At 46.5% G+C, this 115343-nt stretch carries 103 protein-coding genes (1 of these 103 running past the window's edge); 43 read left to right on the forward strand and 60 right to left on the reverse strand.

What is annotated here, in order from left to right:
• Positions 1–198: 198 nt before the first annotated feature.
• The 5 genes from CLV42_RS25635 to fbp form a co-directional block, all read right to left on the reverse strand.
• Entirely contained in the window at positions 199–756 is a 558-nt protein-coding gene (locus tag CLV42_RS25635; protein ID WP_106604791.1) for an NUDIX hydrolase, read from the reverse strand.
• Between the two features lie 19 nt (positions 757–775).
• The gene (locus CLV42_RS25640; protein WP_106604792.1) at positions 776–1312 is read right to left on the reverse strand and encodes a YfiT family bacillithiol transferase; all 537 of its coding nucleotides are present in this window, start codon (positions 1310–1312) and stop codon (positions 776–778) included.
• A 155-nt stretch (positions 1313–1467) separates the two neighbouring features.
• Positions 1468–2232 carry an ABC transporter ATP-binding protein gene (locus CLV42_RS25645; RefSeq protein ID WP_106604793.1) on the reverse strand — a complete coding sequence of 255 codons (765 nt, stop codon included), beginning with the start codon at positions 2230–2232 and terminating at the stop codon, positions 1468–1470.
• Between the two features lie 714 nt (positions 2233–2946).
• Positions 2947–3468 carry a CAP domain-containing protein gene (locus tag CLV42_RS25650; protein WP_106604794.1) on the reverse strand — a complete coding sequence of 174 codons (522 nt, stop codon included), beginning with the start codon at positions 3466–3468 and terminating at the stop codon, positions 2947–2949.
• Between the two features lie 92 nt (positions 3469–3560).
• Positions 3561–4565: a class 1 fructose-bisphosphatase gene (fbp, locus tag CLV42_RS25655; protein ID WP_106604968.1), complete on the reverse strand. Its 1005-nt coding sequence runs from the start codon at positions 4563–4565 to the stop codon at positions 3561–3563.
• A gap of 177 nt (positions 4566–4742) precedes the next feature.
• Here fbp and CLV42_RS25660 point away from each other — a divergent pair, with 177 nt between their 5' ends.
• Genes CLV42_RS25660 through CLV42_RS25670 form a run of 3 tightly spaced genes read left to right on the forward strand, consistent with a single transcriptional unit; the run spans position 4743 to position 8691 of the window.
• Positions 4743–6008, forward strand: coding sequence for an aspartate kinase (locus CLV42_RS25660; protein ID WP_106604795.1), 1266 nt, complete (start codon positions 4743–4745; stop codon positions 6006–6008).
• Between the two features lie 59 nt (positions 6009–6067).
• The gene (locus tag CLV42_RS25665) at positions 6068–6268 is read left to right on the forward strand and encodes a hypothetical protein (RefSeq protein ID WP_106604796.1); all 201 of its coding nucleotides are present in this window, start codon (positions 6068–6070) and stop codon (positions 6266–6268) included.
• 5 nt (positions 6269–6273) lie between these two features.
• Positions 6274–8691 (forward strand): outer membrane beta-barrel protein, encoded by a 2418-nt coding sequence (locus CLV42_RS25670; protein WP_106604797.1) that lies wholly within the window; start codon positions 6274–6276, stop codon positions 8689–8691.
• Here CLV42_RS25670 and CLV42_RS25675 read toward each other — a convergent pair.
• Positions 8688–9128 carry a CBS domain-containing protein gene (locus CLV42_RS25675; RefSeq protein WP_106604798.1) on the reverse strand — a complete coding sequence of 147 codons (441 nt, stop codon included), beginning with the start codon at positions 9126–9128 and terminating at the stop codon, positions 8688–8690. The genes CLV42_RS25670 and CLV42_RS25675 overlap by 4 nt on opposite strands.
• 189 nt (positions 9129–9317) lie before the next feature.
• Between CLV42_RS25675 and CLV42_RS25680 the strand changes: the two genes are divergently transcribed.
• Both CLV42_RS25680 and CLV42_RS25685 read left to right on the forward strand, forming a co-directional pair.
• Complete coding sequence (locus tag CLV42_RS25680; protein WP_106604799.1) at positions 9318–10448, forward strand: glycoside hydrolase family 88/105 protein; 1131 nt, start codon at positions 9318–9320, stop codon at positions 10446–10448.
• A gap of 36 nt (positions 10449–10484) precedes the next feature.
• Entirely contained in the window at positions 10485–12431 is a 1947-nt protein-coding gene (locus tag CLV42_RS25685) for a glycoside hydrolase family 97 protein (protein ID WP_106604800.1), read from the forward strand.
• Between the two features lie 110 nt (positions 12432–12541).
• Here CLV42_RS25685 and CLV42_RS25690 read toward each other — a convergent pair whose 3' ends face one another.
• The 10 genes from CLV42_RS25690 to CLV42_RS25735 form a co-directional block, all read right to left on the reverse strand.
• Positions 12542–14347, reverse strand: coding sequence for a glycoside hydrolase family 35 protein (locus CLV42_RS25690; RefSeq protein ID WP_106604801.1), 1806 nt, complete (start codon positions 14345–14347; stop codon positions 12542–12544).
• 99 nt (positions 14348–14446) lie between these two features.
• Entirely contained in the window at positions 14447–17995 is a 3549-nt protein-coding gene (locus CLV42_RS25695) for an RHS repeat domain-containing protein (RefSeq protein WP_106604802.1), read from the reverse strand.
• A gap of 241 nt (positions 17996–18236) precedes the next feature.
• On the reverse strand, positions 18237–18698 hold the full coding sequence (locus CLV42_RS25700) for a hypothetical protein (RefSeq protein ID WP_106604803.1): 462 nt from the start codon (positions 18696–18698) through the stop codon (positions 18237–18239).
• Positions 18699–18802: 104 nt separating this feature from the next.
• Positions 18803–20500 carry a GMC oxidoreductase gene (locus CLV42_RS25705; protein ID WP_106604804.1) on the reverse strand — a complete coding sequence of 566 codons (1698 nt, stop codon included), beginning with the start codon at positions 20498–20500 and terminating at the stop codon, positions 18803–18805.
• 81 nt (positions 20501–20581) lie between these two features.
• Positions 20582–22279, reverse strand: coding sequence for a GMC oxidoreductase (locus tag CLV42_RS25710; RefSeq protein ID WP_106604805.1), 1698 nt, complete (start codon positions 22277–22279; stop codon positions 20582–20584).
• 54 nt (positions 22280–22333) lie between these two features.
• Positions 22334–22909, reverse strand: coding sequence for a gluconate 2-dehydrogenase subunit 3 family protein (locus CLV42_RS25715; protein ID WP_106604806.1), 576 nt, complete (start codon positions 22907–22909; stop codon positions 22334–22336).
• A 159-nt stretch (positions 22910–23068) separates the two neighbouring features.
• Positions 23069–23845 (reverse strand): L,D-transpeptidase family protein, encoded by a 777-nt coding sequence (locus CLV42_RS25720; protein ID WP_106604807.1) that lies wholly within the window; start codon positions 23843–23845, stop codon positions 23069–23071.
• 60 nt (positions 23846–23905) lie between these two features.
• A complete protein-coding gene (locus CLV42_RS33735; RefSeq protein WP_146154480.1) occupies positions 23906–24106 on the reverse strand; it encodes a hypothetical protein in 201 nt (66 codons plus the stop codon).
• 193 nt (positions 24107–24299) lie between these two features.
• A complete protein-coding gene (gene hppD / locus CLV42_RS25730; RefSeq protein ID WP_106604809.1) occupies positions 24300–25436 on the reverse strand; it encodes a 4-hydroxyphenylpyruvate dioxygenase in 1137 nt (378 codons plus the stop codon).
• A gap of 382 nt (positions 25437–25818) precedes the next feature.
• A complete protein-coding gene (locus CLV42_RS25735; protein ID WP_106604810.1) occupies positions 25819–26403 on the reverse strand; it encodes a TlpA family protein disulfide reductase in 585 nt (194 codons plus the stop codon).
• 153 nt (positions 26404–26556) lie between these two features.
• Here CLV42_RS25735 and CLV42_RS25740 point away from each other — a divergent pair, with 153 nt between their 5' ends.
• Both CLV42_RS25740 and CLV42_RS25745 read left to right on the forward strand, forming a co-directional pair.
• On the forward strand, positions 26557–27153 hold the full coding sequence (locus CLV42_RS25740) for a TetR/AcrR family transcriptional regulator (protein ID WP_106604811.1): 597 nt from the start codon (positions 26557–26559) through the stop codon (positions 27151–27153).
• A 27-nt stretch (positions 27154–27180) separates the two neighbouring features.
• The gene (locus tag CLV42_RS25745; RefSeq protein WP_106604812.1) at positions 27181–28329 is read left to right on the forward strand and encodes an FAD-dependent oxidoreductase; all 1149 of its coding nucleotides are present in this window, start codon (positions 27181–27183) and stop codon (positions 28327–28329) included.
• Here CLV42_RS25745 and CLV42_RS25750 read toward each other — a convergent pair whose 3' ends face one another.
• A complete protein-coding gene (locus CLV42_RS25750) occupies positions 28330–29112 on the reverse strand; it encodes a fatty acid desaturase family protein (RefSeq protein WP_106604813.1) in 783 nt (260 codons plus the stop codon).
• Positions 29113–29362: 250 nt separating this feature from the next.
• Complete coding sequence (locus tag CLV42_RS25755) at positions 29363–30355, reverse strand: aldo/keto reductase (protein ID WP_106604814.1); 993 nt, start codon at positions 30353–30355, stop codon at positions 29363–29365.
• A gap of 144 nt (positions 30356–30499) precedes the next feature.
• On the opposite strand from CLV42_RS25755, the gene CLV42_RS25760 reads away from it, so the two are divergent.
• On the forward strand, positions 30500–30700 hold the full coding sequence (locus CLV42_RS25760) for a hypothetical protein (RefSeq protein WP_106604815.1): 201 nt from the start codon (positions 30500–30502) through the stop codon (positions 30698–30700).
• 5 nt (positions 30701–30705) lie between these two features.
• Here the strand turns inward: CLV42_RS25760 and CLV42_RS25765 are convergent, their stop codons facing one another.
• Positions 30706–31863, reverse strand: a complete 1158-nt coding sequence (locus tag CLV42_RS25765) for a homogentisate 1,2-dioxygenase (protein ID WP_106604969.1) — start codon at positions 31861–31863, stop codon at positions 30706–30708.
• A gap of 1313 nt (positions 31864–33176) precedes the next feature.
• Between CLV42_RS25765 and thrA the strand changes: the two genes are divergently transcribed.
• The 5 genes from thrA (at position 33177) to rpe (ending at position 39736) form a co-directional block, all read left to right on the forward strand.
• Positions 33177–35624 carry a bifunctional aspartate kinase/homoserine dehydrogenase I gene (thrA, locus tag CLV42_RS25770; protein ID WP_106604816.1) on the forward strand — a complete coding sequence of 816 codons (2448 nt, stop codon included), beginning with the start codon at positions 33177–33179 and terminating at the stop codon, positions 35622–35624.
• Between the two features lie 39 nt (positions 35625–35663).
• Positions 35664–36599, forward strand: coding sequence for a homoserine kinase (locus CLV42_RS25775; protein ID WP_089839117.1), 936 nt, complete (start codon positions 35664–35666; stop codon positions 36597–36599).
• A gap of 6 nt (positions 36600–36605) precedes the next feature.
• Positions 36606–37919 (forward strand): threonine synthase, encoded by a 1314-nt coding sequence (thrC, locus tag CLV42_RS25780; protein ID WP_106604817.1) that lies wholly within the window; start codon positions 36606–36608, stop codon positions 37917–37919.
• A gap of 108 nt (positions 37920–38027) precedes the next feature.
• Positions 38028–39041, forward strand: coding sequence for a tetratricopeptide repeat protein (locus tag CLV42_RS25785; protein WP_106604818.1), 1014 nt, complete (start codon positions 38028–38030; stop codon positions 39039–39041).
• A gap of 29 nt (positions 39042–39070) precedes the next feature.
• Positions 39071–39736, forward strand: coding sequence for a ribulose-phosphate 3-epimerase (gene rpe, locus CLV42_RS25790; protein WP_262510010.1), 666 nt, complete (start codon positions 39071–39073; stop codon positions 39734–39736).
• An 86-nt stretch (positions 39737–39822) separates the two neighbouring features.
• Here the strand turns inward: rpe and CLV42_RS25795 are convergent, their stop codons facing one another.
• Together CLV42_RS25795 and CLV42_RS25800 are read right to left on the reverse strand one after the other, a co-directional pair.
• Positions 39823–40203, reverse strand: coding sequence for a response regulator (locus CLV42_RS25795; protein ID WP_170117649.1), 381 nt, complete (start codon positions 40201–40203; stop codon positions 39823–39825).
• 22 nt (positions 40204–40225) lie between these two features.
• Entirely contained in the window at positions 40226–42442 is a 2217-nt protein-coding gene (locus CLV42_RS25800; RefSeq protein WP_106604821.1) for a sensor histidine kinase, read from the reverse strand.
• Between the two features lie 213 nt (positions 42443–42655).
• On the opposite strand from CLV42_RS25800, the gene purE reads away from it, so the two are divergent.
• From purE to CLV42_RS25820, 4 genes are all read left to right on the forward strand, one after another.
• Positions 42656–43111: a 5-(carboxyamino)imidazole ribonucleotide mutase gene (purE, locus tag CLV42_RS25805; protein ID WP_106604822.1), complete on the forward strand. Its 456-nt coding sequence runs from the start codon at positions 42656–42658 to the stop codon at positions 43109–43111.
• A gap of 83 nt (positions 43112–43194) precedes the next feature.
• On the forward strand, positions 43195–44157 hold the full coding sequence (locus CLV42_RS25810) for a PhoH family protein (protein WP_106604823.1): 963 nt from the start codon (positions 43195–43197) through the stop codon (positions 44155–44157).
• Positions 44158–44372: 215 nt separating this feature from the next.
• The gene (locus CLV42_RS25815; RefSeq protein WP_106604824.1) at positions 44373–44840 is read left to right on the forward strand and encodes a DUF4878 domain-containing protein; all 468 of its coding nucleotides are present in this window, start codon (positions 44373–44375) and stop codon (positions 44838–44840) included.
• A 221-nt stretch (positions 44841–45061) separates the two neighbouring features.
• On the forward strand, positions 45062–45607 hold the full coding sequence (locus CLV42_RS25820; protein WP_106604825.1) for an inorganic diphosphatase: 546 nt from the start codon (positions 45062–45064) through the stop codon (positions 45605–45607).
• 105 nt (positions 45608–45712) lie between these two features.
• Here CLV42_RS25820 and CLV42_RS25825 read toward each other — a convergent pair whose 3' ends face one another.
• Positions 45713–46486: a C40 family peptidase gene (locus tag CLV42_RS25825; RefSeq protein WP_106604826.1), complete on the reverse strand. Its 774-nt coding sequence runs from the start codon at positions 46484–46486 to the stop codon at positions 45713–45715.
• 80 nt (positions 46487–46566) lie between these two features.
• Here CLV42_RS25825 and CLV42_RS25830 point away from each other — a divergent pair, with 80 nt between their 5' ends.
• From CLV42_RS25830 to CLV42_RS25845, 4 genes are all read left to right on the forward strand, one after another.
• Complete coding sequence (locus CLV42_RS25830) at positions 46567–47139, forward strand: RNA polymerase sigma factor (protein WP_106604827.1); 573 nt, start codon at positions 46567–46569, stop codon at positions 47137–47139.
• Positions 47132–48241, forward strand: a complete 1110-nt coding sequence (locus tag CLV42_RS25835; RefSeq protein ID WP_170117650.1) for a tetratricopeptide repeat protein — start codon at positions 47132–47134, stop codon at positions 48239–48241. The genes CLV42_RS25830 and CLV42_RS25835 overlap by 8 nt, the downstream gene beginning before the upstream one ends.
• 231 nt (positions 48242–48472) lie before the next feature.
• Positions 48473–49039 carry an RNA polymerase sigma factor gene (locus tag CLV42_RS25840; RefSeq protein WP_106604829.1) on the forward strand — a complete coding sequence of 189 codons (567 nt, stop codon included), beginning with the start codon at positions 48473–48475 and terminating at the stop codon, positions 49037–49039.
• A gap of 53 nt (positions 49040–49092) precedes the next feature.
• Positions 49093–49446, forward strand: a complete 354-nt coding sequence (locus tag CLV42_RS25845; protein ID WP_106604830.1) for an anti-sigma factor family protein — start codon at positions 49093–49095, stop codon at positions 49444–49446.
• A 73-nt stretch (positions 49447–49519) separates the two neighbouring features.
• On the opposite strand, the gene CLV42_RS25850 is transcribed toward CLV42_RS25845, so the two are convergent.
• Together CLV42_RS25850 and gyrA are read right to left on the reverse strand one after the other, a co-directional pair.
• Entirely contained in the window at positions 49520–50773 is a 1254-nt protein-coding gene (locus tag CLV42_RS25850; RefSeq protein WP_106604831.1) for a tetratricopeptide repeat protein, read from the reverse strand.
• Positions 50774–50903: 130 nt separating this feature from the next.
• Positions 50904–53492 (reverse strand): DNA gyrase subunit A, encoded by a 2589-nt coding sequence (gene gyrA, locus CLV42_RS25855; RefSeq protein WP_106604832.1) that lies wholly within the window; start codon positions 53490–53492, stop codon positions 50904–50906.
• A 407-nt stretch (positions 53493–53899) separates the two neighbouring features.
• Between gyrA and CLV42_RS25860 the strand changes: the two genes are divergently transcribed.
• Positions 53900–55225 (forward strand): saccharopine dehydrogenase C-terminal domain-containing protein, encoded by a 1326-nt coding sequence (locus CLV42_RS25860; RefSeq protein ID WP_106604833.1) that lies wholly within the window; start codon positions 53900–53902, stop codon positions 55223–55225.
• Between the two features lie 92 nt (positions 55226–55317).
• Here CLV42_RS25860 and CLV42_RS25865 read toward each other — a convergent pair whose 3' ends face one another.
• Positions 55318–56001 (reverse strand): Sir2 family NAD-dependent protein deacetylase, encoded by a 684-nt coding sequence (locus tag CLV42_RS25865; RefSeq protein WP_106604834.1) that lies wholly within the window; start codon positions 55999–56001, stop codon positions 55318–55320.
• An 82-nt stretch (positions 56002–56083) separates the two neighbouring features.
• Here CLV42_RS25865 and CLV42_RS25870 point away from each other — a divergent pair, with 82 nt between their 5' ends.
• The gene (locus CLV42_RS25870) at positions 56084–56941 is read left to right on the forward strand and encodes a phosphatase PAP2 family protein (RefSeq protein WP_106604835.1); all 858 of its coding nucleotides are present in this window, start codon (positions 56084–56086) and stop codon (positions 56939–56941) included.
• Between the two features lie 22 nt (positions 56942–56963).
• Here CLV42_RS25870 and CLV42_RS25875 read toward each other — a convergent pair whose 3' ends face one another.
• From CLV42_RS25875 to pdhA, 6 genes are all read right to left on the reverse strand, one after another.
• Complete coding sequence (locus CLV42_RS25875) at positions 56964–57875, reverse strand: DUF4349 domain-containing protein (protein ID WP_106604836.1); 912 nt, start codon at positions 57873–57875, stop codon at positions 56964–56966.
• 64 nt (positions 57876–57939) lie between these two features.
• Positions 57940–58350, reverse strand: a complete 411-nt coding sequence (locus CLV42_RS25880) for an EVE domain-containing protein (protein WP_106604837.1) — start codon at positions 58348–58350, stop codon at positions 57940–57942.
• Positions 58351–58382: 32 nt separating this feature from the next.
• Positions 58383–59102 carry a (Fe-S)-binding protein gene (locus CLV42_RS25885; protein ID WP_106604838.1) on the reverse strand — a complete coding sequence of 240 codons (720 nt, stop codon included), beginning with the start codon at positions 59100–59102 and terminating at the stop codon, positions 58383–58385.
• A 126-nt stretch (positions 59103–59228) separates the two neighbouring features.
• Complete coding sequence (gene ribH / locus CLV42_RS25890; protein ID WP_106604839.1) at positions 59229–59720, reverse strand: 6,7-dimethyl-8-ribityllumazine synthase; 492 nt, start codon at positions 59718–59720, stop codon at positions 59229–59231.
• A gap of 19 nt (positions 59721–59739) precedes the next feature.
• Positions 59740–60444, reverse strand: a complete 705-nt coding sequence (locus CLV42_RS25895; protein ID WP_106604840.1) for a tetratricopeptide repeat protein — start codon at positions 60442–60444, stop codon at positions 59740–59742.
• A gap of 140 nt (positions 60445–60584) precedes the next feature.
• Complete coding sequence (gene pdhA / locus CLV42_RS25900) at positions 60585–61595, reverse strand: pyruvate dehydrogenase (acetyl-transferring) E1 component subunit alpha (protein WP_106604841.1); 1011 nt, start codon at positions 61593–61595, stop codon at positions 60585–60587.
• A 182-nt stretch (positions 61596–61777) separates the two neighbouring features.
• On the opposite strand from pdhA, the gene recF reads away from it, so the two are divergent.
• From recF to CLV42_RS25915, 3 genes are all read left to right on the forward strand, one after another.
• Positions 61778–62860 (forward strand): DNA replication/repair protein RecF, encoded by a 1083-nt coding sequence (gene recF / locus CLV42_RS25905; RefSeq protein WP_106604842.1) that lies wholly within the window; start codon positions 61778–61780, stop codon positions 62858–62860.
• A gap of 25 nt (positions 62861–62885) precedes the next feature.
• The gene (locus CLV42_RS25910) at positions 62886–63173 is read left to right on the forward strand and encodes a DUF721 domain-containing protein (RefSeq protein ID WP_106604843.1); all 288 of its coding nucleotides are present in this window, start codon (positions 62886–62888) and stop codon (positions 63171–63173) included.
• A 74-nt stretch (positions 63174–63247) separates the two neighbouring features.
• A complete protein-coding gene (locus tag CLV42_RS25915) occupies positions 63248–63676 on the forward strand; it encodes a DUF3828 domain-containing protein (protein WP_106604844.1) in 429 nt (142 codons plus the stop codon).
• Positions 63677–63770: 94 nt separating this feature from the next.
• Here CLV42_RS25915 and CLV42_RS25920 read toward each other — a convergent pair whose 3' ends face one another.
• From CLV42_RS25920 to CLV42_RS25945, 6 genes are all read right to left on the reverse strand, one after another.
• Positions 63771–64280, reverse strand: a complete 510-nt coding sequence (locus CLV42_RS25920; protein ID WP_106604845.1) for a DUF4252 domain-containing protein — start codon at positions 64278–64280, stop codon at positions 63771–63773.
• Positions 64281–64309: 29 nt separating this feature from the next.
• Entirely contained in the window at positions 64310–64834 is a 525-nt protein-coding gene (locus CLV42_RS25925) for a DUF4252 domain-containing protein (RefSeq protein WP_106604846.1), read from the reverse strand.
• Positions 64835–64869: 35 nt separating this feature from the next.
• Positions 64870–65376 carry a hypothetical protein gene (locus CLV42_RS25930; RefSeq protein ID WP_106604847.1) on the reverse strand — a complete coding sequence of 169 codons (507 nt, stop codon included), beginning with the start codon at positions 65374–65376 and terminating at the stop codon, positions 64870–64872.
• Positions 65366–65881: an RNA polymerase sigma factor gene (locus CLV42_RS25935; RefSeq protein ID WP_106604848.1), complete on the reverse strand. Its 516-nt coding sequence runs from the start codon at positions 65879–65881 to the stop codon at positions 65366–65368. The genes CLV42_RS25930 and CLV42_RS25935 overlap by 11 nt, the downstream gene beginning before the upstream one ends.
• A 170-nt stretch (positions 65882–66051) precedes the next feature.
• Positions 66052–67104, reverse strand: a complete 1053-nt coding sequence (locus CLV42_RS25940) for an ABC transporter permease (RefSeq protein WP_106604849.1) — start codon at positions 67102–67104, stop codon at positions 66052–66054.
• A gap of 4 nt (positions 67105–67108) precedes the next feature.
• Complete coding sequence (locus CLV42_RS25945; RefSeq protein ID WP_106604850.1) at positions 67109–68197, reverse strand: BT_3928 family protein; 1089 nt, start codon at positions 68195–68197, stop codon at positions 67109–67111.
• Between the two features lie 84 nt (positions 68198–68281).
• Here CLV42_RS25945 and folP point away from each other — a divergent pair, with 84 nt between their 5' ends.
• Together folP and cdaA are read left to right on the forward strand one after the other, a co-directional pair.
• Positions 68282–69151 (forward strand): dihydropteroate synthase, encoded by an 870-nt coding sequence (gene folP / locus CLV42_RS25950; protein ID WP_245901736.1) that lies wholly within the window; start codon positions 68282–68284, stop codon positions 69149–69151.
• A 29-nt stretch (positions 69152–69180) separates the two neighbouring features.
• Complete coding sequence (gene cdaA, locus CLV42_RS25955; RefSeq protein WP_106604851.1) at positions 69181–69990, forward strand: diadenylate cyclase CdaA; 810 nt, start codon at positions 69181–69183, stop codon at positions 69988–69990.
• A 202-nt stretch (positions 69991–70192) separates the two neighbouring features.
• On the opposite strand, the gene CLV42_RS25960 is transcribed toward cdaA, so the two are convergent.
• A complete protein-coding gene (locus CLV42_RS25960; RefSeq protein ID WP_106604852.1) occupies positions 70193–71074 on the reverse strand; it encodes an FKBP-type peptidyl-prolyl cis-trans isomerase in 882 nt (293 codons plus the stop codon).
• A 27-nt stretch (positions 71075–71101) separates the two neighbouring features.
• Positions 71102–72106, reverse strand: coding sequence for a DHH family phosphoesterase (locus tag CLV42_RS25965; RefSeq protein ID WP_106604853.1), 1005 nt, complete (start codon positions 72104–72106; stop codon positions 71102–71104).
• A gap of 161 nt (positions 72107–72267) precedes the next feature.
• Between CLV42_RS25965 and CLV42_RS25970 the strand changes: the two genes are divergently transcribed.
• From CLV42_RS25970 to CLV42_RS25980, 3 genes are all read left to right on the forward strand, one after another.
• Positions 72268–72687, forward strand: coding sequence for a nucleoside-diphosphate kinase (locus CLV42_RS25970; protein ID WP_106604854.1), 420 nt, complete (start codon positions 72268–72270; stop codon positions 72685–72687).
• Positions 72688–72775: 88 nt separating this feature from the next.
• Positions 72776–73672: a site-specific tyrosine recombinase XerD gene (gene xerD / locus CLV42_RS25975; RefSeq protein ID WP_106604855.1), complete on the forward strand. Its 897-nt coding sequence runs from the start codon at positions 72776–72778 to the stop codon at positions 73670–73672.
• 634 nt (positions 73673–74306) lie between these two features.
• Positions 74307–75278, forward strand: coding sequence for a phosphatidylinositol-specific phospholipase C (locus tag CLV42_RS25980; protein ID WP_106604856.1), 972 nt, complete (start codon positions 74307–74309; stop codon positions 75276–75278).
• Positions 75279–75413: 135 nt separating this feature from the next.
• On the opposite strand, the gene CLV42_RS25985 is transcribed toward CLV42_RS25980, so the two are convergent.
• Entirely contained in the window at positions 75414–76280 is an 867-nt protein-coding gene (locus CLV42_RS25985; RefSeq protein ID WP_106604857.1) for a hypothetical protein, read from the reverse strand.
• Between the two features lie 428 nt (positions 76281–76708).
• Between CLV42_RS25985 and CLV42_RS25990 the strand changes: the two genes are divergently transcribed.
• A complete protein-coding gene (locus CLV42_RS25990) occupies positions 76709–77119 on the forward strand; it encodes a hypothetical protein (RefSeq protein WP_106604858.1) in 411 nt (136 codons plus the stop codon).
• A gap of 13 nt (positions 77120–77132) precedes the next feature.
• Here the strand turns inward: CLV42_RS25990 and CLV42_RS33740 are convergent, their stop codons facing one another.
• Positions 77133–77387 (reverse strand): hypothetical protein, encoded by a 255-nt coding sequence (locus CLV42_RS33740; RefSeq protein ID WP_146154481.1) that lies wholly within the window; start codon positions 77385–77387, stop codon positions 77133–77135.
• A gap of 428 nt (positions 77388–77815) precedes the next feature.
• Here CLV42_RS33740 and CLV42_RS26000 point away from each other — a divergent pair, with 428 nt between their 5' ends.
• The 3 genes from CLV42_RS26000 (at position 77816) to CLV42_RS26010 (ending at position 80316) form a co-directional block, all read left to right on the forward strand.
• Entirely contained in the window at positions 77816–78619 is an 804-nt protein-coding gene (locus tag CLV42_RS26000; protein ID WP_106604860.1) for a sensor histidine kinase, read from the forward strand.
• Between the two features lie 137 nt (positions 78620–78756).
• Positions 78757–79416 carry a response regulator transcription factor gene (locus tag CLV42_RS26005; protein WP_106604861.1) on the forward strand — a complete coding sequence of 220 codons (660 nt, stop codon included), beginning with the start codon at positions 78757–78759 and terminating at the stop codon, positions 79414–79416.
• 63 nt (positions 79417–79479) lie between these two features.
• On the forward strand, positions 79480–80316 hold the full coding sequence (locus CLV42_RS26010; RefSeq protein ID WP_106604862.1) for a DUF2911 domain-containing protein: 837 nt from the start codon (positions 79480–79482) through the stop codon (positions 80314–80316).
• 127 nt (positions 80317–80443) lie between these two features.
• Here the strand turns inward: CLV42_RS26010 and CLV42_RS26015 are convergent, their stop codons facing one another.
• The 5 genes from CLV42_RS26015 to CLV42_RS26030 all read right to left on the reverse strand — a co-directional run bounded on the left by CLV42_RS26015 (position 80444) and on the right by CLV42_RS26030 (position 85966).
• On the reverse strand, positions 80444–82153 hold the full coding sequence (locus CLV42_RS26015) for a sodium:solute symporter (RefSeq protein WP_106604863.1): 1710 nt from the start codon (positions 82151–82153) through the stop codon (positions 80444–80446).
• Between the two features lie 131 nt (positions 82154–82284).
• Positions 82285–82446: a hypothetical protein gene (locus CLV42_RS34010; protein ID WP_170117651.1), complete on the reverse strand. Its 162-nt coding sequence runs from the start codon at positions 82444–82446 to the stop codon at positions 82285–82287.
• Between the two features lie 9 nt (positions 82447–82455).
• Positions 82456–84933, reverse strand: coding sequence for a PIG-L family deacetylase (locus tag CLV42_RS26020; protein ID WP_106604864.1), 2478 nt, complete (start codon positions 84931–84933; stop codon positions 82456–82458).
• A gap of 79 nt (positions 84934–85012) precedes the next feature.
• Positions 85013–85342 carry a DMT family protein gene (locus CLV42_RS26025; RefSeq protein WP_106604865.1) on the reverse strand — a complete coding sequence of 110 codons (330 nt, stop codon included), beginning with the start codon at positions 85340–85342 and terminating at the stop codon, positions 85013–85015.
• 309 nt (positions 85343–85651) lie between these two features.
• Complete coding sequence (locus tag CLV42_RS26030) at positions 85652–85966, reverse strand: peptidase associated/transthyretin-like domain-containing protein (RefSeq protein ID WP_106604866.1); 315 nt, start codon at positions 85964–85966, stop codon at positions 85652–85654.
• Positions 85967–86348: 382 nt separating this feature from the next.
• On the opposite strand from CLV42_RS26030, the gene CLV42_RS26035 reads away from it, so the two are divergent.
• From CLV42_RS26035 to CLV42_RS26045, 3 genes are all read left to right on the forward strand, one after another.
• Positions 86349–86888, forward strand: a complete 540-nt coding sequence (locus CLV42_RS26035; protein ID WP_106604867.1) for an RNA polymerase sigma-70 factor — start codon at positions 86349–86351, stop codon at positions 86886–86888.
• Between the two features lie 146 nt (positions 86889–87034).
• Positions 87035–88045 carry a FecR family protein gene (locus CLV42_RS26040; RefSeq protein WP_106604868.1) on the forward strand — a complete coding sequence of 337 codons (1011 nt, stop codon included), beginning with the start codon at positions 87035–87037 and terminating at the stop codon, positions 88043–88045.
• 14 nt (positions 88046–88059) lie between these two features.
• Positions 88060–91503, forward strand: a complete 3444-nt coding sequence (locus CLV42_RS26045; RefSeq protein ID WP_106604869.1) for a SusC/RagA family TonB-linked outer membrane protein — start codon at positions 88060–88062, stop codon at positions 91501–91503.
• Positions 91504–91802: 299 nt separating this feature from the next.
• Here the strand turns inward: CLV42_RS26045 and CLV42_RS26050 are convergent, their stop codons facing one another.
• On the reverse strand, positions 91803–92744 hold the full coding sequence (locus tag CLV42_RS26050) for an aspartate carbamoyltransferase catalytic subunit (protein ID WP_106604870.1): 942 nt from the start codon (positions 92742–92744) through the stop codon (positions 91803–91805).
• Positions 92745–92828: 84 nt separating this feature from the next.
• Positions 92829–93350 carry a bifunctional pyr operon transcriptional regulator/uracil phosphoribosyltransferase PyrR gene (gene pyrR, locus CLV42_RS26055; protein ID WP_106604971.1) on the reverse strand — a complete coding sequence of 174 codons (522 nt, stop codon included), beginning with the start codon at positions 93348–93350 and terminating at the stop codon, positions 92829–92831.
• A 103-nt stretch (positions 93351–93453) separates the two neighbouring features.
• On the opposite strand from pyrR, the gene CLV42_RS26060 reads away from it, so the two are divergent.
• Positions 93454–93966: a peroxiredoxin gene (locus tag CLV42_RS26060; protein WP_245901737.1), complete on the forward strand. Its 513-nt coding sequence runs from the start codon at positions 93454–93456 to the stop codon at positions 93964–93966.
• Between the two features lie 281 nt (positions 93967–94247).
• On the opposite strand, the gene pruA is transcribed toward CLV42_RS26060, so the two are convergent.
• Positions 94248–95882, reverse strand: a complete 1635-nt coding sequence (gene pruA / locus CLV42_RS26065) for an L-glutamate gamma-semialdehyde dehydrogenase (RefSeq protein WP_106604872.1) — start codon at positions 95880–95882, stop codon at positions 94248–94250.
• 239 nt (positions 95883–96121) lie between these two features.
• A protein-coding gene (prfB, locus tag CLV42_RS26070; protein WP_146154482.1) for a peptide chain release factor 2 occupies positions 96122–97211 on the reverse strand; the annotation gives its coding sequence in 2 pieces (ribosomal slippage) (positions 96122–97150 and positions 97152–97211; 1089 coding nt in all).
• An 87-nt stretch (positions 97212–97298) separates the two neighbouring features.
• Between prfB and CLV42_RS26075 the strand changes: the two genes are divergently transcribed.
• Together CLV42_RS26075 and pgi are read left to right on the forward strand one after the other, a co-directional pair.
• Complete coding sequence (locus CLV42_RS26075) at positions 97299–98105, forward strand: hypothetical protein (protein ID WP_106604873.1); 807 nt, start codon at positions 97299–97301, stop codon at positions 98103–98105.
• A 158-nt stretch (positions 98106–98263) separates the two neighbouring features.
• Complete coding sequence (gene pgi / locus CLV42_RS26080) at positions 98264–99916, forward strand: glucose-6-phosphate isomerase (protein WP_106604874.1); 1653 nt, start codon at positions 98264–98266, stop codon at positions 99914–99916.
• A 386-nt stretch (positions 99917–100302) separates the two neighbouring features.
• On the opposite strand, the gene CLV42_RS26085 is transcribed toward pgi, so the two are convergent.
• The 5 genes from CLV42_RS26085 to CLV42_RS26105 form a co-directional block, all read right to left on the reverse strand.
• The gene (locus tag CLV42_RS26085) at positions 100303–100734 is read right to left on the reverse strand and encodes a DUF3276 family protein (RefSeq protein WP_106604875.1); all 432 of its coding nucleotides are present in this window, start codon (positions 100732–100734) and stop codon (positions 100303–100305) included.
• A 159-nt stretch (positions 100735–100893) separates the two neighbouring features.
• On the reverse strand, positions 100894–102690 hold the full coding sequence (locus CLV42_RS26090; protein WP_106604876.1) for an ABC transporter ATP-binding protein: 1797 nt from the start codon (positions 102688–102690) through the stop codon (positions 100894–100896).
• Between the two features lie 92 nt (positions 102691–102782).
• Positions 102783–103712: a phosphoribosylaminoimidazolesuccinocarboxamide synthase gene (locus CLV42_RS26095; RefSeq protein WP_106604877.1), complete on the reverse strand. Its 930-nt coding sequence runs from the start codon at positions 103710–103712 to the stop codon at positions 102783–102785.
• A gap of 136 nt (positions 103713–103848) precedes the next feature.
• Positions 103849–105219 carry an exonuclease domain-containing protein gene (locus CLV42_RS26100; protein WP_106604878.1) on the reverse strand — a complete coding sequence of 457 codons (1371 nt, stop codon included), beginning with the start codon at positions 105217–105219 and terminating at the stop codon, positions 103849–103851.
• A gap of 164 nt (positions 105220–105383) precedes the next feature.
• Positions 105384–105956 (reverse strand): DUF4142 domain-containing protein, encoded by a 573-nt coding sequence (locus tag CLV42_RS26105; RefSeq protein WP_170117652.1) that lies wholly within the window; start codon positions 105954–105956, stop codon positions 105384–105386.
• A 305-nt stretch (positions 105957–106261) separates the two neighbouring features.
• On the opposite strand from CLV42_RS26105, the gene CLV42_RS26110 reads away from it, so the two are divergent.
• Positions 106262–106834: a TetR/AcrR family transcriptional regulator gene (locus CLV42_RS26110; RefSeq protein ID WP_106604880.1), complete on the forward strand. Its 573-nt coding sequence runs from the start codon at positions 106262–106264 to the stop codon at positions 106832–106834.
• Positions 106835–106892: 58 nt separating this feature from the next.
• Positions 106893–107924 carry an alkene reductase gene (locus tag CLV42_RS26115; RefSeq protein WP_106604881.1) on the forward strand — a complete coding sequence of 344 codons (1032 nt, stop codon included), beginning with the start codon at positions 106893–106895 and terminating at the stop codon, positions 107922–107924.
• 329 nt (positions 107925–108253) lie between these two features.
• Here CLV42_RS26115 and uxaC read toward each other — a convergent pair whose 3' ends face one another.
• The 5 genes from uxaC to CLV42_RS26140 form a co-directional block, all read right to left on the reverse strand.
• Positions 108254–109687 carry a glucuronate isomerase gene (gene uxaC, locus CLV42_RS26120; RefSeq protein WP_106604882.1) on the reverse strand — a complete coding sequence of 478 codons (1434 nt, stop codon included), beginning with the start codon at positions 109685–109687 and terminating at the stop codon, positions 108254–108256.
• Positions 109688–109715: 28 nt separating this feature from the next.
• The gene (locus tag CLV42_RS26125) at positions 109716–111383 is read right to left on the reverse strand and encodes a UxaA family hydrolase (protein ID WP_106604883.1); all 1668 of its coding nucleotides are present in this window, start codon (positions 111381–111383) and stop codon (positions 109716–109718) included.
• A gap of 13 nt (positions 111384–111396) precedes the next feature.
• Complete coding sequence (locus CLV42_RS26130) at positions 111397–112842, reverse strand: tagaturonate reductase (protein ID WP_106604884.1); 1446 nt, start codon at positions 112840–112842, stop codon at positions 111397–111399.
• 14 nt (positions 112843–112856) lie between these two features.
• Positions 112857–114749, reverse strand: a complete 1893-nt coding sequence (locus tag CLV42_RS26135) for a DUF4350 domain-containing protein (RefSeq protein WP_106604885.1) — start codon at positions 114747–114749, stop codon at positions 112857–112859.
• Positions 114750–114839: 90 nt separating this feature from the next.
• Positions 114840–115343, reverse strand: partial view of a glycosyl hydrolase family 28 protein gene (locus CLV42_RS26140; protein WP_106604886.1) — the final stretch only. The gene runs 1692 nt beyond the window's last position; 504 of the gene's 2196 nt are visible here — the last part of the coding sequence; the start codon falls outside the window, past its right edge — the gene reads right to left on this strand; its stop codon occupies positions 114840–114842.

Here is a 115343-nt window from a genome sequence, read left to right on the forward strand (position 1 = left end):
AAATAACACTCAAATATCTGCCCAATATCTATATAATACACTATACCGCATTCCAGCTAGATTTGTCCCAGATAAATAACAATCAATATATAGCACTCTATACTGCCGTATATAAAAATAAAGAGGGTGCCTCTTTATTTTTGAGACACCCTCTTACTCTATAAACTTACTCTATAAAAAGGTTAGTCACCTGACTAATTATAACTTCAACTCTTTCAACTTCAACAATGCATAGAACAGGCATGTTACATGCAGGCTTTGCAGGATCTTATTTTCCTTTAACAGCGTTTCTACATCTTCCAGGTCCATCAGCACTACTTCGATCTCTTCATTCTCATCGAGGTCCTGTTCCTGCACTTTCCTGCCGCCGGTAGCCAGGAACATGTGTGTCAGGTTATTGCTGGATGCAGGATTCGGTGCTACTGCACCCAAGGGAATCAGCTTTTCAAAATCATATCCTGTCTCTTCCAGCAACTCTCTGCGCATTGCAAATTCCGGATTAGGATCGGTATCATCCATGGTACCCCCAGGGATCTCCAGTACCGTCTTCCCGATGCCCTGTCTGAACTGTCTCACCATCACGATACGTCCGTCGGCAGTTACTGCCACACAATTGACCCAGTCGTTGTATTCGAGTACATAGTAAGCGTCAACAATCTTGCCACTGGGCGTTTCACAAGTATCTTTGCGTGCTGTTAACCAATTGCTTTTGTAGATGTATTCCGAACTTAAAGTCTTCCACTCTAACGATGCCATAATCCTGCTGTTTAATGATTTATTTCCAGTTATTTCTCTCTTTCAGCCTTTCTATATGTGCCAGGTGATGTTTGCCATGCCAGGAATAAGTGCCGGCAACAGCCTTCAATACAAAGGTCTTTCCGCTTTCAGGATGTACAAAGGTACGTTGCCATTGCTCTTCCGTAAGGCCCTCCATGAGGTTCACCCAGCGGGTATGTAAAGCATGCAATAAAGTCAATGATACGTTGATCGGTGTCTTTGCGACATCCGGCAACTGCGCCCAGGCAGCTTCATTGTATGCCTTGATAGTAGGATTATCTTCTGTCAGGGCCCATTTGAAACGGGTCAATGCATTGGTATGACTATCTACCAGGTGATGCACTACCTGCGATACCATCCAGCCATCAGGTCTGTAAGGCGTTGCCAGTTGTGCAGCATCCAATGTCTGAACGGCTATTTCCACCAATGAAGGCAAATATCTGATGTCATTGATATATCCCTTTAGTATGGAAGCACTGATTTCAGCAGGCGCCTCATATTTCCCAATGGGATATTTTAATTGCTCAAGATCCATTATCTGGTTTTTAGGAATTTAAATTGATCATTCATGAATCAACATCCGCAATCATCGACCACCATCATTATCCGGAATCATTATCCGAATTATCATCCCCGGGTTTGCAACCCGGGGCTACAAACAAAGGGACTCCTATGGAGTCCTATGCCCGTTTACTCTTCTCTCAGCCCTTTCCCTGTCATATGAATGAACACATCTTCCAGGTTCGCCTTTTTCACCTCTTTCTTCCGTTCGAAGCCACCTGCTACCAGTTGATCGATGAGCGCATCAGGAGATGCCAGTGCGATGATCTTCCCGCTATCTACGATAGCGCAGCGATCACACAGGAATTCTGCTTCATCCATATAGTGGGTGGTGATGACGACGGTAGTGCCTTTTGAGCGTACTTCCAGGATCAGGTCCCAGAGGTTACGTCTTGCCTGAGGATCCAGACCGGTGGTAGGCTCATCCAGGAAGATGATCTTGGGTTTATTGATGAGGGTTGTAGCGATGGAAAACCGTTGTTTTTGTCCGCCGGAGAGGTCTTTAAAATAGGCTTTCGCCTTATCTTCCAGGTTAAAGGAGGCGAGTAATTCCTTCGGATTTACATCCTGGTTATACAGGCCGCAGAAAAGGGTGATCAGTTCTGTCAGGTTGAGCCTGGGATAGTAACCGGAACTCTGCAGCTGTACCCCTATCAGTTTCTTGATAGATTCAGGGTCTTTGTCCAGGTCGATACCATCCACGATCACTGTCCCTGAGGTCTTATCCCGGAGTGTCTCAATGATCTCAAGGGTAGTGGATTTACCGGCCCCATTGGGACCTAACAATCCGAAGATCTCATGTTCGTATACATCAAAGCTGATGCCTTTAACTGCCGTAAAATCGCCGTATGTCTTTACCAGGTCCTTTACTTCAATAATCTTCCTCTTTTCCATGCGACTAAATTAATGCAAATAGCGACAGGCTGCAAGCCCATAAGGTAAAAAGCGACTTTATGACGATAAAAGAAGGGATTATGACCATCTCAGGAGCAGGTATAGGAGCAGGTACAGGAGCAGCTATAGGTGTGTTAGCTAAGAACACCAATTAAAATTAAAACGATCAAAGCGTTCATTAAAATTTCCCTCTACAAGAAAGACCGGACATCACCAGAAAGAGCGTCAGTAGCAAGGATTGTCCTAACGAGGATAACCGTAATAGTCACATTAAGACAGCGGAAGTAGCACCGGTTTCAGATGGGAATGTCGGGCCTTCGGCTCTCCGGTGACACGACAGATGCAGCCTAATGGATATCCCACCCCAAATTCGCTTGACAACGCGAAATAGCATTCCAGAGAGGCGCCGACCGACATCCCATACTGAAACCGAATCTACTTAGCGTAAAAAAAGAAACCCCGGCAACACTCAATAGCCCTCCAGAGAAGCGCCGATCGCCATCCCATATTGAAACCGAAGCTACTTAGCGGAAAAAAGAAACCCCGGCAACACTCAATAGCCCTCCAGAGAGGCGCCGACCGACATCCCATACTGAAACCGAAGCTACTTAGCGTAACCAGCATAAATAAAATGAGCAACGCCCTTTTCCCAATCAAACCCGAGTCATAAATACTCAAATCCAACAGAAAAAGGGCGCTTAAAAAAAACAAAGCTTATTTCTTCACAAAAAACTGCGTAAAGTAAGTGATCCTTCCTTTAGGCGCAGCTCCAATACCAATCATATTGAAATCTCCCAGCATATTCCGGCGGTGACCAGGGCTCTTAATCCAACCATCCACAACACCTTTCGCATCCAGGGTACCATAGGCGACATTCTCGCCTACCCCAGACACCCCATGGAACTTCAACGTCACAGCGTCATTACGGATCTCAAACTGGTCATGTCCAAAAGGCACTTTCCCAGCCGCCATGTTCTCACTATGCTTCTGCGCCAGCTGAGAACAATAGGATTCGAGTTTCAGCGGCGGCAATCCTTTTGACGCCCTGAACTCATTCGTGTAGTAAAGGATATCCTTTATCAATTTGGCATCCCCGTCCCCATCGCTGACAGCCGCTGGGGGAGTTCCCTTGACAGGCGTGCTTTTGGCCGGTACTGCCGACCTGGAACAGGAAAATACGAGCAAATGAAAGGTCAATGCAGCTAAAAATACGGTAAATGTGAGCTTCCGGGTCATAGTAGTGTGTATGGTATAAATTAAAATTAGACAAATATAACCAGTGCAGGTTTAGCAATAGTTATACCAAAAGCTCATATTTCTCTTTTTTTCTAACTATTTACTATTCGTTGCCATACATCCATCATGTTTTTTGACCCTAAAAAGACAGGTACCCGCTGGTGTAATTTGGATGGTTTCAGCTCCAGAAGACGCTGTTTGCCGGTCGCCATTGCCAGTCCGCCAGCTTTTTCCATGATGAAGGACATCGGGTTGCACTCATAACATAAACGCAAACGTCCCCCTGCATATTTTCCAAAGGCAGGATACATGAAAATACCGCCCTGGATCAGGGTACGATGCACCTCCGCCACCATACAACCGACAAAACGGTGACGATAGATCTTGTCATGCTCGGTCTTGGCCAGGAAGTAGTCGATGGCCTTACGGATCCTGTCCTCGTACAGATGGTAATAGCCGATATTGACGGAGAAAATGTCGCTTTCCGGAGGACATTTCAGATTGGGGTGCGACAGGCAGAATTCCCCGATGGAAGGATCGAGGGTGAAGCCCTGTACACTACGGCGAGTAGCATATACCAGCATGGTAGAAGAACCGTAGATGACATACCCTGCGGCAATCTGCACATAACCTGGCTGGAGGAAGTCTTCCAGTTCGCAGACACTACCCGTTGGTGTAAGCCGGCGATATACGGAAAAGATGGTGCCGATAGACACGTTCACGTCTATATTGCCCGATCCGTCCAGGGGGTCCAGCAAAACGATGTACTTGGAGTTTTTGGAGTACTCATCGTCAAAAGCGATGAAGTTCTCCTCTTCTTCCGAAGCGACGCCACAGCAATAGATACTGCTACGTAAGGAGCTGATGAACTGGTCATTGGCGAATTCGTCCAGCATCTTGACCGCTTCCCCCTGTACATTGATCTTTCCTGCCTCACCGAGGATATCGGCAATACCGGCCTTGTTGACCTCTACATTGACACGCTTCGCGGCCAGACCTATATCACGCAGTAAACCAGACAGTTGTCCTGTAGCGCCGGGGTAATTCCTAAGCTCCTGGATAGTGAATTCGTCCAGGGTCATAACTTTTCTATTCATGTATAATGGATTAGTTTTCTCATAACTGTGAGCTGCCACATGCATTCTTCCTTTAGCTAATTTACCGAAACAGGCGCTATTTTAATGGAACTGTCATTTTAAGGCAAACAAATTTTAAAACAAATTTAAAGTTGCCTTACTTTGCCCCGTATTTTTTTCACGGAAGATTAAGCATATATGAAGGTTTTCAAATTTGGCGGTGCAAGTTTAGAAAGTGTTGAACGTATTCAGCAGGTTGCAGCCATCGTACAGTCATTCCCGGACCAGCAACTCCTGATCGTTATATCGGCCATGGGAAAGACGACGAATGAACTGGAAAAGGTCGCCCAGAACTTCTATCTGCGCAAACGTGAAATAGCCTCCCAGCTGCTGTATAACATTGAGCAACAACACCTCGAGGTAGCGGATAAACTACTGAGTACCCGCGACAATCCCTTGTTCACCCAGTTACAGCAATTCTTTACTGAGGCTGAATGGACGCTGGGAGAAAAACCGAATCGCTCCTACGACTACTATTACGACCAGCTGGTGAGCCTGGGTGAGCTGCTCAGTACAGCCATCGTAAGCGCCTATTTTAACCTGGCAGGCGTAGGCAACATATGGATGGACGTACGGGATGTATTCCGTACCGACGATACCTTCCGTGATGCCAATATCGACTGGACAGTCACCGGTCAGAATGTGCAGGAAAAGGTATTGCCACTCTTTAAGCAGCATAATATCGTGATTACCCAGGGCTTTATTGGCAGTACAGACCAGAATGAAAGCGTGACCCTGGGCCGTGAAGGCAGTGACTATTCTGCCGCCGTATTTGCCAACTTGCTGAATGCGGAAAGCCAGACCATCTGGAAAGATGTGGAAGGCCTTAAGAACGCAGACCCTAAATTATTTCCCAATACGATCAATATCCCTGAGATCACCTATAGTGAGGTGATTGAAATGGCGTATTACGGTGCACAGGTGATCCATCCGAAAACGATCAAACCGCTGCAGAACAAACAGATTCCCCTGTATGTAAAGAGCTTTCTGAACAAAGACCTGCCGGGCACCGTCATCAAGGAAGAAACCGACACAAAGCAGTTACCGCCCATCATAGTATTGAAGAAAAATCAGGTACTGCTGACCATTACTTCCCGTAACTTCGATTTCATTACAGAAGACCGGATCAGCGACGTATATGAGCGCTTCCACAAGCTGAAGATCAAGATAAATTTAATGCAGAATGCAGCCATCAGTTTCTCCTGCTGTGTCGATAATAACCCTGAAAAGATCGAACAGCTGATGAAAGAGCTGCACAATGATTTTAAAGTCTCATATAACGAAGGTTTGGAATTACTGACCGTGCGTTACAACCAGGATGGCCTGCTGGAAGAATTGAGTAAAGACAGGACCGTACTACTGGAGCAACGATCACTCATCACAATTCAACGCCTGCTGAAATAATTTTTCATACCTTTTTGCAACCTTTTCTGTACCCGGTCGTCTATTTAAAAACAACCTGCATGAAAAAGGTATCCATCATCGTCGTCATAACCCTGGGTATCCTTGCCATTATTGCACTGGAGGGCAGGGCTTTGCATCAACTGCGAACGGAACATGCAGGCAGCACTACTCCTGAGATGCTTCCTTTCTACCTGCTCAGCATAGGGCAAGAGTGGGTAGCGCCAGTTAAGACACAGCCATGCCGTCACTCTGAGATCTAAACTTTATGAAAAGAATTTTGCTTATTATGTTCCTGGCTATCGCCGGAACAGGGACCATTTATGCCCAACATGTTTCGGGAAAGATCACCGTCAAAACAACAGAAACAAACGGGCAACCCCTACCCTTTACAAACGTATTGCTGCGTCATGTGAAGGATTCCTCCCTTGTAAAGGGGGAACTCAGCTCCCAGGAAGGAAGCTGCACCTTCGATAAGGTTACCGAAGGTAAATATTTCATCGAAGCCACCTTAATGGGCTATACATCTACCAGCACATCGGCCTTCACCATTGATGCCAGCCACCAGCTGGTACAGTTACCCACCTTAAGCCTGTCGCAAGCCAGCAAAACCTTGCAGGCAGTGAATGTAACCGCTCAGAAACCTTTCATTGAAAGAAAGAACGGTGCTACCGTATTAAACGTGGAAAGCAGCCTGGCGGCATCCGGCGGTACTGCCCTGGACGTCTTAAAAAGGGCGCCGGGTGTACAGATAGACAAAGACGATAACGTCATCCTTCAGGGCAACCAGGGTGCTACCATCATGCTGGATGGTAAGCTGACCTACCTGTCGGGCGAACAGCTGGCTAACCTGCTGAGAAGCCTTCCTGCAGAAAATATTGCCACCATCGAGATCATTACCAGTCCCTCCGCCAAATATGACGCCGCCGGTAAAAGCGGGATCATTAATATCAAGACCAAGAAAACCATTATCACCGGTATCAATGGTTCCATTAACCTGGGTGCAGGTGCCGGTAAATACGGGTTCTATAATGCAGGCATCAACCTGAACTGGCGGACGGAGAAATTCAACGCCTTCGGTAACTACAACAAAGGCGACAGGGGTTTCTTCCAGACCCGTTACCTGGCGCGTCACATCCAGGGAGATGTTCCGCAGTTCTTTGAACTGAATGCATTTAACAGGCGCAGTTTCAAAAACAATAACTATAAAGTAGGGCTTGATTATTTCCTGACGTCCAAACATACCATCGGTGTACTGATGAGAGGATATGACAACTCCTTCAACCAGGACGGCTTTAACCATACGCCTATCAGTAGCAATGGTAAACTGGATTCTACGCTGTACGCGGGGACCTATGTCAGGAACAATTTTTCCAATGTCTCATTTAACCTCAACTATAAAGGCCAGCTGGATACTTTGGGAACAGAAATCAGCTTTGATGCTGACTGGGCAAGATTCAAGGACAATAACTACATGACGCTGAACGACAGCATGTACTATGTTGTAAATCCTGTCAGGAACACACATGCGATCCTCAACAGACCTATCAACGAAGTGACCATCCGGAGTGTGAAAGCAGACCTCATACTGCCTTTCAACAAGACCACCAAAATGGAGACCGGTTTTAAGATCAGCTCCGTGAAGACGGATAATAATCTCAGGTATGACTCCCTGTTAAACGGGAAGTACGTGAACGCCATTACCCAGAGCAATCAGTTCGTTTATACTGAGGATGTCTATGCCGCATACGCCATCTTCAAGAAGACGATCCATAACACGGATATTCAATTGGGTCTACGTGCGGAACAGACAAAATCTGACGGTTATTCCGTTACCCTGCAATCGCATGTGAAACGGTCTTACCTGGACTTCTTCCCCAGCTTCTCATTCGATCAGAAACTGAGTGAATCGCATAAGATCGGATTGAATTATTCCAAGCGTATTTCCAGACCGAATTACGGTGACCTGAACCCTTTTGTATTTTACATTGACAAATACAATTACTTCAAAGGAAATCCTTATATGCTGCCGGAATACACGCATAAGGCGGAGCTGAGTTATACTTTCAAACAGAAATATGTGATGGCGGTATCTTACAGCATGACCAAGAATATCGTGCTGGAATATATGGTGCAGAATGACACCACTAAAGTAACGACTTACTACGACAGGAATTTCGAACGCAGTTATGTGTACAACGTCTCCCTGACCATTCCGATCGATCCTTTCAAATGGTGGAATATCACCAACAATATCAATGGCAACTACAATTACTATAACATCAAGGATACTACTGTCAACCTGAAGACAAATACATTCGGCCTGAACTATCAAACCACACACACGTTCACATTACCGGACGACTGGAAATTTGAGGTCAACGGCTATTATGAGAGTCCGTTCGTATGGGGAGTATACAAAATAAAGCCCTCCTATGCCATTGGCTTAGGCGTACAGAAGCAGCTGATGAACAAAAAGATGACCATCAAGCTGAATGTTTCTGACATCACTAACAGGGAACAGTTCCGCGGTAGCGCGAAGTTTGAGAACATTGACATGTACATCAACAACCGCTGGCAGAACAGGCGTGTAAACCTCGCCTTTACATGGAACTTTGGTAACAGCAATATCAAGGCAGCCCGCGACAGGGAAGCCGGTAGTGAACAACAAAGGGTAGGCGGTTAACGCGTACCCTTTATATAACCTTCCAGATTGTCGATGATGAACTGCTGTTCATCGATCACATACTTTACGACATCACCAATGGAGATCATGCCGACCAGTCTTTGCTGGTCATCTGTAACCGGTAAATGGCGGATATGTTTATCCGTCATTTTTACCATACAGTCCTGGATACTATTGTCTTCCGTTACCGTAAAGGGATTCTCCGTCATAATTTCGCTGATCAGCGTTTCTTTGGATGCCCTGCCTTTGAGGATCACCCGGCGGGCGTAGTCACGTTCTGAGAAGATACCCACTACTTTGTCGTTTTCGCTGAGTACAACCAGTGCCCCTACATTTTTGTTTACGAGTACGCTTAATGCGTCAAATACAGTATCATTTGGCTGGATTGAATAAACCACATGGCCTTTCACCCGAAGGATATCACGTACAGTTCCCATAACGAGGTAATTTAGGTGTGAAGAATGGAAAATGACCCTTTATTCCTAAGTTAAGCTTTTATCCCCAAATTTGCCTCCGTCATATAAATTTTCACGCCACAATTTGCATGCAGAATATTAATATATTACTTTACGCAATCGTTCGTCATTTTTTATGTTACTATTTACAACCCTGATAATTAGCATTGTATGCGCAAATTGAGAATACACCTGGCAATCATGGCTTTAACGGCCCTGCTGGTACCGTCTGGTACCGTATCTGCTCAGAAGGTTTTTAAGGACTGGCCAATGGGGACAGAGCCAGCCGTAATTGGGTTATTTGTTGCCAACCACTATGTGGCGGGGCCATTTTCAAATTTTGGCAATCCGGGTGCTCCGCAATCCATTACCTATCCTGAAGTATGTACCTGGTATGGCGCGCTGCAGTTTGCAAAAGCAAGCGGCAACAAAGAGCTGGCAGAAAAGCTGGCTGCGCGTTATGAGCCTTTGATGGCACAATCCCACAGCCTGATGCCAAAGCCAGACCACGTTGACCACAGCGTGTTTGGCGCCGTTCCACTGGAATTGTACGTGCAGACCAATCAGTCGAAGTATCTCGAAGATGGTAAAAACTTTGCCGACAAGCAATGGGAACTGCCTGAAAATCCGCTGCCCAACCAGCAGGAACTGCAATCCAAAGGACTCTCCTGGCAAACCCGTATGTGGATCGATGACATGTACATGATCACCCTGTTGCAGGTAGAAGCCTTCCGCGCCACCGGCAATAAGGAATACCTCGACCGTGCTGCCAGAGAAATGGTCGTATACCTGGATGCCATTCAGCAACCAGATGGCCTGTTCTACCATGCTACAGACGCTCCCTTCCTCTGGGGCCGCGGTAATGGCTGGATGGCCGCTGGTATGACAGAACTGCTCAGCGCCCTGCCGAACAATCATACCGACAGAGCAAGGATCATGGACGGCTACAAGAAAATGATGGCCTCCGTGAAGAAAATGCAGGACAAAAACTACCTCTGGCACCAGCTGCTCGACGATCCAACCTCCTTTGCAGAGACTTCCTGCTCCGGCATGTTCACTTACGCTATCATAGTGGGCGTGAAGAAAGGCTGGCTGGATGAAAAAGAGTACGGTATCGTAGCCAGGAACGCATGGACCGCACTGGTGAGATATATCAATGAAGCCGGCGACGTGAAAGACGTTTGCGAAGGCACCAACAAAAAGAACGATCAGCAATATTATCTGAACCGTTCCCGTGTGACCGGCGATCTCCACGGCCAGGCGCCTATACTATGGGCTGCTGCCGCACTGATAGCCAACTGATCACACTAGAAAAAAGACACTAAACTTCCACGAATAATGACGTACAAAGGCCTGTCCATAACAGGAATTTTTCTTTTTTACTTATCCGGTATCCACGCTCAGCAACATTACACAGTTGTCTCTCCCGACAAATCAGTAACACTCAGGGTTACTGTTGGTACTGATATTTCTTATAGTCTCTCGCAGGACAATAAGGAACTGATCGCACCTTCCCTGGTATCGTTCAGAACGGATGCCGAAAAGCCGGGCGCATGGAAAGTCAGCAAGGCCCGCCCAGGTACTCATGATGGTACCCTCACTCCTGTTATCATGCAGAAAACGAAGACCATCGCTGACAAGTACAATGAGCTGCACCTCGATTTTACCAACGGCCTGGCGCTGGAATGGAGAGCCTATGACAATGGGATCGCCTGGCATTGGATCACCAGTAGCAAGAAATCTTATAAGGTGCTGGATGAACAGGCGGGTTTTGTGATGGATAAAGAAGGCCGTTCCTGGTATCCCCAGGAAGAGGGCATGTTCTCCCACAACGAACGCAAATACATCAATTATAAGTTGGACAGCCTGGACGATAAGAAACTGGCCAGTCTGCCCGCTTTATTCGAAGTAAAAAACACCAAACTGCTGGTGACAGAATCCGGTCTGTTCAACTACGCCGGTATGTGGCTGCTGGGCCAGGGCGGCGGTAAATTAAAAGCCGTCTTCCCCGCCTATCCGCATGAAAAGAAAGTGACCAGCGACAGGGACGAAGAGATAAGTTCCCGTGAGAATTATCTGGCCTATATCCAGGGCCCGCAATCCTTCCCCTGGAGGATCGTGATGATAGCCCGCCAGGATGGCGACCTGCTCACCAATCAACTGGTGTATCAGCTGGCCCCTCCTGCTACCGGCGACTATAGCTGGGTAAAACCAGGTAAGGTGCAGTGGGACTGGTGGCATTATAACAACATCTACGACGTGGATTTCCGCGCCGGTATCAACAATGATACCTACAAGTATTATATCGACTTCGCTTCGAAATATGGCATCGAATACGTGCTGCTGGATGAAGGCTGGTGCGATACCCGTGACCTGATGAAGTTAACACCCGGTATCGACGTTAAAGAGCTGGTGGATTATGCCAAAACAAAGAACGTTAATATCCTGCTCTGGACCAGCTGGCTGGTACTGGACAAACAACTGGACATGGCGCTGGACAAGTTCCAGGAATGGGGTGTAAAAGGCATTAAAGTCGACTTTATGCAGCGCGATGACCAGGAGATGGTCAACTACTACGAAAAGGTATCTAAAGCCGCGGCGGCCCGTAAACTGATGGTGGATTTCCATGGCGCCTACAAGCCTACCGGCTGGCTCCGCACCCATCCGAATGTGCTGACATCCGAAGGTGTACTGGGTAATGAGATCAGTAAGTTTGCCGACTGGATCACGCCGGAGCATACGACTACCATTCCGTTCATCAGAATGGCGGCTGGTCCGATGGACTTCACACCAGGCGGTATGCTGAACGTACAGCGCGACAGCTGGGCAGCAGTACCTTCGGAACCAATGACACTGGGCACCCGCTGCAACCAGCTGGCGATGTATGTGGTGTTTGAAAGTCCGTTACAGATGCTCTGCGACCTGCCTACGCATTACTATCATGAGCCGGTGGCGATGGAGTTCCTGAAAACAGTGCCTACCACCTGGCAGCAAACCATTCCTTTACATGCAAAGGTGGGCGAATATGTTGCTGTTGCCAGACAAGCCCCTAACGGCGACTGGTACGTCGGCGCCATGACCGACTGGACACCACGCGAACTGAGCATCGATCTTTCTTTCCTGCCCGAAGGCAGTTATAAGATCGATAGCTGGAAAGATGGGATCAATGCAGACAGGAATGCCAAAGATTGTAAAATGGAATCCGGTACTATAGACAATCACTCGAAGCTTACTGTAAAGCTGGCCAAGGGTGGCGGTTATGTAGCGAGGATCACGAAGAAATAATCAGCTGTTTAAAAAGAAAAGCCCCCGGGAAGTCTCTCTTTCCGGGGGCTTTCTTTTAAACAGTCTTTTACGCTTACTGCTGTTTCTTTTATCTACGGATGTTTCTTTCCTTACTCCAATGTCTTCTCTCCTTTCACTGTCGCAGCTTCCAGCTGATGCTGGTCCAGTACCACGATCTCATTTTCTCCTTTCTTCAGCCATGGTGCAGGACAATATAATCTCTTCTGCGGACCGATCTCCCAGTAACGACCCAGGTTATGACCATTTACCCATACCATGCCTTTCTTAAAGTTGGTCATGTCCAGGTAAGTATCGCCGGTGTTGGCCAGGATGAAGGTGCCTTTAAAGAACTCGCCCGGTTTCACCTCTCCTGATTTTGCAGGCTGCAGCTGCTGTACGAATTCGCTCTTCATAGGCAGGCCGGATACTTCCCAGTTCATCAGTGTCATACCATTCAGGGTTACACGGTCAGTGATACCCTTACGGTCGATCAATGCCTGTGCGAAGTTGATACGGCCCATACCTTCTACCAGTATTTCCAGTACAGGATCTTTTACATCTGATTTAGGCAGGTCAATGCTGTGTTCTCCCAGGCGACGATCTATCTTACCCACGTATTGTCCATTCAGGAATACGGTCGCATAGTCATGTAGTTCCACTATATCCAGCTTGCCGCTCTTATGACCAACGAGGGTTGTTTTATACACCATGAAACCATAGTCCTGTCCGTAAGCCTCGAATGTTTTAGGCTGAACAGACTTTAGGGCAGCGGGCAGGTTTTCCCATACGCTGGTATAAGGTTTCAGTGTGATATCCGGAATGGTAATAGTAGGAATAGGCGCCGGAATAGCTGGCAGTTTCTTCTTGCTGTAGGAGCCGATCGCTTCACGTAATGCCATGTACTTTTCAGTAGCTGCACCTTGCTCATTTATAGGCGCGTCATAGTCGTAAGAGGTCAGGTCCGGCTCATACCCCTTACCACCGGAGTTAGCGCCCGCTGTGAAGCCGAAATTGGTTCCTCCGTGGATCACATAGAGGTTGAAGGAGCGTTTGGTATCCATGAGGAACTTCACTTCCTTCACAATACCTGCCTTATCAGGACGTGCCCATTTCTCTCCCCAGTGAGTCAGCCAGCCGGGATAAGACTCGCTACTGAACGATGGTACGTCAGGGTTCTGCTTATTCGCAGCGGCAAAGTCTCCTTCTGAACTACCGGAATCCAGTCCGATGGCAGCACCTGGTACACTACCTGCTTCCAATAATGGCGCTGCAGGACCATCTGCTGTATAGAACGGTACATTGATGCCATTCTGCTCCCACAGCTCTTTCAGTTTGTATAAATACTGTTTGTCGTTACCAAAGCTGCCATATTCGTTCTCTACCTGTACCATCAGGATAGGACCACCATTTGTTACCTGCAGGCCCTTCACCTGTTCAGCTAATGCCTTCACATAACGTTCAGTAGCCGCCATATACCGCGGGTCCATACAACGCACTTTAATGTCCGGGATGCGTAACAGGTAAGGTGGTAATCCACCGAATTCCCATTCCGCACATACATAAGGTCCCGGACGTAATAATACCCACATGCCTTCTTCCTGTACCAGCTTCACAAACGCAGCAATATCCCTGTTCTCAGAGCTGAAGTCGAATTTGCCTTCCTCCTGTTCATGATAGTTCCAGAATACATAAGCGGCAATGGTATTACATCCCATAGCTTTAGCCATCTGAATCCTGTGTTTCCAGTATTCTTTGGGGATACGTGCCGGATGCATTTCCCCGCTGATGATCTGATAAGGTTTACCATCGAGCAAGAAGTCTTTCTTTGCAAGGGTGAAAGAGTGCTTAGACTGAGCGGTTACCATGGTGGTAAGCGCGCACAGTGCCAATGCGCTCATTAATACAATCTTTCTCATTGAGCCTGTAAACTTGAGTGAGCAAGTAAAATAGGAAATGTGACTGTCATAATAAAAAGGTTGGGAAGATTATTGGGAGATGGGTGAAAATAGTATTGATCATCTCGTAACAGCCCCCTGATACTGATATTCCATCTGCTTCAATATCTTTCCTTGCTGGTCCTTTATCGTTACTAACCGGCCATCACTATCATACCCGTAATAACTGGTCTTATTCCCTTCATTGCAGATGCTGGTCACGCCCACCAATGGATCATACGTATAAGTGATCGCAGTGCCTTCTGCAGGATACAGACGCAACTCATCAATGAATCCTGCGCCACTGATAGTGACCGTTGACTGGCCGCTTATTTTATGCTCGTAACAGGTCCATCCATTCGCCGTCTCTCCTTTCTGCGGATAGCCTGCTACAGTGCCGGTAATACTGTAAGGCACCGCATTCTTTGTCCAATATGATACCGTATAATTTTTAGCAGCTGTCAACCCCGCTTTAGTAATTGTGCCCATTGCCAGGTTATAACAATTCTTCCCGGTGATAGTTGTTGCATCCGGAACAGCAGCGCCAGCATATGTCCAGTTTCCTTTTCCATCCGCCTCAAAGCCAGCATACGCTACATCCGCCTGCCGGGCATTCATGAACTGTGCGACCATGTAATGACGGTTATAATCCCATATATAGGCATTCAGATCGTTTCCCTGTTTTTCTGCTTCAATGATATTATAACTGGAGTCATATTTGTGCGCCGTTGCCTTTAATGCATAAGCAGCACTCCTTGTTATGCCATTGCCTGCAACCGCTGATGGAACAAAGGCTCCGGAGAGAAGGTCCGTCTCCGCACTATACTGTTTATCAAACACGACTACAGGACCTGATGCAGTAGTCAGCGACTTATACGCCATATAGCTCGCCTCTCTCGTCTGCAATACCTGAGAGGCTTGCTTCCGCTGTTCGTATGATTCAATCAACAGGTGCATATTGGCTACCTGCATATTTTTTATGGCCTGCGCTTCTGAAGTGAGCGTTCCAGCTGGCAATGTATAATCCAGCGGATACCGCATTGTCGTGCTCAGTTCTGTTCCATCGGAAGTCTTCGTGATTATTTTACTCGTCTGCAGATGTAGTACGTTGTCATAAGCAAACGCTTTGGAGGATGTCAATATCCTGGAAGGAACATCCATATCATACACCTCAGTTACCGTTGAATCCAGGTGGAACCATTCTGAAGGATAGAACCAGTTCTTTCCTCCTGCAAAAACAGGTTTATCACTTTCAAAATTGTCAGTAGGCGCACATGGATGTTTAACATAATAGTCGACAGTACTACAGGTGAAAGAGGTAAATCCTCTGTTATCCGCGCTATGTACATTCCGCTCTTTACTCACAGGCTGCGACAGCTTGTTATAAATTGTCTTTGATCGCAGATAGCCATTTCTCCAGGCGGGGTTAAATTCTCCCTGAAAACTGATGCTGTTTTGATAGTTGTAAAGGGTGTATCCATTCTCCGCACCTTCTCCCATCTTTTCTGTTACATAAGTATACCCGATATGCGTCCCTGTGCCGAGCGATATCATGCTATTGGACGATAGACGAATGCCTGTATACATCGCATAAGCACATCCGGTACCTGTCTGCACAAACTTCACGACCTGCCTGTTGTACATCGGCATTCTGTATAACCTTCCGCTGGAATGAGTGGTATCGCCGGGTATGCGGTACGTGTATGATTTCACAATAGATTTAGCTGCCACGGGCTCCCAGAAGGTCATTCTTTTGAGGCGGCAACCTCCTACTATTTTATTTGGCGTTGTAGCCGTAGTCGTTCCTACTTTACCACTCAGGTTTCCAGTTACAGAAAATCCATTATCTCTTACTTCCGTCATTACAAAATAATGCTGACCGGCTTCCAGTGTAAGATTGCTTGTCTGGTTATACTGATTATTCTCGTTGTAAGGAAATACAAACGTGGCAACGGCTACTCTACCTGCGCGCCTGTAAATAGTGACACTGCCCGCTGCATGATCAATCCTTGTAGCATCATCTATCGCATTGGCAGGGATATTCAGTCTACCTGTAAAGGTGGCGCAAATGCCATTGGGATTAGCAGCAGGATCAATATAATAATCCGCAGAACTATCCCTTTTAAAAGTCGTACCGGTAGGATAAGATCCTGTCGATCCAATAGCTCTGGTCTGATAAGTAACGACAGGTGGATCGTAATTTATCACATCATGTGGCTCCCATTCAAAGCGGGTATACCCTCCTGTAGGGTAAGTGATCCTTTCCAGCATACCAGCAGCCGCATAAGCGCCATTCGATTCTCTGTTGGCGCCTGTAAAGCGCAATACACCTGGCTGTCCGGAACAGCCATAACAATCGGGAGGCGATGGTCGGTCAACACAATTCGTATAAGAAGGGATCAATGTGGTATTACCATTAGCGCCGTTGTAATATCCCCAATGATCTTCCCCTTTAGCACTTTTCGATGGCAGCATTATTCCATTGTACAATAAGTTATATCGCTGTGCTTTCAGTGTATCTGTGCTATTGCCTCCGTTGATATACACCCCGGTTAATTTCAGCCGCCTATTATCTGTCCCGGTATCATCATTGGTAAAATAAGCGTACCTGAAACTAATTGTCCTTAGCACGACGCCTGCCTTATTCTTCACCACCATAGTATTAATCAGCGGCACCATTCCTGCGTCTCCCACGGCGATGTCCTGTCTCGTATTCCAGGAAATCGTAAACTCCACACTTCCCTGACTGAATGTAATGTTGGTGAGCTGTTTACTGCTTAATGTATTCGTAAAGAAACTATGTGCTTCCGCACCGTCACCATTCCATTCACCGGTACCACCCTGGTAGAATTCCCGTATAAAACTTTCTCCTCCACTGCTGATATAACGTGTATCTGCATAGGTAAAAACAACAGAGTCCGCCCTGTCTGCTGACAGGATCTTCGCCAGATACCATCCGACAACATTTGTGCTGCCCGCGCCATCCGACTTATTATAACTGCTCTCCGTTGCACTGAAAATATACTTATTCCCGTCGGGCGTCACAATATGAAATACCTCATTGCTGACCTTTGTTATCCTGAGATTGGTCATCGGCAATTGTCTGACCTGATCTGCTATGATAAACTTTCCACTATAACCGGGAAGATTATACATATAGAGATCGGGTACACCATCAATTGTATTCTGGGAAAGCGAAAATGCCTGCTGATAATCTACAGGATCTCTGACATCAAAAGCGTTCTCTCTGTCCATTCTGTACAGCTGCCAGGTACTATTATCAGCACTGCCATATACAGTTCGGGATATAACGCCGCCAGCATTTAAAGCCCAGCCAAGACCGATATTAGACGCTTCCTGACCGACAGTAATACCAACCGCATGATAGTTCAGAGAAACAGGTACTTTGACGAAAGATGTACTGATCTCGTACAGCGGAATAGCAATATCAGGCATGCCGCTAAAACCACTCACAGGAATGTCTGTGAATTTCACCAAAGACGCTGTAGTAGGCGATGGTGCAGATAATCTGGAAAACGGATCAGGCATAGTTGGTTGTTGTCCTGATACAACTTTCATAAACAATGTTACTGCTGCAATTGTGTTAACAATCCATTGATGGTATCTCATAGAAGTATGGTTATTTACAGGATTAACTTGCTGCTTTGTTCACGGTAACTACATCATCTGGTACTAATAATATCACGGAGCTTCATTATAAGCAGGCTTATAACGAATCTGTATTCACATGTATGTTATTAGGATCAAATTGGGAATGACGAACGCACCCGAACAAAGAAGGATTAACAGTAAAAGCGACGTTGATACGAAGTAAATAAATTTATGAATATTCAACAAAAAAATTATCCTGCTAAAAATGCATCCCGGTAACGAAACAGTTCATCACCTTATTATTCTCGCAATTTATTTCAATAAAATATCTGTCGAAGAATTTATATCCATTAATTTCGATATCCACCATGCAGTGCCCGTTTATCAATGGTAATCTTGTATATACCTCCAGATACAAATAATATGTGTTATCTACTATTCCCTCATATTCTTCGGCAATCCCAAAATCCGGCGGGACTACAACAATCAGACGCTTTCCGCTCAGATCAGGGATCTCTACCGAACTGTCGGTCTTATACGCTTCAGCAGACAATTCGCGACCAATAGTTGAGGAATGGAATTGACTTGTAACAGGATTAATAACTGGTTTATAATAAACCATATCATAGGAATAATCTTTCTCCAGGAAATCATGCGCTACAAAATAATCGAGCGCAATCTGTTCATACAGCACGCTATCGCGGCTAACATTTTCTTTCATAAAATACGGTATAGGAAATACGCTGCGATATTACCATTATTCCTTTAAACAAAAAAAGCCTGCCGGTCACTACACCAGCAGGCTTACTATTTAATCTCAACAAACTACAAATTACCTTTCTTCAGCTCCTTCACGGCATAATCACACGCTCTTGCTGTCAACGCCATATAGGTGATAGACGGATTCTGACAAGCGGAAGACGACATACACGCGCCATCTGTAATAAACACATTCTTCGCAGCATGTACCTGGTTCCAGCCATTCAGCACGGATGTCTTGGGATCACGTCCCATCCTGGCAGTACCCATTTCATGGATACAGTGTCCGGGAGGTGGCATACTGTCGTAAGTACCCACATTCTTCAGGCCCGCTGCTTCCATCATTTCTTTCGCACTCTCCGCCATATCCTTTCTCATCGCCAGTTCATTCTCCTTGAAAGAACAGTCGATATCCAGTGTCGGCAAACCGTATTTATCTTTTTTCTCTTTATTCAGCGTTACTTTATTTTCATAGTAAGGCAGATGTTCGCCCCATGCACCTACACCGAATGTCCAGGTACCGGGTTCGGAAAGTGATTCTTTGAACGTAGCACCCACACCGTCGAAAGATGTACCACGGTTACGGTCAGCACCTCCCTGGTAGCCAAAACCACGCACATAGTCAGTACGTTTGGTAGCGGCGTTCACATTACGGAAGCGGGGGATGTAGATACCATTAGGTCTGCGTCCGCTACTATAATACTGATCCTGAAAACCATCATATTCACCACCGGCGCCCACGCCAAAATGGTGGTCCATCAGGTTATGTCCTACCTGCTCACTGTCATTGCCAAATCCGTTAGGGAAACGGTTGGAAACAGAATTCAGCAGGATAGATGCAGTGCCCAGTGTAGAGGCATTCAGGAAAATAATGCTCGCATAGTATTCTACCGTCTGCATGGTATGTGTATCCAGTATCTTCACACCGGTAGCCTTACCTTTTTGTTCATCATAGAGCACCTCCAGCACGATAGAATCGGGACGCAGGGTCATATTACCGGTTTTAGCTGCCGCTGGCAATGTTACCCCATTGCTGCTGAAATAACCCGTAAAAGGGCATCCGCGGGCGCACAGATTACGGAACTGGCAAGGGCCTCTGTCGTTATGTTTCTCTGTCACGTGCGCCACACGACCGATGGTCATGATACGGTCTTTGTACTGATCTTTGATCCTGCCGGCTACGTGTTTCTCCAGGCAATTCATTTCCATTGCCTTGAGGAACTTACCGTCGGGCAACTGTGGTAAACCTTCTGCCTGTCCGCTGATACCGATATATGTCTCCACATAATCATACCATGGCTCAATATCTTTATAACGGATCGGCCAGTCAACCCCGTGACCGTCTTTTGCATTCGCCTCAAAATCAAGATCACTCCAGCGATATACCTGGCGGCCCCACATCAGAGAACGTCCGCCTACGTGATAACCACGGAGCCAGTTGAATGGTTTTATCTGGTTGTATGGATTTTCTTTGTCGTTCACCCAGAACTGCTGGGTGGCTTCGTCAAAAGCGTAACACTGACTTTGTACAGGATAATTATCCTTTTGTTCCAGTGTCTGATTAAGGCGGTGCGGGAAATCCCAGGGTGCCTTCATGGCGGTGTTGTAATCCTTAATATGCTCTACATTACGGCCACGTTCAAGCACCAGTGTTTTCAATCCTTTCTCACACAGCTCCTTTGCTGCCCATCCTCCGCTGATACCCGAGCCAACCACAATAGCATCGTAGGTGTTTTCTTTCTCTGCTCTAATATTGAGGTGCATAGTCTTAAATTAAATTAGGAACCAGGGATAGGTTCCCGGAACATCTCCCGGTATACACCAATGCCTGATTCCTAACCGATATTAAATATTTCCTTTCTTCAGTTCTTTCACCGCATAATCCACCGCCCTGGCAGTCATGGCCATATAGGTCAGAGATGGATTCACACAGGCTGCGGACGTCATGCTGGCGCCATCTGTTACAAATACGTTCTTTACGGTGTGCACCTGGTTCCAGCCGTTCAGGATGGAAGTCTTAGGATCGCGTCCCATGCGGGCAGTTCCCATTTCATGGATCGCCATACCTGGATAAGAACCACCATCATATGTTTTTACATCTTTCATACCGGCAGCTTCCAGCATTTCCGCTGCATCATTCATCATATCCTTACGCATCTTCATTTCATTCTCCTTGAATTCTGCATCGAATTTCAATACGGGTTGTCCCCAGTCATCCTTCACAGATGTATCGAGTGTTACTTTGTTGTCTTCATATGGCAGGCACTCTCCGAAACCACCCAGTCCCATGCTCCAGTACCCTGGTTCTGACAGTGCATCTTTGAAGTCTTTACCTACACCCATTTCAGCAATACCACGTGCCCAACCGCCACGGCTGGCGCCTCCCTGGTAACCGAAACCGCGGAGGTAATCACGTTTATCGCTGCCGATGTTGCGGTAACGCGGAATATAGATACCATTCGCACGGCGGCCAAAGAAGTATTTATCGTCAAAGCCTTCTGCACGACCGGAAGCGCCCGTACGGAAGTGGTGGTCCATCAGGTATTTACCCAGTACACCGCTATCGTTACCAAGACCATTCGGGAAACGGCTGGAGGTAGAGTTCATCAGCACGAAGGTAGTACCCAGTGTAGAGCCATTCACGAAGATGACCTTTGCATAGTATTCGGTCATCTGTTTGCTATGCTTGTCTATCACACGCACGCCTGTAGCCTTTCCCAGTTTCTCGTCGTAGATGATAGAGTTCACGATACTATCCGGACGCAGGGTCAGGTTGCCTGTAGCAACTGCTGCTGGCAGTGTGGACGACTGTGTACTGAAGTAAGCGCCGAAAGGACAGCCCCTGCTACACAGGTTACGGAACTGGCATTGTGTACGACCCGGTAATGGCTGCGTAATGTTGGCCACACGTCCCATTGTCATCTTACGCCCCTGGAAAGCCTTTTCTATTTTACCCTTCACATCCTTCTCTACGCAGTTCATTTCCATGGCTGGCATGAACAGACCATCGGGCAACTGTGGCAAGCCTTCTGCCTGACCGCTGATACCTGCAAATTTCTCTACATAGTCGTACCAGGGAGCCAGGTCCTTATAACGGATAGGCCAGTCGATGGCAATACCATCTTTCAGGTTCGCTTCAAAATCTATATCGCTCCAACGGTAAGACTGACGGCCCCACATGATGGATTTACCACCTACGATGTCAGGACGGTACCAGTCGAAACGTTTTACTTCATTATATGGACTCTGGGAGTCGTTGATCCAGTATTTCTCATTGTGTTCACTATATGGATAATCGCGGCTCAGTTTAGGATGCGTTTCACGCTGATCAACGGTAATACGTCCGCGGTGTGGAAATTCCCAGGGATCTTTTGTGGCAGTTTCGTAATCCTTAACGTGTTCTAATTTCTTCCCTCTATCCAGCATTAATACTTTGAGACCTTTTTCGGTGAGCTCTTTGGCAGCCCATCCTCCGCTTACGCCGGAGCCAACTACGATTGCATCATACGTGTTCTGCTCCTGAGCTTTCATATTGAGATTCATGGAATTCTTGGTTTTTTGTTGACATACTTGTTCTGTTCTCTTACTTACAAGGACTTACACAGCCCAGGCCTTGTCCCCTTTCTTGTATGGGATACAACCTTCAAACTTACCCGGTACCGCTACATAACGCAGGGCTTTCGTAGCGCCTGGTTCTGAAGTAAAGTAACCTGTCAGGGTCAGTTCTTTCAGGATCTGGAAGTAATGGGTTGGATCTCCCTCCTTCTTATTCTCCCTTTTATTATAGTCAACACGTTCTTTATCGATTGCAGTCAGCACCGTGTTCTTTTGCTCGTCAGACAGGTCAACAAAAGACTTCTTGAATTGCTTTTCACTCGCCTCATCGATCTTTTTCAGACCTTCCAGCACTATTTTCTGGTCTTCCACCTTATAACAATCATTCAGCATCGTAACGATGAATTTATCCACTTCTGCCGCCTTAGCGCCCGGAGTACTCGTTTCCGGAATGATCGTCTCAGCTATCTCAGCCAGGATTTTCTTAGTTTCAGACGCCTGCAGGGCATAGTTATCAGGTGCCTTCGGGTTACAGCCTTCCAGGGCTGACAACGTGGACGCGGAAATAGCGGTGCCCAGTAAAAGGGCAACGTTCCGGATGGCTTCTCTTCTATTCATATAGTAAATTGATTTGACCTTTCGCCCTAAGTTTCAAAAAAATTTTGACTTTTCATAAAAAAATAATCAAAAGGAAGGTTAAAAAGTCGAAAATGTAAAAAAGCGAAAGGGCGTCTCATCTAAAACGAAACGCCCTTTCTATCCATTTGGTTGAGATATCTACATAATGTATTTGCCCTTTTCGTCTACCAGTATAACCGGTAACTTATGATGGGCCTCAAAATATTCATATGCACCCTTCAGCTCAGCCCACAGCTTTTCAGCGATGGCCGTGCTGTCTTTGTCCTTCTCTTTCTCTCTCGTTGCGAAATTGTTCAGATAGTCCAGAGAACGGGAATTTCCGAATTTCACTGGGAATACATGTACAGGAATGAAATCCTGTCCTGCATTTTTGGCGTTTACCGCCAGGATATATACTTCTTCAATAAAATCGTCTGTCAACGGAATACAACCAATCGTCAGGCAGCTGCCATGGATGTAGATCTCCCCACCCGGCTTCTTCTGATCACTCAGGATCTTATCGGCAAAGTTGGGATAGTTGATACCCAGTGACAGATGGTAGTTACTATTTGGATTGAAGTCGTTGATATAGTAAAAGCCTTCCGGTACCTGCCTGTCCCCTTCCTTTCGTTTAGGGCCCATTTTTCCTGACAGCGTACATACCCTGTATGATTTGAACAGCTGGAATGTATCAGAAACACTATTTTTTACCCAGATCTCCAGTTCACTGTCCAGTTTGAAAGACCTTAAGAAGATATATTTAGCCGGATAAGTGAGTCCCTTCTTCTTAAATTCTTCCTTCAACTGTTCTTCTTTGTCCCGGTAGGCATACCCCACTTTCGGGAACATTTTCTGGTTATCCAGGAATGATTGCTGCTGGGCCTGCACCTTGCCTATCCCCAGCAGGATTAAAACTGCTAAAACGACCTGCTTCATAGATATTTTAACACAATTTTACAAATTCACATACGCTTGAACCTATCTTACGGGAGCATTTTACTGTTGTTGCATGTTGAAAGTCCGGTAAGCCAGGAAGAAAAGCAACAATGCAAAAATAGCATATATAACCATACCTACCTTCCGGTTGGCAAAGCGCAGAATGTAGTGACGCTCGCCCTGGTAGATCAATACAGCCGTTATACATTGAAAAATCCCTCCCAACAGAAATAATACCCCTAACAAAGTTTGTACTCTCATAAGAAAACGATCTCTTATGCAAATTATTTCAAATTCCGGAACATTTACAATACCATGAAATGGTCAGATACAAAATCAGGAACCGGTATATCATGTTGCCATGTGGTCTATGGCCCACTGCTATTCCGGAATGTCCGGAGTAGCAGTGGCATGATATCCCGATTCCTGATCTGTTCTCAGGGAGATAAAAGCCTTACAGGTTACCTCTCAAGGCCTGTTCCCTTTCTATAGACTCAAACAGCGCCCTGAAATTGCCTTTCCCGAAGGATTTGGCACCTTTACGCTGGATGATCTCAAAGAATACTGTTGGACGGTCCTCCAAGGGCTTTGTAAATATCTGCAGGAGGTATCCCTCGTCATCGCGGTCCACCAGGATACCTAATTCTTTCAATGGCAGCAGATCTTCATCGATATGCCCTACCCTGTCCAGCAGGGTGTCATAATATGAGCCCGGAACTTTCAGGAATTCTACGCCCCTGTCCTGCAGAGCCGTAACGGTCTCAATGATGTTATTGGTAGCAATAGCCACGTGCTGTACGCCCGGGCCACGGTAGAAATCCAGGTATTCCTCTATCTGCGACTTCTTCTTGCCTTCTGCCGGCTCATTGATAGGGAATTTCACACGGCCGTTGCCATTACTCATCACCTTACTCATCAATGCGGAATATTCCGTGGAAATGTCCTTATCATCGAAGGACAGCAGGTTACGGAAGCCCATCACCTTTTCGTAAAAGTCCACCCAGGTATTCATTTCGTGCCAACCTACATTACCCACACAGTGGTCTACATACAGCAGACCGGTATCTGTCGGATTATAAGCCGTTTTCCATTCCCTGTACCCAGGCAGGAAAGGACCATTGTAGTTTTTTCGTTCGATGAACAGGTGTACCGTATCCCCATAAATGTGAATGCCACTACGCACTACAGTACCAAATTCATCTTCTTCTGTTACAGGTTCCAGGTAAGGTTTTGCTCCTCTTTTAACAGTTTCCTCAAAAGCGGAACGGGCATCGTCTACCCACAGTGCCAGCACTTTCACGCCATCCCCATGTTCCGTAATATGACGGGCGATGTCGTTGTCAGGTTGCAGCGGTGTGGTCAGCACAAAGCGCAGCTTGTTCTGTACCAGTACATAGGAAGCCCGGTCTCTTACACCGGTTTCCGGACCGGCATATGCCAGCGACTGGAAGCCAAAAGCTGTCTTATAAAAATGGGCGGCCTGTTTGGCATTTCCCACGTAAAACTCAACGTAATCTGTACCATTTAATGGGAGAAAGTCCTGTACATCGGCAGGAACAGCCGAAACGACGGCATCTGAAGTTGTATGCATGATGGATTGGTTTTAGAAGATTTGGTGTATGAAATATTTTTGACCAGACGTAATAGTATGTTGTAACAATGCCTAATGCATTGAAGAAATGACAGGTAGAACCACTGTAAATGGGCGTGGAGAAAAAATAGTAAATAGAAAATGGAAAGGAAAACAGAACGCCCGAAAAGGCAGTATCATACCTGCACTAGGATAGTGCGGAATCCATAGCCAGCGTAGCCATCAGAAAGTAGTACTTGCTGTGACGCTGATCGGATGTTTTATGGTATGTATGCAGATGAAGCATAAATTAGTTGCTAATGCAATATTAGCATTTCGCTATATTAAAACCAAAAAATACTGTAGAGATGATAGCTGGATAAGAAGGGGCTAAAATTGCATACTACTTACGGATGTATTTCTCAAAATAACTCATGAATCTTTCATTGCCATAATCGGCGGCACCTTCATGCCGGTAAGCAATCTGTCCTTTTTTGTTGATGATCACTGTAGTAGGAATAGACCTCCCCAGCAATTCTCCGGGAATCTGACTGTCAGCCACATATAAAGGCAAACTGTATTGCTGTCTTTTCAGGAAAGAACTCGCTTTCTTGTAATTACCATCCGTATCCACCGTCAGGAAGATCACGTTCTTATCTTCCCGGAACCTTTCATATAAAGCATTGATAGAGGGCATCTCCGCACGGCAGGGAGGGCACCAGGTAGCCCAGAAGTTAAGGAATACCACCTTTCCTCTCAGGGAAGACAATGTGAACGTTTTGCCCTCACCGTCTGTAAAAGACATATCAGGCGCCATATTACCGTCCGGACTCACCTCTTCAGGCATGCCCGGCTGGAACAATCCCACCTTCATCAGTCCCTGCATTACCCCTGCCTTTACGGATGGATTCACCCATACCAGTATAAGGAAAGGGACCATGATGCCCGTTGTAATATTCGACAATGAGAATAAACGTCTCAGATTCATAAAGCGCATAGCTATTTACAGCGCTAAAGTACAACTTTAGCCGGTATCAGCCACCGCAGCAGTAAACCCATCATCAGTCAGCACAAAAAATAAATCATAAGTAAACAAACATTTACTTACTTTTGCTATACCAATCCGGTAATAAGATATTTCATGAGACCTAAGAACCTGGAAAAAGAAGAGGCTATCCGGACCATTGCCCTGCAGATCATTGCAGAAGAAGGGCTGGAAAACCTGAGCATGCAGAAGCTGGCAAAAGCAGCCAATGTATCGCCCCGCACCATCTATATTAAATACGAGAATAAGGAAGACTTTCTCGTCAAACTCTTTATTGACGAGGTGTTGGGGGCTTATGAAAAAGCCGTGCTGGAGAAGTTCAAACCAGAAATGGTCTTTGCCGAAGGTGTAAAGAAACTATGGGCAAACGCATTCCGCTTTTTTAAGAACAACAGACCCGCTTATGCATTGATGCAATATGGTAAGTCCTCTCCCCTGCTAAACAAAGCCTACCAGGAAAGAGATATAAAAGAAGGAGACTTCTTCAGCCCTATTCACCGTTTTCTTGAACTGAATGCAAAAGCGGGTGTTATCAGGAAACTCCCACAGGAAGCTTACAGAGCTATTTTATTCTCTCCCATGTTCGAGCTTACAAATGAATACTTTGATTGCCTGGACCGGCCTAAACAAGTCGTCACAGATAAAGTGTTTGCCGACTGCTGTGATGCTGTCATAAAAGGCTTACTAAAATAAGGCTATGCACTAATAAACCTAACACATATGAGTATCCTCAAAAACAAGAAAATTGCCATCGTCGGAGGTGGCCCGGGAGGTCTTACCCTTGCCCGAATACTACAAATGAACAATGCCGATGTAAAAGTCTATGAAAGAGATCCCGGTAAAGATGCCAGAGCTCAGGGTGCAACGCTCGACCTTCACTATGAATCAGGATTAAAAGCATTGCGTGAAGCAGGCCTCATGGACGCATTCAAGGCCAATTACCGCCCCGGAGCAGACAGAATGCGTGTGATGGATAAACATGCCAACCTGGTAATGGAAGACGCAGAAAGAGAACAGGGTGATGAAGCCTACTTCCGTCCGGAGATAGATCGCGGTCCACTGAAGAAGATCCTGCTGGAATCTCTGCATCCTGACACCGTTATATGGAACAGTCATTTTGTATCGCTCACGCGATCAAACAGTGGCTGGCAACTCACATTCCGGGACGGTGCTACCGTTGCTGCGGATATTGTGATCGCTGCAGATGGCGCCAACTCAAAGATCCGTCCTTACATCACACCCATTAAACCTTTCTTTGCGGGACTCACTGTCGTAGAAGGCGCCGTGTACAATTCCGCTACAGCTACTCCCAACATACATCGGCTGTTGCAGAATGGAAAGATCTTTGCCATGGGCGATGATAAATCCATCATCATAAGTTCCAAAGGAGATGGAAGCCTGGTATTTTACACGGGTTGTAAAACAGATGAATACTGGAGCCGGGATTGCGGGATCGACTTCTCCGATAAAGCACAGGTATTCGCCTGGTTCAAAACTGCTTTCGCCGGCTGGGCACCGGTATGGGATGAACTGTTTGAAAACGCTTCTTCGCATTTCGTTACCCGTCCGCAATATTGTATGCCTTTAGACCAGACATGGGAAGCTTTGCCCGACCTCACTATGCTGGGCGATGCAGCACACCTTATGCCTCCTTATGCAGGCGAAGGCGTTAACATGGCAATGCTGGATGCACTGGAACTGGGTCAATGTCTCACCAACAATACGTTTCCTGATACCCTTACCGCCATTGCATACTACGAACAACAAATGCGTATAAGAGCATCAGAAACGGCAGCCCAAACACTCGAATCAACAGACGCACTGCATTCGCCAGACGCTATTGCATTCATTAAGCAAGCTGTCAGTTAATCAAAACGTATTCTTCTTCTCCAGCTCGGGCAATACCTGATCTATACGCTTTGCCAGTTCCGGTAATTTTATGGTAGGCACCGCAGGGAACAGGTGATGTTCCAGGTGATAGAACATGCTGAAAGTAATTTTATTCTTCCAGCCGCCCCGCTGTGTCCTGGCTAGTTCGGGATGTTCTTCGGTATCATGATGCACCGTCCATACAGCAAAGAAGGCCATCAGGAATTCTCCTGTGACCATCACGATGATGTGATAGATGAGGAACGGTATCTTAAAATAAAACACGATAAACGCAAAAGCAGCAATAGCTGCCAGTTCGGCCAGCACGTTCCGCACATACTTCCTGTTGCCTAGCTGCAACGTTACTTTATGGATCAGGAACATATGCACAGGACCATAAAAGATAGCGCCATACCAGCTCATGCCGGCTGATTTTCCTTCATAATCCTCATCAGACAAACAATACTTATGATGCCGGATATGATTGAACTTTACGGCATGAATAGAGGCCATCATCAACACACTGTTTGAGAAAAGTGTGAACCATGTCAGGAACCTGTTAGTGCCGAGAGAATTATGAAAGCCGTTATGTACCTGCCGTAATCCTGTCAGAAAGAAAAAAGCGGAACAGGGTAATGCCAGTATGTAATAACCAAAATATGCCAGTATCCAGGAAGCGAACAACCAGGGAAGCGTCAGGTTATTTTCAATCAGCATTTCCCCGACAGATAAGTCTTTGAGGTCTTTCCATGATACCTTTTTTACCATTTCTGCATGTGTCATGTATAGGAATTTTAGTAGGGTACTCAAAAGTACGGATCGTATACAGGTAGCATATGATAAAAGTCATCTCCCAAAAACAAACCGGGCCATCCCTTGCGGAACGACCCGGTTTTTGTTCTCTGTTCAATTGACCTGCAACAACCTTAGACAAAAATCAATTGCAGAGTAGTCATGAAAAAATACACCAAGTGAAACAATCCTGAATTAGTCTGACAAAGTTGATTCGCATTCCATAAGACGATGCGTCTTTTTAGACCAACTGTACCTGGTACAGCCTGTCATTAATGAATTTTATTTCTTCAGCGCTCAGTTTTACATTGATCGCCCTTGCATTCTGTATAGCCTGCTCCGCATTACGCGCCCCTACCAGGGCTACTGTAATACCCGGACGGTCTATTGTCCAGCGGATCACCAGCTGCGCCAGCGTCACACTTTTACTCTCTGCCATTGGCTTGATCTGATCAAGAAAAGCATTGATACGGCTCAGGTTTTCCGGCTGGTAGAATTTGGTATTGGGACGATGATCTCCTTCCCCAAACTGATGACCAGGTTTGATCTTACCGGTCAGAATACCTCTCTGCAAAGGACTATAAGCCAGAATACCTTTTTTATGCTCAACACAATAAGGTACCAGCTCTTTTTCGATCTCTCTTTCCACCATACTGAAAGGCACCTGGTTAGAGGCCAGCTTAATTGTTTTCTCTGCCTCTTTCATCAGCGCCGCATTGTAATTGCTTACGCCCGCTTCGCGGATCTTTCCCTGCTCTTTCAAACGTAAAACAGCTTCAAAGGTTTCCTCAACAGGTGTGGTCACATCTGGCCAATGGATCTGGTACAGATCGATATAATCCGTGCCCAACCTCCTGAGACTGTTCTCACATTCCAGTATGATACTTTCCTTACCGGAATATTTATAGACGTCGATGTCTTTCCCGTTGTTATCCTTGCTTTTGAATGCCAGCGTTCCTTTCGCCAGATCCCAGCGCATACCGAATTTCGTCAGCACCTGCACCTTCGTTCTGTCCAATCCTTTCAGCGCATCACCTGTCAGCTCTTCACTTAAACCCTGTCCGTAAACAGGAGCAGTGTCTATGGAAGTAACGCCTTCGTCAACAGATGCGTGGATCGCTCTTACAGCATCATTATGTTCTGTTCCGCCCCACATCCAGCCGCCAATGGCCCATGCTCCAAATGTAATTGCTGATACTTTCAGTTCGCTTTCTCCTAATTGTCTGTATTCCATTATTTATTGGTTTCTGTTTACGTTGTATAAAACGTTGTATAAAAGCGTTGTATAAAAATATAGATTCCCTTTCAAGTACCCCTACTACGAATTAAAATAGTGAGGTGGCATAGAATTGGTACTTCCTCCTTAAAATTCAGGTATATGGAAAACAATCAAGCTAATGAAAAGCCTGCTAACAAACAACAGGATGAAGCCCTTCACAAAGAGCACATAAATAAGCAGGGAAAGAAAGAAAACACAAATGATATCTACCTGGAGCCTGAAGAGAATAATACCCTTCAGACGCCAGAAGAATTTGCAAAAGATAAAGGAAAAATATTAGGTGAAGAAGAAGAAAAATAATCTTTCTATTCGGCCCAGCTCATCACGTAATGATCATCTTCTATTCCAAGCGCATCCTGTGTGATCTGCAAAGGATGGAACGTGTCTACCATCACGGCCAGTTCCTTTGTTTCTTTTGCGCCGATGCTCTTTTCGACGGCGCCGGGATGTGGCCCATGCGGAATACCACCCGGATGCAGGGTGATCATTCCTCTTGTCACATGCTTGCGACTCATGAAATCACCATCCACATAATACAACACTTCATCACTGTCTATATTGCTATGATTATAAGGTGCAGGAATGGATTGCGGATGATAGTCAAACAACCTCGGACAGAAAGAACATACCACAAAATTATGTCCTTCAAAAGTCTGATGCACTGGCGGTGGCTGGTGTACACGTCCTGTAATGGGTTCAAAGTCATGAATGGAAAATGCAAAAGGATACTCATATCCATCCCAACCCACCACATCAAACGGATGATGCGCATAGTGGATAGGATACATCATTCCCTTCTTCTTGATACGTATCAGGAAATCGCCCGCTTCATCAATGGTTTCCAGGTTCTGCGGCTGCCTGATATCGCGCTCACAGTACGGCGCATGTTCCAGCAACTGCCCATACTGACTAAGATAACGTTTAGGATAACGAATAGGACTGAATGACTCCACAATAAACAGACGGTTCTCTGTACCCGTAAATTTCATCTGGTAAATAGTCCCACGAGGTATCTGCAGATAATCCCCATACCCGAAAGGCAATTGCCCATATTGCGTATGCAACACGCCGGAGCCCTCATGCACAAATATCAGCTCATCAGCATCTGCATTCTTATAGAAATAATCCGTCATACTCTGTTTTGGCGCAGCCAGTACAATATGACAATCACTATTGACAAGTACCGCTTTCCTGCTCTGCAGATAATCATCTTCCGGCTGAATATTAAATCCCTGGAAACTGCGGTGCTTCAACATCTTCTCCTCTGCAACACGCGGAGCAGCACTATAAGGCGTATCTACCTTCACAATCTCGGTAGGCGGATGACAATGATATAACAGGGTTGAATTGGACGAAAACCCTTCCGTTGAAAATAACTGCTCAGAATAAAGAGAACCATCGGGCTTACGGAACTGTGTATGACGTTTATGAGGGATGTTCCCCAACTTATGATAATGCGGCATGATGAATTGGTTTTTCAGTCCCTTACCTCCCGGCAAAAGACAGTGGAATATTGAATGACAATTTTATGACACAAAGATAAACAGCATTACTGCCTGATAAGTATCCGTACCTGTCATCTGGTAAATCAAGATCAATATCAATTAACCGGTAACTGGTAGATCAATTAAAGGAAATGAGCTCCTCTTACCGGGGACAGCCAGATAAGGAACGGAATACGGGGAAACAAGGCCTATCGGCTTACAATGCCCTCCAGCAGGAAGCAATACTTCCAGCGGCGCTTGTCTATATGATATGTAAAGTTGCGGAAATAAGGCATGAATCAACGTGGTTAAGGCAAATGTAAGGAATCGGATCGAAATTGACCCAAAATGGGGGTAACGGGGCTATTGGCGTAAATGATTATGTATTGTTAGTACGCTTTTACCATGCCTTTGACATGCCTTTGATATGCCTTTAACGTGGACTTAATGCCCTCCATAGGTGGGCTATGTTTGTACCCGGGGGCAACGCCTCCTGGCTATACCTTCCTAACAGGAGCCCAGTATATCATCGTAGGGACAGCGGAAGTAGCACCGGTTTCAGATGGGAATGGCGGGCCTTCGGCTCTCCGGTGACACGACCGGTCCTGCCTAATAGATATCCAATGCCCTATTCGCTTGACAACGCCCAATAGCATTCCAGAGAGGCGCCGACCGCCATCCCATACTGAAACCGAAGCTACTTAGCGATTCTCAGCACTAAAAAACGCCCTCAAAGGAGTATCTATTCGCTCAAGATATGGTCGAGGTTCAGTGGAGGCTATATCCTATAGGCCCATTACTATAGCATTACAGGCACTTTGTATAGCCACGGCTATAGAATAGTGCCTGTAATGTAGGACTAGAGCGCCTATAGGATATAACCTCCACCGAACCTCCACCGAACCCCGACCCTATCAGCGCCCCTGCAACCCCACATCACCCCCTTCCCCTTGAAAATCAATAAACTTGTCCTGCCCCGCTCCATATGAGTAAAATTTCACAATTTTCCCCACCAAAATTTAAATAATTTCAAAACTTTGACAATTCATTTGTTAATCCGAAAGTAATTCCAGACTTTTGTTAGCGAAAAGTAAATTCATAATAGTGCTACCAATAGTTACATACTTCACTTCTGCATCTCGCACCATCTCCGGCGCGGGTATCAGCACTATTACAATTACATCTATTACAACCCCGGTGCGGGGTTAATATTCACATATCATCCAACGACCATCTAAGGTGGTACACCCGGTAAAGGGGACAGGACTTTTTACGTATCAACATCTTCAGACATGCAAGTATTAAAATTCGGCGGAACTTCCATGGGAAGTGCCCAATCCATAGAACAGGTTTGTAATATCATACAAAACAAAAAGCCTAACGGGCGTTTTTCCATTGTTGCCTCCGCCATGAGTGGCATTACCGATAAGCTGATCCAGTGTGGAACACTTGCCGGACAAGGACAGGAACAATATAAGGACGTATTACAGGAGATCGAAAATAAGCACCTGGATACCATCCGCACCTTATTTCCCATTACCGTACAGAGTGGCATCATCAGTCAGATTAAGAAACGCTTAAACACCCTTGAAACCCTCTGTGACGGGATCTTCCAGGTGGGTGAACTAAGCGCCCGGTCGTTGGATAAGATCATGAGTTTCGGAGAACTCGTTTCCTCCTACCTCCTCGCCGAAAAGCTGAAATCAAACGGCCTGAAAGCAGTATGGAAAGATAGCCGCGAGCTGATTGTTACTGATAATAATTTTGGTAACGCAGCAGTTAATTTCCTGGCTACTAACCATCAGACTACACAGTTCTACCAGCAGCAGAACGCCGACTTCGTGGTATTACCCGGTTTCGTTGCCGCTACTACCGATGGTGAAACCACGACCCTTGGCCGCGGTGGCTCTGATTATACCGCTGCCATCGTTGCTGCTGCCCTGCATGCAGACGTCCTGGATATATGGACGGATGTAAGCGGTATGATGACAGCCGATCCCCGTATGGTATCACAGGCCATTCCTATCCCGCATATCTCTTATGAGGAAGCGATGGAGCTGTCCCACTTCGGCGCGAAAGTGATCTACCCTCCTACCATACAGCCGGTCATGGATAAGCACATCCCTATCTGGATCAAAAATACCTTTGCACCGGATGACTATGGTACCCTGATCCATTCTCAGGATGGCAATGGCCGTACTTATCCCGTAACCGGTATCAGCGGCATCCAGAAAATAGCCCTGCTGACACTGGAGGGTAGTGGTATGGTGGGTATACCTGGTTTCTCTAAAAGACTGTTCGAAGCATTGCTGAGTGAACGTGTGAACGTGATCCTCATCACCCAGAGCTCTTCGGAACACTCCATCACTGTAGGTATCCACGAAGCAGATATGCTGAAAGCCAAAACAGCGGTAGACAGCGAATTCTCTCAGGAGATACTGGAAAAACGTATAGAACCACTCATCGTGGAAAGAGATATGAGCATCGTAGCGGTGGTGGGCGATAAGATGAAGAACCATCACGGTACCAGTGGTAAACTCTTTGCAGCACTGGGTCGTAATGGTGTGAACGTACGCGCTATAGCACAGGGTTCTACCGAAAAGAACATCTCTGCTGTGATCAACAAAGCTGATGTAAAAAAAGCACTGAACGTCATACACGAAGCCTTCTTTGAAGAGCCACTAAAACAGGTGAACGTGTTCATCGCAGGTGTAGGTAATGTAGGCGGTAAACTGCTCGAACAACTGGACCAGCAGCATAAATTCCTGATGAACGAACTCGGTCTGCACGTGCGTGTAGCCGGTATCGCTAACAGTAAAAAGATGGCCTTTGGTCATGAAGCGATCAACCTCCCTGAATGGAAGACTGTCCTGGAAAGCGGTGAAGCTTCCGACATGCTCGCCTTCGCACAAAAGATAAAAGCACTCAACCTTCGTAACAGCGTATTTGTTGATAATACAGCCAGTCCGGAAGTAGCGGCTACCTATGGAGAGTTTCTCCAGCATGGTATTTCCGTGGTGACCTGTAATAAGATCGCCTGTTCTTCAGACTACGCTTATTATAAAAGCCTGAAAGATACGGCACGCAAATACAATGCTTCCTTCCTGTTTGAAACCAACGTAGGTGCAGGTTTGCCGGTGATCAACACCTTAAATGACCTGATCCGCAGTGGCGATAAAGTGAACAGTATTGAAGCGGTGTTGAGTGGAAGTCTCAACTTTGTATTCAACAATTTCGTGAACGGCGCCAGCTTCCGTCAGGTAGTGAAAGCGGCACAGGACGAAGGATATACAGAACCGGATCCACGTATCGACCTCAGTGGTGTGGACGTAATGCGTAAGATCCTCATCCTGGCACGCGAAAGCGGTGCGAAGATGGAACTGGATGATATCACCAACCATTCTTTCCTGCCGGTAGAAGCATTGGAAGCACCTTCTGTAGATGCTTTCTATGAGCAACTGGACGTACATGCAGGCCATTTCCTGGCATTGCGTGAAAAGGCAGATGCAGAAGGCAAACGCCTGAAGTTCGTAGCCCGCTATGAAAACGGAAAGGCATCTGTAGGCTTACAGTCTATCGCGCCGGATCATCCGTTCTTCAAGCTGGAAGGAAAAGATAATATCGTACTCTATACCACCAACCGCTATGCGGAACAACCACTGATCGTAAAAGGCGCCGGTGCGGGGGCAGATGTAACGGCTTCCGGTATATTTGCTGATATCATCAGATCAGCCAGATAAACCGTATATCAGTAACGTATACTTAAATTTTGACTCCTCATGGGAAATGACTGTATAAAAGTATTCGCCCCTGCTACTGTTGCCAATGTAGCCTGCGGCTTTGATGTGATCGGACTGGCCATGGATGCTCCCGGCGATGAGATGATCATGCGAAAGAGTGATAAACCCGGCGTTACCATTACAGCAGTACATGGCGCTTCTCTTTCCACGGACCCTGCCCAGAACGTATGTGGTGTTGCCATCCAGGCATTGCTGCAAAAGTATGGACAGCCCGATGCCGGCATAGAACTGGAACTGTTTAAGAATATCCCTCCCGGTAGTGGTATAGGCTCTTCTGCCGCCAGTTCAGCTGGTGCTGTAGTAGGCGCCAATCATCTGCTGGGCAATCCTTTCACACCCAAACAGCTGGTACGTTTTGCTATGGAAGGCGAAAGACTGGCCAGCGGCGCAGCGCATGCCGACAACGTGGCTCCTGCTATACTGGGTGGCTTCACTCTCGTAAGGAGTTACAAACCCCTGGACATTACCGGCCTGCATACGCCGTCAGAACTGTGGGTGACCGTTATACATCCGCAGATAGAAGTAAAAACTTCCGATGCCCGTGAGATCCTGAAACAAAAAGTACTGATGACAGACGCCATCCGCCAGTGGGGGAACGTAGGTGCACTCGTGGCAGGGCTTTACCAGGAAAATTATGACCTGATCAGCCGCTCCCTCGAAGACGCTATCGTAGAGCCGGTACGTGCGATACTCATTCCTGCTTTCTTTGAACTGAAAGTAAAATGTAAGGAAGCCGGTGCACTGGGTGGAGGTATCTCCGGTTCCGGTCCTTCTGTCTTCATGCTGAGCAGAGGCGAGGAAAATGCCCGTAAGGTAGCCGCGATGATGGATACTGTTTATGCGCCCCTGGGCGTGGATTACAAGATCCACGTATCGAAAATAAATACGGAAGGTGTGAAAATTACAAAAGTGTAAAGTCTAATGAAATATTTCAGTCTACAGAATAAACAACACATTGTCTCTTTCGAGGATGCAGTAGTACAGGGCCTTGCGCCGGATAAGGGTTTATATTTCCCTGAGCGCATTCCTTCCTTTGAAAAGGATTTTATCGACAACATCGAAAAACAGGATGACCTTGATATAGCCTACACTGCCATCCGGCCTTTTGTAGGTGATGAGATACCGGAAGCGATCCTGCGACAGATCATTGCGGATACCCTGAGCTTTCCTTTTCCTGTTGAAAAGGTAGCAGGTAACATCTATGCACTGGAACTGTTCCATGGTCCTACCCTGGCCTTCAAAGACGTAGGCGCCCGCTTCATGGCCGGCTGCCTGGGTTACTTCAGGAGGAATGATACCCGCCCGGTAACTGTGCTCGTTGCTACCTCCGGCGATACCGGCGGTGCAGTGGCGCACGGCTTCTATAATGTACCTGGCGTACGTGTGGTGATCCTTTACCCATCTGGTAAGGTCAGCACCCTGCAGGAAAAACAGCTCACCACCCTGAACGGTAACATCACCGCGCTAGAGATAGCTGGTACCTTTGACGATTGCCAACGTATGGTGAAAACCGCTTTCCTGGATGCGGAACTACAGGCCCACTGCCTGCTTACCAGCGCCAACTCCATCAATGTAGCCCGTTGGTTACCGCAGATGTTCTACTACCTGCTGGCATGGAAACAGCTGAAAACAGCCTATCCTAACGTTGTTTTCTCTGTACCCAGCGGCAACTTTGGTAACATCTGTGCAGGTATGATGGCGGCTGCCATGGGACTGCCCATTAAACATTTTGTGGCCAGCACCAACGTCAACGATACGGTTCCAAGGTTCATGCAGACCGGCCAGTATACCCCCGGACAGGCAACACCTACCCTATCTAACGCCATGGACGTAGCCGATCCGAGCAACTTCGTTCGTATACTGGAACTCTTCGCCAACAGTCTGCCAGCCCTGAAGGAAAAGCTGACTTCCATCTCCTTTGATGATAAAGCGACTGTTGCCACGATGGAACAGGTATGGAAGGAATACCAGTACATGCTGGACCCTCACGGTGCGGTAGGTTATCTCGGCTTACAGCAATACCTGCAGCAGACAGGCGCACATGCAGACAACAATACAGCTGGCGTTTTCCTCGAAACAGCACACCCGGTGAAATTTGCCGATACTGCTCCCGCTTCCCTGCAGGACAAGATCGTCACTCCGGAAAAGGTACAATCCCTGTATGCACTCGAGAAGAAAGCTGTACAGCTGCCAAACGACTATAAAGCACTGAAAGATTGGCTGACCGCCAATTGATCCGGCATGCAACAACACAAGAAGGCTGGCCCCAGGGTCAGCTTTTTTTGTGCCTGCCTGAATAACCGCTAACGCCAAAAGATCGGGCATTTTTTATATTATTGTCATATGAAATACCTGTTCCTTTTATCATTATCCATTCCCTTTTTCTTTTCCTGCCAGTCCGGCAAGCCGGAAGAGCAGACCGCCCATAACGATGCCGACTCTTCCCTGTACGCTCCTTTGGTGCTCCCTTTAACGGATTCCATCGCGCAGTTTCCGAACAATGAAGCACTCTATTTCCGCCGGGCCCTGCTCCTCTTTAATACCGATCCCTTACTGGCAGAAAAGGACTTTGAAAAGGCAGCGGAGCTAAAACCAGACGTTACCGACTTCTGGGCAGGCGCAGGTGAAGCGGCATTGGTACTAAAGGACTATCCCCGTTCTATCGCGCATTTTAAAAAGGCGTTGAAGACCGCTCCGGGCTATCCTTACCTGGAATACCAGCTGGCCACCGCGATGATAGAGAACAAGCAGTATAAGTCGGCAGACAGCGTGGCGTCTATCCTTGGACAATCAGAAGGCACGCACGATAAGGCCTTCTATCTGAAAGCCCGTATTGCCGAAGATAACAAGGATACTACCCAGGCCATCAATCACCTCACCACCGCCATCGATAAAGCGGGTTTACAGAGCGATTACAGCGCTGTAATGGAGCTGGGCGATTTACTACACATCAGACACTCTCCGGCCGCTATAAAGTACTATAAACTAGCAGCGCGTTTAGATTCTATAAATTCTGAACCACTGATCTCTCTGGCAGAGTACTATGAAGAGAACGGTAACTATACAGAAGCGATCGCTACCTACAACAGTAGCATCACCACCGATCCTGACGATGACAGGGCCTACCTCGCTTTAGGCAGGATCAACATGAAGAAGAAGGATTGGAAAGAAGCCTACCGTTATTTCGATCTGGCGGCAAAAGCCTCCCCAGCCAATGCAGAAGCCTATTACTACCGTGCACAGTGTCTGGAGAATATGGGTCGCAAAGAAGATGCTATAGACGATTATGTGAAGGCGCTCACTTTTAAGAAAGATTATCCGGAAGCAAAAGCTGCGCTGGACAAACTCAAGAAATAACAGTTATATTCGTACACAACTTTAAACGCGTGGCTTTGGAAAATAGAAACACATTTGTCGCACCCTCTCTGCTGGCGTCCAATTTCCTGGAATTGGGCAAAGAAGTAGACATGTTAAATCGCAGTGAAGCTGACTGGTTGCACCTGGACGTAATGGATGGCAGATTCGTACCGAATATCAGCTTTGGATTACCCGTCATATCACAGATCAGGAAGGCTACTACAAAGACCTGTGACGTGCATCTCATGATAGAAGAACCGGAAAAATATGCGGAGGACTTTAAAAAGGCCGGCGCAGACATTCTGACGGTTCACTATGAAGCCTGTACGCACCTGCACAGGAACATTCAGCAGATCAAAGGACTTGGCATGAAAGCCGGCGTAGCACTGAATCCGCACACGCCCGTACATCTGCTGGAAAACGTTATCAATGACATCGACCTTATACTGATCATGAGTGTTAACCCTGGCTTCGGCGGACAACACTTCATTCCGAAGAGCCTTGAAAAGATCCGTCAGGCCCGGGAGATGATCAATCACTACAAGGCCCATGCCCTCATTGAAGTTGATGGTGGTATCAACATCGACAATGCCGGCGACATCTTCAAGGCAGGCGCTAATGTGCTTGTTGCGGGCAGCACCGTCTTCTCCTCCAAAGATCCTGAAGCGACCATCAGCGCTTTAAGGAATGCTTAAAAACATGTTCCAACACATACTGCAATAAAATACGGGAGGGTTATACCATTGGTACAACCCTCCCGCTAAAAATATAATGCTGTTACTCAGCTCGCCTGCAACTTGGTAATGATCTCGCTGGACAAAGGCTTGGTCAGATACCCTTTCACAAAAGAGTAATTATCTACCTTCTTCCGGTCCTTATCATCAATAGATGACGTCAGCACAAAAATACCTATCTGCTTAGCGAGATCTTTATAAAAGCTGGCATAATCATTCAGGAAATCCCATCCATCCATGACTGGCATATTAAGATCCAGTAAGATCAGATCTGGCAATTGCTCCGGTTCGAAGGAGTATTGGCGCAGATAATCCAACACATCCTGTGCATCCGAAAAGGCCCGCACGTTTTCGCCTATCCCCTGTCGTTTGATCATTATGTTCGCGATCTGCTGATGTATCGGATCATCATCTACGATAAAAATCATGTTGTGCGATTGCATACAGGGATTATTCAGTTTTAAAGGTAATAATAAATTTCGTACCCTGACCCGGTGTACTCTCCGCCCGGATGCTTCCACCCATTGCTTCTACCTGCGTTTTGGTAATGAACAGACCGATCCCTTTTGCATCTTTATTTTTGTGAAACGTTTTCCGGAAACCAAACAACTTATGCCCAAAACGCTCCATATCGATACCTAAACCATTGTCTTCAGCCGTCAGAATTGTATAACCATTTTCCTGCCAGCTCATAAAATGCAGGCTGGGCCGGCGTTCCTGCGTACGGTAACGGATGGCATTGGTAATGAGATTCTGCAGAATGCTGTCCAGGTACAGACGGGGAAATTGCAGAACAGGCGCATGCTCAAAGTTGGTCGTCAGCAAAATACCACTCTTTTCGATATCCGCAAATAGGACATCTTTTACATACTGCAGCCGCTGTGAAAAGGCCAGCTCTTCCCGGTCCATATCTACATTCTTACGGATCTGTACAACATCTACCAGGTCATTGAGCGTCTCGTCTATTTTGAATATTACTTCCTGTAGTAAGGAAAGATACTGCTCCCTTTCTTGCGGCAAACGCGAATCATTATGCATCTGCATAAGCGCTTTGAGATTAGCGATAGGCGCCCGCAGGTTATGCGAAGTAATATGTGCAAAGTCTTCCAGCTGCTGATTCTGGTTCACGAGACTCTTGTTCAGCTTATTCAGTTGCTTGTTCGCGCGGAAAAGGTCCTTTTGCATGTTGCGGCTATCCGTAATATCCCGGATAAAGACTGAAACAGTACCATCCCTCATAGGAGTAATCAGGAACTCATACCATTTGTACCGGCGGGGAAAGTAACTACTGAAAGAAGCAGAACTGGTGCCTGCCAGCGCGGCTGAGAAGCGGGCCCTGAACGGTGTGGCATATCCCAGTTCCGGCAAGATCTCATAGATGCTCTCTCCCGCGAAGATCCGTCTGCCAGCCATCTCTTCCGCTTTGCGATTGGCGAATGACAACGTACCGTCTTTTTCCATAGTAGTATATCCCATGTCGACCGCGTCAAAGAAGAGATGCAGCTGTTCCGTATTACGCTGTAGCTGGTTACGCATCTGCTGTTCCATTTTCCGGTCGGTAATATCATTCACCAGCACGGCAACGATCTGTTGCTTATCCACAGGGTCTTTCAGGGGGAACAGGGTCAGGTCCAGCCATACTTCCCGGCTTTGTGTCGTCCAGCGACTGTCTTTAGAGAAGTCCAGCTGCTTTTCCACGCGGATCACTTTATTGGCCACCATCACTTCCTTAAAGAGTTTATCCAGGCCATACAAACGGGCAAAAGGATCGCTCATGACATTAAAAGGCGCTTCCGTCTCCTCGTATTCATACTGGAAAAACTCACGCTGGGTATGATTAATACGGCGGATAAAGCCGAAATGGTCGAATTGAATATAACCGATAGGCAGATGTTCTATGATCAGGTCCAGCAGGCGGGAACTCTTTTCCAGTCGTCTGAAGGAGAGCTGCTTCTCAGTGATATCTTTCATCACCAGCTGTAAACTCGTAACAACACCTTGTTCATCAGTCACAGCAAATACGGTGGCATCATAATACGAGGGCAATATCCTGACCACGCCGTTAGTTTCCCGTTCGCGGTATCCGAGCAGTATCTCTTTCCTGGCGGATGATTTGGTATATAATACATCTTCAAACAGTTCACAAAGGCCTGTTTCCTGGAAAAGCGGCTCTTCAAACAGGTTATACCCCGGCCGCGACATGGCGGGGTCTATCGCATTCCATATTTCCTGTTGCACTTCGTTGGCACAATGGTGAATACCTTCAGGAGTGAACTGTTGTAATCCACAGGGCAAGGAGCGTAAAAGCGCATCGCTATCCGCCAGGGATCGCCGGCTACTGATGTCAGTACCTGTCAACAGTAAACATTCTCCAGCGGCAGTCAGCTGCCATTGCACCCACTGACGGGTATGGCAATACATATCCACACAGGCATTCCTGCCCATGGCATGCAGATGGCAAAGCATGGGCCAGTACACATTGGTGTGTTTACCTATCACATCATTAAAATGCAGACTACTTACATTTTCTGCCGGATGAAATTCCCCCTCCGGTACCCGCAGCCATTCCGCTGCCCCCTGATTGACATATAACAGGTTACCGTGCAGATCCAGTAACAGCGCTGGTATAGCTCTCGTTAGCGCGTTACCCATTATGGCATTCATCATAAAATCCCGAACGATAATCCCTTTAAAAATACTCAATATATGATTAAAAATGGCTATTCTTTATAACTATCTGACAGGTCGACAGTCATTTATATTATTTAAGCACGTAATTTTGCGTTTTTCCACAATGTGGATTTCGCTTTTTCAGCAAATGTCAAAGGATAAATATCTTTGGGCAAATACTAACACGGCACAAATAAAATACACATAGCGATGAAAGTACTCATTCTCATGGGATCAGAAAGTGACAAACCGGTAATGCAGGAATCACTCAATTTTTTACAGTTCTTTGGTATTGAAGGTGAAATGATAGTAGCATCTGCACACCGCAATCCTGATAAAGTAAGAGAGCTGTGTATTACAGCGCAGGAAAAAGGCTTTGGCGTGGTTATTGCCGCTGCTGGTATGGCTGCCGCTCTTCCTGGTGTAGTTTCTGCATATACCTCCCTGCCTGTTTTAGGAGTACCATTGGATGGTGGCTTACCTGGTGGTATTGATGCACTGTATTCCATCGTACAAATGCCTGCTGGTCTGCCGGTAGGTACACTTGCAGTAGGTAAAGCCGGTGCGAGAAATGCAGCGGTACTGGCTGCACGTATCCTGGCGCTGAGCAATCCTGCAGTGGCAGAAAAAGTGGAAGCCTTCAAAAAACAAGGTTATAAACTATAGGTTTCTTAATGTAAGGTGTTTAAGGTATATTGCCTTAAACACCTTATACACAGACACCTCAAACGCTCTAAATAAAATATCACTTGACAGAATCAATTATCAGCTTAGATAGTATTAACCCTATCGAGTTCTTCGGAGTTAACAATGGAAAACTTGATCTGCTGAAGAAAAAATTTCCACTGTTAAAGATCCTCTCCCGTGGTACACAGCTCAAACTGTCCGGCGCTCCGGAAGAAGTAGCTACCGCACAGGAAAAAATCGGACAGATCATTTCTTACCTCGAACGTAACGGCAACCTCAGCGAGAATTATTTCGAACAGATACTGGGCGATGAGGAAAAAGTGGACAACTTCAAAGACCGTAATTCCAATGAAATACTGGTGTTCGGTCCCAACGGACGTAATGTAAAAGCCAGAACAGCCAATCAGAAGAAAATGGTGGCGCTGGCAGAGAAAAACGACATCATCTTCGCCATAGGCCCTGCCGGTACCGGTAAGACCTATACCGCCGTAGCTCTCGCCGTAAGAGCGCTTAAAAACAAGGCAGTCAGGAAGATCATTCTGACCCGTCCAGCTGTGGAAGCAGGTGAAAACCTGGGTTTCCTGCCCGGCGACCTGAAAGAAAAGATCGATCCGTACCTGCGCCCGCTGTACGACGCCCTGGATGATATGATCCCGGCCGATAAACTCAGCTACTTCATGACCAACCGTGTTATTGAGATCGCTCCCCTGGCGTATATGCGCGGACGTACACTCGATAATGCATTTATCATCCTGGATGAAGCACAGAACGCAACAGACCTTCAGCTGAAAATGTTCCTGACACGTATCGGTTCTTCTGCGAAAGCCATTATTACCGGGGACCTTACACAGATCGACCTGCCTAAAAATCAGAAATCAGGCCTGGAAAAAGCCACCCGCATTCTCCGGAATATAGACGGCATCGGTTATCTGCAGCTGGATGAAGAAGACGTTGTAAGACATAGACTGGTAAAAGCCATCATACGCGCCTATGATGCATCCAAGGAAAAGGACGAACGTCCATAATTAACAATTCTTTAACAGTGTTTTAAGTATGTTCACGGTTTAAAACGTAAACTGTTAAAAGTATTCCTTGCCTATACCGGTTTACAAACAGGGAAACCAACAATTTTCAAAAACAGGTCTGAATCTTTAAAATTACAACCGGCTGCCCTAGCTGCTTTTTGTAATTTTACACTTTCCACCTATTTTTGTTAACTGTATTATAATAGAACATTTGCATGACCAGTTATCTGCGTATCCTCACCTTGGCATTATTATTCGGTACTGTACTTAGCAGTTGCAAAAAGCGCGCTTCCCCACAGGAAGTAGCACTCAATTTCATGCATGCTATACAGGAATCGAACTTCGACCTGGCAAGGGATTACGCTACCAAGGAGTCACAGCAGGTAATACAGCTTTACTCCTTTTTCGATGCCCGTCGTAACGACTCAGAACGGGATAAGATCAAAAAAGCCGGTATTAAGGTAATTGAGACGGAAGAAAACGGGGACAAAGCAACAGTGACGGTACTGAACTCTTCTTCTCAGCAAAAGGAAAGACTGCAATTGGTAAAAGAAAATGGCCGTTGGAAAATATCGCTCACTTTTGAAAGTATTATTCCAAACTATCTGCCGCCATCAAGTGCACCGTTGGATTCTACCAATATGCAGCCTCAGGATACTACATCCCCACTTCCCATGAAATAAATATTACGATTACTCTTATCTGTATAATTTTGTATCAATTACGAAATTACAGTTGAGTTCCTTATTTTTGCGGCGCGCCAGCAGAACATTTATTCTAAATTCCACATTGCATACGGTATGAACAGCTGCCAGGGTCCCGAAAACGACCTTGCACCGTTATATCTTTGCGATGCGGAATAGATGCAGGGCACCAAATTCTACTAAACGACAAAAACAAGTTGATGATGACGACGAACAATCCCTGGCATAGTGTCAGCACAGGATCAGAAGCGCCTAAAATAGTGAATGCTATTATTGAAATTCCTAAAGGCTGTCGTGCCAAATACGAGCTGGATAAAGAAAGTGGCTTGCTCAAGCTCGACAGGGTACTGTATTCTTCTGTATATTACCCGGCTAACTACGGTTTTATTCCAAAAACCTACTGTGATGACCATGACCCGCTGGATATCCTCATCCTCTCCCAGGTAGACGTTGTTCCAATGTGTATCATGGAAGCCAAAGTGATCGGTGTAATGCAGATGATCGATAACGGCGAAGCGGATGACAAGATCATCGCTGTAGCTGCCAACGATATGAGCGTTGCCCACATCAACGATATCTCTGAACTGCCTCCTCACTTTACAGCGGAGATCCGTCACTTCTTCGAAGAATATAAGAGACTGGAACACAAAACAGTAAAAGTTTCTGAGTTCCAGAACAAAGCAGTGGCTGAACGTATCATCCTGGAAAGCATCGAGTTCTACAACAAGACTTTCGGCGAGAAATAATTAAAAAGACCGGTAGCTTTATCCGCTGCCGGTCTCTTAAAAAGAAAACATCCCATAGCTACAGTACCTTCCTGGTGACTATTGCTATGGGATTTGTTTTTATATTTAGAAGAACCGTTTAATGATCCTCAGTTTATGGGTTCTCACCCCGGTATCTGTATTGGTAATTCCCTGGTTGTCAATAGGGTCTACCCTCACCTTACCTGATGAATGAATGATCTCATGGTCATTCAGCAATATCCCTACATGCGTAATACGCCCTTCCGTATTATCGAAGAAGGCCAGGTCTCCCAGGCGTGCTTCCTGCAGAAAATCAACCGTGGTTCCCTGTGTAGCCTGCTGGTAAGCATCCCTTAACAGATCGAGCCCCAATGTCCTGTATACTGTTTGCGTAAAACCGGAACAATCCACGCCAAATACAGATTTACCACCCCACAAGTAGGCAGTGTTCAGATACTGGAAAGCAGCCGCCGTCAGCGCTCCTGTATCTACTGCGTTCCCCTTACCTATCGCAGCCAGCTTTTCCTCAAACTGTACAGTCACTCCTCCCCAGTTTGTCACAGGGGCATTTCCCAGCTTTACAGCGCATCCGAAAGGCACATGCATAAGCTTACCACTCAGCTGCACTTTGTTCACCCAGGCGGTCGTATAATGCGTATACGGTGCGCGAAATAACGTCTCGTCGATGATTTCCAGGTGATTAAAAGTAGCCCATCCTTCATATCCGTCGAACTGGCATTTTACCTTCACCCAACCGTCATTTCCTGTTATAACAATTTCACTGCATTCCCCCCACAAGGCTTGTGAGATAATTTCACTTTTGTGAGATGGTTCCGACCGTAATGGCATTACCGGTACAACTGTAATCGCGTATGGCATACTAATTGTCTAAAATAATTATATGTCAAAGACAACAAAATGAACATTTTTGTCTTTAATATGTAAATATAGGTAACACTATGCTACAGCAATTAACTAATTTATCAGATAAAGAATTGATTTCCCGGGCAAGAAAACTCAAGGACCAGGAAGCAGAAGGTGTACTAATGGAAAGATACAGCCACCTGATGGTTGCTGTTTGCCTCCCTTACCTTAATAATGGTCCCGGAACCGCACCCGAAGAAGTTTATCCCAGGCTGCTGCAGCGCCTCAGCGCCAGTCTGAAAACCCAGACGATCCCGAAAGCCAATGAATGGATCCACCATACTATCAGGGCACAACAAGCTCAGACAGAAAAGAACAATCCATTTTTTCCCAGTACGGAATCCAGGGAACAGCAACAGCTGGAAAATAAGGTAGAGAAAGTAGCTACCAATCTTAAAGAACAACAACTGCTGGCGGCAACGATGGAAGCAACCCTTGACAAGCTGCCTGCAGAAGACAAATATTTCCTGAAAGAATTTTACCTGAATAATAAAACCTTTACAGAACTGGCAACCACCAAAAAGTATAGTGTTGAAAAAACGAGGCAGATTCTACAGCAGGCAAAGCAAAAAATGGCGTCCTTATTGATGAATGAAACCTATGAGTAACTTGGAAAATAATGAAAAACTACTGAAGATATTCAGTAACATCCGCTGTCTGAACAGGGATCAGCTTCCCCGTTACCTGGATGGCCGTTTGACCGATGTTGAGAAACACCTGGTGGAACAGCATCTCGTTGACTGCGATCTCTGTTTTGATGCATTACAGGTACTCCAGCAACCGCAATACCGGGAAAAATACCAGCCGCTCGCTACCAGTATGCAACAATATATCCGCAGCAGTATCAAGCGGATCTCCCAGGTGCATAAGGTAGAACGCTACCAGCGCCAGGAGCAGAAAAAGGAAAGCTTCCTGATCTACTTCTGGATAGTGGCAGCTATTGCTATTGGTGCAGGTGGCATTTACCTCGTACAGCAACAGGGCAAATTCAAAGCCCCCGTATCGAAAGCAATTGCCAGTAATACCGAGCTCCGGACTACACAATCTGAAACACCTCCGGTACAGGCGTCCATCGTGACTCCTGTAAGAGAGGAAAATGAAGTAGGCCGGAAGCCTGCGGCACCGGTTACAAATGTTACAGCTGCGCCCCCTGTTACTGCAACACCACCTCCGGCCGCTCCCCCCAAACCAGTGGTGAAAGACTCTGTAAAGGCAGTTGCGAAACCACCGGCACCAGTCACTGCTGTCAAAGACAGTATCAAAGACACCGCGCGGAAACAGCTGGCCGCTGCGCCTAAAGCGCCGGAAGTAAAAGACCCTGCGAAGGACAAAACACCTGCGCCGGATCGTAAGGATACGCCTACCGTAGCAAAGAAAACGGAAGATAAACCAGAGCCTAAAGCACCTCCTAAAAAAGAAAAAGAGGACGCCCCTGAAAAGAAGACCGTTGCGGAGCCTACAAGCACCGATGAATTCCTTTATAAGGCGGCCATGGTATATCACCAGCAGGGCGACCTGAATGAGGCTATTTCGCGCTATAAACACCTGTCTGAGAGCCCCGGCAAATACGGCGAACTGTCCCGCTATCAACTAGCTATCTGCTACCGCAGCAAAGGCCAGACCGGTAAAGCCCGTCGTATGTTTAAAGAAGTAGTGCGCATGAACGGCAGCATGAAGGAAAAGGCACAGGCGGCGCTGGATAATCTCTGATCTCCTGATATATAGTCCGATCCCCCATCAGCTGCTTAACAAGTCCATAAAGCGTTCCTACACCCCATTAAACGGAGTTCTTTATGGGTTTTACGCAGCCTCTTTCACATGTTGCCATATTCCCCCTTCTCATTGACGGCCTCTTCCCGTCTCTGTTTACAATTGCTTTTATTTTTATGGAAATTCCACGGCTCAGGCATCTTTATATTACAAGTATTTTATCTTTATCCAGTGATTTATAAGAATAGCCAGGAATTAACAGACGAAGAGCTGCTGGAACGGTTCAAAACCGACGATAACAGCGATTGGATAGGCATCCTGTTTGACAGGTATGCGATCCTTTTATTGGGTATGTGCATGAAATACCTTAAAAACGAAGAGGATGCAAGGGATAGTGTACAACAGATCTTCCTGAAGGTATTAGCCGAGATCAATAAACACAAGGTACAATTCTTCCGGGCCTGGATCTACCAGGTAACAAGGAACCATTGCCTGATGCAGTTAAGGCAGAAAACCCAGGTAAGACAGGAAGAAGTCAGTGAAAAACACCTGAACAATCCTACGGAACAGGAAGAGGATAAAGCCCGGTTTGTAGAGAAGGATAATATGCTGGAGAACATGCAGCACGCGCTGGAACAGTTAAACCCTGAACAGCGTATCTGTGTCAAACTATTCTACCTGCAGAAATTATCCTACCAGGATATTGCCGGCCAGACCGGTTATACTTTATTACAGGTAAAGAGTTATATTCAGAATGGAAAGCGTAACCTGAAGCTGTTATTGAGTGCACAGGGATAGCAAGTATTGTTGAACGCATCAGATAGTATGCATGTTTAATTATTGACGATTTTATGAACGAAGAATATCAGGATATTTTCACCACAACGGCCTGTCCTACACAACAGCAATTGCTGGATTATGTGCAGGACCGGTTAACGGCAGAAGAGCGGCATGAAGTGGAACTTCATCTGGCTGATTGTGAGATGTGCAGTGAAGCCGTGGAGGGATTATCTGCCTTTACAGAGAAGGAAAAGATCCCCGTTTGGCTGCGCCAGATGAAATGGCAGATGCTACGTAAACTGCGTGCCCGCAAACGCCGCAAGCACCAGGTATCTTACTTTATTGAACTGGCCATTATCGTGATCGTGGTCCTGTTCATTATACTCGGCGCTTTCTGGACCTACCATTTCATGACACACAAATAAAGATCTTCCGCAAATAAAAAGTCCCGGCTGTATATACAACCGGGACTTTTTTTATGAAATATGTATCAATCTATTATTTCAGATTTTCCAGCTTCTTCTTAACAACTTCTACTTTCGCATTGTCGTTCTTGATAGCATAGATCTTCTGCAGTGCATACAGACAGCTTTCGTAAGTCTGTTTGTCACTTGGCTCCAGGCTTGCAGCTTTAGCAGTGAAGTTTTCGTCTGCTTTCTCGAAGAAAGGCAGCGCCTGATCCATCAGACCAGTTACTTTTGTCTGCAGTTCTTTTGCTTTGGGAGTGCTCAGAGATTTGCTGTCCATTGCATTCAGCTCTTTGTTAAAGCCTACTGCACGGTTGAAGTACAGTGCACCTAACTGGAAGTTAGCAGTAGCATCGTCAGCTTTCAGTTCGATCGCTTTCTTGTAAGCACCTTCTGCTTTGTTCATCAGCTCATCGTAGTTAGCTGGTTTTGCAGCATCCTGACCGTTTTCGCCACGAGGGTTAGCCAGGTTGTCTACACGAATACCATAGTCCAGTACTGTCTGGAAATCATTTGGATTTTCTGCCATTTTCTTTTCGAGCATGGTCAGTAATTCAGCAGTTTTACCGGTTTTGGAGTAGTACATCAGCTCCATATCGTTAAAACGCTTATCCTTAGGGAAGGTAGTTTTACCCTCTTCGATGGTTTTCAGCCAGTTTGCGTTATCACCTTTCTCTTCGTAAGTCTGCGCCAGGAGCACATACAGGGCTGGTTCAGCCTTGAAATGCAGGTCAGCAGCCTTTCTCAGGTAAGTCAGCGCCTCATCTTTCTTACCAGCCTGGTTAGCAGCGTAACCAGCGTAGAAGGTCATAGAAGTATCTGCAGGAATAGAACCACCTAAGTTCTTACCGTTATAAAAATCAGCAATAGAGAAAGCATCTCTGAAGTGCAGGTAAGCGGAATCCCATTTCTGGTCGTTCAGGTTAGCGTAACCGGCGTTACCTATGGTAGCATATAGATTAAACATACGCTGGTTCAGTTCCAGCAGGGCTTCTGGCAATTTAGCATTGATATCCAGGGCTTTCTTGTAAGCTTCGAATGCTTCCAGTGCTTCTTTGGAATCTTTCTTTTCAGTAGCAGCTGCCTCGTAGATTTTACCTTTTACATACCAGGTTTTAGCTTCGCCTTTGGTTTTTTCATTTTCCAGTGCTGCCTGAATATCGGCTTTCGCTTTATCATAGTCTTTTTTAGTCAGTGCTTCTTCTGCGCTGTTTACCTTTGCACGCTGCGCTACAGCAACCAATCCTGCACTGCAAAAGACCAATGATACCAGTAATTTTTTCATGTTGCTCAATATTTTTTTGTTTTCTATAAGTATGGCCTTAGAGTTTAATGCCTGTTTCAACCATAATAAATACAATCTGCCGCAGGTTAACCATTATTAGTTCGCACAAATATTTTGCGGTTTCTTATAATTATTCTGCAGGCGTTTCATCTTCCGAAGCCTCAGCTGTTGCTGTTCCCGGTTCTTCTGAGCTGTTATCCCCGAGCTGTTCGCTTTCTTCTCCTTCTATACCTTCAACATCGAGTTTTTCTTCTTCCTGTTCGTCCAGACGTGCTACAGCTGCGATTTCATCGGTATCGTCCAGTCTGATCAGGCGAACGCCCTGTGTGGCCCTTCCTGCCTCGCGGATATCAGCTACCGCCATACGGATAGTGATACCGGACTTACAGGTGATCATCAGGTCGTCTTTCTCTGTTACGTCAAGGATCGCGATCAGGCTACCTGTCTTTTCTGTGATATTGATGGTCTTAACCCCCTTACCACCGCGGTTGGTAATTCTATATTCTTCAATATCAGTACGTTTACCGAATCCCTTCTCAGAAACCACCAGTACAGTACGTGTGGCATCCTCCTTATTTACACAAATCATACCAACCACTTCGTCTTTGTCGTTATCTACCTCGATACCTCTTACCCCGATTGCGCCACGGCCTGTGTCACGTACGGTATTTTCAGGGAAACGGATAGCACGGCCACTCTTGATAGCCATCATGATCTCACTGTTACCATTGGTCAGTTTAGCTTCCAACAGTTGGTCGCCTTCATTGACAGTGATAGCGTTCACACCATTCTGACGCGGACGGGAGAAGTCTTCCAGCAGGGTCTTCTTGATGATACCATTTGCTGTACAGAGTACAATATAATGAGAGCTGATAAAATCTTTATCATTCAGGTCCTTGATATCTATAATGGCCCTGATCTTGTCATCTGTAGGCAGGTTGATGAGGTTCTGGATGGCACGTCCCTTACCGCTCTTCTCACCTTCAGGGATTTCGTACACTTTCAGCCAGTAACAACGGCCTTTCTCTGTGAAGAACAACATGGTATGGTGGGTAGAGGCTACGAACAGGTGCTCGATATAGTCCTCTTCACGCGTCTTGCCACCCAGTGCACCACGGCCACCACGTTTCTGCTGACGGTAGTCATATGCAGAAGTACGTTTGATATAACCCAGGTGAGAGATAGTGATCACCACATCTTCCTCTGCGATGATATCTTCCATACGCATTTCGCTGGCCAGGTACTGGATCTCCGTTTTACGCTCGTCTCCGAAACGTTTCTTCACATCTTCCAGTTCATCTTTGATGATCTTGAAACGCAGTCCTTCGTCGGATAATACTTCCTTCAGGTAAGCTATCAGTTTCATTACTTCGTCGTATTCTTCCTTGATCTTATCGCGCTCCATACCGGTCAGACGTTGTAAACGCAGTTCCAGTATTGCTTTAGACTGGATCTCACTCAGTTCAAAGCGGCTCATCAAACCGTCTTTCGCTTCATCCGGTGTACGGGATGCACGGATCAGGGCGATCACTTCATCCAGGTGGTCCAGCGCTATCAGGTAACCTTGTAAGATATGCGCTTTTTCTTCCGCTTTACGCAGTTCGAAACGGGTTCTGCGTACTACTACTTCATGACGGAAGTCAACGAATTCTGCCAGCATCTCTTTCAGGTTCAGCACACGCGGACGGCCTTTTACCAGGGCCACGTTGTTGATACCGTAAGAGGTCTGCAGTTCTGAATATTTATACAACTGGTTGATCACCACGTTAGCGATCGCTTCACGTTTCAGATCGATTACCAGGCGCATACCGTCACGGTCACTTTCGTCACGCGCTTCAGAGATGCCTTCAATTATTTTATCATCAGCCAGCTGCGCGATTTTCTGGTGCAGGGCAGCCTTATTGATCTGGTAAGGCAGCTCATAGATCACCAGGCGCTCACGGCCTGCTTTGGATGTTTCTACGTTGATTTTACCACGCACCACTACCCTTCCGCGGCCGGTCTCAAAGCCCTGTTTTACACCTTCATAACCGTAGATGATACCGCCGGTCGGAAAATCAGGCGCTTTCACATATTTTATCAGCTCTTCGATAGTGATCTCACGGTTATCGATGTAGGCGATCAGCCCCTCAATTACCTCTGTCAGGTTGTGCGGCATGATGTTGGTCGCCATACCTACCGCAATACCGGACGCACCATTGATCAGCAGGTTCGGAATACGTGTAGGCAATACGGTAGGTTCTTCCAGGGTATCGTCAAAGTTCAGCGAGAAATCCACTGTTTCTTTATCGATGTCTTCCAGCATGGCCTCTGCCATTTTCTGCAGACGGATCTCCGTATAACGCATGGCTGCCGGCATATCCCCATCCACAGATCCGAAGTTACCCTGACCATCCACCAGCATGTAACGCAAGCTCCATGGCTGGGCCATACGCACAATGGTATCGTAGATGGAGGAGTCACCATGCGGGTGGAATTTACCCATTACCTCCCCTACAATACGGGCTGACTTCTTGTAAGGCTTGTTACTGTTGTTCCCTAACTCATTCATACCAAACAACACGCGGCGATGTACCGGCTTCAGACCATCCCGAACATCCGGCAGAGCACGACCCACGATCACTGACATAGAATAGTCTATGTAGGCCGTTTTCATCTGCTCCTCAATGTTAATCTGGATGATCTTGCCGTCTTGCGGATTTTCCGTATTTTCTGACATTGTATATTGTTGATTTACAATTTACTTCCTAAAAAAATAAATAGACGCAAATATAGCCATTTTAAGCCGTATTCCGGCCTTTTTGACAGAGAATGTGAATAAAAAAGGAATTGTCATATGGCACAAATACACTATACAATAGTAACAAATTCCGCAGATACTCTATTTAATCCTTATTTTGCAATAACTCCTTCAATTAATATTCCATATAATAGAAAAGAGGAATATTGGGAAAATAAAATATTGGCAAACATTTTGTTTCTAACCCGGTGAAAATCAAAGGGTCGCGGACAGTTAATTATAATTCGGGTAGGTTAAAAACGAAATTTACTGAAATTTCGAACATTAGTAACACGACTGATGTTAAATCCCTGTTCTGTAACCATATTAAAGATGAACAAATTAATATGAAGAATATACTCTTGTTTGGCGCCGGAAAGTCGGCCACTAGCCTGATCGACTACCTGGTATCAAATGCACCGCGGCAAAAATGGCATATCACTGTCGCGGACCAGGATCTTGCACTTATCAAGTCAAAGACCGGCAAATCTTATTACGTTACCCCCGCTGTTATTGATATCCGGGACCAGGCTTCCAGACAGAAACTGGTAGAGGAAACAGATCTCGTGATATCGCTGCTCCCACCTGCACTGCATATTTTCGTCGCCAGGGACTGCCTGCAGTTCAATAAGAACCTGCTGACCGCCTCCTACATCGATCCGGAGATCAGACAGCTCGAAAAGGAAATAGAACAGGCAGGCCTCCTGTTCATGTATGAAATGGGACTTGACCCCGGTATCGACCATATGAGCGCCATGAAACTCATTCACTCCATTGAAAAGAAAGGCGGCCAGATCTCCGCATTCCGCTCTTATTGCGGCGGCCTGATCTCCCCTGAAAGCAATGATAATCCCTGGCAGTACAAGATCTCCTGGAATGCCCGCAATGTCGTGTTGGCAGGCAGCTCAGGGGCCATATTCAGGGAAAAAGGTAAAGTGAAGGAGATTGCCTACCAGCAACTGTTCGATCAGCCTAAAACCATCCATATCCCAAGTCTGGGTAAACTGGCTTATTATCCCAACCGGGACTCCATGGGCTACATGGATGCTTATAACCTGGAAGAGATCCCTACCTTCATGCGGGCTACCCTACGTTACCCCGACTTCTGCGAAGGATGGAGCACACTCGTGAAACTAGGCCTGACAGACGACGCTAAAAAAATACAGACTGATGCCATGACCTATTACGATTGGGCCAGTCAGAAAATAGAACAGGATCCGAAACTGAGCCATGAAGAAAATATCGCCAATTACCTCGGCATCAGCGCCAAATCCAAGGTACTCCGACAGCTGAAGTTCCTCGGACTGCTGAATGGCGAAACCATCGGCCTCGGCGAACAGACCAATGCCACCATTCTCCAGCATGTAGTGGAATCTAAACTGGGTATGGAGCCCGCCGATAAAGACATGATCGTGATGACACACGAAATAGAGTTCGAGAGAAGAGGCATGACTACACGCCTGCATAGTTACATGATCACACAGGGAGAAGACAGCCTCCGTACTGCCATGGCAAAAACAGTAGGACTACCCCTCGGCATAATGGCCAAACTGATACTCCAGGACAAAGTCAGCCTCAAAGGATTGAAGATCCCGATCATGCCGGATGTATACAATCCTGTGTTAAAAGAGCTGGAAGACTACAATATCCGTTTTGAAGAAAGCTTCGAATAAGTTGTTACACATAATAGCAAGCGGCCATCCACCATAAGGTAGATGGCCGCTTGCAGTTTAACCGTTCCCGATTGTAATGCGGCAACCCTTGTTTATAATTTCGCCAATGCCTCTTCCAGCTCCAGTATCCCCAGCGTAGCGGGTTTCTCTATCTTTACCAGTCCTTCACGAGACATTTCAGGCAGCTTTTTATCGATCACAAAGGAAGGCACTCCCTCCTTCAGACAGTCAACCAGGCCTGCAGCTGGATATACCACCAGTGAAGTACCTATCACCACAAAAATATCAGCAGCCATCACGATTTCAGCGGCATCCACAATCTTATGCACAGCCTCTCCGAACCACACAATATCCGGACGTAATTGTCCGCCATCTGCCGCCATATCTCCTATGTTGATATCCCCTTCTATCGGATAATTACGCGTCTCATCCAGCACACTACGCATTTTAAAGATCTCTCCATGCAGGTGCAATACTTTTTTTGAACCCGCTTTCTCATGCAGGTTATCAATATTCTGGGTGATGATCTCTACGTCAAATTTCTCCTGCAAACGGGCCAGGCCCAGATGTGCAGCATTAGGCTCCGCCGCCTTCACATCCTGGCGGCGCATGTTATAAAAATCGAGCACCAACTGCGGATTTTTCCGCCATCCTTCGGGGCTGGCCACCTCGTATACGTTATATCCTTCCCACAGCCCGTCGCTGTCCCGGAAAGTCCGTAACCCGCTTTCTGCACTGATGCCGGCGCCAGTTAAAACAACCAATTTAGTCTTCATTTGTACAAGATATTTTCAAATTTTAAATATACGGGTTTTAACATTTACCGTAACTTTATCGCTTAGAATAATACAACAGCAATTGAAGATTTTACCAACGCTTACACTGTGCGGTGTATTGTTAATACATGTGAATGCCCACGCACAGTCAGACACTACAACCCTTAGCTATGCCGATAGCACAAAAACGAAGGAGCAACATATACTGACTGCTGCGGATACCACTATACGTTACCGTATAAACGGCGCTTACCTCGGTAGTATGTGGACTGACCTGAAATATACTGTATCCAGACCTGCACACTGGAATGGAAAAGACTTTACCAGACTCGGTATCGTGCTGGGTACTGCCGGTGGTTTGCTGGCTGTTGACTATGAAGTAAAACAGTTCTTTCTCCGTAATCATACCAACTTCTGGAACAGCGTGACCGGTCAGATAGAACCTTTTGGAAACGCTTACTCTCCGTATTTGGTAGGTGGTATGTATGTGGCAGGTGTGATTTCCAAAAACCGGCAGCTGGAACATACCTCACTGATGACAGCCAAATCATTACTGATCTCTACACTGATCTATACTTTCACCAAGTCCGTAGTAAGACGTGGCAGGCCGACATACTATGATGATAACCTCGTATTTAATGCGCCCTTCTCTATGGATAAATACCATACCTCCTTCCCTTCCGGTCATATGCTGACAGTGACGTCTGTGGCTACTGCCCTGGCAGAGGCTTATGGTGAGGATCATCCATGGGTGCCCTGGGTAGCTTATTCTATTGCGATCATGACAGGCACTACCCGCCTTTACCAGGAAAGACACTGGAGCAGCGATGTGTGGGTGGGAGCCTCTCTCGGTTACTTCGTTACAAAAGGCGTCTTCAAACATCACCGCCAGCTGGAACGTAAAAAAGCAATGGCAGCCTTAGCGGCTACCATGCCATAAATCCCCCATCAATCATCTTACGTCAAGCGATAACTTTTGCCAGGCGGCGGCGTTTTCTGTATCTGCGGATAATGATGATGCTTGCTGCCACCACTATCCATACAGGCCATAAACCGATGATAGAGATAAGCGTTGCCAGTACATGATTCCAGCCGTCCTTGATGGAGAAGAAGATACTGGAAAAGAAACCTGGTCCCTGTGGCGCTGTATTCGAAAATGTCTGGAAAAAAGAGAGGTGGATAACGCTCATGGATACATTGTGGTCTATGTACTGCAAACGGCCCTGAGCTGCTTCCACTTCTTCACGGATAGTCTTCAGCTGTTCTTCTACTTTCAATACATCTTCTACATTCTTTGCCTGTTTCAGGATATCCAGGTAACGTTGCTCAACTTCCTTCCTGGCCTTCATTCTGGCTGCAACATCCACGTATTCCTCTGTGACGTCTTTTGATGTGATATTTTTTTCAAGCAGGTTCTCATCTGCACCAGCCAGGGTGTTCAGACAGCTGTCAAATTTAACCGAAGGTACCCTGATCTCTAACTGTGCCTCCCATGTTGTTTCCGAACGGCTCTCCTGTTCACTGATAATCTCCCCGCCAAAGCGGGCAATCATTGCTGTCAGCTCTTTATGTGTACGTTTATAATCGCGGACAGCGTAACGGATAGTGCCTTCTTTGACGATCTTTTTGGGAATGTCGGCAAGGGAAGCCGGTGGAGCTGGAGGCTGTTCTTCGGCGTAAGTGGTTGCGTCTTCCGCTACGACCGGAGGGGTGAAAGCAAGCGTTTGCTGTGGTGCTGGTGCTTTCCATTGAGCCGCTATTCCTTTATATTCGCCTGTGTGGTTACCGCAGGCGCTTAGTAGTAGGATGGCTGTCAGCAGCATACAAGGGATAACAAATGCGGTATCCTTTAAAACAGAACATCTTCTTGTCATAGGAATTTATTTTTAGGATAAATACTATAACAAGAAGATGCGCCAGGAATTAAAATTCCACAAACTATTTCATATCGCCCATTTCCAGGATGGTCTCATATTCGTCTGCAGTCACTGCACAAACAGAGAGACGTCCCTGGCGGATGAGTGAAAGATTTTCCAGTCTTTTTTCAACTTTCATTTGCGCCAGCGTAACTGGTGTTTTGAAAGGTTTTACCGGCTGCAGGTCTACCACTACCCAGTTAGGATCAGGCGTGGTCGGATCCTGGTAATGTTCTTTCGCTACTTTGGCAATACCTACTACGGCCAGGCCTTCATTACTGTGATAGAACAATACATGGTCTCCCTTCTTCATACCTTTCAGGTTATTGCGTGCCTGGTAATTACGCACACCATCCCAGAAGGTCTTTCCGTCCTTTACAAATTGATCCCATGAATACTTAAAAGGTTCTGATTTTACAAGCCAGTAGTTCATTATGCTGATGATTTTAATTCGTCTGTTGCCGCTTACCAGCCACTGGCCAGTACGTCAGCAATATGCATCGTTTTGATATTCAGTTCATGTTTCCTGATATAGCCGTCCAGGTGCATCAGGCAGGAAAGGTCCGTAGAGATCAGGTAATCTGCACCGCTGGCCACTGCATTATTCACTTTCTGTTCTCCCATACCGATAGAGATAGGCTCGAACTTCACGGAGAATGTACCACCAAAGCCACAGCAAACCTCACAATCATTCATTTCCTTCAGCTCCAGCCCTTTCACTTTGGAGAGCAGGCTGCGGGGACCTTCCTTGATGCCGCATTCGCGTAGCGCGCCGCAGGCATCATGATAGGTAGCCACTCCATTGAGCGTGGCACCGAGATCTGTCACATGCAGCACATCTGTCAGGAATTCGGTGAATTCATACAGTTGTCTGCGCAGCATCTTTACATCATTATGTGCAGCGGAATTGTCAAACAGTTTGCCGTAGTAATTACGTACAAACCCTGTACAGGAGCCGCTGGGCGCCACTATATAATCGACAGTATGGAAGTCTTTGATGAATTTATTGGCAACGGAGCGGGCTTCATCCCAATATCCTGCGTTAAAAGCAGGTTGTCCGCAGCAGGTCTGGTTGGGATTATAATTAACGGTACATCCCAGCTTTTCCAGCACCTTCACCATATTGAAGCCTGTTTCCGGGAACAGCTGATCTACGAAGCATGGAATAAAAAGCTGTACGTTCATTGAGTTAGTCTTTAGTTATAAGCCGCAGTTTTGGTAGCTGCTGGCAACACGAATATAGCATACCGGCTGAAAACTCTGGCGACAATGAACTTCACACGTAACTAATATGGGGCTTAGCGGTTATGCTTACAATTGACGCATCATAGATATCATTTTCAGTGCGGTGACAGCGGCTTCCTCCCCCTTGTGCCCATGTATGCCTCCCAGTCTTTCTTCCGCCTGCTGCATATTGTCAACAGTCAGCACACCAAAGATAACGGGTACCGGCAATTCAATATTCAGTTGCATGATGCCTTCCGTTACACCTTTACAAACATAGTCAAAATGTGGGGTTTCTCCTCTTATCACGCATCCAAAAGCAATAATAGCGCCAGGTTGTTTAGCAGTACCCTGCGTACGCTGCCAGTACTGTTTGCAGGCAAATGGCAGTTCAAATGCGCCTGGCACAACTACTTTTGAGACCCTGGATACTTTGTATTGTGCCAACGACTTTTCGCAACCTGCCACCAGTTCGTTGATCACCGTATCATTCCATTCGGTATATACTATAACAACACTGGCATCCTCTAAATTGAGAATGCCAGCATCGTTCAATAAGCTTTGATTATGTATTGACATGACCAGATTAAAATATCAATTAATTCCTCACTTCACCCAGGCGCGCCAGGTATTTCTCCATTTCGCGACCTTCAGCGGTCTGAGGATATTTATCGCGGATTTCTTTGTAAACAGCAATGGCGTCAGCAGGTTTGTTTGCTTTTTCCAGTGCCAGTCCTGCGCGGAACAGGAAAGTAGGTGCAGTCAGCTCGTTGTTGCTGTGATGACCTGCTTTTTTATAATATTCGATGCCTTCTTCAGTTTTGCCCAGTTCCATGTAAGCATCGCCGGCTAAGCCATAAGCCATTGCCTGAACGATCTGGTCGCCGCTGCTGAAGTCTTTCAGGAGGTCTACGCCTTTCTGGAATTCACCCAGTTTTACGTAGGATACACCTGCATAATATTTTGCTAACTGACCTGTTTTGGTGCTGCCGTATTGATCAATTACCTGCAGGAATCCGTAATAGTTACCATCTCCATTTAATGCTAGACGGAAAGAATCCTTCTCGAAGTACTGCTGTGCATGGAATACCATGTCCTGTGCTTTCTTCTCGTTAGGAGCTTTGATGAATCTGTTGTAGGCAAAAGAACCGCCCACTACCACTACTATTACGAGCAGGGCTATGATAATGCTGTTTTTATTCTTGTTAAAGAACAGTTCCGCCTTGTGGATGGAGTCTTCCAGTTGGAATTCCTTTGACACGGAAGTATTTTCAGCTGCGGTCTTATTTTTTGTCTCGGTCATTGTAAATGTGATCGTTAAATTGTTATTTCTTATTACGGTACAGGTTACGGCTGTGTAAAATTCCCGCAAATATAAAAAAGGTTAGCGAATCTACCCCGTTTATATTAAACGGCCAAGATCGCTAACCTTTTACATATTATTTAGTCAACAATGAATGGGTAATCCTGTTGAACATATACGTCTTTCAGCAACTCATCATCTGAAGGCCATGGTGATTCTTCTGCGAACTGTACGCAATGCTCCACCTGTTGTTTTACCTTTTCGTTGATAGCGTCGATCTCAGCTTCCGTAGCCCATTTGTTTTTCTGGATAGTAGCCAGTACCTGGTTGATCGGATCTTTTTCCTTATACTCTTCTACTTCCTCTTTGGTACGGTACTTAGCGGGATCACTCATGGAGTGACCACGGTAACGGTAAGTCTTGATTTCCAGTAAGGTAGGACCTTCGCCGGCACGTGCACGTTTTACAGCTCTGTCAACGCCTTCGTGTACAGCTTCAGCGCTCATACCATCGATAGTGGCGCTAGGCATATCGTAGGCATTCGCTAACTTATAGATATCCAGTACGTTGGAGGTACGTTCTACTGAAGTACCCATTGCGTACATGTTGTTTTCGCAAATGAATATTACAGGCAGTTTCCACAGCATGGCCATGTTGAAGGTCTCATGCAGCATACCCTGACGGGCAGCACCATCACCGAAGAAGCAAAGCGCTACGCTATCAGTGCCCTTGTACTGCTCAGCAAAAGCTAAACCAGCACCGGTACCGATCTGTGCACCCACGATACCATGACCACCATAAAAACCTTTATCCGGAGCAAAGAAGTGCATACTACCACCCTTACCCTTGGAACAACCTGTAGCTTTACCATACAGTTCAGCCATACACTCATCAGCAGTCATTCCTTTTGCTATAGCCAACGCATGGTCGCGGTAGGCAGTGATGAACTTGTCGTCCGGTTTAGTCGCAGTCATCGCACCTGCGGCAATTGCTTCCTGTCCTATGTACAGGTGACAAAAACCACGAATCTTTTGCATCCCATACAATTGGCCGGCTTTTTCTTCAAAGCGGCGCAGCAAGAGCATCAATTCATACCAGTACAAATACGTCTCTTTGGTGAATTTCGTCTTTACGTCTGTTTTTGTAGCCACTGTTTCTTAATTTGTCCGCAAATATAACAGGAAAATCCTAAAAACTAAATACTTTGCAACTTTGCAGCAACTTGCCCATAAATAGTGCCCTTTCCGGAAGGCCTGATTACCAGTCTTTCCGCGCAGGCCGGCAGGTTACGATAAATTTATTTTTAATTCATAACTGATAATCAGAAAGTTAATTGCTGTCGCTCAGAAAGATATCACTTGTTCAGTTCAAAAATTACTCCGGGAAAAGTTTCACCTTCAATAAACGCATCATAGGCATTACCGGGCGCAACGGCTCCGGTAAGACCAACCTGCTCGATGCCATATATTATATATGCTTCACCAAAAGCTACTTTACCAGCAGCGAAGCACAGAACACCCAGTACCATACCAATGGCTTCCGCCTGGAAGCCTTCCTCGACAGGGAAGGCCAGGAAGGAAAGATCGTCTGTACCCTCAAAGACGGCAAAAAAGAAATTGCCCTCAATGAGGAAGCCTACGAACGTTTCTCCCGCCATGTAGGTCAGTACCCCGCCGTGATGATCGCCCCCGACGATGCAGAGATCATCCTCGGCGGCAGCGAAGAACGCCGTAAATGGCTGGATGCACTCCTCTGTCAGCTGCATCCCGGCTATCTCGACCATCTTATTACCTACCAGAAAATATTACAACAGAAAAACAGCCTGCTCAAAACTATCGCTACCCAGGGCGGTAACCAGGATGCCCTCCTCGATGTATTCGATGAACAGCTGGTACATCACGGCACACCGGTATTCGAATGGCGACGCGCCTTCCTCCCGGGATTTATCAAACAGGTGCAGGAACTATATGATTACCTGGCTGGTAAACATGAAGTTGTCAATATACAATACCAGTCTGGTCTCCATGAACAAACCTTCACTGCATTGCTGGCAGCCAACCGATATAAGGATATGATGATGCAAAGGACTACCGGCGGTATACACCGGGACGACCTCCAGTTCCTGCTGGACGATCATGCCATGAAAACAAGCGCATCGCAGGGACAACGTAAAAGTTTTCTCTTTGCATTAAAGCTGGCACAGTTTGAAGTCATTAAAGCACACAAAAAATTTTCCCCACTCCTCCTGCTGGATGACGTCTTTGAAAAACTGGACCAGGAAAGAGTGAGTAGACTGATAAAACTAGTGAGTAGTCCGGCATACGGCCAGGTCTTCATTACCGATACACACGCATCCAGAATACGTGAAGCCTTCAAAGAAAATGAAGATAGTTTTCAGTTAATCGAGATGGAGTGACACACGAAATACCTATCTTTGCTGCATGCGATACGGAATGACGTCAATGGAGGATGCACTCAGAGATTTTATGTCTAAAAGCCGGCTTAAACCGAGGCTGACAGAAGTGCGTATACAGGAAAACTGGGAACAACTCATGGGAAAGACCATCTCACGTTATACCGAAAATATACAACTCATTGACAGCAAATTACACATCACTACTACTGTAGCACCGCTGAAACAGGAGTTGAGTTATTCCAAAGACCGCATTATCAAACTCGTAAATGAAATGCTGGGAGAAACCGTGGTGAGAGAAGTGATCATCAGATAAATAACGCTATTAAATAAAATAAAAAGAGACCGTTTCAATGACAATTGGGACGGTTTTTTCTTGGCTAGTATCATATGAAAACACCATCTTTAGCTTCTTGTTTTGTTGGTATGCTGATTTTCCTCAGCTCATATTGCCTGGGTCAGCAAAAGGTATCCAACGATAGTGCAGCCACTATGTTAAAGCAGTTTTATTCCAGTTACATTGCTTCATGGGACTCACCTGACATAAAAAAGTCTGAGTTAATTAAAAAGCAATATTGCACAAAAAAAATCCTGAACAGAATAGCAGATGATGAGGAATTGGACGCCGATCCATTTCTGCAGGCGCAAGACACGGACATCGACTGGTTGAAGACATTGGTGATAAGTAAGGATACTCAAAAGCCAAACGTCTATATTGTTTCTTATTTAGATAACTATACTAAAAAGAGGATCGTTAACAAACTTCTCGTAATAAAAGAAGGGCAAAAATATAAAATAGATGATATCCTGACGTATTGAAACAGTGCGTTGGAAATTCACAAGGGAAAGCCGTCCGGATTATTATCGGGACGGCTTTCTCTTTATATAATGTAACAGTATCCGGGGATCATTTTTAGTTCTTTGCAAATCCCTTTATCAGCATATTCACATCTTTCATCTGAAGGGTAGTACGCAGGTTCACCATTACAAAATCACCCTCATCCTGCACCAGTATCACCACACGGCCCAGTTCATCATCCTTCCCTCTGTTCAGCAAATGCACCACGCTGTTCCCATCTCTTACTTCTATCAACGGTTCAAACTTGTCCTTCTCTATCAGCGTCTGCTTTAATTGCTGCATGTCGGCTATGCTTACAGGCGGACGTTCATCACCGGAAATCGTATATATCTTTACCTTCTGCACCCTTGACAACAGCTGCTTCAGCGGTATGCTGTCGTCTTTCATAGCGCTCTTCGGCACTATCCAGCTGGCAAGCTTCAGCGGCACCCTGCCTACGCCGATCCTGAAGGTGAACGCATCACCGCGATGCGCACGATAAAACTTACGGAGAGATTTCTTCTGGGCTATTGCCGGGCTTACTGCCAGCAAAAGTGCTACTATAAGGATGGAACAATACTTCATGTCAAAAACTTATGTGGTGATAAAGTGGGTTATGGTTGCTTCTTCAGGTTCTTGAGCTTGTCAAAGCCATCAATATTCATATTCGATGCCAGCTGGCTGATCTCCGCAAGGTCAATGTCTCCCATCAGGCTCATTGCCAGGAACTCATCATCACTGCCTACCAGCATGATCAGTTCTGCAATATTACCCTTCGCATTTTCCTTCACCATAAAACGAAGGTCGTCTTTTCCATCGCGGACGGTCATCAGCTCTTCAAACTCTTTATTCAGCATGGAAGATGCTTCTTTGAATAACTGATTACCTCCCTTTGTATTTTCTTTTACCAGGATACGCAGGCCCCTGATCTTTTTTGCAATCTGAAGGAATTGTTTTCCATCGGAGGAATTGATGTCCAATTTACTGAACATACTAAACATCTTAGGTGTGATACTTATCAGGGTGAAGCTTTGGTCGCTCTCATATTTTTCAAAAAAGCGGTCTATTCCACTTCCCTGCTGGGCAAAGAGTTGCATGCTGCTGACTGCAAGCAGCATCAGTAACAAAAAGCGTTTCATGTGTTTTTTTTTATTAAAAATTAGAATGGCCTCAATTAATTTGCTTTGATCTTCTCCGTAGCCTCGTTGAAGTAAGCCAGTTTCTGCATCTGTGCTGTGCCCTTGTTCAGGTTGCGGGACAACAGCTGTAATGCTTTTTGTGTGACAGCAAATGCTTTCTCCGGATCATCATATGTATCTTTCTCTGACAGCGACGCCATTATCCGGGTCTGCTTAGTCTGTGCCTGCCTGCTGGCATATCCGATACCCACTGCTACCAACAGCATGGCGGCATATTTCATCCAGTGTTGCCAGATCATTTGTTTCACAGGCCCCGCCGGCGTCTGTGTCTGAGAAACAACGATCTCTATATCGGGGAATACCGGCATCGGTATATCATGCTCCGCAGCAAAGTAGCCGAACAAAGGCTGCGCCTCTTTCAGATCAGCAGGAAGATTAGCGATGTTCCTGCTGAAAAAACTGCGCAATGCTTCCTCTTCCTCCAGCGTAGAGGTACCATCCCAATAACGGTCCAGTAATTCCCTGACTTTGTTAAACTCCATACACTTGCAGTTTTTGTAATTGTTCACGCACTGTTTTCCTTGCACGGTGAAGATTGATCTTCACTTCACTCATCTCAACACACAGTATCTCTGCTATCTCCTGATAGCTATACCCGTCAATATCCCTCAGTTGTATAATAGTACGGTATTTTTCCGGCAATGCCGCAATAATACGGTGTACACTGTTCATCACGTCCTGTTGCTCTGCAGCAGCATAAGGACTGGGCTGATGTTGTGCAGGCATATCACCTGCCTTGTCCAGCTCTTCCGCTCTCCTGTATTTTCTGGCTTTCAGCTTGTCCAGCGCCAGGTTGCGTACAATACGCATACACCAGGCTTCCATATTCTGCAGATCGGCCATCCGCTCCTGCTGCTGCCATACTTTCATCAGGGCATCCTGTGTTACATCCATCGCATCTTCCTCGTTCTCAAGCAGCCGGTAGGCAAAGCGGTACAGCTTCTGCCTGACGGGAACTACCTGGGAGAGAAATAATGTTAAAGACATAATAACAGATTCCTTGTTCTAAGTTACTAATTACCCCTATCTCTTCTTCTTTTCTCTCCCATCCGCTTGCTATAGGGCGTTTATACAAAGAAGACGACCCACAAAATACTTTGTTACAAAAAAAGTGAAGATTTTCGGGGAAAGATGACAATCTGTTTAAAATGAGCAGGTTATAATTTTATCCGCGGATCTATAACGCTATACAGCACATCCGCCAGCAGGTTGATGATCACAAAAATACATGCCGTAAATAAGATAGCCCCCATCAGTACAGGGAAATCGAACTTCTCCAGAGCATCCACCGTTACTTTCCCGATCCCTTTCCATCCGAAGATATATTCCACGAAGAACGCCCCTGCCAGCAGTTCGGCAAACCAGCCGGTAATGGCAGTAATAACGGGGTTCAGGGCATTCCGAAGTGCATGTTTCAGTACCACCAACCGTTCAGGCAGGCCCTTGGCGTAAGCCGTACGTATATAATCCTGGTGCAGTACATCCAGCATAGCGCTCCGCGTTAACTGCACTATAATGGCCAGTGGCCGGATACCCAACGTAATAGCAGGCAGGATGAGGTTCCGGAGATTGATGGTCCTTCCTGCAAAAGGATCTATTTCATATAAACTGCCCGTCATATGCAATCCCGTATAATCACTCCATACAAAGCCAAACAGGTAAGCCACCACAATGCCTGTAAAAAAGGACGGAGCGGAGATACCCATTACACTGGCAAATACAGCCCCTGTATCCATCCAGGTATTTTGTTTTACTGCGGATAGAATACCTAGTCCAATGCCCACTACCGTTGCAAACAGCATAGCCGCTATAGCCAGGATCAAAGTTCCCGGCAGGGCTTCTGTGAGTATTTCCCAAACTTCCTTCTTGCCCTGGTAAGAACGGCGCAGATAGGGCGTTTTCAATACCAGTATCCTATTGCCGGAGAGGTGGGCCAGCGTGAGATAATGCAATGTACCTTTAGCTTCCTCCTGCGTATGAATACTCAGTGGCGAGAGATCATTCAAATACAAAAGGAACTGCACCGGTAGTGGTTTATCCAGGTGCAGTTCCTTTCTTACATTTTCAAGCGATGTTACGTCTGCGCGCTGTCCCAGTGTCAAACGGGCCGGATCTCCCGGTAATACGTTGAACAGAAAGAATACAAGCAGTACTACGCCCAGTAGTACCAGTATCCCATAACTGAATTTACGCAACAGAAATCTGAACATGCATTTATGGTATATCGTTATAATGCCATTTGCCCTTTACGGTGCCTTTTTCCAGCAATAGCAGGCAGGGATTGCTTCTTCCCGCTGTCTTAATAGCCGTGCCATCCATCTGCAGGAAGGGGAACTGCAACCCGTGTGCAGCGGTAAAAGCCGAAATATCCGCTTTACTGGAAGCGGTAACACCGTAAATGTACACCTTACCAGCCTTGAACTGTTCCTGCAGGGCATGCATCTTCGCATCCCAGCCTTCACCCGCTTCTTTCACATTCTTTACGAGGAACAGGTATACCGGTGTTGGCTCAGAGAGGATAGCCTGGGTCTGATCAGCACCATCGAGGTCTGTCAGGATAAAATCCTTCACAGGCGCCTCTCCTTCCGCTTCACGTATCAGCTTATCACGACGGTCTACAAACTTCCAGGTGCTGTCTGACCATGGATAGTTCTCTGGTGTGAACTCCTGTTGTTTGCCATCCTTTTCGTATATCAGCACCGTAGCATATTCTGCAGGACGAGCGCCTGGAGGCAGTTTCATTTTCTCAGGCAGGTTGTTGCCAACCTTATATCCCAGACAATCCACAATAGGCAGGTGTGATAAAGTATACCATTGCAGGCCGGCCGCAAATAACACGGAGACGAGTGTCAGCACCAGTGTCAGCTTTTTGCCGAACAGCGGCTGTATACGTTTCCGGTAGAAGAAGATGATCAGTATCATCACCAGCAATACCACGTCTTTCCAGAAGGTTTCAGTAGCCGTCAGTTTGATACAGTCGCCAAAACATCCGCACTCCTTTATTTCCCCACTATACAGGGCGTAACCTGTCAGGAAGGTAAAGAACGCGATCATCAACAACAGTAAAGTAGACGTTAAACGCATGCTGAAGCCTAAGAGCAAAGCAGCGCCCAATGCGATCTCCAGGGTATTCATCACCAGGGAGTAGGTAAGCGATAAGGGAGACATAAAGGTCATGTGCAGGACCTCGAAAAACTCCTCCATTTTATAACTGAGTCCCAGGGGATCATTTGCTTTGACGAGACCTGAGAAGATGAATAAAACGCCAACAATAATTCTTAATAGGTTCAGGAGCAGTTTCATGGATAACTATTTTAAGCGGTGCTCACATACTTACTTGCAGATCACCACATTATTCTATTTTTGTCTGGCAAAATAATCAATAAAATGCAAATGGATACTATGGAAGGGAAGAACGGCGAATATACCGGCACGATCAACTGTCAGGGCTCATTACTGGATTTGTCCAAACCAGTTATAATGGGCATCATTAACATCACGGAAGATTCCTTTTTCGCCGGCAGCAGAACGCAGCATATTGATCTCATTCTTGAAAGAGCGGCACAGCTGCTGGACAATGGTGCACAGATCCTGGACATCGGTGCGCAGAGTACCCGTCCTGGCGCCATCGACGTCGGTCCTGATACAGAACTGGAACGCCTGTTGCCTGCTGTCAGGATCCTGAAGGAACATTACCCAGCGGCCATCCTCTCTATCGATACTTACTACGCGAATGTAGCAGAACAGACTATACATGCGGGCGCAGCGATCATCAATGATATCAGTGCCGGCGATCTGGATAAGAACATGATCCCAACCGCAGGCCGCCTGCAGGTACCCTATATCGCCATGCATATGAAAGGCACTCCTGCCGACATGCAGCAACGGCCCGACTATGCAGATGTGACACAGGAAGTACTGGATTACTTCATCCGCAAACGTACGGAATGCCTGCAGGCAGGTATCAAAGACATCATCATCGATCCCGGCTTCGGTTTTGGAAAAACCATCGCGCATAACTATACGCTGCTGAAGAAGCTGCACGTATTTCATATGCTGGATTGCCCGCTGCTGGTGGGCATTTCCAGGAAATCAATGATCTATAAATTACTGGACACTACTCCTGCAGAAGCGCTGAACGGCACAACAGTATTGCATACACTTGCTTTGCAGCAGGGCGCCCACATCCTACGTGTACATGACGTTAAAGCAGCGATGGAAGCAGTGAAGATCACGCAATATATGAAGACACTTTAGCTGATAAATATTCGCTATTTTTACGATCTATGGAGAACTTATTTAGTTTTTACGGTTATCGTTTCCACTGGTTAAATATACTGGACCTGGCGATCGTGATCTTCCTGGTAGTGCAACTGTACCGCCTGTTGAAAGGTAGCCTGGCCTTCAATATCTTCGTAGGACTCTTAATCATATACCTGGCTTACTTCGTGGTACAGCGCCTGCAGATGCCGATACTCACTACGCTGCTGCAGAGTTTCATCAACGTCGGACTGATCGCTATCATCATCATTTTCCAACCCGAAATAAGGAAGTTCCTGCTGGTATTAGGCAAGAAAGCGCCGCTCAGCAAAGACAGTTTCTTCACGAAACTGTTCCTGCCTGATAAGTTCAAGAGTTATAAGGAAGAAGAAAATATCATCAACGAAGTGATCACTGCTGTAGCCCGCATGGCCGGCAGTCGCACAGGAGCACTGATCGTGATTGCCAATACTTATCGTGTGAAGTTTGACACTGCCTCCAGTATCGCCATCGACAGTAACATCAACGCTAAACTACTGGAGAGTATCTTCTGTAAGGGCAGTCCGCTGCACGATGGTGCGCTGATCATTGTCGGCAATAAAATACTGGCGGCAAAGGTGATACTGCCTGTATCAGAGAACCCCAACCTCCCTACCCGCATCGGTTTACGTCATCGTTCTGCCGTAGGCATTACGGAGCACAGCGACAACCTTGCGATTGTTGTTTCAGAAGAAAGAGGCACTATTTCTTATGCCGAGGATGGTAACCTGGTGCAGGATATTTCGCTGGAAGAACTGAAGGTAAAAATGTACGAGGTAATGGTTGATGGTTATTAAGGAATAGAAGAATAGATATCACAAATAACAATACACAATCATTCGCACAGATTGGCTCCACCAGGAGCCGTTTTGCTTGTAGCCCGGGGTTGTCACCCACCCGGGTGGGTGACAACCCCGGTTCAAACGATTTCCCCCGCCCCCTAACAAAAACGGCCGTTCGCCAAAGGCGAACGGCCGTTTTCAATATCGGTAATATTGATTATTTCTTACCAGGCTGCAGTGCAGCGGGAGCAGCAGGAGCTTCAGGAGCGCCAGTTTTCACATCTACCAGCTGAACATCGAATGCCAGTACAGAGTTACCTGGAATAGCCGGAGGACTACCCTGTAAACCGTAAGCTAAAGTAGAAGGAATGATCAGCGTTGCCTTGCTACCTTTTTTCAGGGCAGCGATACCAGCATCCCAACCTTTGATCACGAAACCGCGACCGATAGGGAATTTGATAGGCTCGATCTTCATACCTGGTCTCAGAGTAGAATCCAGGCTGGAATCAAATACTTTACCATCCAGTAGTTTACCGGTGTAGTGTACATAAACGGTATCGCCTACTTTAGGCTGAGCACCGGTACCTTCTTCCTTAACGGCTACATAAACGCCTTCAGGAGTTGGGGTTGCGGTGATCTTGTTTTTATCCATATATTCTTTGATGGTCTTTTCATCTTTTGCTTTCTGCTCAGCAGCTGCATATTTACCTACTACGATGAAAGTCACATTCAGCTTATCACCTTTTTTACCGAATGGTGGATGAGGCTCAGGCAGACTATCGATAGGAATAGAGAAAGTAGCGCTATCGCCTTCTTTCAGCATAGCCAGACCGTCCATCAGGTCGTACTTGTTCACGGATTTAGAGATAACGAAAGGTACGGGACCTCCGGCCATCTTGCGGGATTCTACGAGTACGGAATCGTTCAGACTTTGGATGATGTTCAGCAGTACAGTGTCACCCAGCTTCAGCTGCGCACCTGTTCCTGACTTATGAACAACGAAGTCTACGCCACCTGGTGTCTTTTTAGAGCCACCGGCACCGCAGCTGGCCAGAAAGAGGCCCAATGCTGCAACTAACAACTGTTTGTTCTTTTTCATTTGACTGTATTAGTAGGATTGAATAACTTATTGTAACTGCTCCTCGTTCTCTTTAATGGCCTCAATAAAATGTTGAACGGTTTTCTCAAGGGTCTCGGAGCTATGGCCGCCGGCGGCGTGGAAGTGGCCGCCACCATCGAAATATTTCCTGGCGAACGTGTTCACATCAAAATCACCTTTGGAACGGAAAGATAATTTTATTTCCGCATGACGGTCTATGATCAGCGCTGCCAGCTTAATACCCTGGATAGATAGCAGGAAGTTCACTACCCCTTCTGTATCGCCGGTCTGCAGGTCAAAACGCTTCAGGTCCGTATACGGGATGGCCATCATGGCTGTATTATATTCATAGTATACCTCCATGCGGTTAAGTAGGGTATGCCCCAGGAAGCGCAGGCGGTTTTCCAGGAAATTGTCATAGATCGCGGAGTGGATGATCTCATGTTTAAGACCGCGGTCAAACAGATCAGCCACCATACGGTGTACTCTCGCAGAGGTGGAGGTAAAACGGAAAGAACCTGTGTCTGTCATGGTACCCGCATAAATGCACTGGGCCATATCTTCATTGATCAGAGCCTCGTCTCCCAGTTTATAGATGATCTCGTAAATCAGCTGGGCAGTGGAAGCCGCCGTAGTATCGCTGATACCGTAATCAAACACCGGTTGTGGCTCCAGGTGATGGTCTACCAGGATCTTCGTGCAGCTCAGCTGTGTCAGGTATGGTTCCATACTTTTCGTGCGGTACAGCGCGTTGAAGTCCAGGCAAAACAGCAGGTCTATGCCCTCCAGTGCTTTCATCGCCTTCTCCTGCATCGATTCAAAATCAATTACTTCCTTTGCACCAGGCATCCATATCAGGAAATCCGGGAAATTAGTAGGGGAAATAACAGTTACATCATGACCTTTCTGTCTGAGATAATGGTATAAGGCCAGTGATGAGCCCATTGCGTCTGCATCTGGTTTCTGATGCATTGTTATTACCACTCTTTTAGGGGTCTCCAGCAAGGGCTTAATTTCCTCTATCCTCTTCATTCTTAACCTTTAAGTATACAGGCATGCCTGCTTTTATATGAACAATAAAATATAACCGTTTTTTTGCCAAAAAATGAAGTGCGAAGTTCTCTTTTTTTTCATCACTAAACAAATTCTGGTTACATTTGCGCCCAAAATTAGTTAATTAGGAATCTAAATATATGGCGAACAACAGAACTTTTACAATGATTAAGCCCGATGCCGTTGAAAATGGGCATATTGGTGGCATTCTGGCGAAAATTAACGCTGCCGGTTTCCGTATCGTGGCAATGAAAATGACCAGGCTCTCTTCTGAGAAAGCAGGTGAATTTTATGCTGTGCATAAAGAAAGGCCTTTCTACGGCGAACTGGTTGAATTCATGAGCAGCGGTCACATCGTGGCAGCTATCCTGGAAAAAGCCAATGCTGTGGAAGACTTCCGTAAACTGATCGGTGCTACCAACCCTGCCAATGCAGAAGAAGGTACTATCCGCAAGCAGTACGCTGAGTCTGTAGGCCGCAACGCTGTTCACGGTTCTGACTCTGATGAGAACGCAGAGATCGAAGGCAGCTTCTTCTTCTCCGGTCTGGAAAAATTCTAATTGAACTGCCGGCACCTGATAGCCGGTGAAAGATACGAAAGGCCTTCCCATTGCTTTGGGAGGGCCTTTTTTGTGTAAATTGCCTGCCATGTGGGACATATACCTGAAAGGATTTAAAGCTTATCTCCAGCTGGAGCGATCCCTGTCTGCCAATTCCATTGAAGCCTATATCCGCGATGTAGAGAAGCTGGTACAATACCTGCAGTCGGTCGGTTCACAACTGCCACCCGACCAGCTAACACTGTCTGAGCTACAGGCCTGTGTGCAGTGGATCGCCAACCTGGGTATGAGCGCCACCTCCCAGGCCAGGATCATTTCCGGCATCAAAGCTTTCTACCGCTACCTGCTATTGGAAGATATCATCCGCCAGGACCCTACCCTGCTGATCGAAGCCCCTAAAACACGCCGACAATTGCCGGATATACTCAGCTTTGATGAAATAGAGCAGATCATTGCACAGGTAAAGGCCGGTACTCCCGAAGGACAACGTAACCGGGCTATCCTTGAAACCATGTACAGCTGCGGCCTTCGCGTCAGCGAAGTGGTTAGCCTGAAGATCTCCCAGTTACATTTTGACGCTGGCTTCATCCGTGTAGTGGGTAAAGGCGATAAGGAACGCCTGGTACCTATCGGCCCGGATGCTATCAAGTATATCAATATCTACAAAGACGAGATACGGGTACATGTACCCATAAAAAAGGGACAGGAGGATATCCTTTTCCTGAACCGGCGGGGCAGCGCACTGACCCGGGTCATGATCTTCCTGGTGATCAAAGACCTTACTGCCGCCGCAGGCATTGAAAAACAGGTGTCACCCCATACCTTCCGCCATTCCTTTGCCACACACCTTGTAGAAGGCGGCGCCGACCTGCGTGCCGTACAGGAGATGCTGGGGCATGAAAGCATTACCACTACGGAGATCTATACACACCTGGACAGGGAGTTTTTGAGGGATACCTTGCAAAGGTTTCACCCGCGGTTCTGACTACGTTATTCCGGATAATGTCTCCGGAGAACAATGGGACTCCTACCCCAGCCCAATTACCACAAATGATGTCCAATTGTCCCGGGTTACATCAGACCTCTTTCGGGCAAAAATCCCCCTCAGACTCATATTATAACAGCCATCCATAATGTGAACCACCTTTATTACCAATAACTAACAAAACAAGTATTTTATATAATCCTTGTAAGGGCCCTATCCTATTGCATTCGGGGAGATAACCCATATATAACCCATATATAAGCCATATATGACCCATATATAACCCATACTTAAAAGATATGGGTTATATATGGGTTATATATGAGTTTATAAGGGATTGTATATAAGAAATCAGAGATAAAGCACCCTGTTTAGGACAGGTTTCAAGGCCGAATAAACCGGAAAGCAACAATAAAAAGGCCCTCAGCGCAACCACCCGATGATGGGTAGTTACACTGAAGGCCTGGTCCGTTCGACAGACTATCCTTCAATTATTACCGTATTGTTAACTCCTTTTTTCCGATAGTTGGGCCCGTTATCTCGCGTGTCATATATATGTGCAGGCTGTTTTGATCCGTATGCCGAGAACCCGTAAAACACGACCTATAAAACCTTTTAAACCTAAACCTCCACTATGAACACACAACGTTTCATGCCCATTGCAGGTCTCCTGTTGACTGCTGTATTTTTTTCCGGTTGTTCGAAAGACGAAACTGTAGCACCGGCGCTGAAAGCCGACAACTCAGTAGCCGTTACAACCCAGGCTGCAGCTGTGTCTATGAACAGCTGGATGACCAGTCTTCCGGACAACAGCAGCATTGCTTCCCTGTCCATTCCGGGTACACACGACAGTGGCGCCCGCGTTGAGCCTGTATCAGGTACTGCTAAATGCCAGGACCTGACCATCGCCGCCCAACTGGAAGCAGGCGTTCGTTTCCTGGACATCCGTTGCCGCCACATTGGCAATGCCTTTGCCATCCACCACGGTTCTATTTACCAGAACATGAACTTTAACGACGTGTTACTGGCCTGTACCAGCTTCCTGACCAGCCATCCGGGAGAAACCATTGTGATGAGCGTGAAAGAAGAGTACGATGCTACTGACAACACCAGGACTTTCGAGCAGACGTTTGACACTTATGTACAGCAGTATTCCAGCTTCTGGCATACAGGCGCTACTATCCCGACACTGGGACAGGTAAGAGGAAAGATTGTATTACTGAGAAGGTTTGGCGCTACCAGTACGCCTAAGGGTATCGATGCTACTGCATGGGGAGATAACACTGTATTCACTATCAACAACAGCAATGCTAACCTGAAGATCCAGGACCAGTATGTAGTGCCTGACAACAATGCAAAATGGAACAACATCAACACACTGTTCACAGAAGCAAGCACACAGAGCAACAATGTACTGTACATCAATTTCACCAGTGGTTACAAATCACTGATCTTCAGTATACCGAGCATTACTACGGTATCCGGCAATATCAACCCAAGGCTCAATACTTACTTTACCAGCAATACGCATGGCAGATTTGGTATTATTCCGATGGACTTTGTAAATGCTGATAGGGCATCTCTGATTGCCAAGACTAATTTTTAGGGCATAAAAAAACAGCTACCCTGGGAACTGGAAAGGGGTAGCTGTTTTTACCGAATGTGTGTGTATGCGGGTCACCAAACTTAAGTATTGAGGGTGTGTAGTACCGGAATATAGGTTAAGTAGTACCTTGTCTCTTTAATGACCTACCAGTGAGGATTTCCTTCCCAGCACTGCCCAGTTGCTCAACCAACCGGGTACATAGCCTGATGTCTTTTTGAGTACAACGTCCTGCATAATGATATTGATCATGCTGCAGGCGCTCACTCCTTTTCGTTCCGGCATTGTAGCTACCTGGGCTTCTTCTTCCCAGAGCAGCTGTTTATCCCGGTACACTTTAAAATAAATATCCGGACCTTCTATGTTCCGGCGTTCACCGACCAGCATAAGCCTGCTGGTCAGTTGTTTTCTGCTGAACCGGAGTTGATACCGACCTTTTTCATCGGTATGCGCACATCCCAATAAGCGATGGTTTCCGGCATTGTACGCTTCTACTTTTAATTGTGATTGTCCCTCTCTGGCATGTAATCGCCTTACTGTTCCTGCGATTACCCAGGTACCATAATTGGCCCTTATCTGGCGCCAGCTTTCAACTGGCAGGATGTATGCATAAGCCGCAACATATTGTTGTCCTGAACGTTTCCAGTTTGGCACCGTAACTCCCAGATGGTAATGGGATTCCATCCCTCTGATGTCTGCCTGTTCAGGCATATGGCGCAAACAAATGTCAAATTCAAGTGGCTCCGTAAATAAATGTAGTTGTTCCCAGGTCAGCGTATAATTTCCCATCTCATCCAACCGGGTCTCAGCAAGTAAGCGATCCTTCTTTGCCTCGACCTGTCCCCCTGTAAGCTGACCGGGACCATTAAATATGTTTCTCTTGGGGTGAGCTCCTACTGGATGACACCCATCTGGTAAATAAACACGTAAAAATGCATCTACCAAAGGTTCTGTACAATCATCCGAGATCAATGCAGAGATGTTTCCAATTAACAGGTAACACATAGCTTTAAAGTTTAAAAGAAAGGGGTTAACACACTTAACCACATTCTGGCCGATATGGGTAGCCGCTTTATTTTTTCTGCATTGACTAGTAAAGGAAGAACAAACATGGGTAGAAAGGCCCATTTACTATGTTCGCGTGAGGTAAAGAGTTTAGCTTTAACTCACTATGCAAAGATTCATAAGTTATGGACGTCAGACAAGCGTTAAAGTACTGTTTGCAAAGAATACGTAGTTCTACGTATTTTTTGTAGTTTACTACGTTAGTGTGTGGCTCCTAAAATGGATAAAAACGGATCAAAACACTAATAATCAACACATTAATATATTATCAAAACACTACATGGTACAAAGATGTTATATACGTACCTGCTTTGTCAAGTGATTATTTATAATAATTTTACCACCAACTTAAAAACCACAGCACAATTATGGAGATACCTAAACACTTCCCCCCAGACGCCGGCGCCTTTGTCTCCAAGAAGGAAGCCGAAAGAATGAGGGACAATTACATGAAGAGGAAAAAAAAGCAACATGGACATGAAGATTTCATCCAGGCTTACTTCTTCGGAAAAGAAAAATTCTTGGAGCTTCTTTCCTGTCAGGAAGACGTTGTAGGATTACGCATCTACTACGGCGAGGATACTGACAATGACGGAATTGATGACAAAAAAATGGTGATTTACGCCGTTGACAAAAATGGCCAGAACATCCTCTACAAAAAGAAGAAGGAAACGACAGATGCAAATTCATTTTCGGCATCTGCTGCCGCTAAAGGCGCGGATGATGACGAGGGTGGTGCACTTGATGGCGGTTTACCTTGTCCTGCAAGTTGTCCATGAGTGGTTAATCTAACTAAACCCAAATTAAGTGTACATTCAAATCATTTTTTTTTACATTATGCTGGGGATCGAATGCTTGCTTTTGATCCCCTTTATTATTCACTCTGACAAGCTTGAGAAAAGTGGAAAATGGGTCTACTATTACCTGATCCTCAGCGTTGTTTCCGGTATTGGAACCATTCTGCTGGCATACCTGTTGAAAAACAATCTTTGGTTTTACAATTCGATGTTCTTTCTCCAGTTTGTAATCTTGTCCTGCTATTTTCATGAGGTGATTAAATATCCGTTTGTCAAGATTGTCATTAAACTTATGGTTCCGCTGACACTCGCGGTAGTTATTCTCGATTATATCTGGTTTGAGGGCTCTCTAGCATACAATTCATATGCGATCTCTACCGAGACATTCATTAAAATGGCATACGGAGTTATATTTTTCTGGCAGTTACTGAGGGACGAAGAGTTAATCAAGAAATCCATTTTTGTCAATATTTTGCCCGATTTCTGGTACAACGGAGGCCTGTTTGTTTATCATTGTGGTTTTTTCCTATTTTGCTTAAGTTATAATCTCCGATTGTTCACCGGCACAGTACTATTAAAAAGTACATCCGATTCTATTCTCGCCATAACCTTCATTGCAGGTATTATCCAATTAATTCTTTTATATATTGGCCTCGTGAAAGAAAAAAGAATCCGGCTATGAATATTTCAGAATTAGTTATCATCGGAACGGCAGTGATGTTGCTTTTAAGCATCCTGGTAGTAGTATTGGTAATTTTCCAGCAGAAACAGGTTATACAACACAAACTTGCTATCCGTGATAAAGATCTGCAATTACAGAAAGAACGGCTGATGGCCATCCTTCAGGGCCAGGAGCAGGAACGCAAACGCATTGCCGAAGACCTCCATGATGAAGTGGGGGCGCAGTTATCCGTACTGAAACTCAATCTAAACCAACTACAACCTTTATTGAAGACCGGTAATGGAGAAATGGAGCAGTTAAAGGAAACAAAAGATTTTACAGATACGATCATACAGCATCTCCGCTTCATCTCACAGAGCCTGCATCCCCAGGCCCTCGAAAACCTCGGACTTTCCAAAGCACTCGACTCTTTCTGCAACCTGATGAATAAGAACAAACAGGTAAAAATCCTGTTTAAAGATGAAGGTGGACCGCAGGAAGTGGATCTTGAAAAAGCCCTGAACATCTACCGTGTTGTACAGGAACTCATCAACAACATCCTGAAACATGCCCAGGCCACCCAGATAGAAATTACTTACAGAAGTACCCCTAACATATTACAGATCAACGTAACTGACAACGGTAACGGGCTACTGCTACGTTCTCTGGACAATTCCCGTCAGAAAACCGGCAGCCTTGGATTGAAGAATATTGAGAGCCGGCTGAACGTTATCGGCGGTAATATCAGGTACCTGCCCGGTGAAAACTGCGGTACAAATGCTGAAATTAGAGTGGAAAATTTCCAAAGACCTGAGGAATAAGACGATTTTTTCTAGCTTTGTCCTTGCTGAGCAGTCGATTCATCCTATGACTTTGGGACCACAGATCCCGTCATGGTGAGCATTATTATGCTGTAAGCAAGGGACAATCTAATAAAATACTTAAACAGCCTCCCCCTATGGTGAACAACATTAAGGTGGCCATTGCCGACGATCATAAGATCTTCCGTAGTGGCGTTATTAATACCCTCACCCCGTACGAAAATATAAGTGTTGTATTTGAAGCTGAAGATGGGGTGCATCTGCTGCAGATAATGGAAGAGCAACAGCCTGACGTTATACTGATGGACCTGAAAATGCCCAATATGGATGGCATTGAGGCCACTAAAAAGGTGCGTGAAAAATATGCTAACGTAAAAGTGATCGTGCTTACCATGTATGAAGACGATAACTTCATCGTACACCTCATTGAAAACGGCGCCAACGCTTACCTGCTCAAAAACGCTGAACCCGGAGAAATATACGAAGCTATCTGCACCACCTACGAAAAGGGCTTTTACTTCAATGAGAATGTAAACCTCGCCCTCCTCAAAAAGGTGATGCACAAAAATAAGCAACACTTCAAACCTACCTTCCGTAACGAAGTCCAGCTGACTGACCGTGAGCTGGAAGTACTCCGTCTTATCTGTAACGAATTTACAACCCAGGAGATCTCCAAGGAAATATTCCTGAGCCCCCGTACCGTTGAAGGCCTGCGCCAGAAGCTGCTGGAAAAGACCGGCGCCAAGAACATCGTTGGCCTGGTGATGCATGCTTTCAGAAACGGGCTGATTGAATGATAAGTGGGTTGCCAGAATGATAAAGAAGACTCATATTTGCAGCAAATTAAACCACCAGTTGATATGAAACCTTTATTTCGTTATCTGGCCGCCGGCTCTCTGCTACTGAGCGCACAGTTATCATTTGCGCAGGTAAAAATGCCAGCTCCCAGCCCTGGACAGACCATTCACCAGGACTTTGCATTGTCATTCGTTGAAGTAAATTACTCCCGCCCTGCTATGAAAGGCAGGACTATCATGGGTGATCTCGTTCCTTATGATAAAGTATGGAGAACAGGTGCTAACAACGCTACTACCATCACTTTCGGCGATGATATCACCTTCGGTGGCACCGAAGTGAAAGCTGGTAAATACGGTCTGCTGACCATCCCTGGTAAGACTGAATGGACCGTGATCCTGACAAAAAGCCTGGATGTAACCAGCCCTGCTGCTTACAAACCTGAGAATGACGTTGTTCGCGTAAAGGTATCTTCCCACGCATTGGCTCATCCCGTTGAAAACTTCATGATCACTTTCGATGATATCACTGCAAGTGAAGCCAAGCTGCTGCTGATCTGGGATAAAACCGTAGTTGCGGTTCCTCTGAAAGCGGATGTAGACACCAAAGTGATGGCACAGCTGGATGCTGCTATGAAAGGTGATAAAAAACCTTATTTCCAGGCAGCTTCTTACTACTATGAAACAAACCGCGACCTGAAACAGGCGCTGACATGGGTAGACGAAGCTATCAAAGAAAATCCGACCGCTTTCTGGATCGCTACACTGAAAGCACGTATCCAGGCTAAAGCCGGTGATAAAAAAGGAGCAAAAGCTTCTGCTGAAAAAGCGATCGAACTGGCAAAAACTGCTAAGAACGATGACTACGTAGCGATCAATCAGAAGATCATCGCTTCCCTGTAAAGCATCACTGCTATTACATCTATATGCGTAAACGTTATTTGTTTCCGTAAACTAAAAAGTGCTGTATCACCCAGGTGGTACAGCACTTTTTAGTTTACGGAAACCTTTTTAAAGTCTCCCGTCAATATTATGCAGTCTTTTCTAATCGTTTGTTCTCGTCGCCCATAATAAGCTGGAATATAGCTGCAATACCGATCACCAGGAAACAGCCGATGGCATTCAGCCAGAGGAAGGACACAATGTCCGAGAGCCATATAAAGAATACAGCTATTTCAGAGACAACAGCCGCCCAGAATGTAGCCGTCCCTCCTATTCTTTTACAATAGAACGCCACGAGGAAGATACCCAGAATAACGCCATAAAACAGCGATCCCAGGATGTTCACTGCCTCGATCAGGCTACCCAGCTGACTGGCGAATTGCGCAACCACAATACAGAACAGGCCCCATGCCACCGTCCACCAGCGGGATACCTGTAGATAGTGCCCGTCGGTCTCCTCCTTTTTATACATGCGCTGGTAAATATCGATCACTGTTGTAGAAGCCAGCGAGTTCAGTGCTGCGGCAATACTGCCCCAGGCAGCCAGGAAGATAATAGCAATCAGCAGGCCCACTAATCCCTTCGGTAAATTGTTGACAACGAAATGCAGGAAGATGTAATTCGTATCGTTTGTATCTGCCGCAGGATCCGCTTTTTTAATCAGGCCGATGGCCCTCCCGCGGGTCTCTTCAGCGGCACTTTCTGTTTGCTGCAGTGCGGCCTTACCACTGGCTATAGCGGCTTCATCTCCTTTTTCAATAGCAGCCGCCATTGCTGCGACCTGCGCTTGTTTTATAGTAGCCAGCCTGTTATATTCGTTCTCCACTGCCTTAAAAGCAGTGCCCTGCTCTGACTTGTAGACCTTTTTTATCTGGGCCTCATTGAAAAATACCGGTGCTCTGAAATAGAGATAAAACACAAATACCAATGCCCCGATCATTAATATCAGGAACTGCATGGGCACCTTCACCAGTCCATTCATCAGCAGGCCCAGACGGCTTTCTGTAACAGAACGGGCGGTCAGATAACGGCCCACCTGCGACTGGTCAGTACCGAAGTAAGACAGCGCCAGGAAAAACCCTCCTATCAGGCCGCTCCAGATATTATACCGGTCTTTCCAGTTGAAATCAGTGACAATGACGTTCAGTTTATCCATTTTACCTGATACCTTCAAGGCATCTACAAAGCCGACATTCTCCGGCAGCAAATGCACGACCATCCATCCGGCCAGGAACATGGCGGCAAAGATGATCACCAGCTGAAATGTTTGCGTATAACTCACCGCCCTGGTGCCTCCTGAAACTGTATAAATGATCAGCAGGCCCCCCATGATGATGTTTGTGAGATAGATATTCCAACCCATCAAAGAAGACAGGATAATGGAAGGCGCATAGATGCTGATACCTGTTGACAGCGCCCTTTGTAAGAGGAAAAGACCTGAAGTAAGGGTACGGGTTTTCAGGTCAAAGCGTTGTTCCAGGTATTCATACGCCGTATATACTTTCAGTTTATGGAAGATGGGCACAAAAGTGATACAAAGCACCACCATGGCCAATGGCAACCCGAAGTAATATTGCACAAAGCGCATCCCATCGGTATAGGCCTGACCAGGTGCGGACAGGAAGGTCACTGCACTTGCCTGCGTGCCGATAATAGATAACAATACGATGTACCAGGGCATTGACTGGTTATCCAGGAAATATCCCTGCATATCGCGCTGGCCGCGACTTTTCCAGACACCATATAAGATGATCCCTACCAGTGTTACCACCAGTACAATCCAATCAGCTACGCTCATGAAAATACTTTAGTGAACAAATAAAAGCCTGCTATCAGTAATGCCAGCCAGACAATTACAAATACGTACCACATCCACCAATGTGGTAGTAATGGCGGTCTTTCTTCTGTCATAACAGATTATTTTTTCCTTTATCTTTTCTTCAACATGTTTCCGCTCAGCAATCCCAGTCCAAGACCTATCAGCAGCCCGATATGCACTCTTTTGATCTCAAAACCGATGACCAGTCCGACGATGATACACAGCACCGCCGTTATAGTGAGCCGTGAGCCGTTTTCCCTTTTATTGCTCATTGGATGGGTTTATTTCTTCGTTGAAATCAGATTCACAAAAAGGCGGTAAGCACCAGGCACACCTGCAGGCAGTTCTCTGAAGAATGCCAGTGAGGTGTAAACATATCTGCCTTTGCCGTATTTCGCTACCAGCGTGGAACCCTGCAGCGCTTCCTCTCCTTTGTCGTGCATAGCAAACAGCTTTTGGTATGCCGGATCAGCCATCTGTGTGAAGTAAAGGCCCCTCTCCTGTATCCAGCCATCAAAGTCATGATCAGTGATGTTGTTAGGATAATGCATGATCTCACTCTTAGGATCCAATACGGTCACCGTTGCCGTTTCATCCGTTACACGGTCGCGGGTCAGCGTGAAGGGATAAGGTCCGATATCGGTGATCACCAGCGGAGAGCTGACGTTATACTGCACCAGGTAAGTACCGCCATTCTTCACATATTCCATGAGGCGTGGCTGCCAGTATTTAATACGTGGATTAACGTTATACGCCCTTACACCGGCAATGATGGCATCATACTGTTGCAGGTTGCCGTTCATGATCTCTTTCTCATCAAGTTGGGTTACTTCATAACCTACCTGTCTCAGGGAAGCTGCCACCATATCACCCGCACCGGGGATGTATCCCAGTTTACGGCCATTGTGCTTCAGGTCCACCGTAACCACTTTGGCCAATGCTTCGGGGAAAATATTGATGTCGGGAATATGATCGTAGGCGATGGTATGCAGGCTTTGGGTATATATCTTACCCTCGCTGCGCACTTCCACACGCAGGGTATCAGTACGGTTAATACCGGCCACTTTCTGCGGAGCAATATGGAACGTAACGACAGTTTCATCTCCTTTGGATGACAGCTCATAGGACTGCTCTGCTTCCTGGCTGGTAAACCCTGCCGGTAGCTGCAAACGCACCGTTCCTTTCGATTGCTGGCCCATAGCGCGCAGTTTTACCTGTACGGCCTGTGGCTGCGTTTCTTTAAAGATGAAGATATTGGTATTCAGTATCGCTACTACCGGCGGAGCCACCACCAATGGTTCGTATAATTCTCCCTTTACAGGGTCGGTAAATTTATATTGTACAGGTCTGGTCACAGTCAGTTGTTCTCCATTAATGCGGAGCTTAATGACAGCTTCCAGGGATGGTTTATTTTCCGGGTAGCCTACCTGCATCGGATCTTTGATGGTGTAGATCCCGATCGGGTGTGGCGACTGCAGCCAGTAAGGCTGGGATACCGGCAGGGAAGCCGGCAATGTCAGCGCTTCAGGGATGGTACGCATACGGTTATACTCCAACGGCAGCTGGTTCAGCACGGAATCCTTACCATCAAAGCTGATCTGGTCTACTGTAACGTTGGTATGACTGTTACACAGCAGCTGAACACTGCCCTCCATCGGCTGGCCAGGCACTACTACCTGTGCATTGCTATAGGCCTCCATCCAGAGACCAGCGCAGGCGATGATCAGGGCTTCTGTTTCCTTCAGTTTCTGTGTGCGCCAGTAGCCTTCAGGTAAAGCCTGGATGGCTTTGCGGATTTCCAGCAGGGCTGGTACCGAAGCCGCAGGGTCTTCCATATTATAGGCTGCCTGGGCTTTATCGATCATTTCACCGATCGGCTTACCACCTGGTATGCGGGTCCAGGTAGTATTCACACCCTCCAGCAAGCTACCTACAGGTTTATCTCCTTTTACAGGACTGAAATATTCGTAAGAGCTACCCCTGGAAGCCGGTACGCCAAATCCCTGGCTTTTGTGCTGGGAACGGCTTTCTGCGGCTATTTCCCCATATCCGCGGCCCAGCAGGTAATTGAAGGTACCCACATTCAATTCAAAGAGCTTTCCGGCGGAATTATCTACAGCGCCGGTCCAGTTAAAGGTATTCCACATGATCCGGTGCGCTTTCCAGGGAGCGAGTACTTTCAGTTGTTCAGGAAAGCGTTTGGGGTCTGCAGCCGCTTCGAAGGCTTCTTCAGCCAGCATAGCGGAGGCGGTATGATGCCCGTGGCCTGCACGGCTATCGGGCGGGAAGCGGCATACAATAACATCGGGTTGGAACTTACGGATCATCCATACCACATCTCCCAGGATCTTTTCTTTGTCCCAGATGGTGAATGTTTCCGCAGGATTTTTCGAGAAGCCGAAGTCCAGGGCGCGGGTGAAGAATTGTTCCGCGCCATCTATACGGCGGGCAGCCAACAGTTCCTGGGTGCGGATCAGGCCCAGTAATTCGCCCTGTTCATCCCCTACCAGGTTTTGTCCGCCGTCGCCCCTGGTGAGGGACAGGTACCCGGTACGGTATAATTTCTCTTTCGCCAGGTATCCCAATAAGCGGGTGTTCTCATCGTCAGGATGAGCGGCGATATATAAGACGCTACCAAGCGTATCCAGTTTCCTGAACTGTAGTCTGATATCTGCCGCATTTACGACTGGTGAGCGCTGAGCCCATGTGGTAGCGGCAATCAATCCTGAAATAAGTGTTAAAAACAATCCTTTGACCATTGCTCTTGTTTGTTAAACAGTGGCCAAAAATAGTGATTAAATATAGCCGTAAAAGAAAATGTGATAAAAGGTGAAGCTATTATTTCTTAAACATGAAATAAACGGCGCCGAGAATGAATAAAAAAGAGATGAGATAGTTCCAGCGGAGTGGTTCCTTCAATACAAAGATGGCAAAGACGGCGAAAACTGTCAATGTGATCACTTCCTGGATGGTTTTCAGCTGAAAGCCGGAAAAGCCCTCCTGGGAGCCATAACGGTTGGCGGGTACCATGAAGCAGTATTCAAAGAAGGCGATGCCCCAGCTGATGAGGATCACTTTCCACAGCGGTACGTCTTCATATTTTAAATGGCCATACCAGGCAAATGTCATGAAGGTGTTGGAAATCAATAAAAGAAAGATGGTGCGCATGCTATTTAGTCTAAAAACGGGCACAAAGATAGACGATAGATCAAAAATAATCCCATTTAGAGGCAAGCATTATTGGAATTATCGTCACTATCGTCTATCAGATAAGTAAGATATCATGAGGGAGAAAACAGGAAAACCGGCTACAGCAGGTACGACAGACATTGCTTATGCTACCGGAAGATCTGTTTCCTGTACATAGAATTTGGGAAAAAAATAAACCGGCCCAAAAGAGCCGGCCGGTTGTTACAGGTCTCAACTTTCCTATCATGCTTAGGAGTTGTAAGTTTAAACGCTAAAGCGGTCATGTCATTAGTCCAGCTTTATTTCCCCCAGGTCTGTTGTTTTGCCGTCTTCGACTTTCACGTCTTTGAGGGTGGCGTCTTTATAAGGATCTTTAGCGTCGATTATCACAGTATAGGATCCCGCCTTGGCGGATTGTACGGAAAATGCGCCGTCGGTAATGGGAGCTTTCAGGGTATCCATTCCTGAAATAGCCCATACTTCTGATGCCCCATCTGCCGGCGTAATCTTGCCGCTGATAGTTCCTCCGTCGAAGGTGGTGAAAGCCAAGGCTCCAACTACCACTGCAACAAGGGCCGACAGCCCAAACGTTGTCCTTTTCATACAAATTGGTTTTAGGTTTTTTACAATATCGAAATGGTATAAAAAACTTTATTAAAACCGCACTTGTGTAGCAGGCGCCTGCAAAGTGCCGCTTTGTTCACTGTCTATACATACAATACAACCAATTTGAACCTTACCATTAGTACTTTTGAAAAAAAAGTTGTCTTTTTTTTAGCATTTCGGTTTTTTCACTGAAAACCCTTTACTATGGCGGATTTAACTTTTTATAAATACGAAATATCCTGTTCAGGAGCCTAGGGGTCAGTCAATTGGCTGATTAATTGCGAGAATAAACTAATTTTGCTACGTTCTGTTTTTGATAGCCGACTTTAGTCCGTTGCAATAGCAATTACATAAAAGAATAGAAAAGATTAGTTACAGGATGCCGCTCAACAATACAGATATAGTTAATGGGGTCCGGAACAGGGATAAACATGTATTTGAGGTCATATTCAATCAGTTTTCATCCGCTATGTTCAGTATCGCCTTGCGATACCTGCGTGACCAGGACGAGGCACAGGATATTGTGCAGGACGTATTCCTGAACCTATGGCGTACGGCGGACAACCTGGATGAACGTGCCCCTATCCAGCACTATCTGGCAAGGGCTACTGTGAATACCTGTCTTAACCGGATAAAGAAAACGCAAAGACAGCAGCAATATACTAAGGAACAACAGCTTACCTCTACAGAACTAACGGTCGAACATCTGTTACTGGAACATAAAGAGCTGGAAGCCCAATACTTATCCATCCTTGAGAAATTGCCGGAACAATGCCGCCGGGTATTTGAAATGAGCCGGTTCAAAGGCTTGTCTCCCACAGAAATTTCCCAACAACTTAATATTTCCATCAACACGGTTTATACGCACCTTACCACCGCATTGAAAAAGATCAGGCTGGGACTGCTCAACCAACAGTGAAAGGGAACAAACACCTTATATTATCTGTTTACCTTCTATATATATTATTATATAGCACCGCCAATAAAGACAGGTCTCCGCTCAGAAAGGTTTTTTTAGAAAAGCACTAATGGTAAGGCTATTTTTGATTGTATTAATACTAAGAGATGAAACAGCAACCTGATATCGATGTCGTTATCCGCTACCTGGAGGAACCAGGGAATGAGGAGCACAAACGTTCACTGGATGAATGGTTGCAGCTGGATGCTGCCAATCTGGATATCTTCCTGGAAACTAAAGCGTTGTGGCAGGGAGACGTATTACCTGCAGCTGCATCTTATAATATCTCCCAGCAATGGCAACTGCTGGATGTACAGCTCACCGCTGCCAACATCCCACCCGTTACCATTACTACTCAGCCACAACCGGTCCCCGCAGCTCCTGCTGAAGAGAAAGGCCGTATCAAACCAATCGTGACTCGTTACTGGTGGGCTGCCGCCGCCGCAGCAGCCGTAGTGGTGATAGCGGTAACTCTGTTCCGCCAGCCATCCTATATCGCCCAGCAAACCGCTCAGAATACAGATAGCCTCCTGCTGCCCGACGGCACACGCCTCTATCTGAATGCCCACACCAGCGTAAAATACCCCCGCCGCTTCCAGGGAAGCAACAGGGAAGTATTTGTTCAACAAGGTGAGGTATTCGTAGATGTCAAACACATGCCGGAAAAGCCCTTCTCCGTTCACCTGAAGAATGTAGATGTGGAAGTACTGGGTACCTCTTTCGATGTGAAAGAAACCAAGCAGGGAGTGAAAGTCTTCGTTCAGACGGGAAAAGTGAAGGCGGTCTATAAAAACGGTAAATCAGTCGTACTTACTCCTGGTGAAGAAGCTGAAATGCTGCTGGCCGGTACTACTATCAGTACCCGTCGCCACCAGAACAATAACCTCATTGCCTGGAAAACAGGTCATCTGACCTTTGTTGACGCTCCTCTTTCTGAGGTAGCCGCGGTATTGGGAGATTACTATAAGGTAGATATTGTTCTGAAGGGAGAAGGACTCGCAGATAAGAAACTGCTCGCTACTTTCCATAAAGAATCTCTCTCAGAGGTACTGGACATTCTGTCCAAAACTTTACAGGTAAAGGCCATACAAAAAGATAGCCTGGTAGAAATTTATTAGTCGTACGGAGGAAAATGCAGTTGACGATACAGGCACTCCGTAAGGCGGCTTATTACAAGCGCTGGTGCATACTACTATTTTGGGTATGTATAGGCCTGTCGTTTGTCCAATCTTCCCGAGGAACCAATAGTCCTATCCCCTATACCGATTTTCAGGATGGTGATACCATCAAGGTAACATTAAAGGTATATCGCGCCAACCTACGGCAGGTGATCCGACTAATCGAGAAACAAACAGGTCTCACCTTTGCTATCTCCTCTACCCTGCTGGATAATGCCCATTCTGTATCCTTACAGGTACAGCGTCAGCCACTTACATCCGTTCTCCGCCAGATATTTGCCGGCAGCAAATATGCCTTCGAAATCCGCAATAAACAGATCATCGTCTTCCCGGAAGATCAGGCGCCGGCAATACCAGGTATCGTCAAACGGCCGGCTGACAAAGAACTGGAAAAGTTTGTCGTTACAGGTCTGATCACCGACGGAGAAAGACCACTGGCAGGCGTATCTATCCGTGAAAGGGAGACGCACAATGGCGCCAGCACCAATGAGACCGGCCGCTTCCGCATACCCGTAGCCAACGGACAAGCCGTGCTGCAATTCTCCCTCATCGGTTATGAGCCGCGGGAAATTGCCCTGAGAGACAGAAAGAACCTGGAGATCATCCTCCAAAGTGATACCAAAACATTAAATGACCTTGTGATCATCGGCTATGGTATCCATAGCAAAGCCAATATCACCGGCTCCATCACCAAAGTGGAGGGCCGCCGCTTAAAAAGCCGTCCTGTTACCAACGTGATGGCAGCATTACAGGGTACAGCGCCCGGATTATTGGTAACCCGCAACAACGGTCAACCTGGTAAAGAAGGCTTCAATCTCCAGATCAGGGGACTCTCCTCCGGCAACTACAGTGAACCACTTGTATTGGTAGACGGTGCCCCCGGTTCCATTACCTTACTCAATCCAAACGATATTGAATCTATCTCCGTACTGAAAGATGCTGCCGCTGCCTCCATCTATGGCCCACTGGCGGCCGGCGGTGTAGTACTGGTTACGACTAAAAGAGGAAAGCCTGGCAGGATATCCGTTGAATACAACAGCCTGTTTGGTATAGAAAAGCCAATCGCACTACCTAAACGCATGCGCTCATGGCAGGCGGCTTCACTACAGAATGAAGCCGCACAAAACGCAGGCCTGCCTCCTGTATGGACCGCACAGGATATCTCCCTGATGCGGGACCCCGACATCAATTATCTGCCTAAACTGGATGGCAGCGGGAACTACAACTACTATGATGATGTCGATCCGCTGAACGCCGTCACCCGCAATAACAGCACTACTTCTACTTATACCGTTACAGCCAAAGGCGGCAGCGAAGCACACCAATACCTGCTCTCCCTGGGACAGTTCTCCCGTCAGGGATTGTTCAACACCGGCCCTGACAAAACATCCAGGACCAACGTACAGATCAATGCCAACAACCGCTTCAGCGATGTACTAAGCCTGGAAACCAGTCTGCAGTACGCCAATAGCAATACCCTCTCTCCCGGATGGCGTGTAGATGGTAACTATGGCTTGCTGAACTTCTTATACCAGGCGCCCGGCAATGTACCTGTTTACGTACCCGGTACCAATCAGTATACAGCGGGTTATAACAGCATTGCCTTACTGAAAGGCGCCGGCAAAAGGGATGAGCGCAGCTCCTATGCAGATGCGGTATTCAGCCTGAAAGCTGAAAACCTGTACAAAGGACTTACCTTAAAAGCGGTGTACAGCCCTCAGCTGACCACCAGTCACGACGGACTCGGTAAACGTACCGTCAACTTCTATGATGGCAGCGGCTATATCAATAGTGCCAATGATCCTAATACCCTGAAAACAGGTTACTTAATGGAAGTGCAGCACAGTCTACAACTGCTGGCTGATTACGACCTTCCTGCGGGAAAAAAGAATACGGTGCACATCCTGGGCGGTTATGCCTATGAAAGTCATTACCAGCACCAAAGGATCATGACAGCTGCCGGTGTAACGAACAATGAGCTGTCGCAGCTCTCGTTCAACGATCCGCTCAAAGTCAATACCCTGCACTTTAAAGGCGCAGGTGGGCTGTCCTCCCTCTTTACACGTATCAACTATAACTTCAACGACCGTTACCTGCTGGAGGCGAACCTGATAGCAGCAGCGCTCACGTACAATAGTACCCAGCAGCCAGAGATGAACAGGAAACATCTCTTCCCTTCTTTCTCCGGTGGCTGGCGACTGAATAACGAGAAATGGTTTCACGCGGCATTTCCCTTCTTTGATGAATTCAAGCTACGAGCTTCCTGGGGTATGCTCGGCAACTTCAACTGGCGCAGCGGGCTCAATGACTTCAACTACCGCGACCAGATATTACATCCATTGGCATACCCGATCATGACTTATGATGTGAATGACCGCTACATTCCGGGGAATAATAACTGGGAAACCGTTTCAACCACCAATGCAGGCCTGGACCTCACCTTCTTCAAAGGAAGACTGAATATCAATGCCGACTACTTTGTGAAGCACAATTCCCATATGCAGATCGCCACACAGACCTATCCGCAGGTCGACTGGTTGTCGTCCACCTTCTACATGGCGGAACTACGCTCCTGGGGATGGGAGTTGAACCTCGGCTGGCGGGATAACCGCGGACCATTCAGTTATTGGGTGAATGCAAACCTGTTTGACGATCAGAATAAAATACTTGGCTCCAACGGTAACACCGCCTGGCTAAATGGGAACAACCGTGGTCTGGTAGGACTCCCTTATAATGCCATCGTGGGTTACAAGGCTACAGGATATTTCCAGAATGCCGCAGAAGTGGCTGGTCATGCTTACCAGGGCGCGACCACAGCTCCCGGCGATATCCGCTACCAGGACGTCAACAACGACGGTGTTATCAGCGGTGGTAGTCATACCACCAATGATCATGGTGACCTGGTATACCTGGGTAGCTCACAACCCAGATACTCGTATGGTTTCGATGCAGGTTTCTCCTGTAAGGGTTTCGACTTCTCTGTTTTCTTCCAGGGGATTGGTGCCAGGAAAGTACTGGTACCAGCAAAATACGGCATGCCATTCGTCGACGGCTGGCAACAGCCCTGGCTGATACATAGCGATCGCTGGTCGCCTGATAATACAGATGCCGCCTTCCCCCGCTTGTATGCCGGCTATAGTCAGAACCTGCTGCCGTCGTCTTTCTGGGTGATGAACGCGTCTTATATCCGCCTGAAGAACCTCCAGATCGGTTATACTTTCCATTTTGACAAGAACCGTCCGCTGATCAATAGTCTGCGTGTTTATTTCTCCGGCCAGGATCTCTGGGAGGTGAATAAGATGAAGATCCGGTATTATGATCCGGAGCAGGCAAGTAGTATTGGTTATCAATATCCTTTCTTCCGGTCTTTTACGATGGGATTGAATGCTAATTTTTAAAATGGGTTATCATGCCGGATTATGACGTTCGCATTGTCATACCCGGGATTGCACCCGGGGGCCTGATTTACTGTCCCGGGGTTATCACCCCGCGCTACAAACAATGGGCCCCCTACGGAGTCCACCGGCATTTTGTTTGCCTCCCCCAGGATTACCACTCCGCGTTACAAACAATGGACTCTTACAGCGTCCATCGATGTTTCGTTTCCCGATTTCAGAAAGTGTTTTCCCGGATTTCAGGTATAAAAAAAGGTGAAAGGTAGCAAAACCCTTCACCAGCTTATTTTTAGTTGTGTTAATTACTCTACTACTTTACCGGCTTTCTTTCCTGACAGCAGGTATAAAACCGCCATACGGATGGCCACTCCATTCTCTACCTGGTTCAGGATGATGGAATGTCCGGAATCTGCTACATCTGAGCTGAGTTCCACACCGCGGTTGATAGGGCCAGGGTGCATGATCACGATATCTTTCTGCAGGCTGTCCAGCAGCTGCCTGTTCACACCGTAAGCCAGGGAATATTCCCGGAGCGAAGAGAACAAAGGCGTATTCTGTCTTTCCAGCTGTATACGCAGTACGTTGGCGACGTCGCACCATTGCAGCGCTTCACGGATATCATAACTTACATTTACGCCGAGGGCCGCTTCCATATGCTTTGGGATCAGTGTGGGAGGACCTACTACAGTCACTTCCGCTCCCAGCTGCCGCAGGCAGTAGATATTGGAAAGAGCTACCCTGGAATGCATGATGTCACCACAGATAGCGATCTTCTTACCGGTTACACTACCCAGCCTTTCCCTGATGGAAAAAGCATCCAGTAATGCCTGTGTCGGGTGTTCGTTGATACCATCTCCTGCGTTCACGATCGGTACATCAATATGCCGGGAGAGGAAGTGAGGCGCTCCGGTAGCAGAGTGTCTCATTACCACCATATCCACTTTCATGGACAGGATATTGTTGACCGTATCAATGAGCGTTTCACCTTTGGAGACGGAGGAACCTGATGCGGAAAAGTTTACCACATCTGCGCCCAGCCTCTTTTCGGCAAGCTCAAATGAAATACGTGTGCGCGTTGAATTTTCGAAGAATAAATTAACGATGGTAGTATCCCTGAGAGAAGGAACCTTTTTGATCGGTCTTTGCAGAACCGCTTTGAACTCATCAGCTGTTTGAAAAATAAGCTCTATGTCCTGACGCTGCAGACCGCGTATTCCGAGAAGATGATTTACTGATAATGACATTTAAGATGCAAATATAAATGACCTGACTACAAATCCCAAAATCAAAATCCGGATGCGGACAATCCTGCGCATCCATAGTATTGCTTATTCAAGGATGACCTCGTCTTTCCCATCACGTTCCGCCCAACGCACCCTCACCTTTTCGGAGCTGATAGCATCAACCGTACGACCTGTATAGTCGGCCTGGATAGGCAGATGACGGGTAAAGCGACGATCTATCAATACCAGCAGTTCCACTACGGTAGGACGGCCAAAATCCAGCATTGCGGCCAGTGCCGAACGGGTAGTGCGGCCCGTATATAACACGTCATCTACCAGGATCACTTTCTTATCTTCCAGGGAAAAATTAATCGTCGTTTCATTGGGCACATGTAACTCCGTATTAAAGTCATCCCTGTAGAAGGTGATGTCCAGTTTTCCGTAGTTGATATGAACTCCGGGCAGTAATTTTTGCAGGGTGTGATAGATACGGTCGGACAGGTAGATTCCTCTCGGCTGTAAGCCTATCAGCACGCTCTTTGAAAAATCCAGGTGATTTTCAATCAACTGGTGACAAAGCCTGTCTACAGTTATGGCCACTTGCGTACCATTCAATATGGTCTTCAAAATATGTGGATTTAAAGCGCCAAAAATAGTGATTAATAGCGGGTAAGAAAAGTTTCCCTGCCATTTTCTATTTACGGCGTACATTTATCACAACGTAAACGAAATGAAAAAGCTATTCACCATACTCACTCTCTTTTTTATGTTCTCATTCGGTAATGCAGATGCCCAGCTCAAAGCGGGCGATAAAGTGCCTTCTTTTCAGTTACAGGACCAGGATGGTCAGACTTTCGATATCAACAGCGTATTAGGTAAACAACCGCTTGTGATCTATTTCTATCCTAAAGACGAAACCGGAACCTGTACCAAGGAGGCCTGCTCCTTCCGGGATGCGTACGAAGATTTCACAAGCCGTGGTGCAAAGGTGATCGGTATCAGCGGGGATGATGTAGCGTCACACAAAAGCTTTGCCAACCATCATAAGCTGCCGTTTACATTGCTGGCTGATACGGGTAACAAAGTGCGCAAATTATTCGGTGTGCCGAAGAAGTTATTCATACCAGGCAGAGTGACTTATATCGTGGATAAACAAGGCATTGTAACATACGTGTTCAACAATCTAAGTGATGGTCCAAGGCATGTGAAAGAAGCGTTGGCAGCGTTGGAGAAGATGCATTAAACGCAACATAATTATAAATCGGAAATAATCCGGAATCATTCCCGGCAATTGACCCGCCCGTGGCTCGGTTGTCTTGTTTGTGGCTCGGGCTAATAATCGGGAACTGTGTTTATAGCCCGGGGATAATACGGAATCATTCGCGGCAATCGACTCCGCCAGGAGTCGTCTTGTTTGTAGCCAGGGGTGATAACCCCTGGGACGCAAAATCCAAAACAATACAATCATAAACAAAACGGGGAGATCATTCCGATCTCCCCGTTTCTATTTCGCGTATACACATTCTATTTATCTTCCTTCAGGAATGGATACCTGTAGTCAGTTGGCGGTACCAGCGTCTCTTTAATCGTTCTTGCACTCAACCAGCGATAGAGGTTCAGTGCGGAACCTGCTTTATCGTTTGTACCGGAAGCACGGGCGCCACCGAAAGGCTGCTGACCCACTACTGCACCGGTAGGCTTGTCATTGATATAGAAGTTACCGGCACTGTTCACCAGGCGCTTGGTAGCCTGATCGATCGCATAACGGTCATGTGCGATGATGGAACCAGTCAGTGCATATGGAGAAGTGGTATCAACGATATCCATGATCTCTTCGAATTTATCTGCCTCATATACATAGATAGTCAGCACGGGGCCGAAGATCTCTTCGCACATGGTCACATATTTCGGATCTTTTACCTCAATAACAGTCGGCTCAACAAAGTAACCCTCTGATTTATTGTAGTTACCACCAGCTATGATGGTAGCGTCAGGATCGTTCTTCGCGTTGTCGATGTATTTAGCGATCTTATCGAAAGAGCGTTCATCGATCACGGCATTGATAAAGTTGGTGAAATCTTCTGTAGTACCCATTTTCATGGTCTTCAGTTCAGCCACAAGTTTTGCTTTCACGGCTGCTGCGATATTAGATGGCAGGTAAGCGCGGGAAGCGGCAGAGCATTTCTGTCCCTGGTATTCGAAAGCGCCGCGGGCCAGCGCGATAGCCACTGTATCTACGTCGGCGGATTTGTGTGCCAGTACGAAGTCTTTACCACCGGTCTCTCCTACTATACGGGGGTATGTTTTGTATTTGCTGATATTGGTACCGATCGTCTTCCACATCTGCTGGAATACGCCGGTAGAACCTGTGAAGTGGATACCTGCAAAATCAGGATGACTGAAGCAGATATCACCCAATACCGGACCATCGGTATATACCAGGTTGATGACACCCGCTGGCAGGCCAGCTTCCTGTAGTACTTTCATGATCACGTGTGCAGCCAGTACCTGGGTATAGGCAGGTTTCCATACTACTACGTTGCCGCACATAGCAGCAGATGTAGGCAGGTTACCCGCGATAGCGGTAAAGTTGAACGGTGTGATAGCTACTACGAAACCTTCCAGCGGACGGTATTCCAGGCGATTGTGAACACCTGGTGAGCTAACTGGTTGCTGGTTATATATGTCTGCGAGATAGTGTACGTTAAAACGGAGGAAGTCGATCAGTTCACAAGCGCTGTCTATTTCTGCCTGGAAAGCATTTTTACTCTGTCCCAGCATGGTAGCCGCATTGATCTGGTAGCGGTATTTGGTAGCGAGTAATTCTGCTGCTTTCAGGAATACGGCAGCACGTTGTTCCCACGGTGTGTCTGCCCATTTGGTGCGGGCAGCCAGTGCTGCAGCAATAGCATCTTTTACGTGGCTGGCATCACCTTCATGAAAATGGCCCAGCTTATGTTTTATTTCATGAGGAGGACGAAGGTCAATGGTCTTGCCGGTGCGCACCTCTTTATCTCCAATGTACATGGGGATATCAAATGCCTGGGCTTTAAAAGCAGCCAGTTGTTTCTTCAACGCCTCCCTTTCGGGGGAACCTGGAGCATAGCTGTACACTGGTTCATTGGCCGGTGCAGCAAAGTGGAAATAAGCATTATGCATTCTCAGAAGTTTTTATGTTCGATCTTGTTGTTTTCAATTGTTTGCAGGTTAATTTAGATGTTCTCTCATTAAACAGGGCCAGTGGCGGCGGCCACAAAAACAGGTTATGGTCTTTTCTCTGGCATCCTTGCCGGATGAATATGCAATGTACATCACCCTGGCTGGTCCCTAATATGCAAAAGTGCTGATAAGTTGAGCATTCTCAATTTATCAGCACAGGGCATATTTGCAAAGTTACGTTATTCTTCTCCTTTGGACATCATCAGGTAAGCCTTGATGAAGCCCTCCAGTTCGCCGTCCATAACAGGCTGAACGTTACCTACTTCGTAATCCGTACGGTGATCTTTGATCATTTTGTAAGGATGGAATACGTAGGAACGGATCTGCGATCCCCATTCAATTTTGCGTTTGTTGGCGTTGGCGGCGTTTTTCAGCTCTTCCCTCTTACGCAGCTCTTCTTCGTACAAGCGGGATTTCAGCATGGTGAGCGCCTTTTCACGGTTCTCTCCCTGCGTACGTGCCTGCTGACATTCGATGATGATGCCTGAAGGAATGTGTTTCAAACGCACTGCGGTTTCTACCTTGTTTACGTTCTGCCCTCCTTTACCACCGGAACGGTAGAATTCCCATTCCAGGTCTGCAGGGTTTACTGCAATTTCAATGGTATCATCCACCAGCGGATATACAAAGATGGAAGCGAAGGAAGTATGTCTGCGGGCGTTGGCATCGAACGGTGAGATACGCACCAGACGGTGCACACCACTTTCCGCTTTCAGTAACCCATAGGCAAAGCTACCATCCATTTCCAGGGAAGCTGATTTAATACCAGCACCATCCCCGTATTGTACATCAATTTCGGATACTTTCCAACCCTGCTTTTCGCCATACATACGGTACATGCGTAACAGCATCTCTGCCCAATCCTGGCTTTCGGTACCACCGGCGCCGGAATTGATGGTGAGCACTGCCGGCATCTCGTCTTCTGGCTCGTTCAGTGTTGACTTAAATTCCAATTCGTCAAGAGCTGTCAGTGATGACTGGTATGCCTGCTCCACTTCTTCCTCGGAGGCTTCGCCTTCTTTCTGGAAGTCGAGCAGTACACTGCTGTCCTCTATGGATGTTTGCACACTCTCATAGAGATCCACCCAGAATTTGTTCACCTTGATCTCTTTCAGAATTGACGTAGCCCGGGCGTTGTCGTCCCAGAAGCCGGGGGCTAACGTAAGTTGCTTATCATTTTCTATTTTTGCTATGCGGTCCTGGACGTTAAAGAAAACCTCCCAGGACATGGAGACGGTCCCTCATAGCTTTAAGTTGTTCTGCTGTCATAGGGCGCAAATGTACGGAAAAAGGGGAACAATATTTGCGGGACTTTTATCATATTAATTCCCAGTTATTTAAAAACTTTTGCTATCTATGACAACCTCCCATAAAACCCTCTATTACAAGAACAGCGCGGTTTTCAATACAATAGGGTTCATAATGGTAGTTGTTATCAACACAATGGCCAACTTCAATCTGATCAACAACAAGAACACCGCCGACATCTCTGACAGATACGACAACCTCTTCATTCCGGCAGCCTATACTTTTGCCATATGGGGCGTTATATATCTGGCGCTGATGGCCTTTATCGTGTTCCAGTTATGGCTGGCATTCTCAAAAGGACACCGGCCTGCGCTTGAACTATTCATGGAACGGCTGCGGGGCTGGTGGCTGATCAGCTGTATGGCCAATTCCTGTTGGTTGTTTGCCTGGCATTATGAGTTGCTTCCACTGTCCATCCTGCTTATGATTGCCCTGCTGGTATGCCTGCTGGCCATTCACCTGAACTTTAATATTTCACTGCCTCATCTGCCGGTCACCAAAGCAGAAAGACTGTTCGTACACATTCCTTTCAGCCTGTATCTCGGATGGATATGTATTGCTACAGTGGCCAATATTGCAGCATTCCTGGTCTACCTGGGATGGGACGGGATGAGCGTTCCGGGGACTATTTTTCTCATAGTGTTATGCACCGCGGCTTCAACGTTGCTGATTATACGCAGACACAACATTGTGGTCGGGCTGGTAGCCCTTTGGGCGCTCTCCGGCATTATTGTAAAACGCCAGTCTGTGGGCGGTTCTTCAGAAATGCCCATTGTCGGTGCCTGCATCGGGGCCATGGCCATTATTGCCATCAGCAGTACCTGGCGAATCATCACGAACAGAAGATTGTCATAATAAATGTCTTTATTCCCGTTTCCCTTGTATATATTACAGTACGTATAGTTTACACTGACTGAGTGGATTATCTTTAGATATTGGTCTTCCTTTCCGGCGTATTGGTTCTGAGACTATTCAACTATTTTTTTACTTTTGATGTCATAAAATGCGTTTTTATGTTCCCAACGACTAATCCGACTGCTACAAAGGCCTGGCAACAACTGCAGCAGCATGCTTCCAAAATGAAGGAAACGCACCTGCGCACATTGTTTGCTGCGGATGCTGACAGATTTAAGAAGTTCACGCTCTCTTTTGAAGATATTTTGTTCGACTATTCAAAGAATATCATTACAGAAGAAACGCGCTCCTACCTCCTGCAGCTGGCAAAGGAAACCGGTGTTGAAGAAGGTATCAAAGCCATGTTCAGTGCTGAAAAGATCAATGCTACTGAAAACAGGGCTGTACTACATACCGCACTCCGCAACTTCTCCGGCAATCCTGTTGTACTGGACGGAAAAGATGTGATGCCGGATGTACTGGCTGTGCTGAAGAAAATGGAAAACTTTAGCCAGCGTATCCATAGCGGCGAGTGGAAAGGTTATACCGGCAAGCCTATACGTTACATTGTGAATATCGGTATCGGTGGTTCCGACCTGGGTCCGGTAATGGTGACCGAGGCGCTGAAACCTTACTGGAAAGAGGGCATACAGCCTTATTTCGTTTCTAATGTAGATGGTACACACATCGCAGAGACACTTAAAAAAGTAACTCCGGAAGAAACCCTCTTCCTCATAGCTTCCAAAACTTTCACTACCCAGGAAACAATGACCAACGCGCTCACCGCCCGTAAATGGTTCCTGGATGCAGCGAAAGATGAAGCATTTGTAGCGAAACACTTTGCCGCCCTTTCTACCAACGAAAAAGCAGTAAAGGCATTCGGTATAGATCCCGCCAATATGTTCGAATTCTGGGACTGGGTTGGCGGTCGCTATTCTTTGTGGTCCGCCATTGGGCTAAGCATCGCGCTGACTATTGGTTATGACAATTTCAAAGCTTTACTGGAAGGTGCACATGCAGTGGACAACCACTTCCGCACTACACCGCTTGAAAAGAATATCCCAGCTATCATGGCTTTAATTGGCCTCTGGTATGGTAATTTCTTTGATACATCCACTGAAGCGATCCTCGCGTACGACCAGTATATGCACCGCTTTGCCGCCTATTTCCAGCAGGGAAATATGGAGAGCAACGGTAAATATGTAGACCGCAATGGTAAACCGGTAACTTACGAAACCGGTCCTATCGTATGGGGCGAACCTGGTACCAACGGACAGCACGCATTCTACCAGCTGATCCATCAGGGTACACGTATTGTACCGGCCGACTTCATTGCTCCTGCCATCAGCCACAACCCAATTGGCGACCATCATGTGAAACTGCTGTCCAACTTCTTTGCACAGACAGAAGCGCTGATGAATGGTAAGACGGAAGCAGAAGTACGTGCAGAACTGGAAAAATCCGGCCTGAAGGAAGAAGATATCAAAGCACTGCTGCCATACAAAGTATTTACCGGTAACAGACCTACGAATTCCTTCCTGGTAAAAGAGATCACACCACGCTCACTGGGTTCACTGGTGGCACTGTATGAACACAAGATCTTCGTACAGGGCGTTATCTGGAATATTTACAGCTTTGACCAGTGGGGTGTTGAACTGGGTAAACAACTGGCTAACAAGATCCTGCCTGAACTGGAAAGTGCCGATGCTGTTACCAGCCACGACGCATCCACCAATGGATTGATCAACGCCTGGAAACAAATGAAGAAATAAGTTCAATCAACAGATATTTGTCAAACAAAGGGCTCCCGCGGGAGTCCTTTTATGTTTTGTTCATAGATAGGCTCGGCTTCGCTGGAGATTGCCTCCGACTATCCTACCGGTTCCTACCTATAGGCGCTCTGGTCCTACATTACACCTACTATTCCATAGCGATCGCTATAGGAAGTGCCTATAATGCTATAGTAGAGAGCCTATAGGATATAGCCTCCACCGAATCTCTATACTATCCTAAACGAATACATACCCTACAGGTTATGGAGTATGGGGTGTAACCCTGGGGCCGTGATATGCAGGGTTCCCATATACGCACAAAAAAACCTCCGGAGAAACCGGAGGTTTTATTTATCATCAAATAAAAATGAATGATCAAGCTTAGATTACCACTTGTCTACATCTTCGCTATGAGAAGATGCTGATGCAGCAACAACAGTTGGTTCAGATACAGCTGCTTCAACTTCTACTACAGATTCAGAAGTTTCAGCACCTTCACCATCTTCATCGTCGCGCACGTAATCGTGGTTGTAGGCATCAAAATCGAAGTCGGGCATCAACTCAGTCTTTACGTAGTTGATGGTCTCTGTCAATGCATTCAGGAACTTGTTGAAGTCTTCCTTGTACAGGAATACTTTGTGCCTGTCATAACCATTGTCGTTGAAGCGTTTCTTGCTTTCGGTAATGGTCAGAAAATAATCATTTCCACGAGTGGTCTTTACATCAAAGAAGTAAGTTCTTCTTTTGCCCGCTTTCAATCGTTTAGAAAAGATACTGTCATTATTTCTTTCCTGCTGATTGGTATTTTCGTACGCCACAGTTGATAGATTTAAGTTGTTAACGAATCAAATCCTTTTTCCAATAAGAAACAAATATACTATTAGTTTACAAATATCAAAATAATTTTAAATGATTTTGAAAAATGATAGAATAGTACTTTATCTACTGGTTTACAGGCATGTATAAGGAGATGATTATTATTCTATTACAGATTCCTCTTCGCCGGACTGCTGACGGGCGTACAATTCTGCGTAATAACCATTTAATGCTAATAATTCATTATGTGTACCTGTTTCAACAATCCTTCCGTCTTCCAGTACGATGATCTTATCAAAGTCGAAAAGTGCAAAGATGCGGTGGGTAATGATTACAGCCGTTTTATCTTTCAGATACGCATAGAGGTTACCGATGATCTCTTTTTCCGTACGGGCGTCCACGGCTGAAAGGCAGTCGTCGAATACCAGCAGGTTAGGGTCCTTAATAAGACCACGGGCAATGGAAATACGTTGTTTCTGGCCTCCGCTGAGCGTTACTCCTCTCTCCCCTACCACCGTGTCAAAACCTTCGCGGAAGCCCAGGATGTCCTTTTCTACGGATGCCTGCCGGGCAGCCATCTTTACCATCTCAGGGCTGGCCTCTGGTGTACCGAAACGGATATTGTTCATAATAGAGTCGGAAAACAGGAACACATCCTGGGGTACGTAACTGATCTGGTGACGCAGGCTTTCCAGCGTCACCTGACGGATGTCCTGTTTATCCAGCAGGATCTCCCCTTCCTGCGGATCATACATACGTATGAGTAACTGGGCAAGGGTTGATTTACCGGAGCCCGTACGACCGATCACCGCTACCTTTTCCCCTGGCTTTACCGTCAGGTTAAAGTTTTTGATCGCCTGGATGCCAGTATGAGGATAAGTGAAGGAAACGTCCTTAAAGATCACTTCTCCCTTTATATGGATAGGCTTCGCACCGGGAGTATCGGCGATAGCCGGTTTTATGTCAAGAAATTCGTTGATACGTTGCTGACTGGCGGCGGCACGCTGGATCATGGAAGCGACCATCCCGATAGAAAAGAACGGGAACATCAGCATGTTCACATAGATCACAAATTCTGCCAGGTTACCTACCGTAATAGTGCCATGGATCACCTGTATCCCCCCTATAAAGATGGTCAGCACCACGCTGAGCCCGATCATGAGGGACATACTTGGCTGGAACAGGGCATCTGTTTTGGCCAGGCTCACAGAGCTTTTCTTGTAGGCCTCACTGGCTTCCTCGAAATGTTGAATACTGGCTTCTTCCTGTACATAGGACTTGATTACCCGGATACCGGAATAGGACTCCTGGGCAATGGAAGTAATATTGGACAACTGTGCCTGTATACGCTCACTTTTACGGTGAATGATGTGGTTCACGTAATAGATGATCAGCGCCAGTACAGGCAGCGGGGCTAATGTGTAGAGTGTCAGTATGGGGTTGACGTCTATCATCAGGTACACCACTATCACGATCATAAAGATGGTACGGGTAGCATACATGATGGCCGGACCTACGTACATACGCACGCGGGACACATCTTCCGTAATACGGCTCATCAGATCGCCGGTACGGTGCATTTTGTAAAAGTTCAGGTCCAGCACCTGGTAATGCTGGTAAATTTCGTTCTTGAGGTCATATTCAATGTAGCGACTCATTACCACAAGGGTTTGCCGCTGGAGATAGAGGAAAAATCCGCTGAGAAGGGCAAACAACAGGATACTGATGCCGTAAAAGGCCAGTACATTGGTAAAGTTTCCCCGGAAAGCTGCTTTCAGGCCGGTATCGCTGAGGAGGTTGTAATTGTTCAGATTGAGGGCGAGGAGGTCGAAGATCTGTCTTACCATGATAGGCTGGAACACGCTGAATACAATGGATACAGCAGTACAGATCAAACCGGACAGGAATCTCCATTTGTATTTTACGAAGTACTTATTGAGCGTGGCCAGGTGTTTCATATTGGTTATAGTCGGATATCTTCATTAACAGGCCGCGACGCAGGAACAAAAGCATGTGCTTCTGTTCCTGTCTGCGGTCAGTTGATATTATCTTATAATTTCTGCAGCGTCTCGACGATCTTCTTTTCAGCATCTGCTTTGGAAACATCTTCCTTCACAAATTTCTGACCAGTGATGTTCTCGAACAGCTCGATATAACGTTCGCTTACACTATTGATAAACTCGTCGGTCATAGTAGGTACCTGCTGACCGTCTTTACCCTGGAAGCCGTTTTCCATCAGCCATTCACGAACGAACTCCTTGCTCAGCTGTTTCTGTGCTTCACCAGCTTTCTGTTTCTCTTCGTAACCTTCTGCATAGAAGTAACGGGAAGAGTCAGGTGTATGGATCTCGTCGATCACGTAGATGGTGTCTCCGATCTTACCAAATTCGTATTTGGTATCCACCAGGATCAGACCACGTTTGGACGCCATTTCCTTACCACGTTCGAACAGGGCGAGCGTGTATTTTTCGAGTTTTTCGTAATCTTCTTTGCTTACGAGGCCCTGCGCGATGATCTCTTCACGGGAGATGTCTTCATCATGACCTTCGTGTGCCTTGGTAGTAGGCGTAATGATCGGAGATGGGAAGAAATCATTTTCCTTCAGTCCTTCCGGCATGGTTACGCCGCACAGTTCGCGTTTACCGCTTTTGTAAGTTCTCCAGGCATGACCGGTAAGGTTACCACGCACCACCATTTCTACAGGAAAGGTTTCACATTTCAGACCAATGGTCACGTTTGGCAGGGGGACTGCCTTTACCCAGTTTGGAACAATATCCTTGGTAGCTTCCAGCATAATAGCAGCTACCTGGTTCAATACCTGTCCTTTGTAAGGAATAGGACGGGGTAATACAACGTCAAATGCTGAGATACGGTCGCTTACCGCCATTACCATCAGCTTGTCATTAATTGTGTATACGTCCCTTACCTTTCCCTTATAAAAAGCCGTTTGCCCGGGAATCTGAAAATTTGACTCTAACATGAACTTAATAATTACCTATTAAAAATGATTAATGAATAGCCCTCATTCACAGCCTGTTGACAAGGAAATCAACAAGCGGTTATGCATTCAGGTTCGCAAAAATACTTTAGGTTGAGGGAATTATTACAGACAATCTTTAAGAAAACTTTACAAGCTCCTGATGATTGTTGCCCGCATGTGCGTGTATGAGGTTCAGAATATATTCATTTTCAGGATACTGTGTCAACCATTCCTTCACACCGTCTTCTTCCGTAATGGCCCTGTCCCGGGGAATATAGCCCATTCCGTAGAAGCGGCCTTTCTCCATCAAAATGCAGCTTTGCTCCTGTGCATCGCGGCCATTGCCCATGATCACAAAGGAGGGCTGTTGCTGCTGCATATGATTGATGGCGGCTTTCACCCGCAGGTTATATGTTTCCGGCCCCTCTTTCTTCTCGCAGGCGCCCCGGCAGGTATGATCGGGGATCGGAGAACAGGCGCCGTTTCCTTTCTGGAGGAAACACAGGCGCGGACAAAGATCAAACTCCCTGATCAGGCCCCGCAGCATCTGGTGCCCATGTACGAGCAGCGGAAATGCATGTAGCGGCATGGTATACTTTCTGCGTTTCTCTATCGCCAGCCGGAGATAACCCTGCTGGTCTTCGAAACAGTAGAAGCCATATTTGAATTCTATATGTTTCTGGGAGTAATTGTATACAGGCCACAGCCGTTTGATCTCTACGCTTTCCAGTATATTGGCCATCAGTTCCGTACCGGTCACCTCATGGGAAATACTGTAAATGTTGCGGAGGAACTCCTGGCGCTTACGACTGGCACTGTTGCCGGTGAAATGGCTGTTTACCCTTTTCCGGATGTTTTTGGCCTTACCCACATATACGACTTTCCCCTTCTGATCATGGAAATAATAAACACCCGGATTGCGTGGCAGGGCGGTCACCTGTTCCGGTGGCAGGTTAGGCGGCAGGAACTGCTCTTTGGAAAGCACGCTTAACGCGTGAGCGATCGCATTGTTGGTATCCTGTCGCAGTAGCAGGCCGAAAAGCTGTACAGTAGCAGCAGCATCGCCGGAGGCCCGGTGGCGCTGTGTTACTTTTATTTGTAATGATTTACAGAGATTACCCAGGCTGTATGATGGAAGGCCCGGAACGATCTTACGTCCCAGTCTTACGGTGCAGAGCTTTTTACTCCGCAGCTGGTAACCGGCTTTCGCCAGATGGTATTGTAAAAAGGAATAATCAAAATTGACATTGTGGGCCACAAAGATCTTATCGTGAACAAGTGTGTATATGTCAGCCGCCACCTCTTCAAAGGAAGGGGCGCTGGCTACCATGTCATCAGTAATACCTGTCAGGGATTGAATATATCTTGGGATGGGCACACCGGGATTTATCAGCGTTTCATACTGCTGCACTACCTCCTGGCCGTCATAAATAAAAATGGCTATTTCAGTGATACCATTGGCACTGGCATGGCCTCCTGTTGTTTCTATATCAACTATTGCGTACATAACTCTCCACTCAGCAAACAAATATAAATACAAGTTTGTACGTAGAGAATTATATCTTTTATACAAAGAGTTGTTAGCCACCAGAAGCGACATTCCCAAACCCAACAATCTGCAACAAGTTCCCGGGGACTAACAACTACTTAGTTTACTTAATGCCGTAGCGTTTATTTTTTAAGCGCGTCCTTGATAGCCTTGGCGGAGTCCTGGTGGACTCTCAGCGTTGGCAATGTATTGGATGCCCATGTTTTCAGATCAGGATCGGACAGTTTACCGGCTGCCTTATCAAATTTATCCACGTCTTTATCATGATCGTCTACCATCATATCCATATAGTGTTTGTCAAAGTCTCTTCCGGACATCTTAGCCATTTTATCAATGTGGTCTTTCGCGTCTCCGCTTACACTATCCGGCAGGGTAATATTCTTACTCTGTGCTAATGCTTTCAATTCATCATTTGCCTTTGAGTGGTCGCGTACCATCATTGCGGCAAAATCTTTTACCCGCTGGCTCACGGCTCTTTCCTGGGCCATTTTACCAGCTTCCACTTCCATCATGCCTCCATTTGCAGCTTCCACTGCAAAGTCTGATGATTCCTTGTCAACAGGAGCGGTTTCTTTATTTACCGCCTGTGCACTATCCACAGCATCTTCATGTTTCGCATGATTATTTCCTCCATTACAAGCCTGTAACATCCAGGCGGCCAGCAAAGTAGTGGCAAAAAAAGTGAGCTTTTTCATTTGTACCCTTTTTGGTTTAACAATTTTAGATGTAATCAGTAATAACGTGTCATACAGTTTACGTATGTTGTTTTGCAAAAAGAGTACCATGACCCGTTCCGGGTAGGGCCGGTAGCAGACCAATCCTTGCAAGCCGTTACCCCTTTTGATTTTGGCAAATGCGACCTGTACCATAATGATTATCAGCACTTATATAAGAAATTTGTAGATCAATCTCCCCGTCCTGTCCTTCCCGAAAATAGAATTCCAGAACATTCGTTCTAAAATAATTTGGAACATTCATTCTGAAATTATAATTTTGTGTCATGGCACGTAACAAAGCATTCGATCCTGAGGAAAGGCTGGCAAAAGCAAGGGATCTCTTCTGGGAGAAGGGATACAATGCTACGTCTATGCAGGACCTCGTAGACGAAATGCAATTGAACCGGGCCAGTATATATGATACTTACGGCGATAAATACGCCCTCTTCCAGCAGTGTCTGCAGAACTACGCGAAAGAGAAGCTATTTGACTATAAACAATGCTGTGATAAGGTCTCTCCTATGACAGCGGTGGAAAGTATCGTACGAAGAGCCGTAACAAACAAAAAAGAGGGCAAGACCTGTCTGATGGTCAAAACATCCTTTGAACTCGCTTCTATGGATGATGGTATCAAAATGATCGTCCGCGAACAGGCCAAAGCAAGCATCAGCGTTTTACAGGAACTACTGGAGAAAGCAAAACAGATGAATGAGATACCGGCAGAGAAAGACCCTGCTACATTAGCACAGTTCCTTTACGCCAGCTTCAGCTCCCTCTGGATGATGGACGTTCTTTTTGGTGATAAGGAGATGTTGGAACGTATGGCAGACCATATATTGGATAGCATCAGGCATTAATATTTTTTTACCCTTTTTTGGAACAATCATTCTGGAATTATAAACGAGACGACAGGCTATGTATCCAACATTATTATCATCTACAACAATAGGCAATTACGCCATATCCAACAAGGTAGTTATGGCGTCTACCTTGGGCAAGACGCACGTCCCTGCGGGCATTCCGAACGACGTGATGGTGAACTACTATAGCCAGCGGGCCAAAGCAGGCCTGATCATAGCAGAGGGGACCGGTCCTGCGGAAAACGGTATGGGCAAAGCACACATGCCCGGCATTTACAGCAAGGACCAGATAGCGGGATGGAAAAAAGTTACGAAGGCAGTTCATGAGAACGGAGGCCGGATCTTCCTGCAGATCATGCATACAGGGCGCATATCGCACCCGGCAAATATGCCCTCAAAGGCAGAAGTAATAGCTCCTTCAGCGGTTGCCGCTAAAGGAGAGATATGGACAGAGCAGCACGGATGGCAACCATATGCCACTCCAAGGGCCATGACCACTACCGAAGTGCAGAAGATGGTGCAGCAATACGTGAAGGCAGCTACCCAGGCTATTGCAGCGGGATTTGACGGCGTAGAACTGCATGCTGCACACGGCTACCTGATGGACCAGTTCCTGCATCCTGACACCAATCAGCGTACAGATAAATATGGTGGCAGCATCCTTAACAGGGTCCGCTTTATACTGGAAACAGTAGCTGCTGTGAGTCACGCCATCGGTAAACACCGCACAGGCATCCGCCTGTCGCCTTACAGCCAGGTAAACGACCTGCAGCATCATAATGAGATCGATGCTACTTATGGATACCTGGTAGATGCGCTGGACACCTATGGTTTGTCTTACATCCACTTGCTGACAGAGGCTTCGACGCCGGCTACACTGATAGCAGGTATACGCTCAAGGTTCAATGGTACGCTCATCCTGAATGGCGACTACGATGCGATACGTGCAGAACAGACAGTGCAGAATGGATTGGCAGATCTCATTGCTTTCGAAAATCCATGTGTCTCTTCTCCCCTCTCCGGTAAGTTTGAAATAACTTCCAGTGAGCCACTTAAAAAACCCAATTACGCTTGCGCGAATTGTTGATCATAAATCTGAGAGTTGTTTAGTTGTTTACACTTCCGTAACGGAAGAGCTGTTGCGGAAGTGGTTCTTCAGGTAAGAAATCAGGATACTTTAGTGTAGGAAATAAATACGGTTAGCTTTAATCAATCACCTGAAGAACGTTAAATGGGTAAATAGAACTTAGGCTGGGAAGAGCAATTCTCTAATAGTGCCGGCAGTATAAAATGGGCTGGATCTGTTTCTTAGCATAATATCAGACGTAAACAGATTGGATTTCAAAAAAAACAGCTTAGCCATAATTACAATACAGCAGATCAGGCCCATTTTATACTGCCCGGATTTCTATAGCTTTACCGGGTGACACCAGTTTCAACGCCGAGCTCCTTCCAGTTAAAATATTGTTGTGCGTTGTAATAGCAAATATCTTTAACGACTTTACCAATCCATTCAATATCATTTGGTAACTCACCATTCTCCACTTCCTGCCCCAATAATTCACAGACAATCCTTCGGAAATATTCATGCCGCGGGTAAGATAAGAAGCTGCGGGAATCTGTCAACATACCTACAAATCGGCTCAGCAATCCCATATTAGATAAAGCATTCAACTGCCTGATCATACCATCCTTCTGATCCAGGAACCACCATGCAGACCCAAACTGCACTTTACCTGCAATAGAGCCATCGTTGAAATTACCGATCATGGTAGCCAGCAGTTCATTGTCGGCAGGATTGAGATTGTAAAGGATAGTCCGTGCGAGTTTATCCTGGCTGTCCAGACGATCGAGGAACTTCGCCAGGGCTCTTGCCTGTGAGAAATCACCAATAGAGTCCCAACCGGTATCAGGTCCTAACAAGCGCATCATGCGGGAGTTATTGTTACGTAATGCACCCAGATGATATTGCTGTACCCAACCTTTCTCCCAGTCCCATTCCGCCAGCTGTAACAGCAATGCAGACTTGATCTGTCTTGCTTCCTGGAGACTGGGTATTTTACCACCTCTTACTTTTAGGAAAATAGCGTGAATATCCTTCTCCTGGAAATCTTCCGCATAGATCTCTTCAATACCATGGTCAGAAACTGAGCAGCCCTGTGATGCAAAGAAATCGTGCCTGTTCTTTAATGCATCCAGCAGATCGTTATAAGTAGCGATGATAATACCGGAAGCTTCTTCCAGGCGTTGCAGGTATTGATTATATTTTTCAGGGTCATCGACATTCATGGATTGATCGGGCCGGAAAGCAGGCAGGATAGGTATTTCAAAACCATCCTGTTTTAATTGCTGATGATATTCCAGCGTATCTGCCGGATCATCTGTTGTACACACCAGTGCCACATTCATCTTGCGTAACAGGTTGCGGGTGCTGTAAGCGCTGGTTCCCAGCTGTGCACTGGCATTTTTATATATATCAGCTGCTGAAGCAGCATTCAGTACATCGTGAATATCGAAGTAACGCTGCAACTCCAGGTGTGTCCAATGATACAAAGGATTACGCAGGGTATAAGGTACTGTCTCCGCCCATTTCTCAAACTTCTCCCAGTCTGACCTGTTGCCGGTACAATAACTTTCAGGCACCCCATTGGTACGCATCGCTCTCCACTTATAGTGATCGCCGTACAGCCATGCCTGCGTAAGATTGCCAAACTTAGTATCTGCTGCTATCTGCGCGGGAGGCAGGTGACAGTGATAATCGATCACAGGCATCTCTTTTGCATAGTCATGGTACAAACGTTTCGCAGTATTATTATTCAGAAGGAAGTGTTCATCCAGGAACTTCTTCATTGTTGACATCAATTAATAGTTAGTAAGATTAGAGTGACACACCTCTTTTCCAGGGAATGAAATCATCCTGTCCGTTGATAACGGACCTGGCTTTGGTAGTTCCGCTGGCCACATCGATCACATAGTTAAGAATGCGTTCACCAGCTTCAGGAATAGACTCTTCTCCATCGATGATAGTGCCTGTATTAATATCGATTATATCGGGCATGCGCTCATAGAGCTTGGTATTGCTGGACAGCTTTATAACGGGTGTCACGGGATTGCCGGTAGGTGTGCCCAGACCGGTGGTGAATAGTACAATAGTAGCCCCTGATCCTACTTCTGCTGTTGTCGATTCCACATCGTTGCCGGGTGTACAAAGCAGATTGAGCCCCGGTTTACTCACCTTCTCCGGATAATCCAGTACGGCCGCCACAGGAGAAGTACCGCCTTTCTTGGCTGCTCCGGCCGACTTAATAGCATCTGTGATCAGACCATCTTTGATATTACCAGGTGATGGGTTCATATCAAAACCAGAACCGGCTTCCTCCGCCCGGCGCTGGTAAGTACGCATCAGGTCTATAAAACGTAAGGCATCTTTTTCATCTGTGCAACGGTCGCTCAGTTCCTGTTCTACGCCGCACAGTTCAGGGAATTCAGATAATATGACTGAACCACCTAATGCTACCAGCAAATCAGAAGTATAGCCTATAGCCGGATTGGCGGAGATACCGGAGAAACCATCCGAACCGCCACATTCCAGTCCTATGCAAAGTTTGGACAGTGGCGCCGGCTGACGGGTGATCTTATTCGCCTCAATCAATCCTGCCATGGTCTGTTTTACAGCCGCAGTGATCAAAGCCTGTTTGGTACCTGTCTGTTGCTGATCCAGTATGTATAAAGGTTTGCTGAACTGAGGCGATCGCTTTCTGATCTCGTCTTCCAACATAGAGATCTGTGCATTCTGACATCCCAGGCTTAATACAGTGGCACCAGCTACATTTGCATGAGTGATATATCCGGCCAGCAAACCACAAAGCGTTTGTGCATCCTGCCGGATACCACCACAACCACCTTCATGTGTCAGGAATTTGATACCGTCTACGTTCTCAAACAGGCGGGGTTGCTGTGCAGCACCATCATCTTCTGTATACACTGTTTCCAGTATACCATTAGCATCTGCGCCCTGTCTGTATTGTTCCGCCAGTTTACGGGCAAAGGCTGCATATTTCTTCGGACGGCCATAACCCAGTTCTTCTACCAGTGTTTCCCTCAATACTTCCACATTCCTGTTCTCACAGAACACCATTGGGATCACCAGCCAGTAGTTGCCTGTACCTACACTGCCATCGGCCCGGTGGTATCCCATAAATGTGCGTTGCTGCCATTTGGAGATATCAGGTATATGCCAGGAAGTTCTTCTTGCCGGCGCCAGCTGAAAGTCGCTGGCAGCATGTTTTACATTGCCTACCGATATTTTAGCACCGGCTGGCAACGCCTCTTTTGCGCGGCCTACCAGCACGCCATACATCGTTATTGCATCTCCAGTATTGAGCGCTGTTTCTGTGAATTTGTGCTTTGCCGGTATGTCTTCCACCACTGTATATACCTGGCCATTTTCCTGCACACTTTCTCCTTTTTTAAGGTCTGTAAGCGCTACTACCACATTATCGTGCGGATGCACTTTTAGCACTTTCCGTTTTGTCCCCGCCGTCATATCTGTTTTTATTTTAAGCAATGGTTGTTTCTTCGGATACTCTCCTGATCAATGAAATAGCGCCCTCCGTCAGCAATGCACCTAACATCACTGTTACGGCATGTGCAAAACCTGTAAATGCTGTGAGGTCGGTTCCCCATAGCCAGGTGTCCTTCAATACTGTTTGTACGAGCACTACCGGCTCCAGCCTTTGCCATTTCTCTTTGAAATAAGCTGCATGATCGTCTGTTACATTGCCATCCCGCATGAACAGCAGGTAAGCGGCAAAGCCAAGCGCCATCAGTGCAGGTACTTCTTCAAAGCGCTGGTAATGGTGTTGTAATACTGGTATCACCCGCATCTTCATCTTGGATGTATATTGCATGGTGATGCTTAACCAGCGGTGTTCTATGTAAGGATTCCTGAATCGGTCCAGTACACTTCCGGCGAAGCGCAATGCAGCGTCTTCACGAATCGTCATATCGGTAATAGCCGGCACTATTTCATGTTTCATCAGCGCGGATATACAGCTTTCCATGGCCGGATCTTCCATCGCATCTTTCACTGTCTCAAAGCCAGCCAAAGCTGCCAGTCCGCAAGTTAGCGTATGTGTTCCATTCAGCAACCGTAACTTCAGTTCACGGAACACATTGATATCTGCCGCTAACACAACACCGTTGTCTGTCTGATAGAAAGACAGTTTCTTTTTGACTGTTTCATTGTCTGTCTCTATCGCCCATAATGCATAAGGCTCAGACATGATCATCAGTTTATCTTCATAGCCCAGTTGCTCCTCAACTGCAGTATGCGCTGCCTGCGGCAAAGCACCTGGTACGATACGGTCTACCAGGGAATTACAGATATGATTGGCGGTGGTTAACCATTGAATGAAGGGCTCATCCAGCTGATTACGCTTCGCCAGTTCCAGTAGTATATTTTTTAGTTTGGTGCCATTATCAGGAATCAGCTCCGTAGGGATGATCACCATCCCTTTATCCGGATCTCCTTTGAAATGCTGATAACGGCGCAGGAGGAATGCCAGCAGTTTACCCGGGAAAGAGGCAGGCGGAGCCGCATGTACATTATCATCCGATAAAGTAATACCTACTTCCGTGGTATTGGAAATCACTATTTCCATGTCGGGAGAAGTAGCGCAGGTCAGTATCTCTTCCCATTCCGCAGCGGCAGATAATACCCTGCCGATAGCAGCATTAACAATATATTCCTCTACCCTCCTACCCTGCATGATACCCTGTATGCAATGTGTGTACAGGTTGTTCTGTTGCTGGTAAGCATCCGTATTACCTTTGTCGGTCGACTTGATCATCACAATACGGCCATTAAAAATGCCTGCTTTATTAGCCTTATCAATGAAATAATCCGGCAGGCCCCGTAACAGTACCCCGGTACCGAATTGCAGCACCTTTTCGGGCACCCCCCGACGTTCTTCGTCGCTCAATAACTGTTTGTTCAATTGCATATGCCTCGTTTACATTATTTATGCGCTACCTGTCTGAACAGCCATTCAGTTAGATCAACAGCTGCCTGGTAGTTTTCAAAAGATGCCGGTAAGCGGCGTCCGTCAAGATATTCGTTATAGAACCATGGATCACCTACAGCGAATACCGTTCCTTTACCCACTTTAGATACGGCCATTACAACATCCCCCTTATCGGTATACACCGCTCTTGCAGGTTGCGCGGTAGTAATAGTAGAGATCTCCTTGATATAGACTTTTTTGATATGCGGGAATACTTCATTGCCTGCCGGCAGCAACAAAGCTCCCTGTTCAAACTGTTTGCCCTCCACATGATTACGGCTGTCTTCTTTGAACGTGATACCGAAACGGCTGGTCAGTTTATTGAATGTTTTTATCTCAGAATTACCAGCGTCATTCTGCAGTACAACCAATACACCACCTTTCTTTACCCAGTTGTAGATCTCTGCGGCATGGGCATCCGTCATATAATTCGGCTGCGCAGTTTCTTTTTCTGTATCCGGATCAACGATGAGGAAGATATTTGTCTTCGCAAGGCTGGCAGCCGTAGGTGCGGCAGACAATGTCTGTAATGTAGCTCCTCTGTTACGGAAAATATGGCCCCAGAGCGAATACCCTCCGTTATCCATTTCATTCCATATGTAATGCCAGGACTCGGGCTGTCCCGCGGCCCCCTTTCTGAATTCATTGTTGAAGTAATTGTCGATAGTCACTGTCATCCCCTTCCCTGTTTTGGGAATAGCAGCCTGCTCCATTTCATTTGAGGCCAGCATATACGCCCCTACTCCTTTGGGATCATTCACCACTACCTTCTCACTGAGATAATAAGCATAGCTGCCATCACGATAAGGATCACCACCCAGTCCGGCTACACTCACCGTACCTTCCAGGTTCACACCACCTTCAGGAGCAGGTCTTACAAACTGTTTTGTCAGCCCTTTATACCCTTTATCGGCTACAGCGCTATAGCTGGCGGGAAGATATCCCAGGCGTACGCCTTTGGCCAATGTATATACAAACATGCAGGAACCAGAGGCTTCCAGGTAATTGCCCTTTTCCTTTCCTTTATCCAGCACCTGCCACCAGCATCCGCTGGCAGGGTCCTGGTATTTCTTAATGGCAACGGCCAGTCTGTTCAGGATCTGTATCAGGCTGTCCCTGCCGGGATGTGCCTGCGGAAAATACTCCAGTACATCTACCAATGCCATTCCATACCAACCCATGGCACGGCCCCAGAAATTCGGGGAACGACCGGTAGTCTTATCAGCCCATTTTTGTTCACGCGATTCATCATACCCATGATACAGCAATCCAGTTTTGGTATCGCGGGAATGCTCTTCCATCAGCACAAACTGACGTGTAATATCTTTGAAAGCTGCTTCATCATGAAAGAGCGCTGCATACTCTGCATAGAAAGGTTCTCCCATGTATAAGCCATCCAGCCACATCTGGTAGGGATAACGTTTCTTGTGCCAGAAGCCACCTTCATTTGTACGCGGATGTTTATCCAGCTGGGCTTTCAGTTTGTCGGCCGCCAGTTTATATTTTTCATCATTGGTTACTTTGTATAGTAACAATAAAGAACGGCCATTTTTGATATTGTCGATGTTGTAATCTTCAGCCTTATAAGTATGGATAGTACCATCCTTTTCGAGATAATGGTCAATGCCGGTCTGTATGAAACGGAAGTATTTTCCGTCTCCTGTATTCTTCCATAATCCTGTAAAGCCTTCCAATACCACACCCTGGTCATATGTCCAGTGTGCGGGCCTTCCTGCAAGTTGTAACGAATCTCCCCATATCCGGATCATCGTTTCGGCCATCTTTGCAGATTGCGCAAACCCGAATGCAGGCAGCAGGAGGAAAAGGATGTTCAATAGTTTTTTCATACCGTGTGCGTTTTCTTAGATCAGACATTAAGCACCAGGAGATAAATGCGGCTTTCACATTTATTCCTGGTGCTTTGGTGTCTGAGCAGTTTATCGTTTTGTAATATCAAGTTTCACCTGTTTGCTGTCCTGCACATTCAACTTGCCATCATCTTTGGTAACAAGGGTAACATTGGTCAGACTGATATTACTGCCCGCAATACAGTCGCCCGCAGTCTTCGCCTTAATCGTGATATCCTTCAGATGGATGTCGGTGATCGGCATCTCCGGTAGTCCGCGGATAAAGATCGCTTTCTCCGCGCCATGACACACCACATTGCTGATATGAAAATCCCTGAACTGTGGAGTCGCTTCTGTTACCGGGAACAGCTGCACCTTAGGTGCTTCACGCTTTTCGCCGGATAGCGGCACAGGGTCTTTCGCCATGTAGTACATATCGAACAGGATAGCCTCTGCAGGAATATCTTTCATGCTGATATTATTCACGTAGATCTTCTCTACTATACCACCACGGCCACGGGTAGTTTTAAAACGCAGCCCGATATCTGTGCCCAGGAAAGAGCAATTGGATACATACAGGTTGCGTGCACCGCC

The sequence above is a fragment of the Chitinophaga ginsengisoli genome (assembly GCF_003014595.1).
GTDB lineage: Bacteria > Bacteroidota > Bacteroidia > Chitinophagales > Chitinophagaceae > Chitinophaga > Chitinophaga ginsengisoli.

Bases quoted from the DNA above. Each gene is read 5' to 3' on its own strand.
- CLV42_RS25635 (WP_106604791.1), bottom strand. From the start codon at position 756: ATGGCATCGTTAGAGTGGAAGACTTTAAGTTCGGAATACATCTACAAA.
- CLV42_RS25640 (WP_106604792.1), bottom strand. From the start codon at position 1,312: ATGGATCTTGAGCAATTAAAATATCCCATTGGGAAATATGAGGCGCCT.
- CLV42_RS25645 (WP_106604793.1), bottom strand. From the start codon at position 2,232: ATGGAAAAGAGGAAGATTATTGAAGTAAAGGACCTGGTAAAGACATAC.
- CLV42_RS25650 (WP_106604794.1), bottom strand. From the start codon at position 3,468: ATGACCCGGAAGCTCACATTTACCGTATTTTTAGCTGCATTGACCTTT.
- fbp (WP_106604968.1), bottom strand. From the start codon at position 4,565: ATGAATAGAAAAGTTATGACCCTGGACGAATTCACTATCCAGGAGCTT.
- CLV42_RS25660 (WP_106604795.1), top strand. From the start codon at position 4,743: ATGAAGGTTTTCAAATTTGGCGGTGCAAGTTTAGAAAGTGTTGAACGT.
- CLV42_RS25665 (WP_106604796.1), top strand. From the start codon at position 6,068: ATGAAAAAGGTATCCATCATCGTCGTCATAACCCTGGGTATCCTTGCC.
- CLV42_RS25670 (WP_106604797.1), top strand. From the start codon at position 6,274: ATGAAAAGAATTTTGCTTATTATGTTCCTGGCTATCGCCGGAACAGGG.
- CLV42_RS25675 (WP_106604798.1), bottom strand. From the start codon at position 9,128: ATGGGAACTGTACGTGATATCCTTCGGGTGAAAGGCCATGTGGTTTAT.
- CLV42_RS25680 (WP_106604799.1), top strand. From the start codon at position 9,318: ATGCGCAAATTGAGAATACACCTGGCAATCATGGCTTTAACGGCCCTG.
- CLV42_RS25685 (WP_106604800.1), top strand. From the start codon at position 10,485: ATGACGTACAAAGGCCTGTCCATAACAGGAATTTTTCTTTTTTACTTA.
- CLV42_RS25690 (WP_106604801.1), bottom strand. From the start codon at position 14,347: ATGAGAAAGATTGTATTAATGAGCGCATTGGCACTGTGCGCGCTTACC.
- CLV42_RS25695 (WP_106604802.1), bottom strand. From the start codon at position 17,995: ATGAGATACCATCAATGGATTGTTAACACAATTGCAGCAGTAACATTG.
- CLV42_RS25700 (WP_106604803.1), bottom strand. From the start codon at position 18,698: ATGAAAGAAAATGTTAGCCGCGATAGCGTGCTGTATGAACAGATTGCG.
- CLV42_RS25705 (WP_106604804.1), bottom strand. From the start codon at position 20,500: ATGCACCTCAATATTAGAGCAGAGAAAGAAAACACCTACGATGCTATT.
- CLV42_RS25710 (WP_106604805.1), bottom strand. From the start codon at position 22,279: ATGAATCTCAATATGAAAGCTCAGGAGCAGAACACGTATGATGCAATC.
- CLV42_RS25715 (WP_106604806.1), bottom strand. From the start codon at position 22,909: ATGAATAGAAGAGAAGCCATCCGGAACGTTGCCCTTTTACTGGGCACC.
- CLV42_RS25720 (WP_106604807.1), bottom strand. From the start codon at position 23,845: ATGAAGCAGGTCGTTTTAGCAGTTTTAATCCTGCTGGGGATAGGCAAG.
- CLV42_RS33735 (WP_146154480.1), bottom strand. From the start codon at position 24,106: ATGAGAGTACAAACTTTGTTAGGGGTATTATTTCTGTTGGGAGGGATT.
- hppD (WP_106604809.1), bottom strand. From the start codon at position 25,436: ATGCATACAACTTCAGATGCCGTCGTTTCGGCTGTTCCTGCCGATGTA.
- CLV42_RS25735 (WP_106604810.1), bottom strand. From the start codon at position 26,403: ATGAATCTGAGACGTTTATTCTCATTGTCGAATATTACAACGGGCATC.
- CLV42_RS25740 (WP_106604811.1), top strand. From the start codon at position 26,557: ATGAGACCTAAGAACCTGGAAAAAGAAGAGGCTATCCGGACCATTGCC.
- CLV42_RS25745 (WP_106604812.1), top strand. From the start codon at position 27,181: ATGAGTATCCTCAAAAACAAGAAAATTGCCATCGTCGGAGGTGGCCCG.
- CLV42_RS25750 (WP_106604813.1), bottom strand. From the start codon at position 29,112: ATGACACATGCAGAAATGGTAAAAAAGGTATCATGGAAAGACCTCAAA.
- CLV42_RS25755 (WP_106604814.1), bottom strand. From the start codon at position 30,355: ATGGAATACAGACAATTAGGAGAAAGCGAACTGAAAGTATCAGCAATT.
- CLV42_RS25760 (WP_106604815.1), top strand. From the start codon at position 30,500: ATGGAAAACAATCAAGCTAATGAAAAGCCTGCTAACAAACAACAGGAT.
- CLV42_RS25765 (WP_106604969.1), bottom strand. From the start codon at position 31,863: ATGCCGCATTATCATAAGTTGGGGAACATCCCTCATAAACGTCATACA.
- thrA (WP_106604816.1), top strand. From the start codon at position 33,177: ATGCAAGTATTAAAATTCGGCGGAACTTCCATGGGAAGTGCCCAATCC.
- CLV42_RS25775 (WP_089839117.1), top strand. From the start codon at position 35,664: ATGGGAAATGACTGTATAAAAGTATTCGCCCCTGCTACTGTTGCCAAT.
- thrC (WP_106604817.1), top strand. From the start codon at position 36,606: ATGAAATATTTCAGTCTACAGAATAAACAACACATTGTCTCTTTCGAG.
- CLV42_RS25785 (WP_106604818.1), top strand. From the start codon at position 38,028: ATGAAATACCTGTTCCTTTTATCATTATCCATTCCCTTTTTCTTTTCC.
- CLV42_RS25795 (WP_170117649.1), bottom strand. From the start codon at position 40,203: ATGATTTTTATCGTAGATGATGATCCGATACATCAGCAGATCGCGAAC.
- CLV42_RS25800 (WP_106604821.1), bottom strand. From the start codon at position 42,442: ATGATGAATGCCATAATGGGTAACGCGCTAACGAGAGCTATACCAGCG.
- purE (WP_106604822.1), top strand. From the start codon at position 42,656: ATGAAAGTACTCATTCTCATGGGATCAGAAAGTGACAAACCGGTAATG.
- CLV42_RS25815 (WP_106604824.1), top strand. From the start codon at position 44,373: ATGACCAGTTATCTGCGTATCCTCACCTTGGCATTATTATTCGGTACT.
- CLV42_RS25820 (WP_106604825.1), top strand. From the start codon at position 45,062: ATGATGACGACGAACAATCCCTGGCATAGTGTCAGCACAGGATCAGAA.
- CLV42_RS25825 (WP_106604826.1), bottom strand. From the start codon at position 46,486: ATGCCATACGCGATTACAGTTGTACCGGTAATGCCATTACGGTCGGAA.
- CLV42_RS25830 (WP_106604827.1), top strand. From the start codon at position 46,567: ATGCTACAGCAATTAACTAATTTATCAGATAAAGAATTGATTTCCCGG.
- CLV42_RS25835 (WP_170117650.1), top strand. From the start codon at position 47,132: ATGAGTAACTTGGAAAATAATGAAAAACTACTGAAGATATTCAGTAAC.
- CLV42_RS25845 (WP_106604830.1), top strand. From the start codon at position 49,093: ATGAACGAAGAATATCAGGATATTTTCACCACAACGGCCTGTCCTACA.
- CLV42_RS25850 (WP_106604831.1), bottom strand. From the start codon at position 50,773: ATGAAAAAATTACTGGTATCATTGGTCTTTTGCAGTGCAGGATTGGTT.
- gyrA (WP_106604832.1), bottom strand. From the start codon at position 53,492: ATGTCAGAAAATACGGAAAATCCGCAAGACGGCAAGATCATCCAGATT.
- CLV42_RS25860 (WP_106604833.1), top strand. From the start codon at position 53,900: ATGAAGAATATACTCTTGTTTGGCGCCGGAAAGTCGGCCACTAGCCTG.
- CLV42_RS25865 (WP_106604834.1), bottom strand. From the start codon at position 56,001: ATGAAGACTAAATTGGTTGTTTTAACTGGCGCCGGCATCAGTGCAGAA.
- CLV42_RS25875 (WP_106604836.1), bottom strand. From the start codon at position 57,875: ATGACAAGAAGATGTTCTGTTTTAAAGGATACCGCATTTGTTATCCCT.
- CLV42_RS25880 (WP_106604837.1), bottom strand. From the start codon at position 58,350: ATGAACTACTGGCTTGTAAAATCAGAACCTTTTAAGTATTCATGGGAT.
- CLV42_RS25885 (WP_106604838.1), bottom strand. From the start codon at position 59,102: ATGAACGTACAGCTTTTTATTCCATGCTTCGTAGATCAGCTGTTCCCG.
- ribH (WP_106604839.1), bottom strand. From the start codon at position 59,720: ATGTCAATACATAATCAAAGCTTATTGAACGATGCTGGCATTCTCAAT.
- CLV42_RS25895 (WP_106604840.1), bottom strand. From the start codon at position 60,444: ATGACCGAGACAAAAAATAAGACCGCAGCTGAAAATACTTCCGTGTCA.
- CLV42_RS25910 (WP_106604843.1), top strand. From the start codon at position 62,886: ATGCGATACGGAATGACGTCAATGGAGGATGCACTCAGAGATTTTATG.
- CLV42_RS25915 (WP_106604844.1), top strand. From the start codon at position 63,248: ATGAAAACACCATCTTTAGCTTCTTGTTTTGTTGGTATGCTGATTTTC.
- CLV42_RS25920 (WP_106604845.1), bottom strand. From the start codon at position 64,280: ATGAAGTATTGTTCCATCCTTATAGTAGCACTTTTGCTGGCAGTAAGC.
- CLV42_RS25925 (WP_106604846.1), bottom strand. From the start codon at position 64,834: ATGAAACGCTTTTTGTTACTGATGCTGCTTGCAGTCAGCAGCATGCAA.
- CLV42_RS25930 (WP_106604847.1), bottom strand. From the start codon at position 65,376: ATGGAGTTTAACAAAGTCAGGGAATTACTGGACCGTTATTGGGATGGT.
- CLV42_RS25935 (WP_106604848.1), bottom strand. From the start codon at position 65,881: ATGTCTTTAACATTATTTCTCTCCCAGGTAGTTCCCGTCAGGCAGAAG.
- CLV42_RS25940 (WP_106604849.1), bottom strand. From the start codon at position 67,104: ATGTTCAGATTTCTGTTGCGTAAATTCAGTTATGGGATACTGGTACTA.
- CLV42_RS25945 (WP_106604850.1), bottom strand. From the start codon at position 68,197: ATGAAACTGCTCCTGAACCTATTAAGAATTATTGTTGGCGTTTTATTC.
- folP (WP_245901736.1), top strand. From the start codon at position 68,282: ATGCAAATGGATACTATGGAAGGGAAGAACGGCGAATATACCGGCACG.
- cdaA (WP_106604851.1), top strand. From the start codon at position 69,181: ATGGAGAACTTATTTAGTTTTTACGGTTATCGTTTCCACTGGTTAAAT.
- CLV42_RS25960 (WP_106604852.1), bottom strand. From the start codon at position 71,074: ATGAAAAAGAACAAACAGTTGTTAGTTGCAGCATTGGGCCTCTTTCTG.
- CLV42_RS25965 (WP_106604853.1), bottom strand. From the start codon at position 72,106: ATGAAGAGGATAGAGGAAATTAAGCCCTTGCTGGAGACCCCTAAAAGA.
- CLV42_RS25970 (WP_106604854.1), top strand. From the start codon at position 72,268: ATGGCGAACAACAGAACTTTTACAATGATTAAGCCCGATGCCGTTGAA.
- xerD (WP_106604855.1), top strand. From the start codon at position 72,776: ATGTGGGACATATACCTGAAAGGATTTAAAGCTTATCTCCAGCTGGAG.
- CLV42_RS25980 (WP_106604856.1), top strand. From the start codon at position 74,307: ATGAACACACAACGTTTCATGCCCATTGCAGGTCTCCTGTTGACTGCT.
- CLV42_RS25985 (WP_106604857.1), bottom strand. From the start codon at position 76,280: ATGTGTTACCTGTTAATTGGAAACATCTCTGCATTGATCTCGGATGAT.
- CLV42_RS25990 (WP_106604858.1), top strand. From the start codon at position 76,709: ATGGAGATACCTAAACACTTCCCCCCAGACGCCGGCGCCTTTGTCTCC.
- CLV42_RS33740 (WP_146154481.1), bottom strand. From the start codon at position 77,387: ATGAAAATAGCAGGACAAGATTACAAACTGGAGAAAGAACATCGAATT.
- CLV42_RS26000 (WP_106604860.1), top strand. From the start codon at position 77,816: ATGAATATTTCAGAATTAGTTATCATCGGAACGGCAGTGATGTTGCTT.
- CLV42_RS26005 (WP_106604861.1), top strand. From the start codon at position 78,757: ATGGTGAACAACATTAAGGTGGCCATTGCCGACGATCATAAGATCTTC.
- CLV42_RS26010 (WP_106604862.1), top strand. From the start codon at position 79,480: ATGAAACCTTTATTTCGTTATCTGGCCGCCGGCTCTCTGCTACTGAGC.
- CLV42_RS26015 (WP_106604863.1), bottom strand. From the start codon at position 82,153: ATGAGCGTAGCTGATTGGATTGTACTGGTGGTAACACTGGTAGGGATC.
- CLV42_RS34010 (WP_170117651.1), bottom strand. From the start codon at position 82,446: ATGAGCAATAAAAGGGAAAACGGCTCACGGCTCACTATAACGGCGGTG.
- CLV42_RS26020 (WP_106604864.1), bottom strand. From the start codon at position 84,933: ATGGTCAAAGGATTGTTTTTAACACTTATTTCAGGATTGATTGCCGCT.
- CLV42_RS26025 (WP_106604865.1), bottom strand. From the start codon at position 85,342: ATGCGCACCATCTTTCTTTTATTGATTTCCAACACCTTCATGACATTT.
- CLV42_RS26030 (WP_106604866.1), bottom strand. From the start codon at position 85,966: ATGAAAAGGACAACGTTTGGGCTGTCGGCCCTTGTTGCAGTGGTAGTT.
- CLV42_RS26035 (WP_106604867.1), top strand. From the start codon at position 86,349: ATGCCGCTCAACAATACAGATATAGTTAATGGGGTCCGGAACAGGGAT.
- CLV42_RS26040 (WP_106604868.1), top strand. From the start codon at position 87,035: ATGAAACAGCAACCTGATATCGATGTCGTTATCCGCTACCTGGAGGAA.
- CLV42_RS26045 (WP_106604869.1), top strand. From the start codon at position 88,060: ATGCAGTTGACGATACAGGCACTCCGTAAGGCGGCTTATTACAAGCGC.
- CLV42_RS26050 (WP_106604870.1), bottom strand. From the start codon at position 92,744: ATGTCATTATCAGTAAATCATCTTCTCGGAATACGCGGTCTGCAGCGT.
- CLV42_RS26060 (WP_245901737.1), top strand. From the start codon at position 93,454: ATGAAAAAGCTATTCACCATACTCACTCTCTTTTTTATGTTCTCATTC.
- pruA (WP_106604872.1), bottom strand. From the start codon at position 95,882: ATGCATAATGCTTATTTCCACTTTGCTGCACCGGCCAATGAACCAGTG.
- CLV42_RS26075 (WP_106604873.1), top strand. From the start codon at position 97,299: ATGACAACCTCCCATAAAACCCTCTATTACAAGAACAGCGCGGTTTTC.
- pgi (WP_106604874.1), top strand. From the start codon at position 98,264: ATGTTCCCAACGACTAATCCGACTGCTACAAAGGCCTGGCAACAACTG.
- CLV42_RS26090 (WP_106604876.1), bottom strand. From the start codon at position 102,690: ATGAAACACCTGGCCACGCTCAATAAGTACTTCGTAAAATACAAATGG.
- CLV42_RS26095 (WP_106604877.1), bottom strand. From the start codon at position 103,712: ATGTTAGAGTCAAATTTTCAGATTCCCGGGCAAACGGCTTTTTATAAG.
- CLV42_RS26100 (WP_106604878.1), bottom strand. From the start codon at position 105,219: ATGTACGCAATAGTTGATATAGAAACAACAGGAGGCCATGCCAGTGCC.
- CLV42_RS26105 (WP_170117652.1), bottom strand. From the start codon at position 105,956: ATGAAAAAGCTCACTTTTTTTGCCACTACTTTGCTGGCCGCCTGGATG.
- CLV42_RS26110 (WP_106604880.1), top strand. From the start codon at position 106,262: ATGGCACGTAACAAAGCATTCGATCCTGAGGAAAGGCTGGCAAAAGCA.
- CLV42_RS26115 (WP_106604881.1), top strand. From the start codon at position 106,893: ATGTATCCAACATTATTATCATCTACAACAATAGGCAATTACGCCATA.
- uxaC (WP_106604882.1), bottom strand. From the start codon at position 109,687: ATGAAGAAGTTCCTGGATGAACACTTCCTTCTGAATAATAATACTGCG.
- CLV42_RS26125 (WP_106604883.1), bottom strand. From the start codon at position 111,383: ATGACGGCGGGGACAAAACGGAAAGTGCTAAAAGTGCATCCGCACGAT.
- CLV42_RS26130 (WP_106604884.1), bottom strand. From the start codon at position 112,842: ATGCAATTGAACAAACAGTTATTGAGCGACGAAGAACGTCGGGGGGTG.
- CLV42_RS26135 (WP_106604885.1), bottom strand. From the start codon at position 114,749: ATGAAAAAACTATTGAACATCCTTTTCCTCCTGCTGCCTGCATTCGGG.